Source organism: Gordonia asplenii, assembly GCF_012933505.1.
Lineage (GTDB): Bacteria > Actinomycetota > Actinomycetes > Mycobacteriales > Mycobacteriaceae > Gordonia > Gordonia asplenii.
In genome coordinates this window covers 114,462-224,891 of record NZ_JABBNB010000008.1, presented here as the reverse complement: position 1 = coordinate 224,891, position 110,430 = coordinate 114,462, and the positions used below count along the sequence as shown (strand labels likewise).

Here is a 110,430-nt window from a genome sequence, read left to right as displayed (position 1 = left end):
CTAACCGACGCTTCCGATGAGCGCACCACTCTTATTTCAATTCAATCGAGTCGGTCGACGGATAGATTTCGGTATCCACCTTCGGTCTGCCGCGCGCCGACGCGGCGCCACCTCACACCATCCGTTGGCTCACCGCATCCGGCAGGTACTTCAGCGCATACGACAATGGCATCCACGGCCAACCTGGAACCGGCGCGAATCGCGGTTCGGCTTCGATCGCCTTGACCATCGCCCGTACTCCGTCGTCGGTCTTCGACATCAACTTGGTCTTCACTCCGCGGTTGATATCGGTCTCGATATATCCGGGTGCGATCACCGATATCGTGATCGGTGAATTCGCGAATTCCGCCTGCAATCCCTGCCCCAGCGCCGACAATCCCGCTTTCGACGCCGAGTACGCAGCCTGGGACTTCGGCAGTCCGCGGACGGCGCTCATCGAACTGATCAGCACCAGGTGCCCGGAATTCTGCGCTCGGAAGATGTCCAGCGCCGCCTCGATCTGAGCGAGCGCGCCGATGAGATTCGTCTCGATCGTCTCGACGTTCGCCCGCAACCCGCCGGTTCCCAGCGGAGCGCCCTTGCCCAGTCCCGCGTTGACGATCACGCGGTCGAGGCCGCCGAGTTCGTCGGCCAGTCCGGCAAAGGCGGGGCTGACGCTGTCGACGTCGGTCACATCGACGGTCGCGGTCGCTACCTGCGCGGCGTCGGATGCGATATCGGCGGCCAGGGCGTCGAGCTTCTCGGCGCGCCGGGCACAGAGCGCCAGCGCGCGGCCCTTCTTCGCGAACTCACGAGCCATCCCCTCCCCGAGTCCCGAGCTGGCACCGCTGATCAGGATCTTCTGCCGTGTGGTCATGGCCGTAAACCTACCGTGTCCGCGCTCGCCCGCACGACCGCCGAAGCCGCAGCGTACTCGGTGTAGTGTCGCGAACCATGGGACGCATCACCACGCGCCGAGCGCTGACGAAGATCACCGTCGGACGTGAGCCGCAGCGTCGGATCGACACCCTGGCCGTCGAGGAACCACTCGAGATCCGCGTGGGTGGAACAGCGCTGGTGATCACCATGCGCACTCCCGGCCACGACGTCGAGCTGGCCGCCGGCTTCCTCGTCTCCGAAGGCGTGGTGAGTCGCACCGAACAGTTCCGCTCCGCCATCCACTGCGGCGGCCCCGGGACCGGTGGCGGCGAGAATCAGTACAACGTCCTCGACGTCGCGCTCGTCGACGCGAGCCTGTCCGCGACGACGATCCGTAACTTCTACACCACCAGTTCCTGCGGATTGTGCGGCAAGGCCAGCATCGACGCCATCGACACGGTATCGACCTTCGACGTCGCCTCAGACCCGATAAGCCTTGCGGCACAACGTCTCACGACGTTCCCGACCGTCCTGCGAGAGCACCAATCCGTCTTCGACAAGACCGGCGGCCTCCATGCGGCCGCACTGTTCGACGCTGCGTCGGGCGAACTGCTGGTCCTGCGCGAAGACGTCGGACGGCACAACGCCGTCGACAAGGTCGTCGGCTGGGCACTGCTTCACGATCGGCTGCCGCTGTCCGGCACCGTCTTGCAGGTGTCGGGGCGCGCGAGCTTCGAGCTCGTCCAGAAAGCCGTGATGGCAGGCATTCCGATCCTCGCGGCGGTCTCGGCACCGTCGTCGTTGGCCGTCGAACTGGCCGACGCCGCGGGCCTCACCCTGGTCGGATTTCTGCGCGGCGAGTCGATGAACGTCTACACCCGCCCCGAGCGGATTGCGGCGCAATCGCTACTTCAGCAACCGTGACATCCGCCGATCGGCCAACGGCTTGCCGCCGGTCTGGCAGGTCGGGCAATACTGAAACGACCGATCGGCGAATGACACTTCGCGGATGGTGTCGCCGCACACCGGACAGGGCAGTCCGGTGCGGGCATGCACCCGCAGGCCAGTTCGCTTCTCCGACTTCATCTTTGCCACTTCCTGACCTTCCAGCCGAGTGATGGCGTCGGCGAGCACGGTGCGGATGGCGTCGTAGAGCGTGTCGACCTGCTCGGGCGCAAGGTTTTTCGCCGTCGCGAACGGGGAAAGCTTTGCGGTGTGCAGGATTTCGTCGGAGTAGGCGTTGCCGATACCCGCGATCACCCGCTGATCGGTGAGCAGATTCTTGATGCGGGAGCCCTTGTCGGCGAGGATCGCACCGAAGTCCTCGCGGGACAGCGACAACACGTCGGGCCCCAGCGTGGCGATGCGTTCGACGTCGCCGGGACTCCGCACGATCAACACCGCCAGCCGTTTCTGCGTCCCCGCCTCGGTGACGTCGAAGCCCTCCCCGGGCATGCCGCAGTGCACCCGCAGCGCGATGGGTCCCTTGCCGCCCGGTCGGGGCGGGGTCGGCGACAAATTCTCACTCCAGCGCAGCCATCCCGCTCGGGACAGGTGGATCACGAGGTCGATGACGGGCTCGGCGTCGGCGGCGGAATCGGCACCCGGTGTCGTCTCGATGACGAGGTATTTGCCGATCCGACGCGTGCGCGAGATGATGCGGCCGGCCAGTGCGGTGTACGGCGGGTCCGCGGTCTTGAGAACGGCCAGCGATGCCACGTCGACCCGGCGGATCGGGAATCCGGCCGCGTGGTCGTCGAGGAAGTTGGCGATCGCGGCTACCTCGGGAAGCTCGGGCATGGCCTCCAGTGTGCCGCACCACACCCCGTCACGCCGCGACGCACGCCGACACGCGGCGTCGAAAACACGGTGCCGCGCTCGACGCCGCGCCGCGCTGCGTAGCATCGAGAGACAATGTCTCCTCGATATACCGATGCCGAACTCGCCGCCCACATCGCGCAGGGCGCAGGCGAAATACTGCTCGGAGTGCGACACCGGAATCTGCTCGACGGCCGCCAACTCGGCGACGTCGGGGATGCGATAGCCCAGGCCTGGATCTCGACGGTGCTGGCGCGGCATCGTCGACACGACGCGGTGCTGTCGGAGGAGGCCGACGACGTCGGCGATCGATCCACCGCGCAGCGGGTGTGGATCATCGACCCGCTCGACGGGACGCGCGAGTTCGCTTCGGGCACCACGGACTGGGCAGTGCACGTCGCGTTGACCGAGGGCGGGCACCCGACGGTGGCGGCCGTGTCGTTGCCCGCCAAGGGTGAGTTGTTCCGCACCGACGAGGTCGAGGTGGTGTCGGGCGAACTCACCGGACGCATCGCGACGTCGAGGTTCGGCGGATCCTACGAGAGTTCGTGGGTGGCCAACCGGCTGGGACTGGGCATGGTGCAGATCGGCTCGGCGGGCGCCAAGGCGATGGCAGTGGTGCGCGGGTCGGTCGACGCGTATGTCCACGGTGGCGGTCAGTACGAGTGGGACAACTGCGCGCCGGTCGGCGTCGCGCTGGCGGCGGGCTTGCATTGCAGTCGGCTCGACGGATCCGAGATCGTCTACAACACGTCCCACGCGTACATGCCTGATTTCGTCATCTGCCGCAAGGAATTACGCGACGACATTCTGCAGGTGCTGTCCGAAGTGTGGTGATCCTCGTAGGACAGGGTTGGGCCGCGATTCAGGACACCGTGTGCGGCTTGGCCGACGGGGTGCCGGTGCCGCCGACGGTGATGTAGTGCTTCTCCTGGGCGAATCCATTGCAGTCCCAGCCGATGGTGTAGTTGCCCGCGGGCACGTCGACCACCCGGACGGACTTGGAGTTGCGCGGCGCCACCGACAACGGCGCCTGCCAGTAGGTCGGCCCCTGTCCCCACACGGTGCACGACACCGAGTCGTCCATGTCGCTGTTGGCGATGGTCGCGACGACGGTGTTGGCTCCCGGCGTCGCCAGCATCAACGACTTGGTCCCGGTCGCATGGGCGACGCCGGTGGACAATGCGACCGCCATCCCGGCACCTGCGCCGACCAGTGCCGCCTTGGCTACGAACGATTGCTTGGACATGAGCACTCCTCCAACGTGTCGACGATGTGTAGGCCAAGCCTGTCACGTGCAGCGACGGCACCGATATCGCCCGAACGGGCGAACGGACTCGATCGACGACCGCTCGCTCATTCGGCGTCGGTCGGGGTGCCCGGCGCCTTGCGCAGCAGGTAGATGTCCATGATCCAGCCGATTCGATCCCGCGCTTGCGCACGGGCACAACGGATCTGCTCGCCGACGTCGCCGACCCTGCCGCTGATCAGGATCTCGTCGTCGGTGCCGACGTAGGCGCCCCACCAGATTTCGTCGTCGGCGTCGGCTGTCGTCAGGAACGCGAGGTCGCCGTCGAGCATGACGATCTGGTTTCCCGCAACACTTTTCGGTGTAGTGGGCAGTCGACGCCCGGTGGTGATGTGGACGGGTTCACCGATGCGGTGCGCGACGATTCCGTGCGCCGCGGTCAACGCCGATGCGCTGGTCACCCCCGGGACCACCTCGATGTCGAGGTGCAGATCATCAAGTGCCGCAAGCTGTTCGACGATGCGCAGGGTGCTGTCGTATAGGGCTGGGTCGCCCCAGACGAGGAACGCCGCCACGCCACCGTCACCGACGTCGGAGCGCAAGACGGTGGCGATGGCGTCGACGCGCGCGGCGTGCCAGCGTCGAACCTCGGCGTCGTAGTCGGCGGGCCGTCGATCCCGTGGCGGATCAGCGATTTCGACCACCCGATACCCCGACGGCGCGTAGGCGTCGAGAATCGCGGTTCGAGCGTCGAGCAGCGACTGCTTGGCAGTTCCCTTGTCCAGCATGAGGAATGCGTCGACGCCGGACATCGCTTCGATCGCCTGGACGGTGACCTGCTTGACCCCACCGGGACCGATTCCGATGACCCGCAGCGAGATTCGACGTTCAGGCACTGATCTTGCGCAGTCCGTGAATCTTGGCCGAGAGGTCGAGGATCATCTGCCGCGGCAGCACCCGCCGGGCGAGGAACACCAGTCCGGCACGATTTCCCTTGGCGTACAACGGCTTCGGATTGTCCGACAGCGCGGCGTCGACGATCACCTGCGCCATCTCGACGGTGTCGAGGCCGGCCGCCTCGTTCTTGCGGGTGGCAGCGGCGAGGACCTCGTACTCGGCTTTGTAGGGCGAGTTCTCGCCGATGAAGATGCTGCGCCGGGTGCCGATTCCGGTGGCGATGGTGCCGGGCTCGACGGTCAGCATGCGAATTCCGTACGGCGCCAACTCTCGTCGACTCGCCATCGCGAATCCCTTGAGCGCCGACTTGGTGGCGGCATAGTTGGAGCGGAACGCGACCGGGAAGCTCGACAGCATCGAGCCGACCATCACCACGGTGCCGGTGCGCCGTTCCCGCATACCCGGCAGGAGCGCTTTGGTGAGGGCGATCGGCCCGAAGACGTTGTTGGCGAACAGTGCCTCGATCGCCTCCATCGGCGTGTCCTCGAGCGCACCAGCCTGCGACTCGCCGGCATTGTTGACGAGGATGTCGACGTCGCCCGCCGCCGCGGCGCACTCGGCGATCGACGCGGCGTCGGCGTTGTCGAGGCGCAGGTAGGTGACTCCCGGCACCTTGACGGCGACGGTGTCGGGATTGCGGCTGGTGCCGAAGACGGTGTGCCCGCGTTCGACGAAGAGTCGGGCTGCTTCGGCTCCGATCCCGTTGGACGCGCCGGTGACGAGGACAATTCTGTGCGTTGCTGCGTAGTTTTCGGCCACGCTGCACGGTAACGCACGGGGTAGGTTGGGCGCCCGCGCAGATCTCTCGACACCTGCCGGAGGCCGGCAAGGATGTCACTGTGCTCCCGGCAGGATTCGAACCTGCGACACCGGCTTTAGGAGAGCCGTGCTCTATCCCCTGAGCTACGAGAGCGGGGACTGGAAGACATTGTGGAGGAAGTTCGCGGTGAAATCGTGGATTTCACCGAATCTGCCTGCAGTTATGCCTGTTCAGCCCGCGTTGATGACTGGGTGCGTGTCGTCGTCAACGTTTGGAGTCTACGCGAGGTGGTCGCGGGCATGGGTGTGGGCCTCGCGACTCGGGGTCGCGCGGCCCTCTCCCGGAGGTTGAGCCGGACCGGAGCGTCGGCTGTTGGCGACGGCCCGCGTCGAAACTACCGAGAGATTTACAACTTCAGGCGTGTCAATCCCCTTCCAATTTGGTGTTGTACGTCACGCCTGCCGCTGCACCATCATTGGCATCCGCACCAACTTTGCCGATCACCACGACCGACGCAACCGAGCCCTCAGCTCAATCTCTCTAGGATTGGATTCCATTTCGATGATCACACGCACTACCCACGCACTCGCCAGATCCGCGGTCGCCCTCACCGTCGCGGGGTGCGCACTCGGCGTCACCGTCGGTGCGGCATCGACGGCCGACGCTCAGGCTCTGCCGAACGGCTACAAGAAGGTCGTCGGCGCCGACGGCCGCATCGTACAGATGTGGCGGATCGGTGAACGCGCAGAACCGATTTCGTCGGTCGCCAACAACGGCGCCGGCCGAGCCGCGACAGTGTCCGGCAAGTACAAGGTGACCGTCAGCCGCGGCGGCGGGAACGTTCAACTCGGCTACCTGGTCGGCTGCCAAGTACAGCTCGGCGACCTGACGGCCGGGGCTTCGGCGGTGATCTCGGCGGCACCGAGCCTGTCGGGATCGATCACGCTGCCGTTGGCGCCCGGGCAGGTCGTCGATGTCTCGAACGTGTTCAACCAGGATTTCGTGACGACGACATTGTCCTTGGAGACTCAGCACCTGCAGCTCGACATCCAGGGGTGCGGCGGCTACGCCCAAGCTCGCAGCTATGTGCGGGTGATCGCGACAGACGGGTACGACTCCGACGGGGTGGGTGGTTCCAAGAGCGGCACCGTGTCCGGTGCCGGAGGCATGGTCCAAGCCACGCTGTTCGGCGCGCCGTTCAGCATTAACTAGCCCAAAACATCTCTGCCGCAACCACATAACACTGAAGGACACATTCCATCATGGCTCGATTCAGCCTCCGGCGAACCCTCGCACTCCTGGCCGCCACCGCCGCCGTAGCCGCCCCGGCCGCGCTGGCCCCGACCACCGCGAACGCGGCTCCGCTACCGGGCGGGTACGCCGCCCGTACCCTCGACGACGGCACCCGCGTCACCGTCCGCCTCGTCGGCGAGAAGGTCGGCTTGCAGGGCGCCAGCGTCGCGGCGACGCCGACGACTCGCGAGGGCTGGCTATCGGGGACAGTTCTGGTGACCGTCAACGGCAAGACGGTCAAATACGCCGCGGTCACCCCCGGCTACGACGTCGGTTGCCAGGTCAACTTCTCCGGCGGCGGCGCCAGCACCGGTGCCGGGGCAGACACTCAAGGCGCGACCAACAACGTCAACGCCGGTGGCGCCGTCACGTTGGGTCCGGGCAAAGCGACCTGGATTCCGGTCATCAACACCACCTCCGGTGAATCGACCGCCTACAAGTACTACACGGTCAACACCTACACGTTCACCGGTCCGACCGGCAGTGTCACCTACAGTCAGCAACCGTTCCGACTCAACGGCTGCGCCGGCTACGCGTCCGCCCGCGCGCGCATCATCGTCGAAGTCTCCACCGCCTCGGTACGCACCTGGGTCACCCTCATCGGACAACAATTCAGCCTCGGCTAACCCGCGGCTGACTCGAATCGCGCTCAGTTGAACCGCTGATGCCGTGATCGGATCGCCACCCTGGCTGATCAAGTGCCGTCGCCTCGGTGATGCGAATTCTTTTCTGCTGCTGGCGGACTCGCAGCTGTCCCACGACGACTACGGCACGATCACCAGTGGGCACGACGTGCCCCGAAGGTTCCATTTGGCCGAGACCGCGGCGGCCCAGTGTGGCCTGCCCCGGTGCCGCCAACGTCCGACGACGAGCAGGTCCGCGCGGGCGGCGACGTCGTGGACGGCGTCGTGGAACGAACCGTCGATCTCATCGGTGGTGATGACGGCTCGATGGTTCGCCGCGCGTAGCCGGCCGATGTGCGCGTGGGTGGGTGTCTCCGAGGTGGCCGTGGGTCCGGCGGTCGACTGGCCTTCGAGCATCGTGAGGAACGATCCGTGCGGCTGCGCATGGAACAGTTCGAGCGGTGCCGCCCGGAGCTCGGCTTCGGTCGCGGCGAAGTCCGCCGCGCGTCGGCTGGTTTCGGTCTCGTCGACCGCCGCCGCGATGAGTCGACGCTCCACCGGTGTCCAACTCAGGGGAATCACCGCTACGGGACATCGCGCGTCGAGGATCGACGCCACGACGCGTGAGCCCAGCACCGCCGACAGCGTGTCGGCCGTGGATCCGATGACGGCGAGCGCCGCGTCGGCTGCGCGCTCACCCAGGTCGGCTTCGGGTGACCCGATGATCTCGGCGGACGGAATCGGCGACCGCCCGGATTCATCTGCCGAACGAGTGCCGGCAACACCATATCCGTTCGCGCCGACCATCAGATCGTGCGGGTCGAGCGCCAGGTCGAAGTTCTGCGGAGCCAGCGCCGCCTCGATCCCGACGTCGCGCAGATCCGCCTCGTACTCGGCGAATCGCAGCGCAGCCGTGGTTGCGGGCGTCGTGCCGTTGCTGCACACCAGAATCGGCCGAGTTGTGTCGTTCATGGCAGTGCTCCTTGTGTCAGCTGTGAAGAGTGAACTCGCGCGCGGTGACCCGATACGGTTTCAAGACGATGAGATCGTCGGCGTCGATGTCGACGATCGGGTGCAGGTCCGCGGCGTCGGCATCGGCGAGAGCCGAGATCCTGGTGTCGATATGCGCCATCGCATGGATGACTACGCTCCAGGCCACCGGCTCGGCGGGGTCGTAGTGATCGACTTCGAAGACCACGTCCCGAAACACCGCGACTCCGAACAGCTTGGAACCTGGGTGCGTACGCAGAACGATTGTGTCGGCACTGCAGACGTAATTGATCGGGTACACATCGACCGCACCGTCGATCAGAGTGATCAATCGCCCGATCTTCTCCGTGCGCAGGTGTTCCCATGCCTGTGCGACGGACAGCTCGACTGTCGAAGTGGTCATCGGGATGCCTCCTGGTAATAGCTGGTGCCCCTCCCGACTTCAACTGTGCGCGCCGGGCCGACACCGAATGTAGGGTCTTGCGCACCCGTCCGCGGGTGACTTTGGTCTTCTTGACGACAGGAACGGCGTTACCAAAGTCCCCCGGACTTCAGTTCTTTCGCCCGCGGCCGGCGCCCGCCGTCGTTCATAGGTTTGAGGTACCCGGCGGGACTCACCCGCTCGACCTATGGAGACGACATCATGTCAACTCATGCGGTTTCGCCCTATGTTCTGGTCGGCGTCGACGGCTCCTCGTCGGCGCTGCGTGCGGTGTGCTGGGCGGCTCAGGAGGCCCATCGCCGCGGCATCCGATTGGTCATCGCCCACGTCGTCGACACCGGGCTGCTCACCTATGGCCCCGACGTCCAGGCGATGTTCGTCGAAGAGATCGAGAAGATCGGTCACGACGTGTCGGCGCCCGCCGAACAACGCGTCGAGAAGCATTATCCGTCGGTGCCGACGTCGACGGTCACCGCTGCGGGTATCCCGGCCGGTGAACTCGTCGGCCTGAGCGAACACGCGGTGCTGACGGTCGTCGGTGCCAGCGGCCGCGGCGGATTCAGTGCCGCTCTCCTGGGATCGGTGGCGATGGCATTGATCACCGACGGTCGCAGTCCCGTCGCGGTCATCCGCTCGCCGCACGACGCACCAGTTCCGCAGACCGGACCGGTGATCGTCGGCGTAGACGGTGGCGAGTGCAGCGAGGAGGCGATCGCCTGGGCCTTCGACGAAGCCTCTCGACGCCGAACGTCGCTGATCGCGGTCCACAGCTGGATGTTCTACTCGACGACGATCAAGCCGTTCCCGACGTCGGTGTCCGACTCCCGCGCCCGGGCGGCGCAGGCCGTCGAAGAGCGCGAAGTGATCGCCGAGCGGCTGGCCGGCTGGCAGGAGAAGTATCCGGATGTCCACGTGGAGCGCGTCACCGAGATGGGTCAGCCCGCCGATCACCTGCTGGACCTGGCCAGAAACGCACAACTCGTCGTCATCGGTTGCCGCGGCCACGGCGAGCTGACCGGAATCTGGTTCGACTCGGTCACCCGCACCCTGATTCACCGTGCGGACTGCCCTGTTCTCGTCGCCCGACACAAGGCGACCCGGAACAAGGAGACAATGACCGAACGGGCTCACTGACCGCACACTGGAACCCACGACATCCGTTGGAGGCGTCATGCTCAGAATATTCCTGGTCGACGACCACGAGGTGGTCCGTCGCGGGGTGGCGGACCTGCTCGACGCGGAGGCCGATCTGACGGTCATCGGAGAAGCGGGATCCGTTGCCGAAGCGCTCGTGCGCATTCCTACCGCTGCCCCCGACATCGCGGTGCTCGACGTCCGACTGCCCGATGGCACCGGCGTGGAATTGTGCCGCGAGCTGCGATCGAGGATGCCGGAGCTGAACTGCCTGATGCTGACGTCGTTCACCGACGAACAGGCGATGCTCGACGCGATCATGGCCGGCGCGGGCGGATACGTCATCAAGGACATCCGCGGATTGGACCTCGTGTCGGCGGTGCGACGGGTGGGAGTCGGTCAATCACTGCTGGATAACCGGGCCGCCGCCGCGCTGATGAACAAGTTGCGTGCACCGGCACCGCATTCCCCACTCGATTCGCTGACCGACCAGGAACGCACCCTCCTGACGCTGATCGGCGACGGACTCACCAATCGGCAGATCGCCGGGCGGATGAACCTCGCGGAGAAGACCGTGAAGAACTACGTGTCGCGGCTGTTCACCAAACTCGACCTGCAGCGTCGTACTCAGGTGGCTGCGCTGGCAGTACGACTCGAGCAACATGACCACCGAGCCTGACCGGCATCGGTTTCGGACCCTACGACTGGCCGCACATCTGTGTGACACACTTCGCTGATGCGTGGACAGTCGGAGCCTCTCACGGTATCGCGTCGGCTGGAAAGCCTCGGGCTCGACGAACTGCTCGGTGAGATCCGCGAGCGGATCGAGACCACCGTGCAGGGCAGCCGCAACCGGATCGATGCGCTGCTCGACGCGGTGCTGTCGGTGAGCGCGGGACTCGACCTGGACGTCACACTGCGCCGCATCGTCAGGTCGGCGATCGACCTCGCCGAGGCGCAATACGGCGCGCTGGGCGTTCTCGCGCCCGACGGCACCCTGGCCGAATTCATCTACGAGGGCATCGACGACGCGACTCGCGCGCAAATCGGTCCGCTGCCCACGGGTCGCGGCGTGCTCGGGGTCGTCATCGAAGCGGCTACCCCACTCCGGCTCGCCGACATCTCAGCACACCCGGCGTCGACGGGTTTCCCGGCTCACCATCCGCCGATGAAGACATTCCTCGGTGTCCCGATCCAGGTTCGCGGCGAGGTATTCGGCCGCCTCTACCTGACCGAGAAGTCTCAGGACCGCGAGTTCACCGTCGACGACGAGATCGTCGTCCGCGCCCTCGCGAGTGCGGCGGGCATCGCGATCGACAACGCCCGCCTCTATCGCAAGGCCGAGCAGCGCCAGCGGTGGCTGGAGGCGACCAACGAGGTGCGGACCAGCCTGCTGACCTCCGACGATCCCGCGGATGCCCTGCCCCTCATCGCGCACCACGCCGCCACCCTGGCCGACGCCGACATCGCCCTGATCGCGGTCCCCGATGAGTTCGCCGACCCCGATCGGCTGATCGTCGCCGCGGGCGTCGGCGTCGACGAAGGCCTGATGCGTCGTCCCATCCCGGTCGCCGGGTCGACGTCGGGGGCGGTGTTCACATCCGGCGAGGCGCTCGCCGTCGACGAACTGCAGTTCGACGTCGCCGCCGACGCCACCGTCGACGTCGGGCCCGCACTCGTGGTGCCGCTGCGTGGTCGCCAGACCACCCGCGGGGTGTTGGTGCTGTGTCGGCTGCGCGGCCGGCCGTCCTTCGACGGCTCCGACCTGGAGCCGGCGACGTCGTTCGCCGACCAGGCGGCGATCGCGCTGGAACATGCCGAAAGCGCGGCGACCCGACACGAATTGGCTCTCGTCGCCGACCGCGATCGGATCGCCCGGGACCTCCACGATCACGTCATCCAGCGATTGTTCGCCGTCGGACTCGCGATGCAGGGCACCCACAGCCGCGCCAGTCGGCTGCCCGACGTCGCCGACCGTCTCGACCAGCACATGGATCAACTGCAAGACGTGATACACGAAATCCGAACGGCGATCTTCGATCTGCACACGGTGGAGTCGGATCAACCCACCCTGCGCTCCACCTTGCGTGACATCGTCACAGAAATCACCGCGGAGTCGGGTTTGCGTGCCGCGGTGCGGATTTCCGGTCCGCTCGACGTGATACCGGCGGGACTCGCCGACGATGTCGAAGCGGTCGTGCGCGAAGGTGTCAGCAACGTCGTTCGGCACGCGAACGCAGAGACCGTCGCGGTCACCGTCACGGTCGCCGACGACCTCGTCGTGGAGGTGGTCGATGACGGCAGCGGGCTACCTCGGGTGAGCGGCCGCAGCGGTCTGGCCGGACTGAAGGCGCGGGCCGTCGCGCACGGCGGTGATCTCAGCGTCGACTCGCCCCGGGGTGGCGGCACCCGACTCGTCTGGTCGACGCCGCTGCCGTGACCACCCGCGCTGACCGGCCGAGAGGACTTTGGTCATCGACCCAGCTGACGTCGGACACCGGAGCGGACGAACCAAGCGCCCTACTCCGACGAACCGTCGTCGCGGTGGAATCGAGATGACCACCAAGTCCACTCTCGAAGGAGCACACCATGATTCGGGTACTCGTCAGCACAGCGAGTCGGCACGGCGCGACGACGCAGATCGGCGAACAACTCGGTAGCGCGTTGCGGAAGGCACTCGACGGTCGCGGACTCGACGCCGACGTCGACATCCGCGGCGCCGAGTCGATCGGCGCGGGCACCGACGTCGGCCGCTACGACGCCGCGGTGATCGGCAGCGCGGTGTACTTCGGCCGCTGGCTTCGGCCCGCCCGCCGCCTGATCGCCCAGCACGACGCCGACCTGAAGTCGATGCCCGTCTGGTTGTTCTCCAGCGGCCCGATCGGCGAGGAGGGGTCGACAGTCGGCCCGCCGCCCGCACCGGACTGGGTTCGCGAGCACAAGACATTCGGCGGCAAGGTAGACCCGCAGGCCCTGCGGTGGCATGAGCGGTTGATCGTGAAGGTGTTGCGGGTGGCCGACACCGACTCGCGCGACGCGGCCGCCATCACGCGCTGGGCCGACCAGATCGCGGCGCAACTCGTCGACGCCGTGCCCCAGCCACTCAGCGATCACTCGGTCCAGGATCTGTGATAGCCACTGACCGCACGACGTTTCGCCGCCGTCCACGCCCGCAAGACGAAAGCCTGAAACCAGCCCGCGGAAAACCGGGGTACGCGACAATGGTCGAGGCGCTCCCCCGATCGAGCTGGGGGTAGCTGTCGAGCACCTGCCCCGACCCGCGGAAAGAGGACGATGCCCCGGTCCCTCGATGAGTGGCTGCGCGGGTTCGTCGTAGATTCCGCACGATCCGACGTCACCGACCACTTCATCGACGTCGTCGTCACCGGAATCTCCGACAGTGTGCCGCTCGTCTCCGACGACGCTGTGCTGCGGGAAGAAGTGATCTCCAGCATCCGCGGTCACTGGCTGTACTTCCTCGACACTCTCAGCACCGACCGTCAGCAGTTCTCGATGCCCCGCCAGGCCACCACCCTCGTGCGGACCATCGCGCACCGCGGGATGGAGGTGACGGTCCTGCTCAAGATCTACCGCGCCGCCTACAAGGGCGTGTTCAGCTACCTCACCGAAGTCAGCAACGCTCTCGAGCGTGACGACCCCAGCCCGCACGATGTGCTGGCCTTCCTGTGGACCCGCGGCGAGCGCTGGCTCGACGAGTCCATCGACCAACTCATCGAGGTCTTCTACGCCGAGCGCGCCGCCATCACCGACGTCGCGCGGCGACGGCAACGGGCGATCATCGACGCGGTGATCGCCGGCGAAACCATCGACGCAACGGTGGCGTCGAACACTTTGCGCTATCCGCTGACGCAGTGGCATACCGCGGCGATCGCCTGGATGGACGACCCCGACGTCAGCGACACGTCGACGCTCATCGCGGTCGCCTCGTCGCTCGCGTCGGACCTGGGCACGAGTTCGGTGCTGACCGCACCGGTCGGTGCACGCGACGTGTGGTTCTGGCTGGCCACCGCAACCCCACCCGACGTCGACGTGGTGCGCTCGGTAATCAAGCCGTTGCAGGACAACGGAATTCATCTCGTCACCGGAATTCCGGCGCCGGGCCTCGCCGGTTTCCGGGGTGGGCACCTGCAAGCGCAGGCGGTGCAGCAGCTCGTGCTGCCGGCCGCCGACATTCCGGCGGTGGTGGTCTACTCCGACGTCGAGTTGCTCTGCCTCACCGACGGCAGCCGGGACCTGCGCCGTGCGATGATCGCGCGCGAGATCGGCCCGCTGTGCACCGACGACAAGAGCATGACGCCGATCCGCGAGACGCTGCTCGCCTATCTCGCGACCCGCAACGTCGAAGAGACGGCGTCGACGTTGTTCGTCCACAAGAACACCGTGCGCTACCGGTTGGGCAAGGCCGAGGAACTGCTCGGTCACCCGTTGAGCGAACGCGCTACCGAAGTCGATCTCGCATTGCGGTATGTGGCATTGTTCGGCGTCGAAGCACTGCGCTGACCTGCGCTTTCATCACGACTTGTACCTCAGCACAAAGCGGCGGACCAAGTTTGGCATCGCGGCTCTACAACTCGGCACCCTCAATTGGCGAAACTATTTTCACACCGCAAGCAGCCACCGCCGCACCGACCGAGGGAGCCTCACATGTTCAAGATTTTCCTGCTCGACGCCCTGATGTTCCTTCCGATCTACGTTCCGGTCGCCCTCGAACTCAGCGGCCGGTTCCGTGACGCCTTCGGCTCGCTCAGCAAGCTCGTCGCCCGCTCCCCGCAGACTGACCTGGCGCAACCGGCGCTCGGCACCCCGGCACTGGCCGCGGCAAACTGATCTCCAACAACTTCTGTCAATAGTGTGGGCGTCAAGGGCACTGTGCCCTTGACGCCCACACTTTTTGCAGTCTTCCGCGGTCGGGACTTCTACCGTCCCGCGGCCGCGACCCGCGCGGCGATGGCGTCGACGAACACCGTCTTGATGTCGTCGGCGTTCTTGGCCACATACGACGTCCCGCCGGTCGCGTCGGCGATGTCCTTGAGGGACGCCGTGTCGGCGTCGTCGGAGATGCCGATGGTCAAGATCAGCACCGGCCGGGCCGGATCCTCGAGCTGCTTCAGGTCGGCCAACAGAGTGTCGAGGCTGATGCTGTTGGGATCCTCGTTCTCACCGTCGGTCATGATGATCACGCTGTTCGAGTAGTTCGGATCGTAGGAGTCCTGAACCTTCTTGAACGCCGCGAGCGTGGTGTCGTAGAGGCCGGTTCCGCCGCCGAGATCACTGAGGCCGCGTTTGACGGCGTCGCCCAGGAAGTCACGTTGCGTCTTGCCGCCGACGGGCGCGTCGAGACGACGGATCGGCGCCAGCTCCTTCCAGTCCTGTCCGGCCCCGCCCTTGTCGATGCTGAAGTTCCACAACCCGATCTGAGTGTTGTTGGGGAACAGTTTGAGTCCGGTCTGCGACGCATCGAGAAGTAGACTCGCACGGCTGGTCGAACCCGATCCGGCGTTCTGCGACATCGATCCCGACACGTCCTGCACGACGAGCGTGCGGATCGGCACGCCGAGCACCTGCCACTGGCGCAGCGCCTTGTCGACCTGGGTCGGATCCTTCAGATTGAGCAGCTTGACGTTTCCGAGCCCGACGCCGCCGGGCAACGCCGCGCCGTCGGCGCCACGATAGCTCGCGTCGTGCAGCACCTTCTGTCCGTCGGCGCCATTGATGGTGTCCGACAACACCTTTCCGGCTTCGGCCGCGGTGTCGTGACGTGCGGCGGGAGCCGTGTTGACCATCGGATAGTCGAGCATGACGGTACCGTCGCTCGGCACTGTCGCCTTCAACTGCGACCCCGGGTGGGTACGTGTGAACAGCAGGAATTGCTGCTCGGTGGTGACCACCGGCACCTCGGAGGTGTTCGCCAAGTTGAGGCGGGTGCCCTCGTTGTCGTTGGCCAATCGGGCGTTATTCTGTTGCACCGCAAGGACAGTCATGGCATCGGTGAGCGCCTTCTGCTTCAGAGTGCCGGCGTTCACCTCGGCGAGTGCTCCGATGATGGGAGCGTCGCCGGTGGAGGTGTCGATCGGCGAGCCCATGCGCAGGTCGGGAAGTTTCATCACATCGGTCCAGTTGGCCAAAGCGGGGACCTGCTTTCCGGCGACGGCGACCGGTGACTTCGCGATGGAGCCGGTGACGAGGTCCAGGCTGCGACGCACCTGGGTGGTCACGCGGCGGGCCTGCGTCTGCGAGTCGGCGACCCAGATGTCCGGCGCCTTATCACCCTGCGTCAGCAGTCCAGGAGCGTCGGCGCCGGCCAGCGTCGACACCGTGAAGTCGTAGCACGAATTGTCAGAAGCCTTCTGCGCCAACGTCTTCAACGACCCGGTCATCGATTGATCGGACGCGACCGACACCTGCGTCCGATTGCCGCATCCGCCGCCCACGACGCCGGTGCGCCACAGGATCACGCCGGTGACCAGAGCCGCGACGACGAGCAGCGCCACCAGCCCCCACACGAAGCCCGCGCGCCGCGACGTCCCGGTGTCGCGGTGCTCGAAGCCGAATTCCTCGTCCTTGGCCGGCTTGGTACTGGCGGCGAGCGGACCCGACGCCGATGCTCGACGCGGCGTCGACGCGGCGTTCCCGTCACCGGCGGGGCGTGGGGTTCCCGGCGTCGTCGGGTTCGGCCCGGTGTTTCCCATCCGCGGAGCGGGGCCGCCCGGCGTCGGATTGGGCCCGGTGTTCCCCATCCGAGGGGCAGGGCCCGGCGTCGGATACGGCCCGGAGTTCCCCATCCGAGGGGCAGGGCCCGGCGTCGGATACGGCCCGGAGTCTCCGGGGCGCGGCGCGCCCGTCGATCCCCCCGGACCACCTGGGGCGGGCATGCCCCGCTGCGGTCCCGATCGGTCTCCCGACGTACCGAATCGACCGGAGTTCTGCCCGGGGCCGCCGGCGGATCCGGGCAGCCGATGACTGCCGCTATCGGGCCGCCCCGAGTCCTCCGGCGCGGTGTCGTCGCCTGATGAGTGCCGTGCCATGTCTCCCCTACTCCTTGCGCGCGCTCAGCCGAAGGTTTCTCGGAAGCGACGCAGCGACTCTTGCAGGTCACCCTTGGTCGCCATCGTCGCAGCCTTACCCGCCGGGCCGATCATCGCGAGTCCGCCGAGCTCCAAGGTGAAGGTCACATTCGACCCGTCCCCGGTCGGTTTGACCGTCAGCTCGATCTTGGCCTTGACCCCGCCTTTTCCGCTCCCCTTGAACCGCACCTCATGCGGCGGGTCGAATTGCTCGACGACCCAGTCGAAGCGCACGCGGGCGCTCTTGACTTTGACGACCGACGACACTTTGGTACCCGCACGCAGGTCCTGCGGCGCGGGCAGTTCGCTTCGCCAGCCGTCGTGCAGAACCAGCCAGTCGTCGAAGCGCGCCAGATCGCAGGCATACTTCCAGGTATCTTCCGGGGAGAGGTCCACATCAATGGAGTCACTCGTCTTTGCCATGAACGCTGACAATACTGTGATCGACCACGCTCGCGCCCTGTTGGGTACCCGACTCGTCGGGCACGACGCCAGCGTCGTCATCACCGAGGTCGAGGCATACGCCGGCGTCGACGACCCGGCGTCGCACGCATTCACCCGCACCAAGCGCTCAGAAATCATGTATGGCGAGCCGTGGCGCCTCTACGTGTACCGCATCCACACGCATTTCTGCGCCAACATCGTCACCGGCCCCACCGAACAAGCGGCCGCGGTGCTGATCCGGGCTGGGCGGGTCGTCGACGGTGTCCGGGTCGCGCAGGAACGTCGCGGCAGCGTCGACGACGTGCAGCTGGCCCGCGGCCCCGGCAACCTCACCAAAGCCCTGGGGATCAACCTCGACGACCTCGGCACCGACCTGCACGATCCGACGCCGGTATACCTCGACGCCGGCGTCGAATCGATCCCCGACGCCGGCATCAGCGCCGGGCCACGAGTCGGCGTGCGACTCGCGGCGCAGCGTCCCTGGCGGTTCTGGATCACCGACGATCCGACGGTGTCGGCGTATCGGCGTCACCCCAAGGCGTGAGGCGCGGAGCCTACTTGTTCTCTTCGTCTGCCTTCGGTTGTTCGACCTTCGCTTCGTCGGCCTTCGGCTCGTCGGCTTTCTGCTGCTCGGCGCCGACGGCCTTCTTGATGGCTTCCTGTGCCTTGTCGACCTGGCCCGCGTACTTGCCGCCGGTCACCTGGTCGAGGGCGTCGCCGCCCTTGTCGACCAGACCTGGGTTGTTCTGCAGCGTGTTCTTGGCGGTATCGATCAAGCCTTTGAAATCCATTGCCGGTCCCTTCCTACGCGAAGGCTTGCCCTTCGCACCGCTGACGAGTTTATGCCGTCCGGGCCGCGATGATGCGGGGCAACACCCGCGAGGTGACCTCCACCGCCGCGATACCCGCCGCCGCGCAGATGAGCGCCACCGAGTTCATCGCCCAGTTGGTCGAGTCGAGTTTGAACATGTGCTGGGTGAACGGCCACGCGAAGATGATCAGGTACGCGCCCACCGAGATCGCCAGCAGCACCAGCTTCCACCAGGTGTAGGGCCGGGCCACGACCGCCAGCACGTAGACGGCGACGGCGATCAGCGTCATCAGCGCCGCGGTCGACGCCTGGGTCTGACTCTGGGTGAGGGTCACCGGGTTGTCACCGCCGAGCGCCACCCCCGTGCCGCCGGGATTGACGAGAAGGTAGGTGACGAACGTCGAGATGCCGACGATGAGTCCGTTGGGAACGGCCTGTGTCAGCACGCGTCGCACGAATCCGGTTCGGGCGCGTTCATTGTTGGGCGCCAACGAGAGAACGAACGCCGGGATGCCGATCGTGAACCATGCGGAGATCGTGACGTGAATCGGCTGGAAGGGGTAGCTCAACGAGTCGAAACCGAAGAGCTTCGCCGCCATGCCGCCGATTCCGACGAGCAGTGCGAGGAACACCGCGTACACCGTCTTGGTGAGGAACAGGTTGGAGACGCGTTCGATGTTGCCGATCACCCGCCGCCCCTCGCCGACGACGTAGGGCAGCGTCGCAAACTTGTTGTCCAGCAACACGATCTGCGCGACCGAACGGGCCGCCGAACTACCCGACCCCATCGCGACGCCGATGTCGGCGTCTTTGAGGGCCAGCACGTCGTTGACGCCGTCGCCGGTCATCGCCACGGTGTTGCCCCGCGACTGCAGCGCGGTGACCATGGCGCGTTTCTGGTCCGGGCGCACCCGGCCGAAGGTCACGCCGTGCTCCACTGCGTCGGCGAGTTCGCTTTCGTCGGTGGGCAATTCGCGGGCGTCCACCGAGGTGTCGACGTTGCCCAGCCCGAGCGACTGCGCCACCGCACCCACCGAGCGGGCGTTGTCGCCGGAGATCACCTTGACGTCGACGCGCTGCGAGGCGAAATAGTCGAGCGTGTCGCGAGCGTCCTCGCGGACCCGCTGTTCGAGGACGACCAGTCCGGCCGGTTGCAGCGTTCCGGGCACCGTGGTGTCGCCCGCGGGCTCGGCGTCGACCGGCACATCGGTCCGCGCGAGCAACAGCACGCGCAGTCCGGACTCACCGATTTCCGTTGCGGCACGGGCGGTTTCGCTGTCGGGATCGAGCAGGATATCGGGTGCGCCGATCAGCCAGTTGCCCGCATCGGTGCCCGCGGCGTCGTCGCGGAACGACATTCCGCTCCACTTCTTCGCGGAGCTGAACGGCATGACCGCGGTCGTCGACCAGCCAGGCGCGTCGGGGTAGGCCTCGGCGATCGCCGCAACGCTGGCATTGGGCCGCGGATCGTGAGCGGCCAACGCGGCCAACACCTTTCGCAGGTCGTCGACGGACACGGTGTTCCCCGGTGCCGGGGTGACCTCCGACAGCCTCATCCCGTTCTCGGTGAGCGTGCCGGTCTTGTCGGCACAGACGACGTTCACGCGCGCGAGCCCCTCGATGGCCGGCAGTTCGTTGACGAGGCACTGTCGTTGACCCAACCGCACCACGCCCACGGCGAATGCGATCGAGGTCATCAGCACCAGCCCCTCGGGGACCATCGGCACCAGCGCCGCGACCATTCCGAGAATCGATTCGCGCCACCCGCTTCGGCTGATGAACAGCTGGTTGACGATGGTGAGAATGCCTGCCGGAATGAGCAGCCAGGTGATCACCTTGAGGATCTGGTCGATGCCGCTGCGCAGCTCGGAGGCCACCAGGGTGAACTTCGACGCCTCCGCGGCCAGCTGAGCGGCATAGGCGTCGGCGCCGACCTTGGTCGCGCGATATGCGCCGATGCCGGACACCACGAAGCTTCCGGACATGATCGGATCGCCGGGTGCCTTGTCGACGGCATCGGCCTCGCCGGTGAGCAGCGATTCGTCGATGTCGAGCGCACCGGATTCGACGGTCACACCGTCGACGACGACCTGATCGCCCGGACCGATCTCGATGATGTCGTCGAGCACGATCTCGCCGGGCGCCACGTCGACGGTCACCCCGTCGCGGCGCACCGTGGGGCGGGTCTGCCCGACGATGGCGAGTTTGTCGAGGGTGCGTTTGGCGCGGATCTCCTGGATGATGCCGATGCCGCTGTTGGCGATGATCAGCAGACCGAAGAGCCCGTTGATGAACGAGCCGGTGACGGCGACGAGGACGAACAACGTGCCGAGCAGCGCATTGATGCGGGTGAAGATGTTGGCGCGCACGATGTCGGCGACCGAACGACCGGAACGGTCGGGGACGGTGTTGACCTTGCCTTCGGAAATCCGTTGCGCCACTTCGGCTGCCGTGAGCCCCGAGTTCGGCGTGTCCTGCACCAGCAGGTCCTCGGTCATGCCGAGCGCTCCCACCAGTCGGGCTGGACGGTACCCGAACCGGTGCGGGTGACCAGGTCGACGTCGCCGCCCGGCTGCGGCGTCAGCACGGTCACCGATTCGCTTGCCGCACCGCGCAGTACGCGCGCGATCGGATCGCCCCAGTCGTGCCGCGCCAGGTTGAAGGTGCCCCAGTGGATCGGGAGCAGCGCGGCGTCGGATCCGAGTTCGGCGGAGAGCATGCGGTGCACCTGCACCGCCTCTTCGGGGTTGATGTGGATGTCGGGCCACAGTACGTCGTAGGCGCCGATCGCGATGATCGTCAGATGGAACGGCCCCAGCTTCGCCCCGACGTCGGCGAAGCCCTCGGTGAATCCGGTGTCACCGGAGAAGAACACTCGATGCTCGCGGCCCACGATCGCCCAGCTCGCCCACTGAGTCAGGTTTCGGGACAGTCCCCGGCCGGAGAAATGCCGGGCCGGCGTCGCGGTGAAGGTCAGCGGGCCGCCGGCCGCGGCGACCTCGACCGAACCGTGCCAGTCGGTCTGGCGGATCCGCGACGCCGGAATACCCCAGCTCAGCAGGTGCGCCCCGACCCCGATCGGCGCGACGAACACGGCGTCGGGCTGGGTGGCGGCCAATTCGATCACGCTCGACATGTCGAGGTGGTCGTAATGATCGTGGCTGATCAGCACGACGTCGAGCTTGGGCAGTTCGGCGATCGAGCAGGGCGCCGGGTGCATCCGGCCCGGTCCGACCAGCTGCGACGGTGAGCAGCGTCGGGAGAACACCGGGTCGGTGAGGACTCGCGAACCGTCGATCTCTACGAGCGACGTCGCGTGGCCGAGCCAGGTGACAGCGAGATCGCGCGCCTGATGCGCGAAGTCGGGGGTGGTCACGATGATCGGGTGCGCGGGGCGGCCCGGGCGTCGAAGCATGTCGCCGAGGGCGCCCGCGGGACTTCCCTCGACGGGCATCGGCGGCTCCAGATTGCCGAAGCGGCCGTCTTGGAGGAACGGAGACCCCGCCACGTGCGGCGCGATCTGCGCCTCGGAAGCGCCCAGCGCCTGCGCCGGAGCGACGCCGCGCGCGGCCAGGCCCGCGGTCAAGGTGGTTGCCGCTCGCGAACCGTAGGCGGCGGCCTGCGCCAAAGTAGATGTACTCACCTCAACCAGAGTAACGACGCTCGACCGCAGAGACGGTTAGTCTCCGGGCGTGGCGGCATCGGGATAGGATTTATCACGAAGCGATCACAGGTCGATTCCGAAAATCCAACGCTCGACGCCGGACCAGCAAAGGGAGATCGTAGCCACATGACCAGGATGTCGGTGGAGGAACGGCGTTCGGCGCTCGTCAACGCGGCCTATCGGGTCATCGCCGATCTCGGCGTCGAAGGCGCCACCACACGGCGCATCTGCGCCCAGGCCGGAATGCCGCTGGCCAGTTTTCATTACGCGTTCGAGAGCCGGACCGCATTGCTGCGGGCCGTGATCGACACCGCGGTGCCGTACGACCTGTCGCGGGTCCTCGACGCCATCTCCCCGGAGACCAACCCCGAGGGCATCGGCGTGGAACATCTGCGCGCCAACATGCATGAGAATCTCGAGACCTTCTACGCGATGCTGCGCGCCGACCCGGGCCGCATGCAGGCCACCATCTCGCTCGGCATCTACGCCCACAATCATCCCGAACTCGACGACGCCGGGAAGATCATGTACGAGCGGCTCTACAAGATCGCGGGCGACGGGCTGAAAGTGGGTGCGGCACGCGCCGGAATGACCTTCGACGTGGACGTGAGCGACCTCGCCCCGCTGATGATCGCGACCACCAACGCCATCACCCTGACCTACTTGAGCACCGCCGACGACAAGGTGGTGCGACAACTGATCACCGCCGTCGTCAATGTGATGATTTCTCATGCCCAACTCCTGTGACGAGCTGTGGCAGCGCGACCCGGAGACCTACTGGCGCAGCATCGACGCCGCCGCTCGCGCCGCACGGCTCGACTCGCCCGCGCTGGTGATCGACCGTCTTGCGCTGGAGCACAACATCGCTGATCTTCGACGCCGCGCGGGCGGGGTCCCCATCCGCGTCGCCAGCAAGTCAGTTCGGGTGCGCTCGGTGATCGGCGACATCCTCGATCGGGACGGGTTCGCCGGGGTACTCGCCTACTCCGTCGACGAGGCCCGTTGGCTCGCAACCGAACTCGACGTGCCCGACGTCCTCATGGGATACCCGACGACGTCGCGCGGAGCCATCGGGCGCCTCATCGCCGACGACACCGCTCGCGAACGGGTGACCCTGCTCGTCGACTCCGCCGCACAACTCGACCTCATCGACTCGGTGGTCTCCCCCGGCCGGCGCGGGGCGGTGCGCATCGCGATCGACCTCGACGCATCGTTGCGCTTCGTCTTCGGGCTGGTGCACATCGGGGTGCGCCGGTCGCCGGTGCACCGGGTGTCCGACGCCGCGTCGCTCGCTCGCACCATCGCCCATCGGCCGGGCTTCTCGCTGGTCGGCGTCATGTCGTATGAAGCCCAGGTCGCGGGCGTCGGCAACGGCGTCGACGGCGCCGACCTGAAGAACCGGATCGTCGGGGTGATGCAGGATCAGTCGATGTCGGAGCTGCGGCGACGCCGGGGCGCGGCCATCGCCGCCATTCGCGAGCACGCCGACCTGCACTTCGTCAACGCCGGCGGCACGGGTTCGCTCGAGGAGACGGCGAAAGACGCGTCGGTCACCGACATCGCCGCGGGCAGCGGATTCTTCGGTGGGCATCTGTTCGACAACTATCGGCACTTCCGCCCCGCTCCGGCGATGGCGTTCGGCCTCGACGTGGTCCGCCGACCCGCGCGCAACATCGTCACCTGTTTGGGCGGCGGCTGGGTGGCGTCGGGTCCGGCGGCCCCCGACCGGCTACCGAAACCCGTTTGGCCGCAAGGTCTTTCCTATATCGGAACCGAAGCGGCCGGCGAGGTCCAGACGCCGTTGCGGGGCGACGCCGCCCGCGCCGTCGGCATCGGCGATCGCGTATGGTTTCGTCATACCAAGTCGGGCGAAGCGGCCGAACACGTCAACGAGGTCGCGATCATCGACCGCGACGCCGACGGCGGACCCCGCGTCGCCGACGTGGTGCCGACCTATCGGGGCGAGGGAAAGAGCTTCCTGTGACTTCACGTGATTCGGCGGGCACGACCGGGCGGTGGCGCAACTGGGGCGCCACCGCGACCGCCGACCCGGTATCGGTGCGTCGGCCGAGGTCGCACGCCGACGTCGCGCAGCTGATCGTCGATGCCCGCTCGCACGGCTTGGCGGTCAAACCGATCGGCGCCGGGCACAGCTTCTCACCGATCGCGGTGGCGCCGGGGGTACAGGTGACGTCGGAGAACCTGCGCGGACTGCGCACCGTCGACGTCGACGCGGCCCGCGTGACCGTCGGCGCCGGTACCCACCTGTATGAAATGCCGAAACTGCTTGCGCCGCATGGCCTCGCGATGCCCAATCTGGGAGACATCGACAAGCAGACACTGGCCGGGGCGACGTCGACCGGCACCCATGGCACCGGCAAGGCCTTCGGCGGGATCTCGACGCAGATCGTCGGCGCGACGCTGGTCGACGGCACCGGGACCGTCCGGCAGATCGACTCCGCCGACCCGGACCTCAAGGCCGTCGCCCTGGGGCTCGGCGCCCTGGGCATCGTCACCGAGGTGACCCTGCAATTGGTCCCGGCATTCACGTTGACCGCCGTCGAAGCACCCGGCCACGTGGAGGAGGTACTGGAAGCGTTCGGCGACAACGTCGCTCACCACGATCACTACGAGTTCTACTGGTTCCCGCACACCGAGTGCACGCTGACCAAGACCAACACTCGCGGGCCCGCGGACGCGGCGTCGTCGGGGCCGGGGAAGGTGCGTCGTTACATCGACGACGAACTGTTGAGCAACGGCATGTTCGGCGCGTTGTGCGCGATCGGCGCACGGTGGCCCCGCGTCGTTCCGGCGTTCAATCAGATTGCCGGACGGGCACTTTCGGCGCGAACGATGACCGACGTGTCGACGTCGGTGTTCACCTCGCAGCGTAGTGTGCGCTTCCGCGAGATGGAGTACGCAATCCCGCTCGACGCCGTGCCCGCGGCACTGCGCGAGGTGCGGTCGATGATCGAACGGCGCGGTTATCGAGTCAGTTTCCCGATCGAGGTGCGCGCGGCGGCCGCCGACGATCTGATGCTGTCCACGGCGTCGGGTCGGGTGAGCGGATACATTGCGGTACACCGGTATTCGGGTGATTCCCGCGCTGACGCGCAGGCCTACTTCGACGACGTCGAGGCGATCATGGTCGGGCACGAGGGCCGCCCCCACTGGGGCAAGATGCACACCCGCGACGCCGACTACCTCCGCGGCGTCTACCCGCGCTTCGACGAATTCCTAGCCGTCCGTGAGCGTTTCGACCCCGATCGCGTGTTCACCAATCCCTATCTGGAGCGGGTCCTGGGACGGTAGGGGCCGGCGCTCCTCGGGTGCCGAGGCGAATAAGCCCCCGCTCCCCGAGTACCGAAGCGAGGAACGAGCCAGCCCCCGCTCTCCGAGTGCCGAAGCGAGGAACGAGCCAGCCCCCGCTCCCCGAGTGCCGAAGCGAGGAACGAGCTTCGGTGTAACGAGGGGCCAGCAAGACAAAGAACCCAAACCGACCACCCCGCTCCCCGAGTGTCGAAGCGAGGAACGAGCTTCGGTGTAACCGCTGTGCTGAGTGACCGCGAGGCACGAGCGGTCGTACCGAAGTAGAGGGGTCTGGTGAGCCGAAAGACCAACCGGGGAACGAGCCACGCCCGCTCCCCGAGCCTGGATCCACCGATGGCACCCGCTCCGCTGGTTGAGCCGGTCCGAGGCGCTAGCCGAGGTCCGTGTCGAAACCACGGTGACGCAACAGGTTTCGCGCGACAGTGCATTTCGCGTTCCGATCGCGGTGATCCTCTCCAGCCGCGCACTCAGCAGGTGCATTCGACGGTTGCGCTGATGCTGCCGTCCTGGTCAGCCACGAATCACCGAAATCTGTTGTCTCACCGTGGTTTCGACACGCTCGTCGCTAACGCTCCTCGCGGCTCAACCAGCGGATAGGGCCTGCCATCGGTGGATCCAGGCCGAGTGGTAGAGGGGAGTCGAAAACCCAACAGTGGAACGAGGAAACGAAGCAGACCCGACAACTACCGCTTAACCCGAACGGAATTTCCGTTCGGGTTAAGCCATTTCGTTCGGGTGGAGCGCTGTCGGCCGCAACTACCTCCCCTCGAAGACCGGCACCCGCTTCTCGGCGCGCGCCGCTCGCCCCTCGGCCAGATCCGCGCTCTGCCATGCCTTGAGCATCGCGTCCCGACGGTCCCGCGGCGCTTCGTCACGCGCACCGTCGCCGTTGAGCACCAACTTGTAATGCTGCAGGGTCAGCGGTGCGAGTGCCGCGATAGTCGCGGCCCAGTGCTGAGCGTCGGCCAGGTCGCCGATGCGGTTGGCGAAGCCGAGGTCGTGCGCGCGGTCGGCCGACAGCGGCTCGCAACCGATCAGCATGCCGCGCGCCTGGCCCGAGCCGACCAGCGAGACGAGTCGACGAATCGTCCATTCATCCACTGCCACACCGATTTTCGCTGCGGGAATGCCTGCGAGCGCGTCGGGCGACATCACGCGCAGGTCGGCCGCCATCGCCAATTGCAAACCGGCGCCCAGTGCGGCACCGTTGAGCGCCGCGATCACCGGCACCGGGGTCGACTCGATCTGCTGCAGCATCGCGACCAGCTTCTCCAGGAACACCGGGTCGTAGACGGGCCCCGACAGATCCGCTCCGGCACTGAACACGTTGCCGCGGCCGGTCAACACGATCGCCCGGGTGCCGTCGGCGGCAGCGGTGGCGAATGCGTCGGCGAGTTGGACCACCATCTCCTCGTTCAACGCATTGCGCTTGCTTTCCCGGGCCAGCTCGATCGTCGTGACGGAATCAGTACTTGAGCTAAAAATCATGGGCAACAACCTACCCTGCCGCGCGGCATGCCACAGTGAGTAACTGTGATCGCAGATGCACTAATCGACATCGACTCCGCGTCCCGGCCGCTCCCCGATTCCGACGTTCTCGTCATCGGCGGTGGTCAGGCCGGCCTGTCGGGTGCGTACTACCTGCAACACTTCGGGCTCACCGGCCGCTATCAGTTGCTCGACGCCGCCGCACACCCAGGCGGGGCATGGCAGTTTCGATGGCCGACGCTGACCCTGGCGGGCGCCAACCGAGTGCACGACCTTCCCGGATTCGGCTTGATCGAGGCCCTCGGCGAAAGCGAGGTGCACGACGGAACAGTCAAGGCATCGAGTGCCGTGCCGCGCTACTACTCGATGTACGAGGACAAGTTCAGCCTCGCCGTCCACCGCCCGTTTCGGGTCCGGTCGGTCCGGCGCGACGACACCGGATTCGTCACCACGCTGTCCGACGGTTTCGACATCACCTCCCGCACGCTCATCAATGCGACCGGCACCTGGGAACGACCATTCGTCCCGCACGTCCCCGGCATCGAAGAATTCGCCGGCCGACAGCTGCACACGCATGACTACTCGGGGCCGGCGGAGTTCGCGGGCAAGCGAATCCTGGTGGTCGGTGCGGGCATTTCGGCAGTGCAGCTGCTCATCGAGATCGCCCGCAATGCGCCTGGCGCACAGACATTTTGGACGTCACGGACCGAGCCGACCTTCGGCTCACCGGACTTCAGCCCGGACCGCGGCCGCGAAGCCGTCGCTCGGGTGGAGCAGCGGGTGCGGGCCGGGCTCCCGCCGACGTCGGTCGTGTCGGTGACCGGGTTGCCGCTGACGCCCGCGATCGCCGACGCCCGGGCCGACGGAATCCTGTCGGACTGGCGGCCGATGTTCGGGCGGATCACGCCGACCGGCGTCGCCTGGGATTGCGGGGCACTCGCGGGTAAGACGCTCGACGTCGACGTGATCTTCTGGAACACGGGGTTTCGGAGTTCACTCGATCATCTCTCGCCGCTGCGGTTGCGCGGCCCGGGTGGCGGAATCGTCATGACCGGCCGCCTGGCGACCACCGTCGAATCCGATCCCCGCATCCAGTTGATCGGGTACGGGCCGTCGGCGTCGACGATCGGTGCGAATCGCGCGGGCCGCGAGGCCGCCCGAAATATCGCGGCGTTCCTGGCGGCCTGAGTACGCGATGACTGCGTTTCCGGGCCGACTCCTCCCGATCCGTGATCATCGCTAATAATTTCCCATTGACATACTGTTGTGTTTTCACAACACTATGATCTGTGAGTCCAGTAAGACGTGGGGAGAAGCTTCCCATCTACAACCGCATCGCGGTGTTGCGCGCGGAGCGGTCGATGTCGCGCGCGCAGCTCGCCGAACTGGTCGACGTCAACGTCCAATCAGTCGGCGCACTCGAACGCGGCGACAACTACCCCAGTCTCGACCTCGCCTTTCGCATCTGTGCCGTCTTCACGCTGCCGGTCGAGGCGGTCTTCAGTCGAACCCCGTTCGGCGCCATGTCGGCCGAGTTGTACGGGCGCACAAACGAGTCACCCGCCGTCGCCCCGCCCACCGATCGTGTGAAAGGTGCATCGCAATGACGACCGATCCGCATTCCCCACTCCCCGACGTCAGTCCCCCGCAGGTGTGGCGCCGGTACGACTGCTGGCGCGCGCGCCGCCATGACGCGTTCGCCAGAAAGCACGGCCACCGACTGCCGAACTGGCACAACCGCCGCGGTGCCCGACGCGCCGTCGCCGCTCTGTGCATCAGCCTCGCCTACATCGGCGTCAGTGCCGTATTGGCGTTCTTCACCTGGTGGTTCGCCGTCCCCTTCGCCATCGGCCTGATCGGCTGCATCGCGTCGCAGTACGCGGTGCGGATCGTGTCCGGGTCGGTCGCCGACACCCCCGCCGCAGCTCTCGACGAATTGCAGTTGGCTCAGCGAAACGCGGCGCGCTCAATGAGTTTCGGCATTCTGGTGGCCCTGATGTTCATTCCGTACTTCATTCTCGTCACCTTGTCGGGACGCTACAGCGACGGCGTACCACCGCAATTCGTCTACGGCACCGCCATCACCCTGATCACACTTCTGCTGATCGGCACCATGATTCCCACCATCCTCACCGCGTGGTGGACCCACGACCCCGACGACGACGTCGACCCGAAAGGCGACTACCGATGACCGAGGCTCTACACATCCGCAACCTATCCAAACGATACGGCGATCTCGTTGCGCTGCAAGATGTTTCGTTCAGCGTCGCGCCCGGCGAGATCTTCGGATTCGTCGGTAGCAATGGCGCGGGAAAGTCGACGACGATGCGCATCGTCCTCGGAGTACTGTCCGCCGACGCGGGCAGCGTCGCCGTCGGCGACACCGCGATCGACTTCTCCACCCGCCGACGCATCGGGTACATGCCCGAGGAACGCGGCCTCTACCCCAAGATGAAGGTCGGCCAGCAATTGTCGTATCTTGCTCGGCTGCACGGATTTTCACCGTCGGACGCCGCAGCGAGCGTCACCCGCTGGACTGAACGGCTCGGCGTGGCCGAGCGTATCGACGACAATGTGGCGGACCTGTCACTGGGCAATCAACAGCGCGTGCAGCTCGCCGCCGCGCTCGTACACGACCCCGACGTACTTGTCCTCGACGAACCGTTCTCCGGACTCGACCCGGTCGCCGTCGACGTCATGAGCGCCGTCCTGCGCGAGAAGGCGCAATCCGGTGTGCCGGTGATCTTCTCATCGCATCAACTCGACCTGGTGCAGCAACTCTGCGACCGCGTCGGTGTCATCGTCAAGGGCGGCATGCGCGCCGTCGGCACCGTTGCCGAGTTGCAGTCGGGTCACGGCGCAATCCTCGAAATCGTCGGCCCGCCGGCGACTCTCGACTGGACGAGCGGATTGCGCGGCATCGTCGACGTCGCCCACGACGGTCCGACCACCCGGCTGACCCTCGACCTCGCCGTCGCCGACGACCAGCAGATCTTGCACGCCGCGTTGGCCGCGGGGCCGGTGCATCAGTTCCGAACCAGCAAACCCAGTCTGACCGAGATCTTCCGGGAGGTAGTGTCGGCATGAACGCACGAACCGCGATTTACCTTGTGGCACAACGTGAAATCGTCACGCGCGCGAAGACCCGATCATTCGTGGTCACCACCGGGCTGATGATGATCATCATCGTCGTCGGCGCCGTCGTGCTGGCCGCGGTCACCGGCGGCGACGACCGGCAGCGGGTCGGCGTCACCGGCGACCCGGCGTCGAACGTCTCCGCGATCGGCCAGGCGCTGCCGAACGTTGGTGACCGACTCGGCGTACCGATCGACGTGATCAAGGTCGACGACGCCGCGCAAGCGCGATCCAGAGTGGCCGCGGGTGACCTCGACGCCGCCGTCATCGCCACGTCGGCGACGACCTTCATCACAGTCAGCAAGAATCAGATCGACGCCAAGCTCGACGGCGCGATACGCGGCACCATCGACTCCGTGGGCCTGACCACCGCGCTGGCGCAGCGCGGCGTCGACGCGAACTCCCTTGCGCGAGTGTCGATCACGGCGCAACAAACCACGCCGCGCAAGGCCGACGCCGACCAGCGCATCGTGATGGCGCTCGTCGGCACCATCCTGCTGATGTTCGCCGTCATGACCGGCGGCTCGATGGTGGCGGTAGGCGTCGTCGAAGAGAAGACCTCACGCGTCGTCGAAATTCTGCTCGCCACCATCAAGCCGCTGCATCTGCTGTGGGGCAAGATTCTGGGCATCGGCGCGATCGCGCTGGCACAGGTCCTGATTCTCGGCGCCACCGCGGTGATCGCCGGCACCGCGACCGGATTGCTCACGCTGCCGGCATTGGCGGGCGGAGTCTTCGCCGCGGTGCTCGTGTGGTTCCTGCTCGGCTTCGTCTTCTTCGCGACGCTCTACGCCGCGACCGGCGCCCTGGTGTCACGCCAGGAGGAACTCAACTCGAGTTCGGCGCCGTTGACGATTCTGGCGCTGGCCGTCGTGTACTCGGCGACGTTCGGCATCAATGCGCTCGACTCGACATTCATCAAGACGCTCAGTTGGATACCCCCGTTCAGTGCGGCGTTGATGCCGATGAGGGTGGCGACGGGTGACACGGATGCCGCGCAGATCGCCGGAACCCTGGTACTGATGATCCTCGCGTGTGCGGCCGCGGCGTGGATCGCGGCCCGGATCTATCAGCGATCGATCCTGCGAACCGGGTCGCGTGTCCGCTGGGGCGAGGCGTTGCGATCCCCGCGCGCCGATATGTCGTCGCGAGGTGGCAAGATTAGCTAGCCATCGCAATGCGATGTACGCAATACTTCATGCAGCTACGTGACAGTAACCACAGGTAAGTGAGGATCATAAGATGCGCAAATGGATGATCTGCGGTGCAGCCGCGGCCGCCGTCGCGTTCGGTGCCGGCTCGATCGCCGCGGCCGGCGCATCTGCTGCGACGCGGGGCGACACCATCACCTTCGAGGCGACGTCGGACACGACGTTCGGCACGATCTCCTATTTCAACGGCGCAAACATCCTGCATCAGCAACACGACTTCAAGCTCAGCGAGAAGGGCGCCGATGGCCTGTACCACCGCACCATCTCGTTCCCCAGCGTGTCGCCGCAACAGATTCTGTCGGTGCGCGTGCAGAGCGAAGGCTCCACCGCCAAATGCGTGATCAAGGTCAACGGCAAGGTCCACAGCCGCGGCGTCGCACACGGATTCCGCGCGTCAGCGCTGTGCACGTAGCGCTCCCGAGTACCGAAGCGAACTTGCGCCCCCGCTCCCCGAGTGCCGAAGCGAGCTCGCGAGCTTCGGTGTAACGAGGGGTCCGGTGACCCGATCTCCCCAACCCGACCACCTCGGCCTGATGCTGAAAGCAGCACGCCCACATGACTTTTCGGTAGCGTTGGGTTCTTCGTCGCACCTACCCCTCGTTACACCGACGCTCGTGCCTCGCCTCGGCACTCGGGGAGCGAGGTGGACACCGACGCTCGCGAGCTCGGCACTCGGGGAGCGAGGTGGACACCGACGCTCGCGAGCTCGGCACTCGGGGACCGAAGTGACACACCGACGCTCGCACCTCGGCACTCGGGAACCGCGGTGGCCACAACAAGCGAAGCCCCGAACGGAGATCCGTTCGGGGCTTTCGTCGGTGATCCGACAGGACTACGCTAGCTGGCGCCCAGCAGGTCGATGACGAATACCAGGGTCTTGCCGGACAGGCGGTGGCCTGCACCGGCCGGGCCGTAGGCGAGCTCCGGCGGAACGGTCAGCCGACGTCGGCCGCCGACCTTCATGCCGGGGATGCCTTCCTGCCAGCCTGGGATGAGTCGGTTCAGTGGGAAGTTCGCGGACTGACCGCGGTCCCAGGACGAATCGAACTCCTCGCCGGTCTCGTACTCGACGCCGACGTAGTGCACGTCGACGACGCCGCCACGCTGGGCTTGCGCGCCGTCACCTTCGATGAGGTCGACGATTTGCAACTCGGTGGGCGCGGGGCCTTCCGGGAACTCGACTTCGGGCTTCTCGTTTGCCATGACTAGCGGTCTCCCATCGCGACGAAGTCGCGCTCGGTGTAGCCGGTGTAGAGCTGACGCGGGCGGCCGATCTTGGTGGTCGGGTCGTTGTGCATCTCACGCCAGTGCGCGATCCAGCCGGGCAGCCGGCCGAGCGCGAACAGCACGGTGAACATGCGTGTCGGGAAGCCCATCGCACGGTAGATGACACCGGTGTAGAAGTCGACATTCGGGTACAGGCGACGCTCGATGAAGTAATCGTCGTGCAGCGCAACCTCTTCGAGGCCTTTGGCGATGTCGAGCAGATCGTCCTGGACGCCGAGCGAGGCGAGGATCTGATCGGCGGTCTTCTTGACGATGGCCGCGCGGGGGTCGTAGTTCTTGTAGACGCGGTGCCCGAAGCCCATCAGCTTCACACCGTCTTCCTTGTTCTTGACCCGGTTCATGAAGGCCTTGGTGTCGCCACCGGATGCCTTGATCTCGTCGAGCATCTCCAGGACCGCCTGGTTGGCGCCACCGTGCAGCGGACCCCACAGGGCGTTGATGCCGCCGGAGATCGACGTGAACAGATTGGCCTGGCTCGATCCGACGAGGCGGACCGTCGACGTCGAACAGTTCTGTTCGTGGTCGGCGTGCAGGATGAACAGCATGTCGAGGGCCTTGGCGACCTCGGGGTTCACCTCGTAGGGCTCGGCCGGGAAGCCGAAGGTCATCCGCAGGAAGTTCTCCACCAGATTGAACGAGTTGTCCGGGTAGAGGAACGGCTGGCCGACCGACTTCTTGTACGCGTACGCCGCGATAGTCGGGAGCTTGGCGAGCAGCCGGATGGTCGAGAGTTCGACCTGCTCGGGCACCTTGGGGTCGAGCGAATCCTGGTAGTACGCGCTGAGTGCGTTGACCGCCGACGACAGGACCGGCATCGGGTGCGCATTGCGCGGGAAGCCGTCGAAGAACCGCTTGAGATCCTCGTGAAGCAGCGTGTGCCGCTGAATCCGCTCGGTGAAATCGTCGAGCTGTGCCTGCGACGGCAGCTCACCGTAGATCAACAGGTAACTGACCTCGATGAACGTCGAGCGTTCGGCGAGCTGGTCGATCGGGATGCCCCGATACCGCAGAATGCCGGCGTCGCCGTCGATGTAGGTGATGGCCGACTTGGTCGACGCCGTGTTGACGAAGCCTCCGTCGAACGTCGTCAGACCGGTCTTGGACAGCAGATTACCCAACGCGACCGAATCACTGCCTTCGGTGGCTTCCAGAATCGGCAGCTCCAGCTGTCCACCGGGGTAGGTGAACGTCGCTGAGGGACTGACGGACGCCTGGTCAGCTGGGACTGTTTCAGCAGACACACGAACCCCTTTACTCAGGTGAGAGTTGCAAGATACAAAGTAGCCTTTCACCCGAATCGATACCGAAACAGGGTCGCCCGCGTAACCTGCGCGTAATAGACACGGCCGTCTGACCTGGCATTACTGATTCACAACGTCGAAGTTAGTAGGTTGAGCGTGTGCGTGAGCGCCCTGCGGGCCCCAATGCGGTCCTCCTCGACTTCACCGGCCATCCGGCCGGTCTCGACGCTGTCACCGTCGCCGCCGACGCCATCGCCCGGGCCGTCGACGACGGTTCCCTGGCCGGCATCAGCGAGGTGATTCCGGCGGCGTCGACGCTGCTCGTTCAAGCCGACGGGCCCATCGACGCCCTCGGTATCCGGCGGGCATTGCGCGGAATCGAGCTCGACGACGCCGAGCCCGCCGCCTCGTCGAGCATCGAGATCGCGGTCCGCTACGACGGCCCCGACGTCGACGAGGTCGGTGAACTGCTCGGGTTGTCCCGGCAGGGCGTGCTCGACGCCCATGCGTGCACCCGGTGGCGGGTCGCTTTCATCGGCTTCGCGCCCGGTTTCGGCTATCTGGTTCCAGAGCACGACACCCCGTTGGCCACGCTGTCGAGGCGGGCTCAGTCGCGTCCACGAGTCGCGGCGGGCACGGTGGCGGTGGCCGCCGGTTACAGCGCCGTCTACCCCACCGACAGCCCCGGCGGCTGGTATCTCTTGGGGCACACCGACTTCGACCTGTGGAACCTCGACCGCGAACCGCCCGCCCGGCTCACCCCCGGAACCTGGGTGCGGTTCGTCAGCGAGCGCCGATGATCGCGGTGGAGGTCGTCGAACCGGGGCCGTTCGCCAGCATCCAAGACCTCGGCCGGCCGGGATACGCACACTTGGGGGTGCCGCGCTCCGGTGCCGCCGACCGCGGCTCGCTGCGCCTGGCCAACCGACTCGTCGGCAACCCGGAGGATGCCGCGGGCATCGAGACGACGCTGGGCGGGCTGCGCCTGCGCGCGATCGGGGACGTGGTGATCGCGGTGGCGGGCGCCGTCGCCGACGTGGCGCGCAACGGCGTCGACTACGGCCGCAATGCCGCGATGTCACTGCATGACGGCGACGAATTGTCCATCGGCACAACGACTTCCGGTCTGCGCAACTATGTCGCTGTACGTGGCGGCGTCGACGTCGAGCCGACGCTGGGTTCCCGGTCGACGGACACCCTGGCGAAGTTGGGTCCGCCCGCATTGGTCGCGGGCACGCGGTTGCGGATCGCAGCGCTGGGCGGATCGTGGCCGCCGATCGACGTCGCACCCGTCGACGACCGACTGCCCGACGTCGTCGCGCTCGACGCCGCCGACGGTCCACGCGCCGACCGCGTCGACGACCTCGGCGATCTCTTCACCGAGATCTGGACGGTCAACCCGGCGAGCAATCGCGTCGGCGTGCGGCTCGACGGCGCCGGAGGGTCGGTGCGGCCGCGCACCGATCTGGGTGAACTGGCCTCCGAAGGCATCGCGCACGGATCGATTCAACTGCCGCCGAGCGGCCAGCCGGTGATTTTCCTCGCCGATCATCCGGTGACCGGCGGATACCCGGTGGTCGCGGTGCTCACCGAAGCGTCGCTGGACCGCGCCGGCCAGTTGACACCGGGCACCCGCGTGCGGCTGCGACGCCGGGGCTGAGCACTGACACCAATAGATGATCAATTCAGCGGCGACGGCGTTTTACAGACCAAATACTCTGCAGAAAGGTTGCGGGGCGCGCACTTACACCGGCCCGGCGTGACTCGACCCCACACGGGGTGTCGCCACCGCACACCATGTCCGCGTCTGCCGGACAACGATTCGCCCCCACCCGGAATCACCCATCTGGCATTGACACCATGATGAGACGAATCTAGAGTTCCGTCTCATGACCGAGGTATTGCCAGCACCGCCGACCGACGCCTCGCCCGTCGTACTGCTCGGCCCCGAGTCGACGACGTGGCGCTACTTCGGCGACTGGCGCGGCATGCTGATGGGCCTGTGGTCGGGGTCGATGCAGAACATGCACCCCAAACTGGCCGCAGGCGTATGGGATCACTCGGACTTCTTCGGCGAACGCTGGCAACGGCTGTTGCGCTCGATCTATCCGATCGGCGGCGTCGTCTTCGACATGACCCCCGACACCGGTCGTCAGGTCCGCGATTTCCACCTCGACATCAAGGGCACGATGGACGACGGCGGGCGCTATCACGCCCTCGACCCGGATGTCTTCTACTGGGCGCACGCGACGTTCTGGTACGGCAACGTGCGATGCGCCGAAGTGTTCGGCCCGCCTATCGACGAGCGGGCCAAACGTGAACTGTTCGAGGAGTCACGGACCTGGTACGCGATGTACGGGGTCAGCATGCGCCCCTGCCCGGACACCTACGAGGAGTTCCTCGAGTACTGGGATCACATGTGCCGCAACGTATTACGCGACCACGATGCGGTCCGGACGGTGCTCGACATCTCGTCTCTGCCCGCCCCGCCCTTCCTCGCGTGGATGCCCGCCTGGTTATGGAAGGCACAGGTCGGCCACGTCCAGAAGATGTTCCTGTGGATCACCACCGGCCTGTACGACGCCCCGATCCGCGAGATGATGGGACTGTCGTGGACCGAGCGCGACGGGAAGCGATTGCGTCGCTTCGGCAAGGCGGTCAATGCGGCGATGAAACTCGCGCCCACCCGGTACCGCCGACATCCGCGCGCCCGCGACGCGATCGACCGGGTCGCCGGGCGAGTACCGATCGACGCCCCTCTCCTGGAATCTCCTGCGCGCAACATGCCGCCGGCGTCGGAGCGCGACAACCCGATGCACTACTGCCCCGTGCACGCGCAACGTCGGGCGAATCTGCCCTGGCAGAGCAACCAGACGTAGCAGCATTCCGGACGTCTCGCGCGCTGTCACTGCGGTGCTCCGCACCCACTGCACTGATTGACGGGCCGCTGCGGTGATTTCCCCGCCACGGTAACTACGTATGTCGGAACGAACCGCCGCAGCGGGAAGTCAACTCCCGCTGTCGCGCCCTACGTCGCCCCACCCAGCCGATAGCGGACAAAGGCCGGAACCGCCAGCGCCGCGACAACGGTCAGCACGATGACGGCGAGCCCGCCGCCCGCGGTGGCGACGGCGGTCCCCACCGCGGCCGCGGCGACGCCGTGTGTGACATCGGCGATGCGCGGACCACCGGCCACGACGACGGTGAACACACCCTGCAGGCGGCCGCGGACGTCGTCGCTGGCCGCCGACTGCAACATCGACTGCCGAAACGCGGCCGACGCCATGTCGGCCGCACCGCCGATCATCATCGCGACGACGACGATCGGCAGAACCGGGAGCGCCGTTCCGTGCGCGAAGAACAATGCGCCACCCGCGACGGCGATCGCCGCACCCCACGCGACGATGCAGACGATCACCGCCAAGCCCTGCCGCGACACTCGTGACACCCATCCTGAGAAGATGCCGCCGAGCACTGCGCCGATGGGGATGGCGGCGAACAGCAGAGCGTAGGCGAGGCCGCCTTCGGGTTTGTCGCCGAAACTCTCGTGGGCGATCTGCGGGAATAGTGCGCGCGGCATGCCGAAGATCATGGCGATCAGGTCGACGACGAACGACATCAGCAGCACCGGATGTCCGCGCAGGTAGACCAGGCCGTCGAGCACCGAGCGCAGTCCGACGGTGCGGGGCGCGGCGTCGTCGGCGCTGCTGATCGGCTTGAGTGCGGGCAGCCGAATAACTGCCCACAGTGTGGTCAGCAACGACGCCGTGTCGAGCAGATACAGCAGCGAGTAGCCGAGAATCGGTATCAGTATTCCGCCGACCAGCGGTCCCGCGATGGCGCCGGCCTGCATGACCGTCATGTTCAGTGAGTTGGCGGCGGGCAGTTCGCGCGGCGGGAGCAATCGCGGCAGCACCGCCGAGCGGGTCGGCTGGTTGACGGCGAAGAACGCCTGCTGCACCGAGAAGATGCCGAGCAGGATCCACACGTTGTTCAGGCCCATCAACGCCTGCACCCAGAACAGTGCGCTGCACCCGATGAGCCCGAGTGTGGTGACCATCAGGATCAGCCGCCGGTCGAAGACATCGGCGAGTGCGCCGCCCCACAGCCCGAAGACGATCAACGGCACCAGGCCGAAGACACCGGTCAACCCGACATAGGCGGAACTGCCGGTGATCTGGTAGATCTGCGACGGCACCGCGACCACGGTCAGCTGCGCGCCGATGACGGTGACGATATTGGCGACCCACAGCCGACGGAAATAGTCGTTACGCAGCGGGGCTGTGTCGGCGAGAAGCTTGGCCATCAGGGTTGAAGTCGCTCGGTGAGCCACTCGCCGTCGACCATGCGGGCGCGCACCCGGTTGTGCAGCCGGTCGGCACGGCCCTGCCAGAATTCGACAACCCGCGGTTCGATGCGATAGCCGCCCCAGGTCGGGGGTACCGGGACCGGCTGGTCGTCGGCGAACCGCTCGGCGGTCGACGCCGCTAGCTCTTCCAGCTCCGCGCGGGATCCGATCGGATACGACTGCGCCGACGCGAACGCCGACAGCTGCGAACCGCGCGGACGCGAATCCCAATACTCCCGCGTCTCCTGAGCGCTGACCTTGGTGACCGGCCCGCGGAAATGTACCTGACGCTCCAGGTTGATCCACGGGAAAGTCACCGAAGCGTACGGATTGGCTTGCAGTGCAAGACCTTTCGCTGAATCGTAGCCGGTGAAGAATACGACACCCGCGGCGTCGACACCCTTACACAGCACAGTTCGAGTCTGTGGGTGACCATCGGCGTCGACGGTGCCCAGCACCATCGCGTTGGCCTCGATGTAGGGACTGATACCCGTCGGCCCACTGGTCCGCACGACGTCGGCGAGCCATCGGTTGAACAGCGACAGCCACGGCGGATCACCGGTCAGCCAAGTCGTGTCGAGGTGTGCTGCGACGCCGTCGGCGCCCGCCGAATCGATGTCGGCGCGTGCGCCGTAGCCGACCCGCATGGAAGCGAGGTCGACGGACTCGACATTGTCATCAGAATCATTGGATGATTTCTGGTTCACTCCGGTCAGAGTAGTGGGTTCGGCGGCCGGCGAGGCAGCCAGGATCGGAATGCTCGGCGAGCACGGTCATAGAATCCACTTCATGGCCACAGTCCCCGCAGATTTCGTCCCCGGACTCGAGGGCGTCGTCGCCTTCACCACCGATATCGCCGAACCCGACAAGAACGGCGGCAACCTACGCTTCCGCGGCGTCGACATCGAAGACCTCGTCGAGAACCGCGTGACCTTCGCCGACGTGTGGGCGCTGTTGGTCGACGGTCGATTCGGCGACGGTCTGCCGCCCGCGGAGCCGTTCCCGCTGCCGATTCACACCGGCGACGTCCGGGTCGACGTGCAGGCGGCACTGGCGATGCTCGCACCCATCTGGGGGTATCAGCCGCTGCTCGACATCGACGACGCCACCGCGCGCGACAACCTCGCGCGGGCTTCGGTGATGGCATTGTCGTATGTGGCGCAGTCGGCGCGCGGCATCTACCAGCCCGCGGTGCCGCAGCGGGTCGTCGACGAATGTGACACTGTCACAGCACGTTTCATGACCCGGTGGAAAGGCGATCCGGACCCCAAGCACATCGCGGCGATCGATGCGTATTGGGTCAGCGCGGCCGAACACGGCCTCAACGCGTCCACCTTCACCGCCCGGGTCATCGCGTCGACCGGCGCCGACGTCGCCGCCGCACTCTCGGGTGCGATCGGCGCGATGTCGGGGCCGCTGCACGGCGGTGCGCCCGCTCGAGTGCTGCCGATGATCGAGGAGATCGAGCGCACCGACGACCCGCGGGGGTTGGTCAAGGGCATCCTGGATCGCAAGGAGAAGCTGATGGGCTTCGGCCATCGTGTGTACCGGGCCGAGGACCCCCGTGCCCGCGTCTTACGTCGCACCGCAATGGAATTGGGTGTGCCGCGCTACGAGGCCGCGGCCGCGCTGGAGCAGGCCGCCCTGACCGAATTGCGGGAACGACGCCCCGACCGCGCCATCGAAACCAATGTCGAGTTCTGGGCCGCGGTGATCCTCGACTTCGCCGAGGTGCCGACGCACATGATGCCCGCGATGTTCACCTGCGGACGCACCGCGGGCTGGTGCGCACACATCCTGGAGCAGAAACGACTCGGCAAGCTGGTACGCCCCGCCGCCGTCTACACCGGCGCCGCCCCTCGCCGCCCCGAGGACGTCGAGGGGTGGGAGACGATCAGCGGGTAGCAATGCGCCGGCGAGCCGGGCTGAGGCACCACCTCCGCAGGTTGAGCCGGGCCCGACGAGCGTAGCGAGACGCGCCCGCGTCGAAACCATGTCACTCCGCCGGTTGCGCCGGGCCTGACGACGACGGGCCCTATCCGCTGGTTGAGCCGCGAGGAGCGCTAGCGACGAGCGTGTCGAAACCCCTGTACCACAATGCATTTGATGATGGCGCACTTGTCGAACTGTGATGGTATCGAACATCGAGGCGTGTCATCGCCGAAATTGGCGCGCATCATCGAAAGTCGTTGTGGCTGAGAGGTTTCGACACGGACTCGGCTAGCGCATCGCCAACGCTCCTCACGGCTCAACCAGCAGGAGCGGCGGCGCCAACGCTCCTCACGGCTCAACCAGCGGAAGAGGCCTGCCGTCGGCGAATCCAGGCTCAACCAGCGGAGGGGTGTTACTCAAACTGGCACAGGGCTTCCGCCCGCACCTCACCCGACGTCGCGCTGGGTGAAGCTCCGCCAACCGATCGCCGCTGCGGCTATCGCGATGAGGGTAAGCAGGATGATCGGCAGCCAACGCATCGGTTCGGCGGGAACCATGGGGACGTGGGTGAAAGGCGAGATGTCCCGCGCCCACTGCGGCAGATTGAACAGCGCGCCGAGCGGGCCGACGAGAAACGCGACGATCAGCACGAGCCACGCGCCGAGCGTCCATGCCGGCTTGGCGCCGTAGAGCACCGCGACGATGCCGGCGAGAACCAGCGCGGCCGGAATCTGTACTGCCGCAGCGCTGAACGCGTGTCCCAGCGCCGCACCCCATCCGCCCGACACCAGGGCGTCGGCCACTCCGACGCCGAGCGCCGCGCATGCCATGATCACGACGATCCCGATGACCAGCACCACAGCCTGGTCGATGAAGTAGGTCGAGCGCGAAATCGGCGTCGCCAGAAGGGTTTCGGTGCGGCCGGCGGATTCGTCGGCGCGCAGTCGGCCGACCGCGGTGACCGCCCACGCGGCCGCGGCGAAGCCCAGGTAACCCATCATCGTCGACGTGAACACGGTGCCGAGATCGCCTGCGCCACCCAGCTTTTCAAGATAGTCGGTGATCTGCGGATTGCTCGACGCGATGTCGTTGATGGAAGGAATCAGAAAGCCGATCACCAAGGCGTACGTGGTGATCGCCGACGCCCAGGACGCCATGCCGGGAATCGCGAGATGTGTTGCCACCGCAGGCATCGTCGAGAGCTTATCGGTCGACGCCGGGCCGGGCCGCGGCTGCAGCAGTCCCCCGCCGAGATCCCGGCGATCACTCATCCACACGGCCCCACCGACACTCGCGGCGAACACCGCCAGCGATGCCAGGGCCGGCCACCACGAGTTAGCTCCGAACGGGTCGATGCGCTCGGCCCAGCCCATCGGGCTGAGCCACTGCAACCACGACCATCCGTCGGCGATGTCGCCGACACCGCGCAGCACGTAGCCGCCCAGAATCACCGATGCCGCAACCATATTCGCGATGCGCGACGTCGCCGCGAATTGCGCGCCGACAGCGGCCAGCCCCGCGGCGGCGAGCGCCGTCGTCGTGTACTGAGCACCGACCGCGGCCGCTGACGCCACACCGGCTCCCAGCGGCACCATGAGAATCGCCATCGCCACCCCCACGACAACTGAAACCACCACTGCCACAACGAGAGCCGCAGTCAGCGGTGCGAGCGCGCCGGTCGCGCCGGAACGCACGAGCTCGACCCGCCCGAGTTCCTCCTCTTTGCGCGTCAGTCGCGTGACGGTGAGCGCGACGCAGACGGCGGTGGCCGCGATCATGAACAATCCAGCGCGCCAGGACACTACGGCCGCATTCGAGTCGATGTGATGCAACGGTCCGAGCAGAAACGAGAAGGCGGCGTTGGTTCCCGCACTTGCGGCGAGCGCCGCCTTCTCCTGTTGCGTCGAATACATACTCACCACCGACGCCGCCGTGGACAGGTTGATCACGACGATCAGCACGACGGTGACCGGCGAGATGATCCGCTCACGCCGAATATTCAAGCGCAGCAGGATGTCGCAAGCCGCGAACGGCCGACGGGCCGAGCCCGAGGCCGAACCCGAGCCCGAGCCCGAGCCCGAACCCGAACCCGAACCGATCGTCGCCGCGGTCATCACAGCGCCGCCGAATCGGCGGGGGCGTCGTAGGCGTGCAGGAACAATTCCTCCAGGCTCGGCGGTTCGACGGTCAGCGAGCGCACCGTCAATCCACCCAAAACCTTGGTGACAGCGGACATTCCGGTGTCGGAGACAGTGAAGGTGACCGCATCGTCGCCGGTGGCGGCGAAGTCGTGCACTCCGTCGACGTCGGCGAGCGCCGACACACCGTCGGCGATGACGCTGACACGCGAGCGTCGCAGGTGCCGCAACGCAGCGAGCGTGCCCGCCTCGACCGTCTTACCGGCGCGGATGATGGTGACCGATTCACACAATTCCTCGACTTCGGCGAGGATGTGGCTCGACATCAGTACCGCGGAACCGCGCGCGGCCGCATCACGGACGTTGACCACGAAGTGGTTGGCCATCAACGGATCCAGACCCGACGTCGGCTCGTCGAGGATGAGCAGTTCGGCGTCGGCGGCGAAGGCCGCGATCAGGGCGACCTTCTGCCGATTGCCCTTCGAGTAGGTGCCGCTCTTCTTGGTGGGGTCGAGCTCGAAGCGCTCGATGAGTTCGGCTTTGCGAGTCGCCGACGTCGCGCGCACGCCGCGCAGCGACAGCAGCAGATCGATGCACTCGCCGCCGCTGAGTTGCGGCCACAGGCTGACGTCGCCGGGTACATAGGCGATGCGCCGATGGATCGCGACGGCGTCGGCGAACGGGTCGGCGTCGAACACTGAGACCTGTCCGCCGTCGTGCCGGTAGAGGCCGAGCAGGATGCGGATCGTCGTCGATTTCCCAGCGCCGTTGGGCCCGAGGAATCCCGCCACCTCGCCGGCGTCGATCGACAGGTCGAGACCGTCGAGGGCGGTGAATGTTCCGAATCGCTTGATGAGTCCTTGTGCCTCAATGACTTTGGTCATCGTCAACTCCTTCGTCGCCAACTCTTCGATCGCCGGACTGATCACTGGTATCGCGCCGCGTGTGCGCGGATTCGCGCTGCGCCTCGACGATCGCGTCGAGCAGTGAGGCATCGGTCATCACGCCGTGGACAGCCATCTCGGTGCCCGCGATGCCGACGCGGTCGATGTAGCCGCGCAGGATCGAGCCGAAGTCGGACCAGTCGTCGGGCGGATTCATCACGGTGTCGAGCAGGAGTGCACCCACCGAGATCGTGGTGAGGTAGCGGGCACGACCCTCCTCGTCGACCGACGGGCGCAGCTGGCCGCTTTCGACACCGATACGCAGTCCCTCGGTGGCCTGGGCCAGCATCCGGTCGAGGAAGGCACGGGCCGTCGCGCCGCCCTGCTGGACCGCGCGAAGCATGTAGACGACGTGTTCGCCGCTGTCTTCGGCGTGCCGGATGAGGTCGAGGAATTCGCGGTATCCGCCGTCGCCGGTCAGCAGATCGCGTTCGACGTCGAAGAGCGTGTCGAGGACGTACTGGTCGCACTCGGCTTCCAGGCCCGCTTTGGAACCGAAATGGTGGATGACCAACCCGGGGCTGACCTCGGCGGCAGCGGCGATCGCCCGCACCGTCGCACTGAACCCGTCGCGAGCGAAGACCTGGATGGCGGTGTCTCGGACGCGGGCGCGCGTCGTGCGGTCGTCGGGTGTCAACGCAACTCGCTTGAACGCATGTTCAGAACATTAAACGCGCGTTCAACAGGTGTCAACGGTTCACTCAGCGCCCCGTCGACCATGAGCACGGCGGAACCTGCGCAGACCGGACAGCCATGTCCGATTCCGCGGTTGCGGGGCCGGATTCTTCTCCGCCCACTCGGCGAGTATCGCGGTGAACGCGTCGACGAACCCCGCGATGGCCTGCTGCTGCTCGACGTCGGAGGTCTGCCGTGTCCCCGTCACTTCGACGGCCACCGTGGTCCCCCGCGTTATACGTAACGCGTCCCAGCACAGCGGGAGATTCTGCGCCATCACGCGACGGCCATTCACGACGAGGAAGATCCGCGACGAGTATTTCGCGCACTCCCAGCAGAGGCGTTCGGCGCCGTCGGCGTCGAGGCTGCCGACTGCGACGAACTCGTCGAGGTACATGAACCGACGGTAGTTCACCGGCACACCCCTCGGAATCGACGTCGGTCCGACACGCACCGCAGTGCGATGTGTCCCATCGCACACCACTAGACTCGGTGGTCATGACCGATGCGATCACCATCCCCGCTGACCTCCTGCCCTCCGACGGCCGTTTCGGTTGCGGTCCGTCGAAGGTTCGCCCCGAGCAGTTGCAGTCGCTCGTCGACACCGGTGCATCCGTTTTCGGCACCAGCCACCGCCAGGCACCGGTCAAGAACGTCGTCGGCGCCATCCGTTCAGGTCTCACCGACCTCTTCGCACTGCCCGAGGGCTACCAGGTGGTGCTGTCGAACGGCGGAACCACCGCGTTCTGGGATGCCGCGGCATTCGGTCTGATCAAAGAGCGCTCGCTGCATCTGACCTACGGCGAGTTCTCGGCGAAGTTCGCCAGCGTCGCCCGCAAGGCGCCGTTCCTCGGTGACCCCACCGTCATCTCGACCGACCCGGGAACCGCGCCGGACCCCGCTGCCATCACCGCGGAACAACTCGCCGACGCCGACCTCATCGGTTGGGCGCACAACGAAACCTCAACCGGCGCAGCCGTTCCCGTGCTCCGGCCCGAGGCAGCAGGCGACGCACTCGTCGCAATCGATGCGACGTCGGGCGCCGGCGGTCTGCCGGTCGACGTCGCCGACGCCGACGTCTACTACTTCGCACCGCAGAAATGCTTCGCCTCCGACGGCGGCATCTGGGTCGCGCTGATGAGCCCCAAGGCCCTCGCCCGAGTCGACGAGATCGCCGCGAGCGGCCGTTGGTGCCCCGAGTTCTTGTCGCTGCCCACCGCCGTCGACAACAGCAGCAAGAACCAGACCTACAACACACCCGCGGTGGGCTCGCTGCTGCTGTTCGCCAACCAGATCGAATGGATGAACGCCAACGGCGGCCTCGACTGGTGCACCGCGCGCACCGCCGACTCGAGCTCACGGCTCTACAGTTGGGCCGAGTCCAGCGAGTTCGCGACACCGTTCGTCGACGAAGCACACCGCAGCCAGGTCGTCGGCACTATCGACTTCAACGACGACGTCGACGCCGCGGCCGTGGCAAAGGTGTTGCGCGCCAACGGTGTCGTCGACACCGAGCCGTACCGCAAGCTCGGCCGCAACCAGCTGCGCATCGGCATGTTCCCGGCGATCGAGCCCGACGACGTGACCGCGCTGACCGCCTGCATCGACTACGTCGTGGGCCAGCTGTAGCTCGCGTACAATCGCCAACTTCAGTCCTGAACTGCGGTTTTCCGCGTGTCGGCACCGTGATGCACTCCGGGCGTGCACTAACCTGACGGCAATGCGTCATCCCGAGACCGGAGGAGGAGCAGATGCGTGAGCTTCGCGTCATCAGCGTCGAAGCCGACGGCAGCTATGTCGTCGTGCAAGACGATGAGACGAAGGAGAAGTTCCGCATCCGCGCCGACGATCGACTGCGCGCCGCGGCCCGCGGCGACCTGTCGCGACTCGGGCAGATTCAGATCGAGATGGAATCGACCTTGCGTCCACGCGAGATTCAGGCTCGCATCCGGGCCGGAGCGACCATCGAAGAAGTCGCCGCGATCGCCGGAGTGCCCCCGGAACGCATTGAACGTTTCGCTCATCCGGTCCTGCTCGAGCGAACCCGGGCCACCGAGCTGGCGGCGCTGTCTCACCCCATCCGCGAGGACGGACCCGCGGTGCAGACGCTCGGCGAAGTCGTCGACACCGCGCTCACCGCTCGCGGCCAGAGCGCCGCGGCGACCGACTGGGATGCCTGGAAGGGCGACGACGGATTCTGGGTCGTGCAAGTGCGTTGGCAGGTGGGCCGGACCGACAACTACGCCCATTGGCGCTATCACCCGGGCGCCCACGGCGGCACCGCCGATCCGCTCGACGACCTCGCCGACGAACTGACCGATCCGGAAGCTGTGGCCATCGCCCGACGCCGGCTGGCGCCGGTTGCCGTTCCGCAGATGTCGCGCCCCGCGCATTCCCAGACCGTCGCCGAATCCTTCACGGTCGACGCCGAATCCGTGGTCACCGGACGACGCCCCGTCGAGATGCCCACGATCGGGGTACCGGTGACCCAGACCCCCGACGTCCGGGCGCCGGAGTCCGACGTCGAGCCCGCATCGTCGGGCCAGCCGGCATCCACCGTCGCACCGGGTCACGACCAGCCCGAGTTCGGCGGATCCGCCGAGGAGACAACGCAACTCGGCTTCACCGTCGTCGGCGACGACGCCGCGCCGGGCCCGACGCCGGACGAGTCCGCCGAGGCCGAGGCGAAGGCGCGTCGACGCAAACAACGTAAACCGTCCGTTCCGGCCTGGGAAGATGTACTTCTCGGCGTCCGCAGCAATCCGAACAGCTGAAGGAAACTTCCCTGTGTCCAACCGTGCTCTGACCCTGTGGCTCATTGACGACGATGACCCGATCGGACTCCTTCGGGGGCCACTGCACAACAACGTCGAGCGGGCGCGTGAGCTGGCTGCCCGGATCTACGGCGACGCCGTGCTGGTACCGGTTGCCGCGACGAATCTCGCCGCGGCGATGACCGGCAACGATTCACACGCCTACGTCGGGGCGTTCGGTTCGGCGTCGGTGATTTCCAGTCCACTGTTCGCCAGTCGGCGGCCGTCGACTCTGACGAAGACCGTCGCATCGGTCGCGCCGGTCAAGGTGGCGACGCTGCTGCACACCGAGCCGGCGGAGGCCGTCGGCGTCTTCGCCCGCTGGGAGGGCGGCGAACTTCGACGCAGCTTTGCGTCGGATCCCATTGACATCTTTGAAGATTCAGGACTGCCGTTCGTCTTCGAGTCGCCGTTCTGGGGCGGCGAGCATCCGCTGCGGTACGCCGAAGGCGTTGCGCCGCAACCGCTCGCCCTCCCCTTCCATCCGGCCGAACTCGCCGAGCAGGCCAACCGTGAATGGCTAGGCTTCCGCTTCACTCCACCCGCGCTCGACGGTGACGTCGACCCGACGCGAATCCCGGTGACCGCCTTCGCGATTCATCCAGCCGGGTATCAGCCGACTGGCGACGAGGCGCAACAATACGCACACAGCGCGGCGCAGTCGCCGATCGACCGATCGCCGCGCCCGGCCGACACTCTGCCCGACGCACCAGCCGACGACTCCACGCAAGCGCCGGCGTCGACGCCCAAGGTCGGGCGGATGCGGCGGTACTTCGGCTTCGGGCCGAAGTAGCGGCACCGCGCGAGGCGCACCTTTTTTCGTCGGCCCGACGGCCCGACGACAACTTACCGGCAAGTAGCTTACGACTACCCCTTGCGCTGTTGTATTCACATCGTATACAACAGATATACCGCCCGGTGTCGTAGCTCACAGACGACGGCGGCCCGGCCGACTGGTGCAACAGTCGACCGGGCCAGGCGGCTCCACCATGAACCACTGCTAGGAGTTCCAATGGCGACAGCCGTTACTCAACCTACCAAGTCGCGATCGCAACGCAGGACCAGCTTGCCGGTCGTCGCGGCGTCGAGCCTCGCGGGTACCGCCGTCGAGTGGTATGACTTCTTCCTCTACGGAACCGCTGCCGCACTCGTCTTCAACAAAGTGTTCTTTCCGGCATCGAATCCGACGGTCGGCACGCTGCTGGCCTTCGCCACCTACGCCGTCGGCTTCATCGCCCGCCCCCTCGGCGCCGCGGTGCTCGGTCACCTCGGCGACCGACGAGGCCGACGCTCTACGCTGATCGCCAGTCTGATGCTGATGGGCATCTCGACCTTCCTGATCGCATTGCTGCCCGGCTACGCCACGCTCGGCATCGCCGCGCCGATCATCCTCGTGGTTCTGCGGCTCGTGCAGGGCTTCGCACTCGGCGGCGAATGGGGCGGCGCGGTGCTGCTGGTCTCCGAACACGGCGGGTCCGAGCGGCGCGCGTTCTGGGCGGCATGGCCCAATCTCGGTCCGCCCCTTGGCAATCTGCTTGCGGCCGGTGTGATGGCCGTGCTCAGCGCGACGATGTCCGACGACGCATTCCAGTCCTACGGCTGGCGCATCGCCTTCGCACTCTCGGCAATCCTGGTACTCATCGGCTTGGTGTTGCGTCTGTTCGTCACCGAGACCCCGCTCTACCGGGCAGCCGAGGCGAAGGCCGAAGCGTGCGCGACGTCGCAGGCGCCGCTGTCGGAGGCGATCACCAAGCACTGGCGGCAGATCGTGCTCGCGGCGGTCACCCGATTCGGCGAAAACGCCGGTTTCTACATCTTCTCGCTGTTCGTCATCACCTACATCACCAACGCGGACATGTTGCACCTGCCCAAGTCCGTCGGCCTGACCGCCGTGATGATCGGCATGGGTGCCGCGCTGATCGCGATTCCGCTGTTCGCCATCCTGGCTGACCGTATCGGCCGGCGCCCCATCTACATCGGAGCGTCGATCGCGACGATGATCTGGGCGTTCGTGTTCTTCGCCCTCCTGGACACCAAGAACTCGATTGCGATCACCGTGGCCGTCGTCGGCGGCTTGCTGATCTTCTCCGCCTACAGTGCGGTGATCGGGGCCTTCTTCTCCGAGCTGTTCCCCACCAGGATCCGCTACTCCGGAGTCTCCCTGGCCTACAACCTCGCATCGGTGCTTGCCGGATCGATCGCGCCGATCCTGGCTATCGCGCTGTACGGCTGGTTCGGTTCGCCCTACGCCATCGCGTTCTACCTGGCGCTGATGGGCGCGGCATCGCTCATCGCGTCGATGAAGGCGACCGAGACCAAATCCGTGGATCTGGCGACCGTGTCCTGACGGTCGCGGCGCGACCGCGGTCCTCGACCCCCCAATAACCCTCTGGAAAGGAACCCGCCATGGCGAAGAGCACACGAAACGGGGAGCTGCGCGCTCCCGAACTCGCCTACCGCTGGCTGCGCCAGAAGATCGTCGAGGTACCGCGCGGGGACTCGTTGTTCCTCACCGAGAACGAGATCGCCGAGTCGTCGGGGCTGTCGCGCACACCCGTCCGGGAAGCCCTGCTGCGGCTGGAGGCCGAGGGCTTCATCAATCGGATCCCCAACAAGGGCGCCTACATCCCTGCCGTCACCGACCGAGACATCGCCGCGATCATGCAGGTTCGGATGATGATCGAGGACTGGTCGGTGCGCCGAGTCGCAGAGGCCGGCGGAGCACTGGTCGACGACCTCAGCGAGATCATCACCCGCCAGGCCGCCGAGGACGACGCGACCGCGTTCATCGACCTCGACCTGGCCTTCCACACCGCCATCATCTCCGCGGCGCAGAATCCGATCCTGACCGATTTCTATCGGTCACTTCGGGATCGGCAGATGCGGATGGGTATCCGCATCGTCACCGCGGACCACGAACGACGCAGTCGGGTAGTCGCCGAACACCGTGCGATCGTCGACGCCATCGCCCTCGGCGATCCCGATCTCGCGGGTCAGGCAGTGCGCCATCACCTCGACTCGACTCTCGCGTCGATGACCGACAACCAATGAAATACCAAGGAACACAATGAAAATCGCACTTGTACAACTAGCCGGCCCAGACGGCGAAACCGCGGCACACCGGCTCGAGCGGGTCCGCACCACCGTGGCAGCGGTACCCGACGGCGTAGACCTGATCGTGCTCCCGGAGCTCTGGAAAGTCGGATTCAACCACTTCGACGACTACGCGGCGACCGCCGAGTCGCTGCACGGCCCGACGGTCCAGACCCTGGCGCGCATCGCCGCCGAGCGGCGCTGCTTCATTCACTGCGGCAGCATCGTGCGCCGTAACGGCGATGCGCTGCTCAACACATCGGTGCTGCTCGACGACACCGGGCAGGTGATTCACCACTTCGACAAGGCGCACATCTTCGGCTATCAGTCCCGCGAGACCGAACTGCTGACGCCGGGCCGACAGGTGTACGCAGCGCAGACCCCGTTCGGTGAGATCGCCTCGACCACCTGCTACGACCTGCGGTTCCCCGGCCTGTGGACCCAGCTGGTCGCCGCCGGGGCGCAGATCGTCATCGTCCCCGCGGCATGGCCCGCCGCCCGTCTCAACCATTGGCGGCTGCTCACCGCGGCCCGCGCCGTCGACAACCAGGTGTTCGTCGTCGCCTGCAATGCCGTCGGCACCCACGGCGGCGTCGAACTCGGCGGGCACAGTCGCGTCGTCGATCCGTGGGGAGAGGTCGTCGTCGAGGCCGACGACGCCGAGGGCGTCACTGTCGTTGACATCGACCCGAACCTCGTCGAGGCCACCCGCACCGAATTCCCGGTGCTGGCCGACCGCCGCGACGACTACGAATCCATGCTGAGGAAGAAGGACAATCGCATGACCACCGCAACGCTCACCCTGCAGCCGCAGGGCGGCGAGCCGATTACCCTCACCCGCTACCGAGTGGTCGTCGCCGGCTACACCGGGCGCGACGAGGCGCAGGTACGCCACCATATCGACGAGCTCGCCGCCATCGGCGTCGCACCGCCGCCCCAGGTCCCGATGCTCTACCCGATGGACGCGGACTCGGCCACCACCGCTCAGGAGGTCCCGGTGGCCGGCAACAACACCTCGGGAGAAGTCGAGCCGGTCTACATTCGCCATGCGGGGCGGTGGTATCTCGGCGTCGGATCCGATCACACCGATCGCACACTGGAGACCGTCGACATCGGTGAGTCCAAGCAGGCCTGCCCCAAGCCCGTTGGTCGCGAAGTCATCGCGATCAACGACTGGGCTGAATTCGACTGGGACGCTTGCCAAGCCAGCAGCCGGGTGGACGACGTCCTCTACCAGTCCGGATCACTCGCGGGACTGCGACGACCCGACAACCTTCTCCCGATCGTCACCGACCGCCTCGACGACCTCGGTGACGACGACCTGGTCTGCTTCGGCGGCACCCTGCCGCTGATCGACGGGAAGTTCGTGCCCGGACGGCGATGGGACATCGAAATCGTTCTGCCGCAAGGCCAAACCCTCACTCACACCTACACCACCACCAAGGAGAACTGACATGCGTACCGGCAAAGAGTATCTGGAGTCCCTCAACGACGGCCGTACCGTCATCCTCGACGGCGAGGTAGTCGCCAACGTCGGCGAGCACCCCGCGTTCGCGCCGATGGCCAACACGATCGGCGAACTGCTCGACATCGCCAACGACAATCCCGACGTCATGCAGTACATCGCACCGGAGACCGGGCGGCCCGCCAACCGCACGTTCTCCATCCCGCGGTCGCCGGAAGATCTCGTCGCACGCCGCAAGGCGATCGAGACCTGGGCGCGCCACACCCACGGTTGGGTCGGCCGCAGCCCCGACCACGTCGGCACGTTCCTCGCATCGTTCGCCGCCAACACCCAGGCATTCGACGGGCAGGAGGGCGACCACGACTTCGCGGGCAACGTCGCCGACTACTACCGCCGGCTGCTCGACGAGAACCTGTACGTCTCCTACGCGATCATCCCGCCGCAGGTCTCGCGCGCCACGACCGCGTCCGGCTGGGAAGGGGACTACCTGCAGGTCGGCGTCGTCGAAGAGAATGACGAGGGCATCGTCGTGCGCGGTTCGCAGATGCTGGCCACCGGTGGCGCCGTGGCCGACGAGATCTTCGTGTCCTGCATCAAGCCGCTCGGCCCCGACGACAAGGACTTCGCGGTCGGTTTCGCCGTGCCCACCAACGCAACGGGTCTCAAGCTCTACTGCCGCCGACCCTACATCACCGGAGCCACCAGCTCCTTCGACTACCCGCTGACCACGCGTTACGACGAATCCGACGCGCTCTTGGTGTTCGACGACGTGCTGATCCCGTGGAACCGCGTGTTCGTCGACCGCGACACCACCGCGGTACGCAGGCAGTTCTTCGACACCGGAGCCCACGTGCTCGGCAACTGGCAGGCGCAGATCCGCTTCGCCGCCAAGCTCGCGTTCATCGCCGGCGTGGCTCGTCGGGTCACCCAGGTCAACGGCGTCGACAAGATTCCGTCGGTGCAGGAGAAGCTGGGCGAGCTGGCGGCCGTCGTCAGCGGTGTGCAGTCCGGAGTCCTGGCGGCGGAGTACACCGCCGAACCGGACGCGAACGGTCAATATCTGCCGGGCCGGTCGGCGCTGTACGGTGCGATGGGCCTGCAGAGCGAGACCTATCCGCGGGTGCTGTCGATCCTGCGTGACCTCGTCGGCGGCGGAGTGCTGCAACTGCCCGCCAGCGTCAAGGATCTGCGCAGCGACCTGAGCCGCCCGGACATGGAACGCTACGTCCAGTCGCCCGGTGTGCCGACCGAAGAGCGGGTCAAGCTGTTCAAACTCGCCTGGGACATCATCGGTTCGGAGTTCGCCGGACGCCACCAACAGTACGAGATGTTCTATGCCGGTGCGCCTTTCGTCGTCAAGGGCGCCTACACGTTCCGCAACTACGACTACGACTCCGCGGTCGCCTCGGTGCAGGAGTTCCTCGACGGATACTCCGCCGCGAGCTGACCGAATCGAACGCCAACTCAAGACAAGGACAACCCAATGGCCAAACCAGAGCACGAATTCCATCCCGTCACCGACGTCGAGTACACGCTGTGCCCCGGCGACGACCCGCTCATCAAGGAGCGCGTCCTCGCCAAGGACCCGGAATCCGGTGTGGCGACACGTATTCTGCGCTACGAACCCGGTGCCGATTCGTCGTCGATGGGTGTGTTGACGCACGACTTCTGGGAAGAGGTCTACATCATCGAAGGCTCGTTCGTCGACATCACGCTGAACCAGAAGTTCTCCGCGGGCGACTACGCGATCCGACCGCCGGGCATGCGCCACGGCCCGTGGCGGACCGATGAAGGTGTGACCACCTTCGAGTCCCGGTACTACAGCAAGTAGGTGTAGTCATGGCACTTCCAGCGTTCAGCAGCGCCACCCCGACGGACATGCGCCGCAGCATGGGACGGTTCGTGACCGGCGTCGCCGTGGTCAGCACCGGAACCTCCCCGGACGATTGGTGCGGAATGACGATCAGTTCGCTCACCTCGATCAGCCTCGACCCGGCGATCCTGATGATCTCGCTGACCGAAGGGTCGCGCACCACCGACATGGTGGGCGCGGCCGGCCGATTCACCGTGTCCATCCTGAGCTCTCGTCAGGAAGCCGTCGCGCGCCATTTCGCGACGCGTGGCGGCGCACGGTACGAGTCGATCGAGTACGACGTCGGGGAGTTCGGACTGCCGATGATCAAGGACAGCCTGGTGCAGGCCGAGTGCGTGGTGGACAGTGCGCCCGTCGTCGGCGACCACACGGTGTTCTTCGGGCGGGTCGAGAATCTCCGGTTCCGTGAGGGCTCCGGGCTCGTGTTCAGTTCCGGGCGCTTCGGCGACTTCCACGACTTCGGTCACGACGAAATGCCCTGGCTGTTCTGAGGTGTCGTGGTCTGGGCGACAGAAGTTGCAGTGTGAGATCGAGGAAGGAGGTCGTCGTGTCTCCCGTGGAGATCGCCGATGTCGTGCGCGACCACGGCACTTCCCTTCTTCGGTCCGCTGTAGGGAGCGGACTACTCCCTACAGCACCTGGGACAGGAACTGTTGCAGGCGTTCGCTTTCGGGGGCGTCGAACAGCTTTTCCGGGGTGCCCGACTCGATGACCGTGCCGTGGTCCATGAAGACGACGTTGTCGGAAACTGTTCTCGCGAAACCCATTTCGTGGGTGACCACGATCATCGACATGCCGCCCGACGCCAGGTCGGCCATCAAGGCGAGCACGCCTTTGACGAGTTCGGGGTCGAGCGCCGACGTCGCCTCGTCGAAGAACATCACCTGCGGTTCCATCGCCAGCGCGCGGGCGATCGCCACGCGCTGCTGCTGACCGCCGGACAGGTTGCCCGGACGCGAATCCGCTTTGGCCGCAAGGCCGACGGCGTCGAGCTGCTTGATCGCCAGTTCCCGCGCCGCATCCTTCGACAGCCCGCGCAGCTTCCGCGGTCCGAGGGCGATGTTCTCCGCGACGGTGCGATGCGGAAACAGGTTGAAGTGCTGGAACACCATTCCGATGCGCTGGCGCAATTCGTCGGGGTTGTCCTTGAGCACCGACCGTCCGTCGACGACGATGTCGCCCCGATGCGGCTCATGGAGACGGTTGAGGACGCGCAGCAGCGTCGACTTGCCCGACCCCGACGGCCCGATCACGGTGGTCGTCTTGCCGGCGTCGACGGTGATGTCGACGCCGCGCAGCACCTGGTTGGGCCCGAAAGCCAAGTGGAGGTCGGTGCCTTGCAAGGAAACCGATTTGGTTGCCTGCTTTGTCAACGCGGTAGCCATGTGCGTCATCCCTTCTCGACGACGAGGTCGGCGTCGAGCGGTGCGATGGTCTCCCGCTTGCCGGTCCGCAGCCGCTTGTCGATGTAGTTGACGAGGTGCGTCAACGGAATGGTCAAGACCAGATACATCAGGCCGGCCGCGACGAGCGGCGACAGATTTCCAGTCTGCGCGTTGAGGTCCCGGCCGACCGCGAAGAGTTCACGCTGGGTCACGAGCAGTCCGAGGAAGTAGATCAACGACGAGTCCTTGATCAGCGCGATGAACTGATTCATCAAGGCGGGCAACACTCTTCGCACGCCCTGCGGGATGACGACCAACGCCATCGACTGCCGGTAGCTGAATCCGATGGCGCGCGACGCCTCGAGCTGTCCGGTGTCGACACTCTGAATGCCGGAGCGGAAGATCTCGCCGATGTAGGCGGCCGCCATCAACGCAAGGGCAACGGCGCCAAGCCAATACGGGTTGTTCCCGGTGAGATTCTTGACCACCGGCCCGACGCCGAGCCCGACGATCAGGATGATCACGACGGCGGGCAGGCCGCGGAAGATGTCGGTGTAGATCCGGGCGGGCCAACGCAGCCAGCGGGTACGCGAGATACCCGCGACGGCGAGCAGCAGACCACCGACGGTGCCCAGCACCCCCGACACCAGTGCGAGGATCAGCGTGTTCGGCAGACCGGTCTTGAGCAGATCGGGCAGCGCCTTGCGATAGAGCTCCCAATTGAAGAAGGTGTCACCGAGCTGCTGCAGCGTCGACTTGGGTGCCGCCGCCTGCTCAGTCTTGTGCTGCGCGTTGGCTTTTGCGATCGCGGCGAAATCGGCCAGCTGCGGCATCGGCGCGGCCTTCGAGCCGGGCTTCCAGCCGGCGGGCAACTGGCGCGGCACCCAGTCGGAGTACAGCTTGGCGTAGGTGCCGTCGGCGATCACCGCGTCGAGGCCGGAGTTCAGCGCGTCGATCAACGGCTGGTTGCCCTTGTTGACCGCCCAGCCGACGAAGTTGTTGACGCTGAACGTGTTCTGCACGATCGACGTCGCGTCGCCGGGCTTGATGGCACCTTCCGCCTGCTGCGACGGCGCGACCCAGGCGTCGATCTGCCCACTCTTGAGATTCGCGTAAGCCGTTGCGTAGTCGGGGAATTTCACCGCGGACAGATGCAGTGTGTTCTGCACGTAGTCGTCCTGGACGGTGCCCTGCACGACGCCGATACGTGTACCCGGTTTCAGATCGCCGAAGCCCTTGATACTTCCGCCGTTCGGGGCGACGAGCGAGAAGTAGCCGAAGTCGTAGCCGTTGGTGAAGCCGACCGTCTTGCGTCGATCGTCGGTGGTGGTGATCGACGACGACCCGACGTCGAATCGCTTTGTCGCGACCTGGGACAGCAAACCGGCGAACTCGGTCCCGGAGAACTCAACCTGCAGACCGAGTTTCGCGCAGACTGCCTTGAGCAACTCGTTGTCGAAGCCGGTGAACTTACCCGCGGAGTCGATGCAGATGCTCGGCGGCGCATCCGACAGCGTGCCGACCGACAGCTTGCCCGGCGTCAGCAGTCCGAGCGCGTTCTTGTCGATTTCGTTGAGCGGCTTGGTCGTCGGCGTCGTATACCGGTCTTCAGCCGCGCTGCCCGACGCCGCGTCGAGATTGGTCGGTGCCGCCGACGCGGATCCGACGCCGGGCGGCGCACACAGATCTGTGCTGGTGGCACTGTCGCTGCTCGATCCGCACCCGGCGAGGAGAATCGCGAGTACTGCGGCGAGAACAGCGAATACAGACAGTCGACGTCGCGCGCGAACCTGTGCGGGCGTCACCTGAAGTCGGGAAGGCACCCTAGAGACACTAACGGCAAGCGGCCGAAATGGCCGACTTTCGCTCACCCGTGCGTAAAAGCCAGAATAGCCGCGCAGCCGAAGCCGCCGACCAACCCGATGGTCGTGCCCCAGGTGATCCACCGCCACACGGCCTGCGTGCGCAGGTCCCAGAGTGTTCCTCCGAGTCCCACCGCGACGATGGCAATCGACGAGATCGCGGCGAGTTCGCTGAACGAGTCGATGAGTTCGAAGATGCCCACCATCACTCCGGCGGAGAATGCGGCCAATACGCCCGCGACAGTGAGCCCCAGAGCCCATGGAGTGGGCTCCGGGCGCCCCGGGTACCGCGCGAGTGGCAGACTCACGTTCGTCAGTGTGCGCCCTCGTCGCGGTGAGCGCGCCCGACGTCCACCGTGTTGTCGCCGGATCGTTGCGCGACCTTCACCCGAGCGGCTATCCCTGAGTCACTCGCACCCGCTCGTAGAACGAGATCGCCGCGGCGGTGGCCACATTCAGCGAGTCGGTGCCGCGACTCATCGGGATCCGAGCGCGAATATCGCTGGCGCGCATAGCCGTTTCACTCAGGCCCGGACCCTCGGCGCCGACCAGGAAGGCCACCCGCTGCGCCGCGACGGCCTGCGCCAGTGGCACCGCGGCCGGATCCGGGGTGAGGGAGATCGTCTGGAAACCGTTGTCGCTCAGAAGCTTCAGCTCCGCGGGCCAGTCCGGGAGCGCGGCGAACGGAACCAACAGGACATGCCCCATCGACACGCGCACACTCCGCCGATACAGCGGGTCGGCGGTGCCCGCCCCGAACAGGACCGCGTCGACGCCGAGTCCCGCAGCGTTACGGAAGATGCTGCCGATGTTCTCGTGATCGTTGACGCCTTCCAGAACCGCGACGGTGCGGGCATCGGCGATGATCGCGGCCGGATCAAGGCCCGCGGGGCGTCGGGCGACTCCGAGGACGCCGCGGTTGAGATGGAAACCCACGACGTCCGCCATCACGTCGGCGGTGGTCCGGTAGAACGGGACCGCGGCGGGATCGTCGGAGACCACCAGCCCGCCGTCGAGCCGGGACAACTCGCCCAATCGCTTGTCGACCCCGAGAAAGGCATGCGGTGCGAACCTCGACGCGATCATCCGTTGCGCCACAAGGACTCCCTCGGCGATGACCAGCCCCTTGCCGACACGCCCACCGGGCAGCGCGGGAAGGTCGGGACGTCGGTCCACCGAGTTGAGGTCGCGGAAGTCGTCGACGCGCGGATCGTCGGGGTCGGTGATGTCGACGACGGCGACAGCCAGCGGAGACGGGTTGGTCATCACGTGAGAATAATGGGTTGCCCGGCGCCTGCCGCGACCCAATAGTCTAGGAACCATGAGCGAGTTGAGCATGGACCGCGCCACCGACGCCGACTGGGACGACATCGCCACCGCCGACGCCCGCGCCTTCGGCATGACTGTTCCCATCGACGACATTGGCCGACAAGAACTTTCACCGCTGCTGCCGAACGACACTCTGCTCCTCGTGCGTGATCAGGCGATCGAATCGCATCCCCTGGTCGGGCTCAGCGCGTTCTATCGGATGCGGATCACTCCCCCGGGCGGCACGCCACAGCGCGCCGCGGGACTCACCTGGGTGTCGGTGGCGCCGACCCATCGGCGTCGCGGAATTCTGCGCACCATGCTCACCGAACTGTCGGCGCAGTGGCGCGCCGAAGGCTACGCGTTCGCGATCCTGACCGCGACCGAGGCGACGATCTACGAGCGGTTCGGGTTCGGCGTCGCGATGTTCGTCGACCGGGTGTCGATCCCCACCGGTGCGCAGTGGCGTTCACCGGCGACAACCCACGGCGAAGTGCACTACGCGTCGACAACCGAAGCCGCACAGACGATCCCGCAGATTCACCAACGTTGGGCCGCGCAGCATCCGGGCGCGATCACGCGCGATCCGGCGTGGTGGACGCCGATCTTCGCCGATCGACCGCCGGAGCGTCGGCCCGGGTACACGCAACTGTTCTACCTTCTGCACTCCGACGGATATGCGATGTACCGGATGAAGACCACCGACACGATCCCCGACGTCGACGTCGTCGAGGCCGTCGCCGTCACCGACGCGGCACACTCTGCCCTCTGGCGAGTGCTCACCAGTCTGGACCGTACCGGCTCGGTCCACGCCGAGCTGCCCGCGGACGACTCATTACCGTTGAAACTCAACAACTTTCGCGACGTACGTACCGTCGGTTCGGACGACACGGTGTGGGTCGCCATCCTCGACGTCGCGGCGGCACTGACTGCACGGCGCTATGCCGCCGATGTGGCTACGGTCCTCGACGTCGTCGACGACTTCGGTTCGGCCGGCGGCCGTTTCGCGTTGACGGTCAGCGACGGCGCGGCGTCGGTCAGCGACACCGACGCACCCGCCGATCTGTTCATGCCCATCGCCGCACTCGGCAGCCTGTACTTCGGCGGGCGGCGGGCGACGGAATTAGCACGGGCGGGCCGGATCAGCGGGACTGCCGAGGCGATTGCGGCGCTCGACGCCGCGCTGGCGACCGAGCGCCAGCCGGTCGCGGGGACGTTCTTCTAGACTCGCCCGAGCTAGCCACGTGGCGACTCTGTCCCGAAATGACCTGCGGCTACACCGGCGTAGAACAACAGATTTCGCGCGACGGTTTGTCTCGCGTTCCGACCGTGGTGACTACCTCCAGTCGTGACCCAGCAGGTGCGTCCGACGGTTGGGCTGTCCTGATCTGCATCGACTCAGCGAAATTCGTTGTCTCACCGTGGTTTCGACACGCTCGTCGCTAACGCTCCTCGCGGCTCAACCAGCGGAGAGTGCCCACCATCGGCGGATCAAGGCTCAACCAGCAGAGGGGGCCTACCGTCGGTGGATCCGGGCTGAGTGGCCCGCTGAGGCCGGGCAGAATGCTCTCACAGACCAGACATTTCTCACACCGGTTCACCACACGCCAGCCGCCGACGTCACCACGTCCGGCCACCGACCAACGATTCCCCAGCGATCGCGCACCGGGAATCACTCAGGCAGGGAGACTCGCCCTAGATCCCGGAACGGTGCGTCGCGGGCTTTCGCACCGCGCGGACCGGCCCTTGGTTGTCTTCGCCGGTGATGATCGCGTTGATGATGCCCACGGCCCGGCGCAGCGTTTCCCGGTCGTCGGGCGCGAGTTCGTCGAGACGGTCGCTCAACCATTCTTTGCGCGCGGCGAACTCCGCGGAGACCACCTCGACGCCGTCGGACGAGACGTTGACGATCGCCTGACGTCCGTCGGATGGATGAGGTTGACGCTCGACCATTCCGAGGTCGGCGAGAGAAGCGATGACTCGCGTCATCGACGGCGGCTGAACACGCTCTGCGGCCGCCAACGCGCCCGGCGACATCGGCCCCTCTTGATACAGGGTCGCCAGCGCCGACAGCTGCGTGAGGGATACCAAACCGCTGGTCCGCCGTCCGCGTAACCGCCGGGCGAACCGCACCACTGCCAGAGACAAGTCCCCGGCGAGGCTTCCATCGGGAATCACCTCAATACTGCTCAATGCTTCGTTCACTTGATTAGCGTAGATCAGCTTTCGACGAACGTTTCGGTAGTCGGCAGGTCGCGGTGAGAGTTCGTCCAAACGAACTACACGCAGGTCAGTGCAATAAATCTGATATCGGCCCGCGTGCGAAGTACAGAACGAAGACGATCGCGACCCCCCACAGCAGCGGATGCACGGAACGTCGGTTTCCCTTCGCCACGGCAAGAACCACCCAGCTGATGAAGCCGAGTCCGATGCCGTTGGCGATGGAGTAGGTGAACGGCATCGCGACGATCGTCAGGAACGCCGGCAACGCGTATTCGAATTTGGTGAAGTCGATGCTGCGCACCTGACCGATCATCAACGCACCGACCACGACCAGCGCGGGCGAGACCGCCTCCAGCGGCACGATCTCATACAGCGGCGTGAAGAACATCGCAATGAGAAACAGGCCGCCGGTGATCACGTTCGCGAAGCCCGTGCGGGCCCCCTCGGCGATGCCCGACGCGGACTCGACGAAAACCGTGTTCGACGACGCCGAGCCGACGCCGCCGACGATCGCGCCGGTGCCCTCGACCACCAGCGCCTTGCCGATACCGGGCAGGTTGCCCTTGTCGTCGGCCAACCCGCCTTCCTTGCCCAGGCCCGTCATCGTCCCCATCGCGTCGAAGAAATTCGACAGGACCAGCGCGAATACCAGCACCGACGCCGAGAGCACCCCGATCCGGGTGAACGCGCCGAACAGGTCGACATCGCCGAACAGACTCAGATCCGGTGCGCTGCCGAGAGATTTCGGCAGCTCCGGAACCGAGAGGCTCCACCCATGCGGGTTCTTGACGCTGGACCCGAGTCCGGTGACGGCTTGAATGATGATCGAGAGAACAGTCGTGATGACGATGCCGATCAGTAGTCCGCCGGGTACCCGCCGGACCATCAGCACACCCATCAGCAGGACGCCGAAGGCGAAGATCAGCGTCGGGTAGGTGGCGATCGAGTTGTTGATGCCCAGCTGTACGGGAACGGTGGTGTGCGCGGCGTCGGGGATGCGTTTGACGAAACCCGAATCGACGAAGCCGATGAAGGCGATGAAGCAGCCGATGCCCGCGGCGATCGCCGCCTTGAGTTCGTCGGGTACCGCGTTGAACACCGCAGTTCGGAAACCGGTGACGGCCAGCAGCACGATGATGATGCCGTCGACCACCACGAGTCCCATCGCCTCGGGCCAGGTCACCTGCGGCGCAACGGAAACCGCCAGCAGGCTGTTGATTCCCAAACCGGTTGCGATCGCGAAGGGATAGCGGGCGACGAGCCCGAACACGATGGTCATGACACCCGCGACCAGTGCGGTCACCGCGGCCACCTGCGCGAGCGGCAAGACATTGCCGAGGACGTCGGCGTTCTTCGGCTGACCGGGGATGCCGCCGATGATGATCGGGTTGAGCACGACGATGTAGGCCATCGTGAAGAACGTGACGACGCCGCCGCGCGCCTCACGAGCGAACGTCGACCCGCGTTCGGTGATCTTGAAGTATCGGTCGACCGCATTCACCGGACGGGTCGTCGCCTGCTGATCGGACTCCGCCGGTCGGGTGGGGTCGGTCTCCTGCTGGTCGCCTGCGTGCTGTTCTGCCACGAGAAGAAGTTAACCTGAAGTAATGAGCGACGCAGCAGATCAGGTCCCGCAACTGCCCGCCGCGCTGCGCGCGCCCGAGCCGGTGATCATCGTCGGGATGGTCGCTTGGCTGGTCGCCACCGTCGTCGTGTGGGTCAGCGGCATCGGCGACGAACGGCTGCTGCGGGTGTGTTGGGTCGGCTTGGCCGTCGGCGTTCTCGGCACCACGATCTTCCTCGTGCAGCGCGCGGGGGTGCGACGCGGGGCCAAGGGCGCCCAGGACGGACTGGGTTGACCCGCGCCCGTTTTTCACCTTTCGACGCCTCTTGGAGAATGAGAAATTCGGCGCAGCGGTGCCTAGCCGGAGTAGATTTGAGATTGTAAACAGCAGTTGTCTCTCATCTGAACGAGGCATGAACATGAACACAGCACTCGCCGAGCAATTGTTCACATCGCGAACCAACCTGTTGGTGGAACTTCAACGCGCACATGCCAATCCGGATCTGTGCGACGAGCTCGCCACCGTCTTGCAGTTGCACGTGCTCGGCATGCACACCGCCGACGCCGAGGTCCGCCCACATCTGCGAGTCGTCGAGAAGTACCGGATGCGCTCGGAGTGGAACCGGCTGTCGGCCGGCCGCGCCGCGGATCTGATCGCGCACCTCGCCGCACTCCCCTCACCGGACGACGCGACCATCGTCAACGACGGCGCGGCCTGCGATTCCCGATGCCGACTCGACCTGCTGATCGTCGTCGCACAGCTGGCGCTGGTCCGCGGCGACGCCCGGCCGTCGGACGCACAAATCCACATCCGCGACATCGTCGAGGATCTGCTGTCGAATTCGGCGGAGGCCATCCTCGCCGATCAGGTGGTGCGCGACGCATCGACCGACGCCTGGTGGTCGGGCGCCGACGTCGCCGACCTGGAACGGCTGAGGCGGGCGGTACGACCGCTCGTCGGCGATGCGACGGAACTCAGCGTCGGGTGAGCCTGCGCCAGGCCGCCACGCACAACACCACCCACAGCGCCCCGATGACCCAGCCGGCGAGCACGTCGGTCATCCAGTGCACGCCCAGGTAGACCCGGGTGCACCCCACCAGCACCGACAGCACCGGCGCCAGTGCCAGCACCCAGGCGTGTCGTCGTAACCACGCGCTGCAGTAGTAGGCGCTGACCGCGAACAGCCCGAAGCAGATCGCGGTCATCATCGCGTGACCCGACGGAAACGAATTGCTGTCGATCTTCAGCAGCCGGTCGGCGACGGGCGGCCGCTCCCGGCCGAAGACGTCTTTGAGGGCCACCATCAGCACATACCCGGACACCGATCCCACTCCCACGAGCACGGCCGTCGAACAGCGCCGGGTGGCGGCCAGCGCGAGCACGACGACCAGCGTGAGGACGGTCAGCACGATCGTCGTGCCGAGCAGTGTGAGGACCCGGGCCACCGATATCCAGGGTTCACCGCGGTGCTGTGTCACCCAGCGGTAGACGTCGACGTCGGGGCCGGTCTGCCCCATTCGCAGCGCGGTGTCCACAACGGTCAAGTCGCCTCCAAGTGAAATTCAAGGTCCTCGCGGAAGCCTAACCGTGCGGCAATCGAACGAACGCCGCCGACACCGCATTGGCACCGACGCCGACCGACACCGAGGACCGCCATGACCACCACCGCACACCGCGTCCAACTGATGCTGCCCGGCCAGGCCGCCGCTCCCGACGGCCCCGTCGATCCGTTCATGATGTACCTGATGCATCACGCCTTCCGACGCGACCTGGACAGTTTCAGCAAGGCGGTAGCCCAGACCCCCCTCGACGACCGTGCGACGTGGCAGGCGCTGGAGCAGCGCTGGATCGCGTTCTCCGAGGCGCTGCACCATCACCACAGCGCCGAAGACGCGGTCCTGTGGCCGCACCTAATCGACCACACGCCGCCCGCGCAAGCCGCGGTCCTGCACGCGATGTCGGCCGAGCACAGCGAGATCGATCCGCTACTCGATGCCTGCGGAACGGGATTCGCACAGTTGGCCCATGGTCCGGACGGCGCCGCCCGAGAGCGCCTGACGAGCGTCGTGGCCGCGACCCGGGATTGTCTGTCGGAGCATCTGGCACACGAGGAGACCGGCGCGATGGCCCTTGTGCAGGACTCCCTGACCCACGAGCAATGGCTCGCGCTGGAGAAACAGTTCAGCACCGGCGTGAAGCCCACCGCGATCTTCGTGATGGTGCCCTGGTTGCTCAAGGGCCTCGACGCCGACGACCGGAAGGCCGCGCTGGCCCGCGTGCCGTTCGTGATGACGGTGATCGCGACGGCGATGCAGCCGTGGTTCACACGCGCGGAGCGCCGCGCCTTCCGCTACGGCGACGCATGAACTCTCAGAATCCGAACTCGGTGCGGACTCTCTCAAACCAGCTTCGCACCAAGGGAATTCGCCATTCATCCATGAGCTCCAGCGCGGCGCCGGCGTGGCGTGCGGCGCGTTGCGGATCACCCAGCGCGGCGGCCGCGAAGGCGAGGTAGGCGTCGACCGGGCCGGACGCGGTACTCGATCCCGATACCGCACACTGGCCGGCGATCGGAGTCAGGAGCTCGTATGCCTGCGCGGCGAGTGCGGGATCATCGAGGTAGAGCGCGACTTCAGCGGCCGACGCCCACTCGAGCGACGAGAACCACTGCGCCGGAAGGAGCACGACGCCGCGTTCGGCGAGGATCGCCCGCGCCTCGTCGAGTCGTCCGACCCGCGTGAAATAGACTGCGACAGAACAGGTGTTGGGGATCCGCCAGATGGCCTGGCCGGCCAGGCCGTCGAGCATCCCGTCGAGGGTGCCGGCCCACAGGCTCACCGACGCGACCGCTCCGACGATGGCGTCGGTGCCCTGCTCGAACGGAAACCGGTCGACGAGTTCGCGCACCTGCGCGACAAGCCGCCACGCCGCGTCGATCTCACCGCGCTGCGCCAGCCAGGTCGCCTCCATAGCGTCGAGGACCAGCCGCGGAAAGGGTTGGCGCAGTTGCACCGACAGTGCACGCGCCCGCCGGTGGGCGGCGGCCATCGCATCGACGCGGCCGAGCTCACCGCAGATGATGGCTTCGGTCACCTTGGCCTGCATGAGCCCGGCGTCGTCGCCGAGACGCTGTGCCAGCTCGACGGCGCGATTGATCAGTACGAGTCGCCGCGACACCCCATACGGCGTCCACAGCGCCAATTGGGCGCGCAGCGCGACCTGCAGCGACAATGCGTCGTCACCGAGGCGATCCGCCATCGCCTGGGCATCCTCGACGAGCCCCTCGCGTTCGGATTCATTTGCGTCGTAATAGGTTTCGGTGGCCAGCGCCAGCATCGCCTCGACGCGCAGCGCCGAATCGCCCGCGGGCAGCCGGTCGAGGGCCGTGCGTAGGCCGTTGACCGTGGTGGGAGTCGTGGCACCGTGACTGACTGAGAACCACGTCGCCCCACGGGAGGGCAGGACGGCGGCCTGGGCGAGGCGCTGCGGGTCGTCCATTGCGGCCGCGACATCGATGGCCTGAGCCACCGACTCGGTGGCCGCGGCCCAATCGCCAAGCTGCCGTTGGGATTCGGCGAGATCGAGCAGAACGTCGTAGCGATCGGCCGGTTCCGAACGCGGATCAGCGACGAGGATGCCGAGCGCCGCGCGGCGATAGCCGACGCTGTCTTCGTGGGCGAAGAGGCCGTCGGCGACCTCGGCCGCGCGCACGGCAGCACGCCACGCCTGCGCGGTGTGCGCGGGCCCGGCGGCCAGCCAGTGGCGGGCTATCTCCGACGGCTCGGCCGCGGCGTCGTCGAGGATCTGCGCTATGCGGGCGTGGCGTCGGGCACGTCGCGTCGCCGGCTGCTCGGCATAGGCGACGTCGCGCACGAGTGCGTGAAAGAACAGATATTGCTCGACGCCGACCTCGCGGAGGAGTCCGAGCGCACAGAGGGGTTCGATGATGTCGAGAGTCTCGTCCGCGCTCAGATCGACCGCGGCGGCGAGGGTTTCCAGATCGAAGTCGCGTCCGATCACCGCTGCCGTGCGGAGCACCTGCGCAGCGGTGTCCGGCAGCCGGCCGAGTCGGCGTCGAATCACCTCGCCTACCGCGGTGGGTGGGTCGTCGGAGGTCAAAACCTTTGTCAGATCACCGGATTGGTCGGCGAGGCGCGCGTACTCACTGACGAAGAACGGGTTCCCGTCGGTGCGCCGTGCCAGCAGGTCGGCCTGATAGCCGGTGGGGTGCAGGCGAGTCACCGCGGCGACCATCGTCGCGATACCGGTCGGGGTGAGCCCGGCCGGCGTGAGCCGATCCGCGTGGCGACGACCAAGCGCCTCGGACAGTTCCGCGAGCGCACCGGTGGGTTCGGGGGCCGACCGCCAGGTGAGCACGACCATCAGCCGGTCCGTCTCACAACTGTCCGCGAGCAACGTCAGTACCCGCAGCGACGACGAGTCGGCCCAATGGAGGTCGTCGAGAACGACGAGCAACGGCGTCGTCGAGGCGAGGGAACGAAGTTCGTCGACGATGTGGTGGCGCAGCGAGAACGCGTCGTCGCCGTGCACGCCCGGGCTGCCGAGTTGATCGAGGATCTGCCGCCACGGCCACAATGCCGGCGCACCCTCGTCCTGGGAGCAGCGCGCTATGGCGACTCGCCCACTGGCGGCGAGCCGCGCGGCCTCGATTCCGATGCGCGACTTGCCGATTCCCGGTTCGCCGGTGATCACCACGAATTGTGTTGCGCCACTGACACTTCGGTCCCATGCATCAGACAGGGTCGTCAGCTCCGCCGACCGTTCGACGGTGGGCCACAGCAGGGTGGGGAGTCCCTGCCGCGTGGGTTGCGGAGTTGGCTGGGAAACCGGCGGCGGCGCAGCGACACCGGTCAGCGATTCGGTACGGCGTTGCTGCAGTAGCGCCGGATCCTGGGTGAGGATGCGTCGGGTGAGTTCGGCGATGTCGGGACTCGGCTCGATTCCGAGTTCTGCGTCGAGCAACCCGCGAAGGTCGCGCAGCCCGGCCAACGCGTCGGCTTGCCTGCCCGAGCGGACCAGCGCCGTCGCACGCAGGCCCCACAGGTTCTCGCGAAGGGGATGGTCGGCGATCAGCGCATCCAGAGCGGTCACCGCCTCGTGGTGATCACCTTGCGCCAGAAGGAGTTCCGCGCGCGACTGACCGGCGAGGACACGCAGCTCGACGAGCCTGTTGCGTTGGGCGGCGATGTGCGGACCGTCGGGCAGATCGGCATACGGTTCGCCGCGCCACAATGCGGTCGCGGTGTCGAGGTCGGCGATCAGTGTGGCTGAGTCGGCGTCGGCGAGCGCATCGGATCGGTCGAGTGCGGCGCCCACGCGGGCGACGACGTCGGCGAACCGCTCGGCGTCGACCGCGTTGCGCTCGATCGCGAGCCGGTAGCCCGGAGCCTGAGTGAGCAGAACACGCGCCTGTTCCCGACGGCCGCGGTTCGGCTCGAGGACCCGGCGCAGCCCGGAGATGTATGCGTGCAGTGTGGAAAGCACTGAAGCAGGCGGGTTTTCACCCCACATGATGTCGATGAGGGCGTCGACCGACACCGCATGCGGCACATGCGCGACGAGCGCGGCGATCAGCGCACGCTGCTTGGGCGTGCCGAGATCCATCACCTCGCCCGAGTCGGTGCGGACCTCCAGCGGCCCGAGAACTCCGAAGTCCACGTCGGTGATGGTAACGGTTACGTCGGCGATGGCGGCGCCGAAATCCGATCACCACACCGCTGTCGTCGAGGAACGACGCTGGGGCGATTCCAGCTTGCACTGCGGTAACCCGCTGGCACTGCGCTTCTCGAGTCGCCACTTCGGTAACCCTGAACACTGCGGTAACCAGCGCAGTCGGAAATGGTTACCGCAGTTGCGAATTGACTACCGCCGTTCGACATGATTACCGCAGTCGGAGGTGGCGTCGTCGGGTCACCAGACCCCTCATTACGCCGAAGCTCGTCTACTTCGACTCGGCACTCGGGGAGCGGGGTGGGCGCCACGACGTCTTGGTCCCCAGCTGGTCTCTCGGCTCACCAGCCCCCTCGTTACACCGAAGCTCGTTCCTCGCTTCGGCACTCGGGGAGCGGGCCTCGCTTCGGCACTCGGGGAGCGGGTGGGCGCGGGCCTCGCTTCGGCGCTCGGGAGCGGGGTGGGCGCGGGCCTCGCTTCGGCACTCGGGGAGCGACGGGTGGGTACGTTCCTCGCCTCGGCACTCGGCCTGGTTCCACCGATGGCAGGCCCCTCCGCTGGTTGAGCCGGTCCGAGGCGCTAGCCGAGGTCCGTGTCGAAACCACGGTGACACAATAGATTTCGCACGAACCCTCATCTCGCGGTCCTACCGTGTGACCATCTTCGGCCGTGCACCCAACAGGTGCATTCGACGGTCGCGCTGATGTCGCCGTCCTGGTCTGCCTCGACTCGCCGAAATCTGTTGTCTCGCCATGGTTTCGACACGCTCGTCGCTAACGCTCCTCACGGCTCAACCAGCGGAGGGGCCTGCGATCGGTGGATCCAGGCTCGGGGAGCGGGGTGGGTGCGCCACGACGTCTCGTTCCCCAGCTGGTCTCTCGGCTCACCAGACCCCTCGTTACACCGAAGCTCGTTCCTCGCTTCGGCACTCGGGGAGCGGGTGGGTGCGCCACGACGTCTCGGCACTCGGGGAGCGCCACGCCCTCTCGCCCTACTTCGCCAGGGCTCGGCCGATCACCAGGCGCTGGATCTGGTTGGTCCCTTCGAAGATCTGGGTGATCTTGGCTTCGCGCATGAGTCGTTCCACGCGGAAGTCGCGGGTGTAGCCGTATCCGCCGAGGACCTGTACGGCGTCGGTGGTCACCTTCATGGCGGCGTCGGTGGCGACGAGTTTCGCGGTGGCCGCGGCGCGTGAGTAGTCCAGTCCCGCGTCGCGGCGTCGGGCGGCGTCGAGATAGGTGGCGCGCGCGGAGTCGACCGCGGCCGCCATGTCGGCCAGCAGGAAGCTCAGACCCTGGTGGTCGATGATCTTGCGGCCGAACGCTTCGCGCTCCTTGGCGTAGGCGACCGCCTCGTCGAGCGCGGACTGCGCGATGCCGGTGGCGACGGCGGCGATGCCGAGGCGGCCGGAGTCCAAGGCGGAGAAGGCGATTCGCAGCCCCTCCCCCTCCGCGCCGAGGCGGCGATCCGCGGGAACGAATGCGGAGTCGTAGGTGGCCGACGTCGTGGGGACGGCGTGCAGGCCCATCTTCTCCTCGGGCTTGCCGAAGGACAGGCCCTCGGTGTCGCGGGCGACGAGGAAGCAGGAGATGCCCTTGGATCCTTCGCCGGTACGCGCGAAGAGGTTGTAGTGGTCGGCGATGCCGCCGTGAGTGATCCACGCCTTGGCCCCGTTGACGATGTAGCCGCCATCGGTCGGGGTGGCTTTGCAGGCGACGGCCGCCGCGTCGGATCCGGCCTGCGGTTCAGACAGACTGTAGGCGCCGATCAGCTTGCCGTTCAGCATGTCCGGCAGCCAACGCTTCTTCTGCTCGTCGGTGCCGAAGTAGAACAGCGGGTGGCAGGCGAGACCGTGGACGCTCACGGCGACGGCGACAGCCGCCCAGCGTGCGGCCAGCTCTTCGAGGACCTGCAGATATACCTCGTACGGCTGCCCGCCGCCGTCCCACTCCTCCGGGTATGGGAGCCCGAGCAGACCGGCCGCGCCGAGCTCGGCGAACAGTCCCTGCGGGTAAGTCTCCGACTTCTCGTGCGCGTCGACGATGGGAGCCATCCGCTTGTCGGCGATGTCGCGAGTCAGTTCGATCAGCGCGTGCGCTTCGTCATTGGGGAGCAAGCGATCGACGGGCATGTGATTCGGCCTCCGGTTAGTTCATATTAACTAGGATGTCATAGTAATGGGCCCGCCGAGATGTGTCACTCCTTCATCGTCGACCCACCATGTGACGCCAAACACGTTCACCGCGCCGTCGATGCGCACCGAAACCCGCAGAGCGTCGTGCAAGCGCACCTCGCGGCGCGGAATCTCCGCGCCGCGTTGCGCGAGAAACGCGAGCGCCTCGGTACTCGACGCCCACGTCGACGCCGCACCCGGTTCGACGACCTCGACGTCGAGCGCCTCCGACGCCAACCGCAGATCCAGCGCGTCGGCGACGGCTTCGGCCCTACCCCGCTCGATCGGTATGCCGACGACGACGGCGACCGACGGATCGATGACCTGCAACAGCCACGGCCGGTCCACCACGATCGCGTCCTCCCCGACGACGGACCCGTCGAACGCGCGTGCCCGGAACGGATACGGGAGGTCGGCGAGGTCGGCGTCGACGACGATTCCTCGCGAAAAAGCCTGTGCCAGTGCCGAATAGGTCGTGGCCGCACTGCCCGGGGTGACCGTTCGCCGATCGTCGCCGAGACCGTCGACGATGGCGGCGCCGGTGATCGCGGACCGGATCGGCAGCCCGCCGAGCGACTCGGCGAACACGTCGGCGTCGGGATGGTCGAGCGGATCGAGGATTCCCTCGAGTTCGACCGAGCGCGGGGCACGCCAGGCGGCGAGGGGTCTGCCGTCGACCTCCGCGAAGTTCCGCAGCCACCAACAGGTATAGCCCTCGGGATCGTCGAGGATCGCTCGGATGTCTGAGTCGGCGGCCAACAACGACAGCGCCTGCGGCCACCGATCGTCGGCGACGAGGTCGAGGTCGCGCACCGCCCAGAGCTCACCGGACCACTCGCCCACCGACTCCCACCACTGCTGTTCGTCGGGCAGGTCGTGGTCGGGTCCGGTCGGCAGGTCGTCGTGCAGCAGGGTGAAGCCCCAACCGGCACCGAGCCGGCGCAGGGTGTCGACACCCCACTGCTCGACGACGTCGGCGTCGACGAGGCCGAACGGTGAATCGTCGATGAGCACCCCGGCGAGCGGACTGCCCGGCAACAGCAGTTCGTCGGCGCGTGCGAGCTCACCGTCGGAATCGCGGATCAACAAGGCTGCCAACCACTTCGGCACATCGGCGTCGACGTCGCGGCCGATCAGCCCGAGGACCTCCGTTGCCAGAGCGTCGACGACGTCGTCCCCGTCGAGGTCATCGAGAGCATCCTCGGATGCCTCGACGGCCGCCCGTAGCGTGTCGGCCGCCAACATCTGCGACACCGAAACCGGCTCCGCCCCAAGACGTTCCAGCAGCGGATGCACGGCTTCCGGCGCGACGGTCGGCAGCCAGCTGACACCGGCGACGCCCGGCGACGGCAGATAGAGCCCGCGCGCACCGTAGTTGAGGCGGCCGTCGGCGCGCGGAACGGGCAGTGCGCCGAGCTCTTCCACGTCGTGGCCGGACGACACATAGGGTGACAGCGCGTCGTAGAGCCGCGCCCACCACCGCGGCGGCTGTTGAACCGAGGCGAGCGCCGACGCCAGTTCGGCCAAGGTGATCTCGGTGGCCCCGACGCTGCGCAGGCGCGCCAGGGCGGGCGTCTCGGAGAGATCGGCGACGACGAGATCGGCCAGCACTTCACCGACCAGATTCGCGAGATCCGCCGATGCGTCAGCGAAAACCTGTGCGGCGCAGCCGGATACCTCTGCGTCCTCTTGGTCGGCGACGTACGCGCGGGGCAGCCATCGCTCCTCGCGCAGCCGCCGGACCACCGCGTCGCGCAAGGTCGCGTCGACGTCGTTGCGCGCCAGCCCGGGCGGTGGCACCAGCGCGGCACGGTGCGCCGCGGGCAGCGCGCGAACGAGCTCGACGTAGCCGGCCGCGGCGACGGCGACGTCGGCGCCCGGATACAGGCCACGACGGTCCGGGGTCACCGCGACCGAGGCGATACACCGTGCGGGAAGCGACAATTCGATGTCGGTCTCGGTGGGCGCGCGCAGAAAGTCGCGACGGTAGGGATGCGGCGCGTCGTCGACCATTTCGACGAGCCACCGTGTTCCCGGCCCGTCGCCCGTCGGCGTCGACGTTGCCGAACGCCACCGACGGTGCGATCCGCCGGGCCCGTCGAGCACAACGTCGTCGACGCCGGGCCCGACGCTGATCCGGCTCCGGGTGGTGCGCTGCGAATCGATCGAGATCTCCTGCAGTGCAGTGAGTTCCAGCAGCAAGTCGGCCACGCTGTCCGACATCGCGGTCAGCAGGGCCGCCGCATCGACGTCCGCGCGCAGATGCAGGACGACCGCGGTGTCGAAACCGTCGGGCGGCGGTGTGTCGATGGGCCAGGCGATCCGCAGCAGCGGCGCCTCCGCGGCGTCGGCCAGGGCCGCCGCGCGCGGCTTGTCGAAGACCAACGAGCCTGTGACAGAAAGGATCTCGACTCGATCCGCGACGGTTGCGACGGTGGAGAAGCCGACCCCGAAGCGTCCCACGACGGCGGCCGGGTCGTCGTGGTCGCCGTGTTTGGCCGAGACGCGAACCGCCAGCAGCGACCGGACGCCGTCCACGCTCAGCCCGGCGCCGGTGTTGGCGACGATGAGCGCGCGGTCGTCGAGCCAGATGCTCAGGCGCCCTTCGGTTCCCGCTAGTGTTGCGGCGTCGGCCGCGTTGGCGGCGAGCTCGATCAGCAGCCGATCCCGGTAGCCGATCGCAGCCAGATCATGCTCGGTGGCGAGGTCTTCGGACAGCCGGGTCGGCGACGCCTGCCACGCGGCCAGCGTCGAATCCCGCAGCGCGGCAAGGCCGAACGTGTCGGCGGACACGCCGGGGCGGGCGGTCAGGCGCCGGTCGTGGCGTCGGCGACGATCTCTACCACGCCGTCGTCGTAGGCGTCGAAGGCCGGCGAACCATCGCCGGACGGCGCGGGGACGTCGGAGTGTGCGCCGCAACCGTATTCGGCCGAGACGATCCGGCCGTCGGCGGCGTACTCGTTGGTGCACGCACCGAACGCGGCGCGCAGCGAGCCGGCCAGCGGCGCGTAGAAGCCGCAGCTGGCGCACTGGTGACGGGCGGCCAGCGCCATCTCCGAGCGCGGCCCGAAGTCGCCGTCGAACCAGCGCTGCGCGGTGTCGGCGCGGCCCTGCGCCGACAGCACGCGCTTGCGACCCAGGCCGAGCTCGCCTGCGACCGAGGCGATGTCGTCGGGGTCGACCTGCTCGGATTCGAACCGGAACTCGTCGCCGGTGTCGATCTGATTCGGTACCAGACGCGGGTCGTCGGCCGGTGCGGCCAGCAGATCACCGGGCGACAGATCGCCGGAGCGCACCCGCTCGGACCAGGGCACCCAGCTCGGGGCGAGGAGCGCGCCGTTGCTCGGTAGCAGCGCCACCTCGCTGACGGTGACGTCGTCGGAGTCCGGCGCACCGGCGACCACGACGCACCACTGCCACCCGTGATATCCGGGGACGTCGGCGGCGAAATAGTGCGCGACGGCGCAGTCGCCCTCGACCGTGGACGCGACGTGCTTGCCCGGATATTGGCCGTCGGCGATCAGCGCGTCACGCGCGACCTCGACGGCAGCGCTCAACCGGTCATTCTCCAGCACAGAACTCACGCCTTCCAGTGTGCAATATCGGCCCGCGAAAGGCACATCGCACCCGATTTCCGGGTTCGGCGGCCGTCGGCTGGCGGGGCGACTCCGGGTTGTCAGTCCGATAGGGAACAATTGATCCTTGTGAACGCACGCAACGGGCGAGAGGAGCCCACTCAGCATCCGGGGACGGCGAACTACCCGCCCGACGCCCCGACGCGTGCCACCCGCGGACGTCGCCGCACCCCCGATCAGGATGCGGCAAGCCGCCGCCCGACCGACCGAAGCGCCTATCGCACACCACGTACACACAATCCGCACCTGCCGCCGCTCGACGATTCGTCCACCGATCAGATCCACTCGACGCGGGCGATGCCCAGTACGGCCGAACACCCCGCAGCGCCGAGCCCCAAGAAGAAGGTCACCGTCACCCGCGTCGCCGCCGCTCGCGGTCGGGAACTGACCAACCGCGGCATCGGCAAGATCCACCAGGCCGTCACGGCGGACGGCGCCGACCGATCCGGGCTCGCCGCGCTCACCCTGCCGGTGATCGCCAACGCCGCCGTCGACGCCGCGATGACCGTCGCGCTGGCCAATACGCTGTTCTTCGCCGCGGCGACCGGCGAGTCCAAGACCAGCGTCGGGCTGTATCTGCTGCTGACGATCGCGCCGTTCGCGCTCATCGCGCCGTTGATCGGGCCGTTGCTGGACAAACTGCAGCACGGTCGTCGGATCGCGATGGCCGCGACGTTCGGCGTCCGCGTGGTGCTGGCGCTGCTGATCATCTCCAACTACACCTGGGACGCGGCGGGCGGTCAGGTCTCCTACGACCCGTGGGTGCTCTATCCGTGCGCGCTGGGTCTGCTGGTCCTGTCCAAATCGTTCGGAGTGCTGAAGTCGGCGGTCACCCCGCGCGTCCTGCCGCCCAGCATCGACCTGGTTCGGGTCAACTCCCGGCTGACCACTTTCGGCCTGGTAGGCGGCACGCTGATCGGCGGCGCCGTCGCCGGACTCTTCGAATTGCTACTCGCCAAGGCCCTGCCCATTCACCTGCCGGGCGCGCTGCTCTGGCTCGCCGTGGTGGCCTGCGCGGGCGCCTACCTGTGCATGCGGATCCCCAAGTGGGTGGAGAGCACCGCGGGCGAGATCCCGACGACGATCACCTATCACGGCGAGCCCGCCGCGCCGACTCCGCGCGACGACGAATCCGCTTCCGGCACCGGCCGGGCCCGTACCGCAGCCAACACGCTCGCGCAGAAGATGCGTCAGCCGTTGGGCCGCAAGGTGGTCGCGGGACTCTGGGGCAACGGCACCATTCGCATCCTCACCGGATTCCTGACCCTGTTCATCGCCTTCTACGCCAAGTCGAACCAGACCGGGGCGTCGAGCTGGCAGCAGCTGTTGATGCTGGGTGCGGTGGGCGGCGCGGCCGGCGTCGGAAACCTCATCGGCAACGGCATCGGAACGCGTCTGCAACTGAAGAATCCGCCTGCCATCGTCGTATGGGCGACGGCGTCGTGCTTCGTGGTCAGTGCCCTGGCCGCCGTCTTCGGCAGCGTCGTCGTCGCCGCCGTGGCCGCACTGGTGGCGTCGGGAACCAGTGCCATCGGCAAGGTCTGTCTGGATTCGTCGATCCAGACCGACCTGCCCGAAGAGTCGCGCGCATCGGCGTTCGGACGGTCGGAGACCGTTCTCCAGCTGTCCTGGGTGCTCGGCGCCTCGCTCGGGGTACTGCTGCCGCCCAATCTGCGGATCGGATTCGGCGTGGTCGCGGCACTGCTCGCGATCGGGTTGCTGCAGACCATCCTGACGACTCGCGGCGGCACCATCATCCCCGGATTCGGCGGCAACCGCCCCGACATCGCACAGCCCTCGGGCGCCATCCCTGTTCCGCCGGACATGCAGCGTACGCGTGCACAGAGAGGCGCGCCCCCACCGTCGAGACGCCCGACGTCGACCTACGGCAGCCCGACGTCGGCGCCGACGCGCGCCCACCAGCCCCCAGACCAACCGCCGCATCGAGGACGCTAAGTGAATTTCACCGCAGCCGAACGCAAAACACTCGCCATCATCGGAGTGCTCATCCTTCTGTTCGGAGCGATCGTCGGCGGTGCCGCAGCCGTCGCGGCCCACGCGACCGACTCCGACGACGATCACCTGCCATATGTGCAGGTCGCCGTCGGGGACAAGCTGACGCGGGTGTATCCCCTGCAGTGGTGCGACCCACTGATGCGCGAGTGTCAGCGGGAGCCGCGCAGCGTCGGCTACGCGCCGGTCAGCGTCGGACAGACCGCGCTGATCTCGGTATCCAAGGAGATCGCGCAAGCACCGTGGGCGCTGCTCGCGCAGTACTACACGCCGCGCGGCGCCGAACTGGCCGAGCACGTCTACTTGAGCAACTCGCAGTACACCGTCGCGCTGGCGTCCACCCGGGAACGCACCCTGGTCAACATCGAGATCCATGCCGCGTCAGCGGTGGAGACTCCGCAGGGTATTCCGTCTCGCGGAGTGCTGGCCGCCGACACCACGCCCAAGAAGGAGGCCGCCGAGCGGTAGTCCGCTCGACGGCCCTCGTCGGGTCGGTTCGACGTGTCAGGCGTCGAGCTCGCGAGCGACGGCCCGCACGACCTCGGAGATCCGCTGCGCGGTCTTGCGGTCGGGGTAGCGGCCCTGGCGCAGGTCGGGCTGCACTTTGCTTTCCAGCAGCGTGATGAGGTCGGCGACCATGCCGTGCAGTTCGTCGGGCGAGTGCCGCTTGGCCGCGGCTTCCTTGCGCGCCGCCTCACGTCCGTTCTTCACGACGCTCGGCGCGGATTCGAGAACCTTGACGGAGAGCGCCTGCGGGCCGCGGCGCCCCGCGGCCATGCCGAACTCGACGCGCTGGCCGGGCTTGAGCCCGGCGACGCCGTCGGGCAACGCCGAGGAGCGGACATAGACGTCCTCGCCGTCCTGCTGCGACAAGAAGCCGAAGCCCTTGTCCGTGTCGTACCACTTCACCTTGCCGGTAGGCACTGTGCTCACCCTTAATCTGTGCTTGATCATTCCCGCAGCGCATTGGTCTGCGAGACCTTCACGACAAACGCGCCTTGGCCCATGGCGATGAGCGCAGGCGCGTTTGTTGTCGAACCAGTCTATCCAATATCGGGCGGCGAGGTCACGCCGGTTTCGGCGTCGGACATCTCACACGCCAATGACGGTCTCCGGGTGCATTAACGTTGATTTCATGCGTTCACCGGGGTCCAACCGACTGCTGCAGTTCTCCGTCGTGCTCTTCGCGATCGGGCTGATAGCACTGATCGCGCTGTTCGTGACGCCGATCGTCGACGACGGCCAGACCGCACCGACACTCGTCTACGTCCTGACCATGTGCGCACCGCTGGGATTTGTGATCGCGGTGATCTCAACTGTCGTCTCCGGGCGCACGCCGAAATCGACCGATAGGAAATGACGCCAGGAATGACCGAGAATTCCACGCACCTGTCCCTCGCCCCGACTACCGATGGAAGCAGCCTGCGCCAGGCGTACAGCGCATTCCCCTCCGGCGTGGTCGCGGTGTGTCGCCGTCTCGACGGGGAACCGGTCGGCATGGCGGCGAGCGCGTTCAGCACGGTGTCCCTCGATCCGCCGCTGGTCTCGCTATGCGTGCAGAACACCTCGACCACCTGGCCTCGGCTGCGCGGTACGGGTTCGATCGGGGTGAGTGTGTTCTCCAGCGAACAGGCGGTGCTGTGTCGCCAGCTCGCCGGCCCCGCGGACAAGCGCTTCGACGGCATCACGCCGCTGCACGCCGGCGACGAGGCGATCTTCATTCCCGGCGCCGCGGCGTCGTTGTCGTGCAGCCTCTACAACGAGATCCCCGCGGGCGACCACACCATCGTGCTGTTGCGGATCGACGCGCTGCACGCCGACCCCGGCGTCGAACCGCTCGTATTCCACGCGAGCACCTTCCGGCTGCTCGAAGCGCGCAACGTCGGCGCAGACGGCGACTGAGCGCTGTGATTTTCCTCACATAACGGATCAATAACGGAACGGATACGAACCGAGTATCGGTGTCGTGAACAGGTACGACGTTCAGCCGACAGCGGAACCTGAGAAACACCCCATAAAACCAGATGTGCGGTAAGGGTGATCCCCGAGCCCGAAACCCGTAGGGTTCATAGCGACCACCAGCCAGGTCGTCGCCCAAACCGAAAATCGAATCAGCTGGCCGCGCCGAGCCTTGTTCCGCCAGCTGGGTCGCACAACTGCAATTCAGGAACAAGGACGGGGGACCCATTCTCCCCTGAGACCCGGGTCTTCGAGTATCGGACGGATAACGCCGCCGATAGGAGAAGATCCTTGGGGTGTAGCTCCACAGACGACTCCGCGTCGCGAGTGGGGCCGGGCAACCTCTCGCTCGAACCCGACAGCTGACTTCGTAGGCGCGTGGAGAGAGGAATACCACCATGTCCGGACGTCACCGCAAAGCGACTTCCACCCCGACCACCAAGACCTTCGCGAAGGTCGCCCTCACCGGCGCCGTCCTCGGCGGCGGCGCGGCCCTGCTCAGTGCGGGCAACGCGAACGCGGCGACCGATTCCGAATGGAACCAGGTCGCCGCCTGCGAGTCGGGCGGCAACTGGGCCATCAACACCGGTAACGGCTACCAGGGCGGACTGCAGTTCAGCCCCGGCACCTGGGCCGCGCACGGCGGCACCCAGTACGCGCCCACCGCCGACCAGGCCACTCGTGACCAGCAGATCGCCATCGCCGAGCGGGTCCTCGCGACCCAGGGCAAGGGCGCCTGGCCGGTATGCGGTGCCGGACTCTCCGGCTCGACGCCGCGCACCGCCCCGACGTCGCTGCCGCGCCTGAGCCCGAATCTCGACAAGATTCTGCCCGACGTCCCGCTGAAGGCCGCGCCGCGCGCCAAGAACACCAAAGAGGTCGCCGCGCAGGTCGACGCCGCGATGAAGAAGACCCCGGTGAACCCGGCTCTCAAGAACCTGTGGGACGCGGCCAAGGCCAGCGGCTACCAGCTCAACCAGGGTCAGCTCGACATGTACAACGCGAACAAGGGCATGCTCCCACTGCCGTGATCGGCTAGCGCGCAGCACGCACGCAACGGGCCCCGGCGAGGTTTTCACCTCGTACCGGGGCCCGTTTGCGTGATGTCGGGTGGAGCGCGTCGGACCTACTTGTTGATGACGGTCTTGGACTGCACGAACGGCAGATCCTCGACCGGAAGCGGGAACTCGGTGCTCCCGAACGGCGACAACGCGCCGCAGACGTTGGCGGCGAATTCCGATACGGCGTGCTCACCGTCGGTGTTCGGCCAGCCGTTGTCGACATACTTGCTCTTGGCAGCGCCTGCTGCGGATTCGTTATCAGCCACGTCGGTTATTGTGCCATGCGTCCGGTCAGTAAGGTTGATCGAATGAGCGCGAAGCGGCCCGCGACGGTGATCCGATGACGTCCAAGGGGCTCGCGGCCGAACTCGCCGGGCGGTCCGACGATGCTCTTGCGGCACTTCTCGCGGCCCGCCCCGACCTCGCCTCGCCCCCGCCGCAGGGCAGCAATGTCCTGGCTCAACGCGCGACGTCGTCGGCGTCGATCACACTGGCGGGCGACGCGCTGGATCTGCTCGCCGTCGCAGTCCTCGACGTCGTCGCGACCGCGGACAAGCCGCCGACTCCCGCCGCGGTGACCAAGCTGCTCGCCGGGCGGGCCGACGCCGCCGACATCGCCGAGCGGATCGCGCTGCTGAGCGAACGAGCACTGTTGTGGACGCGGGCACGACGCCTCGTCGCGCCCGGACACGCACCGTCGGCATTGCCGTGGCGGGGCAAACACATCACCGCACCGACGGCGTCGCGCAGCCCTGACGAATGGCGGGTAGAACTCGGGCGACTGACCGAACAGCAGACCGCGTTGCTGACCACGCTCTCGCAGGGCCCGGCGCTGGGCCGCAGTCGCGACGCCGCCCCCGACGCCGACCCGACACTGCCGGTACCGACCCTGCTCGCGAACGGGATGCTCGCGCGCATCGACGATCAGACGGTCGAGATCGAACCGATCGTCCGGCAGATCCTGCGCGGCGAGCCGCTGATGCGCCTCGACGATCTGCGTCGGCCGTCGCTGAGCAGCGGCGCGGAGTCACGGTTCACCCTTGCCGACGTCGACGCCGCCGCGGGTGGCGAAGCGCTGGAACTGATTCGGCACGCGACGCTGATGCTGCATCTGCTCGGCGAGACCCCGGCCGCCGTGTTGCGCTCGGGCGCGCTCGGGATCCGGGAACTGCGTCGACTCGCCAAGGCGTCCGGACTGTCGCTGACGCGGGTCGGCCTGATCATCGAGTTGCTCGGCTACCTGCGACTCATCGACGCCGGGCTGCCCGATCCCCCAGCCGAGGGCGTCGACGACTTCGCTTGGGCGCCAACACATGCCGCCGACGGTTGGCTGCGCCAGAGCACCGAACGGCAGTGGCAGGCACTGCTGGCGACCTGGATGCGCATGCCGCGCCGGGCCTGGCTGGTCGGCCAGCCCGACCGCGACGGCAACGCCCTGGCGGCATTGTCGACCGAGCTGTACGACGGCCAAGCCCCTGCCCTGCGCACGACGATTCTGACCGCGCTCAGCGAGGCACCCCCCGGCGCGAGCGTATCGATCGACGACCTCACGTCGTACCTGCTGTGGCGCCATCCTCGCCGCCTCCGCCAGTTCACCCGCGCCCTGATCACCGAAAACATCAGGGAAGCAACGGAATTGGGGCTCGTCGCGCACAATGCGCTGAGCAGCGTCGGGCGCGCGGCGATCCTGGCCCCGCCCGCGGAGTCCGATGCGGCGATCTCGTCGGCGATCGACGTGTCCTTGCCCAAGCCCGTCGATCACTTCCTCACCCAGGCCGACCTGACGCTGATCGTGCCGGGCCCGATGACCCACGATCTCGCCGACCAGGTCGAGCTGGTCGCCGACCTCGAGTCAGGTGGTGCGGCGTCGGTGTACCGCGTCACCGAGGCCACCGTTCGGCGCGCGCTCGACGCCGGACGCAGCGGTGCGGAGTTGATCGCGATGTTCACCGCGCACTCGTCGACTCCGGTTCCGCAAGCGCTGACCTATCTGATCGAGGACGTCGCGCGCCGCCACGGCAGCCTGCGCGTCGGCATCGCGTCGGCGTTCGTCCGCTGCGAGGACACCGCGACGATGGCCGAGGTGCTGCGCAGCAATGCCGCCGAGGTGCTCGCACTGCGTGCCCTCGCGCCGACGGTCGCGGTGTCGGGAGCCCAGGTACGCGACGTCATCGACGCGTTGCGGTCAGCCGGCTTCACACCGGCCGGCGAGGATTCGTCGGGTGCGCTCGTCGATCTGCGGCCTCAGGGCAGCCGCATCCGGGATGCCCGCGCGCCGCGTCACACCGATCCGCGACGTCCCGCCCCGACCGCGTCGCAGCTCAAACAGATCGTGTCGAGGATCCGCTCGGCCGACCGTGCCGCGCAGACGCCGCGCACATCGTCGTCGAACGCGTCCCCGGTCCGCGCGAGCGGCAGTGGAGAGTCCGCCGTCGCGCTGATTCAGCTCGCGCTGCGGACCGGCAGGCAGCTGCGGATCGACTACGTCGACGCGCACGGCGGTGCGAGCCGCCACGTCGTGCGGCCCCGCCTGCTCGGCGCTGGGCAGCTCGTCGCCGCCGACGTTGCGACCGACGAGGAGCAGCATTTCTCGTTGCACCGGGTGACCAGCATCGAACTGCTGGACGCGAAGTAGGACGAGGCAGGAAGTAGATGATTGATTCCCGGTGTGAGGTGGCGACCACTCACGTGGGGGTTGAGTCGGTTCGGGCTGCGCTCGGGTGAGTGGGCGCGTCCTCAAGTTTCAGCGGAAGTCGTGGGTGTCGCCTTTAATAGTGTGGATATCTTGCGCGCACCCTGCTTCGCCGCATCCTGGTGGTTGAGCGAGGCGAAGCCGAGTCGAAACCACTGTGGCGTTGCTTGTTTCGCCACTGTCCGGCCGGGTGGGGGTTTCGACTCGCTCCGCTCGCTCAACCTGGTTTCACCGGTCGGGGCCACTCCGTCTGCTGGTTGAGCCGCGAGGAGCGCAAGCGCGCCGTACTGAGCGAGGCGCTAGCCGAGTCGAAGTGACGAGCGTGTCGAAACCCCTGTACCACAATGCATTTGATGATAGCGTACGTGTCGAACTGTGACGGAATCGAACATCGAGGCGTGTGCATCCGCAGGGTGCACACGCCTCACTTGCCGAGTGTCATCGCCGATATTGGCGCGGACCGTCGAAAGTCGTTGTGGCTGAGAGGTTTCGACACGGACTCGGCTAGCGCTACTTCGACTCGGCTAGCGCCTCGCTCAGCACGGCGCTCGTCCAGCTCAACCAGCAGAGGAACGCGCCGGTCATACAACTCTTCAAGTGTGGGTGTGTGGTCGGCTGAGCTGGTTGATCCTGGATCAGAGGAGTCGACGGCTGTGCCGCGGCCTCAGCGGTCTCGGTCTGGGTCGACGCGGATGATCGCTGCGGCAGCCGACGTCGCGAACAGACAGCGTCGACGGACCGCACAAATAGGGCGACAATCCAGTAACACCTGCAATGCTGCGTCCCCAGGTGGCCGATTACACTGTCCCCCGTCACCGACGCCGGGAACATGCACCCCGCCGCTCCTGAGCAGACAGTCTCGGATCACAGCGACTACTCATCCGGCCCGGCACGCCGGAAAAACAGGAAAACTGCTGGTCAGCAAGGGCAAAATGCCCTCGGTGACCCACTATTCGGACGATTTTCTCCCAGCCGACACACCACGCCAACCAACCACCCCCGCCGCTGAACAAGGCAGTTTCCACTCAACGCCGACCGCTCATCAGCCGGCGACGCCCACCACAATCTCAACACCAAAGACTCGCAACAGCGAACGGATCCGGCCGAGGCGACACTCCACGAGGACACCCAGTGGCGTCGCGCGCCCCCGATCTGGACAATGGATCGAGTGACTGATGGACCCCTGATCGTGCAATCGGACAAGACCCTACTGCTGGAAGTCGATCATCCCGACGCCGGCGCCGCCCGAGCCGCGATCGCCCCGTTCGCCGAACTCGAACGCGCACCCGAACACGTACACACCTATCGGGTGACCCCGCTGGCGCTGTGGAACGCGCGGGCCGCTGGGCACGACGCCGAACAGGTGGTCGACGCACTGGTGACCTTCTCGCGCTATGCGGTGCCCCAGCCGCTGCTGATGGACGTCGTCGACACGATGGGCCGCTTCGGCCGGTTGCAACTGGTGAAGCACCCGGCACACGGATTGACGCTGGTGAGCCTCGACCGCGCGGTGCTCGAGGAGATCCTGCGCAACAAGAAGGTCGCCCCGATGCTGGGTGAACGACTCGACGACGACACCGTCGTCGTGCACCCGTCCGAGCGCGGGCGACTCAAGCAGGTGCTGCTCAAGGTCGGGTGGCCGGCCGAAGATCTCGCCGGTTACGTCGACGGCGAGGCGCATCCGATCGCCCTGGAACAGGGAGACTGGCACCTGCGCGACTACCAGGCCTTGGCTGCCGAGTCGTTCTGGGCGGGCGGCTCCGGTGTCGTCGTATTGCCTTGTGGCGCAGGTAAAACCATGGTCGGGGCGGCCGCAATGGCGCAGGCGCAGGCGACGACGCTGATCCTGGTGACGAATACCGTCGCCGGCCGACAGTGGAAGCGTGAGCTGGTCGCGCGCACCACGCTGACCGAGGACGAGATCGGCGAATATTCCGGCGAGCGCAAGGAGATTCGTCCGGTCACCATCGCGACCTATCAGGTGATGACGCGAAAGTCCAAGGGCGAGTACAAGAATCTCGACCTGTTCGATTCCCGTGACTGGGGCCTGATCATCTACGACGAGGTGCACCTGCTGCCCGCACCGGTCTTCCGGATGACCGCCGACCTGCAGTCCCGGCGCCGGCTCGGCCTCACCGCGACGCTCGTCCGGGAGGACGGCCGCGAGGGGGACGTGTTCAGCCTCATCGGCCCCAAACGATACGACGCACCGTGGAAGGACATCGAGGCGCAGGGGTGGATCGCGCCGGCCGAGTGCATCGAGGTACGGGTGACCCTCACCGACGACGAACGCCTGCAATACGCGGTGGCCGAACCGGAGGAGAAGTACAAGCTCTGCTCGACGGCGCACACCAAGGTCAATGTCGTGAAGGCCATTCTCGACCGGCATCGCGACGCCCCGACCCTCGTCATCGGCGCCTACCTCGATCAGCTCGAAGAACTCGGTGAAGCGTTGGGAGCGCCCGTGATTCAGGGTGCGACGAAGAATCGGGAACGCGAGGTACTGTTCGATCGGTTCCGCTCCGGCGAGATCCAGACGCTCGTCGTGTCGAAGGTCGCGAACTTCTCCATCGACCTTCCCGAGGCGTCGGTGGCGGTTCAGGTGTCGGGCACATTCGGTTCGCGGCAGGAGGAGGCACAGCGCCTCGGCCGCCTGCTGCGGCCGAAACGCGATGGCGGACAGGCCCACTTCTACTCGGTGGTGTCCCGTGACACGCTCGACGCCGACTACGCCGCGCACCGGCAGCGATTTCTCGCCGAGCAGGGCTACGCCTATCGGATCACCGACGCCGACGACCTGCTGGGGCCGACGATCGGCGAACAGGCCTAGCAGGGGCAGGCCCATCCGCTGGTTGGGCCTGGCCGAAAGCCTGTATCTCCGCTGGTTGAGCCTAGGTTGAGCCTTGGCTGAGCCTGGATCCACCGGCCGAAGCGCCGCTCTGCTGGTTGAGCCGGACGAGGCGCTAGCCGAGTCCGTGTCGAAACCTCTCAGCCACAACGACTTTCGACGGTCCGCGCCAATATCGCGATGTCACCCGGCAAGTGTCGCGTGCGCACCCTATGGGTGCACACGCCTCGATGTTCGATTCCATCACAGTTCGACAAGTACGCTGCCATCAAATGCATTGTGGTACAGAGGTTTCGACACGCTCGTCGCTAGCGCTCCTCGCGGCTCAACCAGCAGATGGGGCCTACCGTCGGTGAATTCAGGTTGAGCCGGCCGAAAGCCTGTATCTCCGCTGGTTGAGCCGGGCCGAAGCGTTAGCGAAGGCCCGTGTCGAAACCACGGTGACAGAACAGATTTCGCGCGACCGGTCATCTCGCGTTCCAATCGTGGTGATCATCTCCAGTCCTGCGCCCAGCAAGTGTGCATTCGACAGTTCACCTGATGTCGCAGTCCCGGTCAGCCCAGACTCACCGAAATCCATTGTCTCGCCATGGTTTCGACACGCTCGTCACTTCGACTCGGCTAGCGCCTCGCTCAGTACGGCGCGCTAGCGCCTCGCGGTCACCTCAACGAGCGCCTTACCCACCCCTCAGTTCTGCGCCTTCAGACAATAGCCGAGGCTGCTGGGGAGGTCGTAGTTGACGGCGACCTCGGTCGCACTGCACGTCGCGGTTCCGGTGACGCGGGCGGTCACCTGGTAGATCGTCGCGCCGCTCGCGGGTGTCGCGGTACAACCGACCAGCGAATAGTCGACGATGTTGTTCGGATTGATCTGGTAGCAGTTGTCCTGCGTCATATTCGGGACCAGGCACAGTTTGCCCGCGCCGGAGAAGGTGACGTACGAATAGTTGACGGTGGCGCAGCTCGCCGACGCCGCCACCGTGCCGGCCGAGATGAAGGTCAGTTCGGCGCTGCCCGAACACGAGGCAGTGGTCACCGTGATGCTGTCGGCGGACGTTCCGCTTAGCTTGACGCATGCCCCGGCGGGCGCCTGACCGGGACTGGTCACCTGCTGCCCGGCGGGCACCGAATCCGACGTCGACGTGGTCGTCTCCGACGTTGTCGTCTCCGTCGTCTCCGTCGTCTCAGTGGTGTCGGATGTCGTTGCGCTCGTTGTGGTTTCGGTGGTGCTGGAGTCCGCGGTCGTCGTCGACGACTTGTTGCCGAGCGTGAGTACGGCAGCGATCGCCAGACCCGCGATGACGAGAACGGCGATGACCGTGATCGCGACGATCAGTCCCGTCCTGCTCTTGGCCGGCGCGGGCGGCCGCGGCCCCGACATCGCGCCCGGCGGATATGTCGGACCCGGCGGGTAGGTCGTGTTGGGCGGATAGCTGGTCAGCTGCGCGGTGACCGGTATGTACGGCGGCTGCCCAGGACCGGAATACGCCGACTGCTGATTGGTCTGCGGAGGATAGGGCGGCGCCGGTGCCGCCGGACCGGTCGGGTAGCGAGTGGCCGCCGCACCCCACCCGGACAATGCCGCGCCCAACGCGGCGGCGAACTCGCCGCAGGAGCGGAACCGCTGACCGGGGTCCTTGGCGAGTGCCCGCTGGAATACCGGATCGAGCGGAACCAGCGAGCGGTCGATCGATGAGACGGCTGGAATTTCGCCGGACAGATGCGCCATCAACACCCCGCCGACGTTGTTCGACACGTACGGGGTACGACCGGTCAGCAATTCGAATGCGGTGCACGCCAACGAATACTGATCCGACAGCGGCGTCGCCGCGCCGCCCGAGAGTACCTCCGGCGCCGTATAGGCCACCGACCCGATGAACGACGCGGTGGCGGTGAGTTGCGCGCTGTCCGCGGATTTGGCGATACCGAAATCCAACAGAATGGTGCGATCGATCGTCCCGTCCGGCGCTCGTCGCACCACGATGTTGGCCGGCTTGATGTCGCGGTGGACCACACCGCGGGCGTGCGCGTAGTCGAGTGCCCCGGCGACCTGAGTGACGACCGACGCCACCCCGGTGGGCCCGAGGTTCTCGCGGGTGAGATCGCCGCCCTCGACGTAGGACATGGTGAACCACGGTGTCCCCTGCTCCACCCCGTGAGCGAAGATCGTGACGATGGCGGGGTGATCGAGCGCAGCGGCCATCCGGGCCTCGTTGTTGAAGCGGTCGTAGAAGTGCTGATCGGTCGATCCAGTTCGCACAATCTTGAGGGCCTCACGGCGCCCGAGCTGCGGGTTCTCGACGAGGTACACCTCACCCATTCCGCCGGTGCCCAGCTGACGGACGATTCGGTAACCCGCGAACTCCGCACCCGGAATCAGTGTCATAGCAACAGCCTCCATCATGCCCTGTCTCGATCGAGTCTAAGACGACATCAGCTAGTCGGCCGTGCTCGCTGCGGCACCAGACAATACCCGAGCGGGCTCGGCTGGTCGAAGTTCACCGGTGATCCGACGGTGCATTTCGCGGTGCCGTTCACACGTTGGGCCACCCGATAGATAGTCGCTCCCGCAGCGGCCTGGGTGTCGCACCCGACGAGGCCATACTCGACGATGTTGTCTGGATTGATCTGGTAGCACCGGCCCTGCTGCATATTGGGTGCCATGCAGAGTTTGTCCGCGAAACCCGGGAATCTCATGACGATGTAATTGTCGTTGGTGCAGGTACCCGCGGCCGACGCGAGCCCCGCCGATATGAACGACATGTCGTCGCTGCCGTCGCATGACACCGTGACGGCCGTCATCGAGTTGGCGTTGGCGCCGCGCAGCGTCAGACACGTTCCCGCTATCGCACTCGCGGCCTCGGTCAGCGTGCGCCCGGCGACGGTCGTGGGAGTGTACGCGGTGCTGGACTGCTCGACGGTCGTCGACGGCGCCACCGACGACGTCGTCGTCGACGACGACCCGGCGACGGTGCTGGGCGTGTCCGGGCTCATGACGAACACGACCACCGCGGTCACAATCCCGATCACGACGATCGCGGTCACCGCCACGGCGACCATCAGCGTCCGTCGACGTCGCGGCGACGCGGCCGGTACCGGCGCGGTCGGCAGCTGCGTGGTGGGGCGCTGATCGGGCGTCCCGGAGAAGGACTGTGATGTGTTGGGCGGCAACGGATTCCGCGGTGGCGGTCCAGGTTGCAGACGGGCCGTCGGGTTCGGCGCGGGACTCGGCGGTCGACGCTGCTGCTGATTCTGCGGCGGACGCTGCGGCCGCGTCCGTGCGACGTTGATCTGTCGGGTGACCGCATCCGGTCGGCGTACCGCCGCGGTCACCGACTCCCCCGGGCCGGCAGTCGCCGGTGCCGTGGGTGTCGGTGCGGGGGGCGCCGGCGCGGGCGGGGTCGGTCCGTTCACCGCGGCGGCGAACGCGGTGGCGAACTCCACGCAGGTCCGGTAGCGGCGGGCCGGATCCTTCGCCAGGGCGCGGTCGAATACCGGATCGAGGGCCGCGAGCGACGGATCACGGCGCGCAACGCTGGGCACGTTGGCGGAGAGATGGGCCATCAACATTCCCGCGACGTCGACCGCGGCGAACGGTTGACGACCCGCCAAGACCTCGAAGGCACTGCACGCCAACGAATATTGATCCGACAATGCGTCGGCGGTACCGCCCCGGATGACTTCGGGTGCCATGTAGGCCGCCGAGCCGATGAACGACGCCGTGGCCGTCAGCTTGGCGCTGTCGGCGGCTTTGGCGATGCCGAAGTCGAGCAGGATGGCTCGATCGATCACTCCGTCCGCACCGCGGCGCACCACGATGTTGGCGGGCTTGATGTCACGGTGCACCACCGAATGCGAGTGAGCGTAATCGAGGGCGCCCGCTACTTGCCCGAGAACCGTGGAGACCTCGGCGGCACGCAACTTCTCTTCGGTGAGATCACCGCCCGCCACATAGGACATCGTGAACCAGGGAATCCCCTCTTCCACGCCGTAGGCGAAAATCGTCACGATCGCCGGATGATCCAGCGCGGCCACCATCCGCGCTTCGTTGGTGAAACGGGCGACGAAGTTCGGATCGATGGACGCCCCGCGCACGACCTTGAGCGCCTCCTGGCGCTTCAGCAGGCCGTTCTCAACCAGGTACACCTCGCCCATTCCGCCCGAACCCAATTGCCGGACGATTCGATAGCCCGCGAACTGTTCACCTGGATCCATTGTCATCGCCAACGCCTCCGCCGCTCCCCTACCCGCTCACGACACGAACCCGCCCGGCTCGCGGTCGGCTCAGCCCGCCGCCTCCAGGCAGTAGCCGATCGCCTTGGGCTGGGTGTAATCGACGGCCTGTTGACCTGTCGTGCAGCTCGCCGTGCCGTCGGTGCGACTGGCCACCTTGTACACACTGGTACCGGCCTTTCCCGCGGTGCCGCAATCGATTCGACGATAGTCGGCGATGTCGTTCGGATTGATCTGGTAGCAACTGCCCTGCGCCATGTTCAGCGCCATGCACAATTGGGTGTCGGTATCGGGAAATGACAGGGTCGTGTAATCGGCGGTTGCACACTTTCCGGTCTTCGCGATGGTCCCCGCCGAATAGAACGTCAACTCGGTGCCGCCGTCACAGGACACCTTCTTCACCGTCATATTCTTGGCGTCGGTTCCGCTCAGTGACACGCATGTGCCGGGCGCGGCATCATCGGGTTTGGTGACCGAATCGGAACTGCCGACGGAGAAACTACAGCCGCCCGCGAAGAATACGGTGGCTAGTGCGGCAGCACCCACGAGCGCACGAATAGCAATTGAACGAGAAGTCATCATAGGCGAAAGTGTGGCATGCCAATGCTTGCGCGTGCAGGTTTTTACCCGTGCGTCATTCAGCCGATTTATGCTTAGCACTGCTCATCTACCAGCGCGAATCTGCCGCACCACCCGCCATGTGTACGGTGACTCCATGACTGTCAGCCGACTGAAACCGTTCGGAGAGACCATCTTCGCCGAGATGTCGGCGCTGGCGGTCAAACATCAGGCCATCAATCTCGGTCAGGGATTTCCCGACGCCGACGGCCCGTCGAGCATGCTCGACGCCGCCTGCGCCGCGATCAACGGCGGCCGCAACCAGTACCCGCCGGGGCTCGGCGTTCCCGAACTGCGCACCGCCGTCGCCGCGCACCAGGCCCGCCACTACGGCCTTCACTACGATCCCGACACCGAGGTCCTCATCACCGTCGGCGCCACCGAGGCGATCGCGGGAGCGGTGGTCGGGCTCGTCGAGCCCGGATCCGAAGTCGTGTTGATCGAGCCGTATTACGACTCGTACGCCGCCACCGTCGCCATGGCCGGCGCGGTTCGACGCACCGTGCCCATGGTCGCCGACGGCGACGGCTTCCGCCTCGACCGCACCCGCCTCGCCGAGGCCTTCGGCCCGAAAACCACTGCGATCATTGTGAATTCGCCACACAACCCGACCGGCACGGTGCTGGGGACCGACGACCTGCAGGCCATCGCCGATCTCTGCATCGAGCACGATGTGATCGTCATCGCCGACGAGGTGTACGAACATCTGCTGTTCGACGGCCGGACTCACACGTCGATCGCCACGCTCCCCGGCATGCGCGAGCGGACGGTGCGAATCTCCAGTGCCGCAAAGACTTTCAATTGCACCGGCTGGAAGGTCGGCTGGCTGTCCGGACCGCCGGAACTCGTCGTCGGTGCGCGGTCGGCCAAACAGTTCATGTCATTCGTCGGCAGCGGACCCTTCCAGCCCGCCGTCGCGCACGCACTGAACCACGAAATGGACTGGGTCGCCGAGTCGGCTGCATCGTTGCAACGCAAACGCGATCTGATCTCAGGTGCGCTCGCCGAGGCGGGGTTCGTCGTACATCGCAGCGAGGCAACGTATTTCGTGTGCGCGGACCCGCGGCCCCTCGGCTACGACGACGCCGCGACGCTGTGCCGGGAACTGCCCGCGAAGATCGGCGTGGCCGCGGTGCCCATCAGCGCCTTCGTCGACGATCCACAGCCGTGGCGGCATCTGGTCCGGTTCGCGTTCGCGAAGAACGACGAATCGCTGATCGAGGGCGCGCGCCGACTGGCGCGGCTATAGAGTCCCGTCAGCTCAGCGCCGGAATCACCTTCTGTTCCAAGAGATCCAAGGTCTCGGTGTCGCGCCCGGCGTCGGGGACATAGCAGATCGCGTAGTCCATGCCGAGGTCTGCCAGGCCCGTCAGATTCTCGATGACCTGCTCGGGAGTCCCGACACCGGGCATGCCCCGGTAGGCGGCCATCGACGCTTCGGCGGCCTTGGGGTGGACGAACTTCGCGGTCAGTTCTTCGAGGGCGGCGAGCTTCGCCTCGACTTCCGCTTCGGTCGGCGCGATCACGACGTTGTAGTTCGACGAGCGGGTGATGGCGGCGTAGTCGCGGCCCAGTTCGGCGCAATGTTGTTGCAGCACAGCGGATTTGTGCGCGAATCCCGCGGGCGTGCCGTCGAAGTTGGTGTAGTCGGCATACCGTGCGGCGATCCGCAGGGTCTTCTTCTCACCGCCGCCGGCGATCCACAGCGGAATGTCGCCCGCGCTGGGCCGCGGTGCGCAGATGGCGTCGTCGACGGTGTAGTGCTTGCCGGTGAACGTGGCGCGGCCGACGGTCCACGCCTGCCGCATGATCTGCACGCCCTCGTCGAGTCGCACCAGCCGCTCACCCGCCGACGGGAAGCCGTATCCATATGCGCGCCACTCGTGTTCATACCAGCCGGCGCCGATCCCCATCTGCACCCGCCCGCCCGAGATGAGGTCGCAGGTGGCCGCGACCTTGGCGAGGTACATCGGATTGCGGTAGCTGATCGCGGTGCACATCTGACCGAGTTTCACCCGCGAGGTGGTCGCCGCGAAGGCCGACATCAGCGTCCATGCCTCGTGACAGGCTTCGTCGGTGGGCATCGGGACGGTGTGGAAATGGTCGTAGACCCAGATCGAGTCCCACGGCCCCGCGTCGGCGCGCGAAGCGAGGGCCGACATCGTCGTCCACTGGTCGGCGGGGGCGACGCCGGTGAGGTCGAGTCGCCACCCCTGCGGTACGAAGAGTCCAAAGCGCATGGTTTCGACAGTAGCGACTACTGTTCTGACAGTGACCGAATTCCCGTTGTCGCCCATCGAATCCGAAGAATTGGCCGCAGCCGTGTTCGCCCCGTGGCCGGTGTCGAGGTGGGATATCCGCCGGTACGGCGACGAGGAGCGCGCCTTGGCGCAGATCGGTGACGAGCCGCAGTGGGATCGCGCGCTGATCACGTCCGTGCGAGCGAGAAACCAGACGTCGGGCACCGTGACGCTGCGCGTCGGGGCCGATACGCGGGGCCCCAACCGCGGCGTGCCCGCGATCGTCGACGCCGTCATCGACCGCGCCTACGAGTCGTTGAACGTTGCCGACGCGGTGATCGCCCTGGTGGCCGAACGGGCGTCGTCGAGCATTTCGGTGCGCACGTTCACCGGCGCCCAAGCCCTTTTCCACGGGCACTTCGTCGGCCCGGAACACGAAGAGGCACAAGCACTTCTGTTCGGCGAGACGGTCGTTGTGGACGCGGCGTGGCACCCCGTCCACATCGAGCATCGCCACCTGCTGGGCTGCATCGTGCGCGAGTCGTCGACCGGTGAGCGCTTCATCGTCGCCGACGATCGGCCGCGGGTGACGCGAGACCTGTCGGTGGTCGCCGACGGAACCGACGACGCCCCGGTCGCCATGACGATCGACAGACTGGAGATTCGAGAGACCGCGCCGACACGTCACGCCGGCGCCATGCGACAAGACCTCGCCGGCGTGTGGCGTTTGACGCACGGGCGGCATGTGGAGGTCGAGACCGACGAGCAGGCAGACTTCACCGCGTGGCTGGACGGTCGCGACGATCCGGACGCGGCCGTGCGCCGGACGTCCGGGGACGGCCCCACACCGATCACGGCGCGCATCGAGCTCACGATCCGACCGGACGGGTCGTTCTTCGAGGTGTCCGACGGCACGTCGACGAATGCGGTCGACTTCTTCGACGACGAGGGCGTGCTGGTAGAGCTGGGCGTCGCATTCCACGGTTGTCTCACCACCCACGGCGGTCGCGACTACCTCCTCACGCACGACGGACCGGCGTGGGACTCGGTTGCGCGCGGCGACGATCCGGAGATCGTCGAGGAAGTGGTCCGTACCGGCGACCAGCTGACGCGCGTTCAGAACGTCGTGATCGACGGCCTGTACCGGGAGCGGATCACGCTCACATACGAGCGCATCGGCGCAGCCGCACCGTCATCTCGCAGCGCTTTCGCCGGTCACTGATGCGCGGGTATCACCAGCCCCCCTCCGCGCGGCAGCAGTCACATCCGGCGGGCTCACCAACACGCTGGCCGATGCCCGGTGCGCAGCACGTGTCGCCTTTCCATGCGTTGATGCCCTCGCGTACTGCGATCGCCGCGATGACCAGCGCCGCGACCGGATCAGCCCACGACCACCCGAGCAGGCTGTTGAGGACCAACCCGACCAGCAGCACGGCCGACAGGTAGGTGCACAGCAAGGTCTGTTTAGAGTCGGCCACCGCGCTCAACGAGCCGAGCTCACGGCCGGCGCGACGTTCAGCCCATGACAGCAGCGGCATGATCAGCAAACTGACGGCCGCCAATGCGATGCCGATCGAGGAGTGCCGCGCCTCGTCGCCCAGGCCGAACAACGAACGTAGCGAGTCGATACCGACGTAGGCCGCCAGGGCGAAGAACGAGAATGAGATGATCCGCAGAGCGACCTTTTCACGCCGTTGCGGGTCTGAACCAGCGAATTGCCAGGCAACCGCGGCAGCCGAGGACACCTCGATGACGGAATCCAGGCCGAAGCCGATCAGTGCCCCAGAGGACACGCGCGCCCCCTCGCTGATCGCGATGACGGCTTCGATGACGTTGTAGGTGATGGTCGCCGCGACGAACCAGCGGATGCGGCGCTGCAACAACTCCCGACGATCAGCGTCAAGGGCCGATCGACCCATCGACGGTAGGCCAAGCTCGGAGGCCATCAGCAGCATCCCTGCTCGCCGGAGTTCGGACAACATGCCGGGTCGACCGCGAGCACCAACCCGAGTAAGTCGTCCAATGCGTGGGCGATGCGGCCATCGGTCAGCTCGTACCGAGTGCGGCGACCTTCAGGCACCGCAACAACAAGACCACAGCCCCGAAGGCAAGCAAGATGGTTCGACAACACCTGGCGCGACACCCCAATGGCCTCGGCCAACTCCGCGGGATACGCCCCGCCGCCGCGCAGCCGCAACAGCACCTGCGTGCGCGTCGAATCCGACAACGCGTAACCGAACCTCGTCAGCGCATTGCGCTGACTCGCAGCAACCGTTTCCACAGACCGCACGATACATGAATTTCTGTATTCACAGAACGCTGTACAACATGCCTACAACTCGCACGAGACGTGCCGGACCAGCTCATCGAATATCTGTTCGATCCGAGTGCTACGCTGGTGCCATGTCCACCGGGCTTCAAGGTTCCCTCTTCGATCAGCCGGCCGACGCTCCGACGCTGGGCGAGTTGAACCGCGAAGGCACCCGGCGCGAGTTGACCCAGGGCGCCTGGGTGGACCTGCACCCGAATTGGCTGAACGGGTCCGACATCCTCTTCGACCGGTTGCGCACACGCGTGCCATGGCGTTCGGAACGGCGCCAGATGTACGACCGCGTCGTGGACGTTCCGCGACTGGTCAGCGTCTACGACCACACGATGCCGTTACCCGATCCGTCGCTGTACCGGGCGCGTACGCAGCTCAGCGAGCACTACCGACCCGAGCTCCCGCAGGGATTCGCCACCGCGGGCATGTGTTTCTACCGCGACGGCAACGACAGCGTCGCCTGGCACGGCGACAAGATCGGCCACAGCGCCACGCGGGACACGCTGGTGGCGATCCTGTCTGTCGGCACGTCGCGCCCGCTGCTGCTACGGCCCGCTCTCGGCGGCCGGTCCCTGCGACTTACGCTGGGGCCGGGCGACCTGTTGGTGATGGGCGGTTCATGCCAGCGGACCTGGGAACATGCGATCCCGAAGGTCGCAGGCGCCGGCCCGCGGATCAGCATCCAGTTCCGCGAGCTCGGCGTGTGGTGACCAGTCGGCCGCAAGACAGAATCGGAGCAGCGGCGTCGAGCGTGGTTTAATCGTTTCGTTATAAACGCATCCGACGCCGGGGAAGTACACGTATGAAGCTCAAGGTCGCAACCACCGCACTCGCTGCCGCCGCCGCATTCGCGGTGTGCGCCGCTCCGGTGCACGCCGAGGGATCCAGCGATCTGTTCGGCAGTGCGGGAAGTTCCGACTTCGGGTCGTCGTCGAAGGGACCGCAGCACTACGGCAAGCTGGGCCGCGCCGACGCGCCGAACGGCGTCAAGTCGATCAACGTGTGGGTGCTGCCCGGCAAGGGCGTCGTCGCAGCCGAGGAAGGCGTCTATCCACGCAACTCGCAGATCGGCGTCAAGTGGAATTCGACCATTTCGACCGGCGAAGAAATCGACAGCAACGAGTGCAAGATGACCGTCGCGGTGGCCGGACCGAAGGTCAATGCGAAGACCGGCACGGTGCGGACCAACCTGTGCACCTCCAGCAAGCTCTTCAACCTCAAGGCGGCGGGTGAATACACGATCACCGTCACCGACGCCGTGTCCGGGGCGTCGAACGCCATCCGATTCTCGTTGCAGTAAGTACTGACCGCAGCAATCTCCCACGTCACGACGTCGGGCGTCGAAGGTTGCGCATCAAGTAGTCGAACATCGACTCGACGACCGGGGAGAAGATCGACGACGGCCACGCGAGCGCGATCTCGCGCTGCAGGAGCGCTCCGGTGATCGGCACCTCACACACGCCGGGCGTGGCATCGTCGGCGGCCGGTAGCAATGCCACGCCGAGTCCACGTTCGACGAGCTCCCGGATGGTGGCGAACTCGGTGATCTCGACAACGATCTGTGGCTCGAAACCGGCTGTGCCGCACCATTTCTCGGTCAGCTGGCGAAGGTTGTAGTAGGCCGGGTTGGCGATGAATACGTCGTCGGCCAACTCCGCCAGACCGATCTCGGTGCGGCCGGCCAGACGGTGCCGCTGCGGGAGCGCGGCGACGATCGTCTGAGTGCCGATCACCCGGTGCGGCAAGTCGGTCGCGGGCGGGATGGTCACGGCGAGGTCGAGTTCGCCCGAGCGCAGGTCGTCGAGCAGTTCCGCACCGTGCGCCTGTTTGAGTTCCAACCGGACTCTCGGATGCCGGTTGCGGAACCCCGCGAGCAGTTCCGGGACGAGCCCGGCGCCCATCGTCAGCGGAAAACCGAAGCGGACGGTCCCGGTCTCCGGGTCGCCGTCGTCGACCGCCCGATCGAGCGCGCGGTGCAACTCCAGCAGCGGGCGGCGGACGTCGTCGACGAGCGAGCGGGCCTGCGCGGTGAGCCGGACGTTACGCCCGTCGCGGATCAGCAGCGGAATGCCGAGAAGCTGTTCGAGGGTGTGCAGCCGCCTGCTGATCGACGATTGGGAAACCCCCAGCGCCGTCGCGGCCTCGGTCATCGACTCAGCGCACGCGGCGAGCCCTACCAGCGCGTCGAGCTGGGGAGCGATCTCCAGCCGCAATCTATCCACTATCGGATCATATTCCCTCGAAATCACATTGGACGGATAATACGTCCGCGACGACCATCAGAGTCATGAGAAAACACCCGTCGGCCCATGACCTCGGCAGCGCCGATGTCGTCCTCATCGGAGCCGGCATCATGTCGGCGACCCTTGCCTCGCTGATCGGACGACTGCAGCCCGACTGGGACATCGTCATCCTCGAGCGCGCCGACGCAGCGGCGACCGAGAGCAGCGACCCGTGGAACAACGCGGGCACCGGACACTCCGGATTCTGCGAACTCAACTACATGCCGGATCCGTCCGACGGATCGAAGGCGGAGACCATCGCCGCACAGTTCGTCGTGACCCGCCAGTGGTGGACGCACCTGGCAGAGCGCGGACTCATCACCCCGGACGCGTTCCTCCGCTCCGTGCCGCATATGACAGTCGTGTTCGGCGACGACGACCGCGCATACCTGCGGGCGCGGCATCGAACGCTGAGCGCTTCTCCACTGTTCGACGGCCTCGAATTCTCCGACTCGCCCGATCAGATCGCGCGATGGGCACCGCTCGTCGTCGACGGCCGCGAGCCCGATGCGGTCGTCGCAGCGACGCGCCACACATCCGGCACCGACGTCGATTTTGGCTGTCTCACAAGACAACTCATCGATTCGTCGGGGGCGCGAATGCTGACCGGGCATACCGTGACCGGCATCGAGCGGGACGCGGACGGCGTCGTCGTGCGCGGTGCGTGCGCCGATGGGCGATTCACCATTCGCGGTGGACATGTATTCGTCGGTGCGGGCGGACAGGCGTTGCGGCTGCTGCAGCGCGCGAAGGTCGACGAGGTGCGCGGATACGGGGTACTGCCCGTCGGAGCGGCGTTCCTGCGAACGGCGCGGCCCGACGTCGTCGGCGCTCATGAAGCGAAGGTGTACGGGCAGGCGCCGATCGGTGCGCCGCCGATGTCGGTGCCGCATCTCGACCGGCGGACCGTCGACGGCCGCGACTACCTGATGTTCGGGCCGTACGCGACGTTCAGCACGAAACTGTTGAAGAACGGCCGGTTCACCGACTTCTTCGCCACCGTGCGACCGTCGAACCTGTGGACGCTCGTCACCGCGGCGGCGTCGAACCTGGCCCTGGTTCGGTTCCTACTCACCGAGTTGATCGCCTCTCCCGCAAAGAGATTCGCGCAGCTGACGAGATACCTGCCGACGGCACTGCCAACCGACTGGGAGACGATCACGGCCGGCCAGCGGGCACAGCTGGTGACGCCGGGACCCCGGGAAATCGGGGTGCTGCAGCAGGGCACGGAGCTGGTCAGCAGCGCCGATCACCGGATCTCCGGTCTGCTGGGCGCCTCACCCGGTGCGTCGACGGCGGTGCCGATCATGGTCGAGTTGGTGCAGCGGTGCTTCGCCACGGAATGGTCGGGCGGATGGCGCGACGAGTTGACGACGGCGATGCCGGGATTGCCCGCGTCGGGTTGGATCGCGTGAATCCCCTCAGAGCACCTTGACGCCGGTCAGCTCTTCGGACAAGTCCCACAAGGCGTTTCGCGTTCCCTGGTTGTTGGCCTTGCCGTTGTAACCGGAGACGTGCGGCGGACCGACCATGGTCAACTTGGGTCCGTAGAACAGGCCCGTCTGCGCGTCGGGCGACGTCGCCGCATACAGCGTCGGGAGCGCACCGGCGGCGGCCGATTGCACCATCGGCGTCTTGGCTGCGATGGCCATCAACTGATCCATGAACGACTCGGTGTGTCCCTGCAGGCCGGTGTCGGCATAGCCGGGATGCGCGATCATCGACGACACTGTCGAACCGCTGGTCTCCAGCCGCCGCGCCAGTTCCTTGCCGAACATCAGGTTGGCCATCTTCGAGTCGGCGTAGGCGTTCCAACGCAGGTAGCGCCGCTTCTCCCAATTGAGGTCACCGAGGTTCAACCGACCGAACTGATGCATGAACGACGACAGTGTCACGACGCGGTCGGACACTTTCTCCAACAGCAGACCGGTCAGCGCGAAATGGCCCAAATGATTTGTGCCCATCTGCATTTCGAATCCGTCGGCGGTGCGCCGCTCGGGGATCGCCATGAGCCCGGCGTTGTTGATGAGGACGTCGAACTCGCCGACTCGCTCGGCGAACGCCCGCACCGACGCGAGATCGGCGAGGTCGAGCTTCTCGACGTGCGCGCGCTCGCCGAGTTTGGCCGCGAGCGCGTTGGCGGTGTCCTGGTTGCGGCACGCCATCACGACGGTCGCACCCGCCGCGATGAGCGCCCGCGTCGTCTGCTCCCCCAGTCCGCTGTTCGCGCCGGTGACCACGAACTTGCGGCCGCTCTGATCAGGAATGTCTGCCGTCGACCACGCCATCGAACCGTTCTCCCTCACCTCGGGCGCCGCCCGCGACTGCGAGCGGCGTTCGTCAACGACCCTAGTCACCTCGGGGCGCAAGTTGGGAACTTCGTCTCGCCGCCCCTCGCTACACCGAAGCTCGTTCCTCGCTTCGGCACTCGGGGAGCGGGACGGCACTCGGGGAACGGGGATCGCACCGCACCCCGGCAAGCTCGCCCCGGCACTCGGGGAACGGGGATCGCACCGCAGCCCGGCAAGCTCGCCCCGGCACTCGGGGAGCGGGCATCGCACCGCAACCCGGCAAACTCGCCCCGGCACTCGGGGAGCGGGGACCGCACCGCAACCCGGCAAGCTCGCCCCGGCACTCGGGGAGCGGGTTGGCGCCACACCACTGCGAGCAAGCTCGCCTTGTGCGCTACTCGAGCGGGCGCGTCAGCCTGGCGTAGCGGTCGAGATGGAAGTCGGTCGACCCGAACTCGTACTGGACGGCGGTGAGTCGCTTGAAGTAGTGCCCGACGGCGAGTTCCTCGGTCATACCCATCCCGCCGTGCAGTTGCACCGCGTTCTGCCCGACGAAACGTGCCGCACGGCCGAGGGTCACCTTGGCCGCGGACACCGCGCGCGCCCGGTCGGCGGCCGCGGCGTCGAGGTTGAGCACCGCCAAAACGACTGCGGCAGATGACTGTTCGACCTCGATCAGCATGTCGACCATGCGGTGCTGCAAGGCCTGGAAACTGCCGAGCGACTGCCCGAACTGCTGGCGCTGCTTGCAGTAGGCGACCGTGTCGTCCAAGACGCGCCGCATCGCTCCGAGCGCCTCCGCGCAGACGGCGGCCGCTCCGCGGTCGAAGGCCTCGTCGACCAGGTCGGCGACGCCGGAGTCGGTCAGCAACGACGCCGCGGGCAGCCGCAGACCGTCGAAGGTGAGGTCGGCGGCGAGCCGGTCGTCGACGGTGCGGAACGAGTGCACGCCCAGACCCGGCGCCGGTGCGGCTGCGTCGAAGTCGGTGAGGAACAACGCCGGCCCGGCGTCGGTCTGCGCGGTGATCAGCAGGTGGCTAGCCAGCGGTGCGCTGGTGACGACTATCTTGGCGCCGGTCAGTACCCAGTCGTCGCCGTCGCGGACGGCGGTCGTCGCGATTTCGCGCGGGTCGCCGGAATCCAGCTCGACGGCGGCGAGTGCGACGACGGCCCCGCCCGCGGCGATCTTCTCCAACAGCTCCGACGACGGGTCGCCGCCGACGCGTTCGAGGAGACCTGCGGCCACGACGACGGTGTCGACATACGGCTCGACCACCAGTCCGTGTCCGAGCGCCTCGGCGATGACCATGAGTTCGGTTGCGCTGCCACCCATTCCGCCGGCGGCTTCGGGAATGGTTGCGCCGAGAATGCCGAGTTCATCGGCGAAGGCCTGCCAGATGTCGGGCTGCCAGCCGGCTCCCGTCTTGACCGCGGCGCGGCTGACGTCGAGGTCGTAGCGGGTGGCGAGGAATTTGGTGAGTCCGTCACGCAGCAATTGCTGCTCTGCGGTGAGAGTGAAGTCCATGTGTGCTTACAGCCCCAATGCTGCTTTGGCGAGGATATTTCGCTGGATCTCGTTGCTGCCGGCGTAGATCGACCCGGCACGGTCGTTGAAGTAGCGCAGCGACGCGACGGCCTGCCACGGCTCACCGCTGACGTACCCGTCGTCGGGCGGCGTGAACTCGGCGATCGGTCCGCCCGGCGCGGTGGCGTGCGGCTGATACGCACGACCGCGGGTGCCCGCGGCTTCCATGGCGAGTTCGGTGATGGTCTGGCTGAGTTCGGTGGCCAGGATCTTACCCATCGACGACGCCGGGCCCGGGTTCTTGCCCGCGGCCACCGCGGCGAGTACCCGGTACTCGAAGATCTCCAGCACCTCGGTGCGGATGCGGGCGTCGGCGAGTTTATGCGCGAAGGCCGGCGAATCGATGAGCTTGCCACCTCCGGCGCCGGGCTGATGCGCCGCGGCTTGCGCGACGTTCTGCAGCATGACCTGCAGCATCGGGGCAGCCGCACCGCCCCCGCGCTCGAATTCGAGGAGGTATTTGGCAACCGTCCAGCCGTCGTCGATCTGGCCGAGGACGTTGGCCTTGGGCACCCGCACGGCGTCGAAGAAGACCTGGTTCTGGATCTGCTCGCCCGAGGTCATGACCAGCGGGCGCACCTCGACGCCGGGGGTGGTCATGTCGATCAGGATGAACGTGATGCCCTGCTGCTTGCGTTCCGACCGCGAGGTGCGGACAAGCGCGAACATCCAGTTGGCCTCACCGGCGTGGGTGGTCCAGATCTTGCTGCCGGTGATGACGAGGTCGTCGCCGTCGTCGACGGCGGCCATCTGCAGGGAGGCGAGGTCGGAGCCGGACTCCGGCTCGGAGTACCCCTGGCAGAAGAACACCTCGCCGGTCAGGATGCGCGGCAGGAAGAAGTCTTTCTGCTCCTGCGTGCCGAACGCCATGATCGCATGCGACACCATGCGAATTCCCATGGGAGACAACGACGGAGCTCCGGCAAGGGTCAGCTCGCGGGAGAAGATGTAGTGCTGGGTGAGGCTCCAGTCGCAGCCGCCGTACCGAACCGGCCAGGCCGGTGCGTCCCAACCACGTTCATGCAGGATGGCCTGCCAGGCCATGCTGGCCTCGTGATCGGAGTACACGCTGGTCATCAACCGACCGGTGCGACGCAATTCAGGCGTCAGTTTCTCGTCCAAGAAGGCTCGGACTTCGTCGCGGAACTCGATGTCCGCGGCGGACCATTCCAGATCCATCTGGCTCCCTTCACGGGTTTGCAGGAGCCGTCGAGGAATTCTGACAACGGCTGTTACCTGATTATTTGTATCACTGTCGTGCGAGGCGTCAAAAGAGGGGCCGACCGATCACTCGGCCGGGCGCCTTCAGTGGACACTACGCCTAACGATCGCTTGGTAGGGAGCCCGCATCAGATCTGCGATGACACCGCCCCGTGCGGCGGGTGGTCGAGCGGACTGCTTCACGTCGTCGGGGACGAACAACTCGGTGGGCTCGGTGCGGCCGCGCAGGACCCGCGAGGACAACAGCGACCACCCCGACCGCTCCTCACCCGAAGCCGCCACCGCGGCGCCGCTCGCGAGCACCGGGACACCCTCACGTTTGGCCGCGTCGGACAGTCGCGCGGACTCGTTCACCGGGTCGCCGATGACGGTGTACTCGTAGCGCGTCTCGGCGCCGATATTCCCGGCGAAGACGGTTCCGTAGGAGACGCCGATCCCCCAGCTGATGGCCAGCGACTGGGTGAGCTGGGCGGCCAGGTCGCGCGCTGCGCCGAGCGCCGCGTCGGCAGGCGAATCCAGCGCCAGGGGCGCCCCGAAGATGGCAAGCGCGGCGTCGCCCTCGAACTTGTTGATGAATCCCCCGTGGTCGCCGACGACGTCGGCGACGATCGTGAAGAACCTGTTGAGCACGGCGGCGATCGCCACCGGATCATGTTGAGTGGCAAGGCGAGTGGATCCGGTGATGTCGACGAAGAGCACGCCCACAACGGTTTTCATTCCGCGAGCCGCCCCGCCGCCCTCGAGCGCCTGCGCCGCAACGGTATCGCCGACGTGGCGGGCGAACAGCTCGCGCACCCGCGCACGCTCTTCGAGACCTTCGACCATCGTGTTGAAACCGTGTTGCACGACACCGAGTTCGGACATGTCGTAGACGCCGACGCGCGTGGACAGGTCCCCGCCGCGCACGCGTTCGACCGCTTTGCTCAGGTCGATGGTGGGGTCGGCGATGGCCGAGCCGACCAGGGCGATCACCCGGATGCCCGCACCGAGACTGACCAAGGCCAGAACCAGTGTGGCCCAATCGATTCTGCCCGCGACCGGCGGCAGCAGACCCACCCCGCGTCCGACGTTGATCATCAGCAGTCCACACATCGGCACCGCCGAACTGACCGCCCACACCACAACCATCCGCTTGCGGACGCTGTGCACGACATACTCGATGGGGCTGTCGCGCAACGCGATTACGACCAGCGGCCGAGTCGCTCGCTCGATGGAGGCGTAGGTAATGCATGCGCTGGAGACTGCGGCGAGGCTGAAAGCTCCTGCGACAGCGGCGAACTCGACTGTCGCGGGATGACGATTCCACAGCAGGTAGATGAGCAGGGCCAGCCCCCAGGCCAGGAACGTCGCGTACACCTGATGTTGCGGGATCGCGACGACCGCCCGGCGTCGGGCTCGATCGGCCGGCTCGCCAGCGATGAACCAGTTCAACTGCGGACGGAAAAGCGCCATACCGAACACCGCGTTGAGAATCACGCCACCGGCCAGCGTGGCCGCCACGATCCACGGACTGGGGAGTCGTTCGTCGCCGAAGGAGAGTCGACCGCCGTTGAGCGAGAACAGCACCATCACCGCGGTCTCGATGCCGATCAGCGCATTGCCGCCGACGGTTGCGGCACCGGCGAACCACGTCGCGTGCCGTGCCATTCGCGTCCGTTGGGCGAGGGTCAACGACGACCATTCGCGCTGGTCGAAGTCGGGTACGCCGCGGAACACCATCATCTTGGTGGCGCGTGCGCCAGCGTCGACGACCGCGGCGGCGGCGTCGGACAGCTGGGCCATGCGCGTTCTCCTGCCGAAGGGGCCACTGATTCCCGCAACATTACCTGTCGGACAGAACTGACCGGGTCACCATTTGCGATGGTGACCCGGTCAGGTCGGTTCCGGGGGTGATTGATTCCCGGGGTGATTACTGCTGGACGGCTTCGATTTCGAGGCTGATCGTGATCTTGTCGCCGACCACGACGCCGCCGCCTTCGAGAGGCATTTCGATGTCGATGCCGAAATCCTTGCGGCTGATGACGGTGGTCGCTTCGAAGCCGGCGACCGTGCCGTGACCCATGCCCGGGTTCACGCCGTTGAACTCCAACGCCAGGGAGACCGGCTTGGTGACGCCCTTGAGGGTGAAGTCGCCGGTGAGGACGTAGTCGTCGCCCTTGGCCTCGACCGAGGTGGAGACGAAGGTCGCGGTCGGGAACTTCTCGGCGTCGAAGAAGTCGGCCGAGCGGATATGCGCATCGCGCTGGTCGTTCTTGGTGGAGATCGAGGCCACCGAGATCTCGGCGCTGACCGACGGGGTGCCGTCCTCGGCGACGGTGACGGTGCCAGAGAAGGTGTCGAAGGTCCCGCGGACCTTGCTGACCATGAGGTGCTTGACGGAGAAGCCGACGGTCGAGTGGACCGGGTCGATGGTCCAGGTGCCTGCGGCGATGGGGGCGGTAACGGTTGCTGCGGTCATGGCTGACTCCTTGGGGACGAGCTGGTGGGTGGTCTGGGGCGGGGCGTCGCTGCCTCACCTGACACTAGCTCAAACGGACCGTGGTCCGCATCCATTCCCGAGAGTTCCGGCCGTGAGTCAGCGCCAGGCGAAGACAGGCTGCTCCAGGTCGTGGACCCGAGTGTCGCGGCCGGCCAGTACCACCTCGGCGAACTGGTAGATCACCGCCGCCGTCGGTGCGTGGACCAGCGCATTTGCGATCGGAAGCTGTATCACCGGGCGGTCGGATTCGGGAATCGAGAGGAAGCGAGGCGCCTTCCGAAGATCATCGAATGTGACGAAGAACACATGAGCCACCTCGTCGGGATTGGGCGTGATGTCAGGGTCGTCGTCGACCCAGCAGACCACCGGGGTCATCAGATAGCCGGATCGCGTCTCGTAGTCGTCGAGCACGCCGAGGACCGCATCGGCACCCAATTCGATGCCGAGTTCTTCGTGCAACTCACGCAGCGCGGCGTCGACCGGCATCTCCCCCGGATCGAGCCGGCCACCCGGCAACGCGAACTGAGCGGCATGGTTGCGCATCGAGTCCGGACGCTTGAGCACCCATATCCCCGCCACGCCGTCACGATGCACCACGGTCACGGCCACCGCGGATGCACGCAGCCGGCCGTCGGAGTTGTCGATGCTGCGCCGCCGCCACGCGGTCAACCGGTCCGACGCCTGGGCGCGCGTGATCAATGCCATGTGATCCGGTCTACAGCATGCGGATTGCGGCCCCGGCGTTGACATCGAGTGAGTAATGAATGTACGTTCACTCATAGATGAATGGTCATTCATTCATTCTTCGAACTCAAGGAGATCACGATGCCCAGCTACGAAGACATCACCTACGACGTCGAGGGACGCGCGGCGATCATCACAATCAATCGCCCGCACCGCTACAACGCGTTCCGCGGACGGACCGTCGAAGAACTCATCAAGGCATTCCGTGGCGCCTGGGCCGACACCGGCGTGTCGGCGATCATCCTCACCGGCGCGGGCGACAAGGCATTCTGCACCGGCGGCGACGTGAAGCAGCGTGCCGAGACCGGCGACTACGGCCCCACCGAGAGCGGCATGTTCGAGATCGGCAACCTGCATAAACTCATCCGCGACGTCCCCAAGCCGGTGATCGCCGCGGTCAACGGCATCGCCGTCGGAGGCGGGCACGTCCTGCATGTGCTGTGCGACCTGTCCATCGCCGCCGATACCGCGACGTTCGGGCAGGCCGGTCCACGCGTCGGATCGTTCGACGCCGGGTTCGGCTCGGCGTATCTCGCCCGGGTCGTCGGGGAGAAGCGCGCGCGGGAGATCTGGTACCTGTGCCGTCAATACGACGCCGCGACCGCGCAACAGTGGGGGCTGGTGAATGCTGTTGTGCCACCGGCGGATCTGCTCGACGAGGCCAAGGCATGGGCGGCCGAGATCGCCGAGAAGTCACCGACCGCGCTGCGATTCCTCAAGCAGTCGTTCAACGCCGACACCGACCACCAGGCCGGCCTGAGCAACCTCGCGATGAGCGCACTCGATCTGTTCACCAAGTCGCCCGAAGGTCTCGAAGGCGCCGCGGCCTTCGCGCAGAAGCGCCCCGCCGACTTCGGCGCCTATGTCAAAGCCTGACCTGATCTCCGAGAACCCCACCGACACAAAGGATTTCCCATGACCAGCATCGCCGTCGTCACCGGAGCCGGATCCGGCATCGGACGTGCCATCGCCCTGGGCTTCGCCGCGCGCGGAGACACCGTCGTCGCCGCCGACCTCGACCTCGACGCCGCCACCGCGACTGCTTCTGCGTCGAAGAACATCCATCCGATGGCGGTCGACGTCGCCGACCGCACCCGCGTGGATGCGCTGCGCGACCAGGTCACGTCGGCCCTCGGTGCCCCCGACGTCGTAGTCAATGCGGCAGGATGGGACCGCACCGACAAATTCCTCAACGCCACAACCGAGTTCGCCGAGAAGGTGGTGGCGATCAACTACCTCGGGCCGGTGCACATGTGCAGCGCGTTCCTACCCGCGATGGTCGACGCCGGCGGAGGGCGAATCGTCAACGTCGCCAGCGACGCGGGCCGGGTAGGCAGCGCGGGCGAAACCATCTACGCGGGCGCCAAAGGCGGAGTGATCGCGTTGACCAAGTCGATCGCCCGCGAGATGGCCCGCCATTCGATCACCGCCAACTGCGTGTGTCCCGGGCCCACCGACACCCCGCTGTTCGCCGCGCAATCCGAAAGCCTGAAAGAGGCTCTGGTGAAAGCGATTCCGTTCCGCCGGCTGGCCCGGCCCGACGAAGTGGCCGCGCCCGTCCTCTTCTTCGCCTCCGACGCGGCGTCGTTCATCACCGGCCAGGTGCTGAGCGTGTCCGGCGGTCTCACCATGGCCGGCTGAGACGACGATGGCCGCCCCAGTCACCGGCGTCGAGTATCACTACGACGCCCACGCGTATCGCACATACTTCGAGAACGACTTCACCTATCTCAACGGGTTCCGGCGCAATGTGCACCGCTACGCCGATCGGGTCGCGATCGACGACCCGGCGTCGAACACAGTCCTGACCTATGACGAATTGGGTTGTGCCGTCGATGATCTCGCCGCGGGATTGGCGGCAGTCGGCGTCGATCACGGCGATGTGGTCGCCTACCAGCTGTTCAACGGCGTCGAATTCGCGGCGCTGTACCTGGCGACGCAGGCGGCCGGCGCCGTCGCGTCGCCGATGAACTTCCGCCTCGCCGCGGGTGAGACCGCCCACATCCTCGACGCGAACCGGCCGTCGGTCTACGTATACGACCTCGAACTGACCGAAATGGTCACGGCTGCACTGGAACTCAGTACGCATCGACCCGCGGTGATCGTCGCCGTCGGCGACGGCGAGCCGATCGACGGTGCGCTGCGCTTCGCCGATCTTCCCGTCCCGGCGTCGGGCGAGCGGCTCGACGCGGGCCGCACGGTCTGGGACGAGACCACGCGACTGTACACCTCGGGCACCACCGGCCTGCCCAAAGGCGTTCCGCTGAACTCGATGATCGAGGTGTTCAGCGCACATGACGTGATCATGCACTTCCCGCTGTCCCCCGAGGACCGGACGCTCAACATGACACCGTGGTTCCACCGCGGCGGATTGTATTGCGCGGGACCGAATCCCACCTTCTACCTGGGATCATCGCTGGTACCGATGCGTACCTTCGACGCCGACGCCACCCTCGATCTCGTCGAGTCCCGCGGCCTGACCTTCCTGATCGGCGCACCGACGAATCTCGCCATGCTCGCCACCGCACAACTCGAGCGCCCGCGTGACGTGAGCACGCTGCGCGGCATCGTGACGATGGGCGCGCCGCTGGAGCGCGAGGCCGCACTGCACTACCAGAAAGTGTTGAACCCCAACATCTTCAACGGCTACGGGAGCACCGAGGGATTCTGGAACACCTTCCTGCGGCCCACCGACCTCCCCGCGATGGCCGGTACCGCCGGACGCGCCTGCATCGACGACGACGTCGCCGTGGTCAAGGTGTTCGGCGACCGGCTCGCCGACGCTCACGAGACCGTCGCGCGGGACGGTACCGAAGTCGGCGAAGTGATCGTCCGATCCCCCAAAGGTGCTGGGGCATACTATAATTCGCCTTCACAGGAGAAGGCGAAGTTCCACAACGGCTGGCTGCACATCGGTGACCTCGCCACCTGGGACTCCCACGAATACGTGACCATCGTCGGCCGCAAAGACGACATGCTGCTCTCCGGCGGCGAGAATGTGCACCCGGTGCAGATCGAAGAAGCCCTCAACTGCCATCCGGCAGTGCTCGATTCGCTCGTCGTCGGCGTCCCCGACGCCGAGTGGGGACAGAAGGTCGTCGCGTACGTCCGCACCGATGACCCCGCGCTCACCGCGAGCGATCTCGACGAACACTGCCGCAACCACCCGATGCTGTCACGGTTCAAGCGGCCCCGCGCATACCGGTTCGTCGACGCTCTGCCCGTGTCGGCGACGGGAAAGAAGCTGCACTACAAGGCAACTGAGCAAGCTCGCACCGACATCGACGCCGGGCTGTTCACCGCCGCAACCGCAAAGGATGTGCCATGACCGCAAACCACACCGCCCGACCGACGTTCGACGCCGCGGACCCGCTGTCCTTGGACGCTCTCTACTCCGATGACGAACTGGCCGTGCGCGACAGTGTCCGCGGCTTCTGCGCCGAACACATCACACCGCACATCGGCCGGTGGTTCGAGGCGGGCGAGCTGCCCGTGGCTCGCGAATTGGCAAGGGAATTCGGCAGACTCGGCGTGCTGGGCATGCACCTGGACGGTTACGGGTGCAGCGGAGCGTCGGCCGTCCACTACGGGCTGGCATGTCTGGAACTGGAAGCCTGCGATTCCGGCATCCGGTCGCTCGTCTCCGTGCAGGGTTCGCTGGCCATGTTCTCCATCTACAACAACGGCTCCGAGGAACAGAAACAACATTGGCTGCCGTCGATGGCGGCCGGGGAGACGATCGGGTGTTTCGGACTGACCGAACCCGATGCGGGTTCCGACCCGGCGTCGATGACCACCCGCGCCCGCCGCGACGGCGACGACTGGATCCTCAACGGCGCCAAGATGTGGATCACCAACGGGTCGATCGCCGATGTCGCGGTGGTGTGGGCGCGCGCCGATCTCGCCGACGGCAGCCGGGGTATCCGCGGCTTCATCGTGCCCACGGACACACCGGGTTTGCACGCGCACACCATCGAACACAAGATGTCCCTGCGGGCGTCGGTGACCAGCGAACTCGTCTTCGACGACGTGCGGTTGCCTGCCGACACCATGCTGCCGGGCGCGACGAGTCTGCGGGCACCGCTGGAGAGTCTGGCCGAGGCACGATACGGAATCTTCTGGGGAGCGATGGGCGCCGCACGGTCGGCCTGGCAGGCCGCGCTGCAGTACGCCAAGGACCGTGAGCAGTTCGGAAAACCGTTGGGCGGCTTCCAGATCACGCAGACCAAACTCGCCGACATGGCGCTCGAACTGCACAAGGGGCAATTGCTGTCGCTGCACCTGGGCCGGCTCAAAGACAAGGTCGGCCTCGCACCGGAACAAGTGAGCTTCGCCAAGCTGAACAACACCCGGGTAGCCGTCGACATCTGCCGGACGGCACGAAACATGCTGGGCGCCAACGGAATCTCGCTCGAGTTTCCGGTCATCCGGCACATGCTCAACCTCGAGTCGGTGCTCACCTACGAAGGCACCCCGGAGATGCACCAGCTCGTCCTCGGCCAAGCCTTCACCGGCCAGAACGCATTCCGCTGAAAGGGATTTCACCGATGATCAGCTACGACACCGAGCACGATCAGTTCCGCGACATGGTCCGCGGGTTCGTCGACGAGCGGATCGTGCCATTCCATGACCAGTGGGAACGGGCGGGATGTCTGGATCGCGCGCTGTTCGTCGACGCCGGAGCGCAGGGGCTGTTGGCGTTCGAGGTCGCCGAAGAATTCGGTGGTGCCGGCGTCGACGACTTCCGGTACAACGCGATCGTCGCGACCGAGGTCAACCGCGCCGGTGCTGCGGCCGCCGGCATCGGCTTCGCCTTGCAAAACGACGTGGTGCTGCCCTACCTCACCGAACTGACCACCGACGAGCAGAAGGCCAGGTGGCTGCCCGGCGTGGTCACCGGCGACACCGTCCTGGCCATCGCCATGACCGAGCCCGGTACCGGCAGCGACCTGTCGGGCATCCGGACCACCGCCCGCCGCGACGGCGATCACTACGTGCTCAACGGTTCGAAGACCTTTATCTCCAACGGGCGCAACGGGAATCTCTTCGTCGTCGCCGCCCGCACGTCGTCGGATCGACACGGTGGGCTGACCCTGTTGGTGGTCGACGGCGGTGCCCCCGGTTTCGAGCGGGGACGCAACCTCGACAAGATCGGGTTGCACGGCCAGGACACCAGCGAGCTGACGTTCACCGACGTCGTGGTGCCGGTGGCCGATCGACTCGGCGAGGAGGGCGAGGGCTTCTACCAGCTGGTGCGCAACCTGCCCCAGGAGCGGTTGTCGCTGTCGCTCGGCGCGGTCGGGGCGGCCGAAGGAGTGTTCGCCCGGACACTGGCATATGTGAACGAGCGCAAGGCCTTCGGCCAACCGATCGGGAGCTTCCAGAACACGCAGTTCGTGCTCGCCGAGTTGTCCACCGAACTCGACATCGCCCGTACCTACGTCGACGACTGTCTGGCCGCACACCTGTCCGGCGGGTTGTCTGCGGCGCGGGCGGCACGACTGAAGTGGTGGACGACCGAACTGCAGGTACGCGTCGCCGATCGCTGCCTGCAATTACACGGCGGCTACGGTTATATGCGGGAATACCCGGTGTCGAGGGCGTTCGTCGATGCTCGGATTCAGACGATATACGGTGGCACCACCGAGATCATGAAGACGATCATCGCCAAGGACCTCGGCCTGTAGGTCTGCGGGAAAGGATGGCGCGATGGCCAACAACGCGGCGACGACCGAGCTCGAAGCGGCCGTGCGCGCGGTGCGCACCAACTCGCGCCGACGTCAGGTTCTCGACGCCGCGGTGAAAGTCATGCAGCGCACCGGTTTTCACGCGATGTCGATGCAAGCGCTGGCCGACGAGGCCGACGTCAGCGTCGGGCTGATCTACAAGTACTTCGGCGGCAAAGAGGACGTGCTGCTGGCCACCATCGTCGACATTCTGGAAAAGTTCCGCGACCAACTCGCGCCGGCGATGGCGCAAGCGCCCGACGATCCCGTCGAACAGGTGGCGGCGGGTTTCCGGCGGTACATACAGATCATCGACGACAATCGCGACGCGGTGGTGCTGACCTACCGGGAGAGCCGCACCCTCGACGCCGACGGACGCGAGCGCATCAAGGAGTTGGAGGTGGAAACGTCGGCGCCGCTACGGGCCGCCGTCGAAGCCGGTGTCGCGGCGGGTGTGCTGACTCCGCACGACCCCGATCTGACGGTGTTCAATCTGCTGATGCTCGCCCATTCATGGGCGTTGAAGCACTGGCATTTCGCCGCTCTGTACAGCGTCGAAGAGTTCATCCGCGCGCAGCTCGAATTCGTCCTCCCCACGATGGTGGTCGCCGAGCGGCTCGATGAGTACCGACATCTGACGGCGCGACGCCCCTGACTACCGCTGCAGGTGCGGCGGCCACCGCCACCGCAGTGCCGCCAGCGCAACCACCACTCCGATCGTCGTCTCCGCGAGTCTGGTGAGTGCGGCCGACGCGACGTCGGCCGGGACGCCCTGGGACCCGATGACGATGATCGTCGGTGTGAGGAACAGCATCGCCATCCCGTAGTGGCGGCCGAGAAAGAGGTCGCCGAACGCGAACCCCAGCGAAACCAGGACGAGTATCGCGGCCCACGGCAGATGTGCCCAGCCGATGACCGCGAAGGCCAGACATCCGACGACGGTGCCGGCGAAGCGATGGATCCCGCGTACCGTCCCCACCCCGCGGGCGGGTCCCTGGTGCAGGATCATCGCCGCCGACATCACGGCCCAGTCGGGCCGCGGCAATCCGACGAGCGCTGCTGCGGTCCCCGCGATGAGCGCGGCGACGAAGAGCTGAGCACCGACGTGGCGCGCGAGTTTGGCCCGAGCTCCGGCGCCGGTCGCGGCCCGCCAGACCAGTGCGGTCCGACGT

General features: G+C 66.6%; 103 protein-coding genes, 1 tRNA gene and 1 riboswitch (1 of these 105 cut by a window edge). Of the genes, 55 read left to right on the top strand and 49 right to left on the bottom strand.

Annotation, left to right across the window (positions count from 1 at the left end; translation table 11 throughout):
• Nucleotides 1–112 precede the first annotated feature (112 nt).
• Nucleotides 113–856: an SDR family oxidoreductase gene (locus HH308_RS10360; RefSeq protein ID WP_170194107.1), complete on the bottom strand. Its 744-nt coding sequence runs from the start codon at nt 854–856 to the stop codon at nt 113–115.
• 77 nt (nt 857–933) lie between these two features.
• On the opposite strand from HH308_RS10360, the gene fdhD reads away from it, so the two are divergent.
• The gene (gene fdhD / locus HH308_RS10355; RefSeq protein WP_170194106.1) at nt 934–1,782 is read left to right on the top strand and encodes a formate dehydrogenase accessory sulfurtransferase FdhD; all 849 of its coding nucleotides are present in this window, start codon (nt 934–936) and stop codon (nt 1,780–1,782) included.
• Here fdhD and HH308_RS10350 read toward each other — a convergent pair.
• A complete protein-coding gene (locus HH308_RS10350; RefSeq protein WP_170194105.1) occupies nt 1,765–2,658 on the bottom strand; it encodes an Fpg/Nei family DNA glycosylase in 894 nt (297 codons plus the stop codon). The two genes, fdhD and HH308_RS10350, sit on opposite strands and share 18 nt — an antisense overlap.
• Before the next feature lie 114 nt (nt 2,659–2,772).
• Between HH308_RS10350 and HH308_RS10345 the strand changes: the two genes are divergently transcribed.
• Nucleotides 2,773–3,513: a 3'(2'),5'-bisphosphate nucleotidase CysQ gene (locus tag HH308_RS10345; RefSeq protein ID WP_170194104.1), complete on the top strand. Its 741-nt coding sequence runs from the start codon at nt 2,773–2,775 to the stop codon at nt 3,511–3,513.
• Between the two features lie 28 nt (nt 3,514–3,541).
• Here the strand turns inward: HH308_RS10345 and HH308_RS10340 are convergent, their stop codons facing one another.
• The 4 genes from HH308_RS10340 to HH308_RS10325 form a co-directional block, all read right to left on the bottom strand.
• Nucleotides 3,542–3,925, bottom strand: coding sequence for a hypothetical protein (locus HH308_RS10340; RefSeq protein WP_170194103.1), 384 nt, complete (start codon nt 3,923–3,925; stop codon nt 3,542–3,544).
• 107 nt (nt 3,926–4,032) lie between these two features.
• Complete coding sequence (cobF, locus tag HH308_RS10335; RefSeq protein WP_170194102.1) at nt 4,033–4,821, bottom strand: precorrin-6A synthase (deacetylating); 789 nt, start codon at nt 4,819–4,821, stop codon at nt 4,033–4,035.
• On the bottom strand, nt 4,814–5,641 hold the full coding sequence (locus HH308_RS10330) for an SDR family NAD(P)-dependent oxidoreductase (RefSeq protein WP_170194101.1): 828 nt from the start codon (nt 5,639–5,641) through the stop codon (nt 4,814–4,816). The genes cobF and HH308_RS10330 overlap by 8 nt, the downstream gene beginning before the upstream one ends.
• Before the next feature lie 81 nt (nt 5,642–5,722).
• Nucleotides 5,723–5,795 (bottom strand) — tRNA-Arg (locus HH308_RS10325).
• A gap of 408 nt (nt 5,796–6,203) precedes the next feature.
• Between HH308_RS10325 and HH308_RS10320 the strand changes: the two genes are divergently transcribed.
• Nucleotides 6,204–6,854, top strand: a complete 651-nt coding sequence (locus HH308_RS10320) for an MspA family porin (RefSeq protein ID WP_170194100.1) — start codon at nt 6,204–6,206, stop codon at nt 6,852–6,854.
• A 50-nt stretch (nt 6,855–6,904) separates the two neighbouring features.
• Entirely contained in the window at nt 6,905–7,561 is a 657-nt protein-coding gene (locus HH308_RS10315; RefSeq protein ID WP_170194099.1) for an MspA family porin, read from the top strand.
• Between the two features lie 138 nt (nt 7,562–7,699).
• Here HH308_RS10315 and HH308_RS10310 read toward each other — a convergent pair whose 3' ends face one another.
• Nucleotides 7,700–8,530, bottom strand: coding sequence for a universal stress protein (locus HH308_RS10310; protein ID WP_170194098.1), 831 nt, complete (start codon nt 8,528–8,530; stop codon nt 7,700–7,702).
• A gap of 16 nt (nt 8,531–8,546) precedes the next feature.
• A complete protein-coding gene (locus tag HH308_RS10305) occupies nt 8,547–8,951 on the bottom strand; it encodes a pyridoxamine 5'-phosphate oxidase family protein (protein ID WP_170194097.1) in 405 nt (134 codons plus the stop codon).
• A 240-nt stretch (nt 8,952–9,191) separates the two neighbouring features.
• Between HH308_RS10305 and HH308_RS10300 the strand changes: the two genes are divergently transcribed.
• The 6 genes from HH308_RS10300 to HH308_RS10275 all read left to right on the top strand — a co-directional run bounded on the left by HH308_RS10300 (nt 9,192) and on the right by HH308_RS10275 (nt 14,972).
• The gene (locus HH308_RS10300; RefSeq protein WP_170194096.1) at nt 9,192–10,124 is read left to right on the top strand and encodes a universal stress protein; all 933 of its coding nucleotides are present in this window, start codon (nt 9,192–9,194) and stop codon (nt 10,122–10,124) included.
• A gap of 37 nt (nt 10,125–10,161) precedes the next feature.
• Nucleotides 10,162–10,803, top strand: coding sequence for a response regulator (locus HH308_RS10295; RefSeq protein WP_170194095.1), 642 nt, complete (start codon nt 10,162–10,164; stop codon nt 10,801–10,803).
• Nucleotides 10,804–10,860: 57 nt separating this feature from the next.
• Nucleotides 10,861–12,564 carry a sensor histidine kinase gene (locus tag HH308_RS10290; RefSeq protein ID WP_170194094.1) on the top strand — a complete coding sequence of 568 codons (1,704 nt, stop codon included), beginning with the start codon at nt 10,861–10,863 and terminating at the stop codon, nt 12,562–12,564.
• 149 nt (nt 12,565–12,713) lie between these two features.
• Nucleotides 12,714–13,256, top strand: coding sequence for a flavodoxin domain-containing protein (locus HH308_RS10285; protein ID WP_170194093.1), 543 nt, complete (start codon nt 12,714–12,716; stop codon nt 13,254–13,256).
• Between the two features lie 162 nt (nt 13,257–13,418).
• Nucleotides 13,419–14,645, top strand: coding sequence for a PucR family transcriptional regulator (locus tag HH308_RS10280; protein ID WP_170194092.1), 1,227 nt, complete (start codon nt 13,419–13,421; stop codon nt 14,643–14,645).
• Between the two features lie 144 nt (nt 14,646–14,789).
• Nucleotides 14,790–14,972 (top strand): hypothetical protein, encoded by a 183-nt coding sequence (locus HH308_RS10275; protein WP_170194091.1) that lies wholly within the window; start codon nt 14,790–14,792, stop codon nt 14,970–14,972.
• A gap of 89 nt (nt 14,973–15,061) precedes the next feature.
• Here the strand turns inward: HH308_RS10275 and HH308_RS10270 are convergent, their stop codons facing one another.
• Nucleotides 15,062–16,882 (bottom strand): VWA domain-containing protein, encoded by a 1,821-nt coding sequence (locus tag HH308_RS10270; protein ID WP_446684913.1) that lies wholly within the window; start codon nt 16,880–16,882, stop codon nt 15,062–15,064.
• 312 nt (nt 16,883–17,194) lie between these two features.
• Complete coding sequence (locus HH308_RS10265; RefSeq protein WP_170194090.1) at nt 17,195–17,632, bottom strand: type II toxin-antitoxin system Rv0910 family toxin; 438 nt, start codon at nt 17,630–17,632, stop codon at nt 17,195–17,197.
• Between HH308_RS10265 and HH308_RS10260 the strand changes: the two genes are divergently transcribed.
• Complete coding sequence (locus HH308_RS10260) at nt 17,610–18,197, top strand: DNA-3-methyladenine glycosylase (protein ID WP_170194089.1); 588 nt, start codon at nt 17,610–17,612, stop codon at nt 18,195–18,197. The genes HH308_RS10265 and HH308_RS10260 overlap by 23 nt on opposite strands.
• A 10-nt stretch (nt 18,198–18,207) precedes the next feature.
• Here the strand turns inward: HH308_RS10260 and HH308_RS10255 are convergent, their stop codons facing one another.
• From HH308_RS10255 to HH308_RS10245, 3 genes are read right to left on the bottom strand one after another with little or no spacing between them, the layout of a single operon-like run.
• On the bottom strand, nt 18,208–18,444 hold the full coding sequence (locus tag HH308_RS10255) for an antitoxin (protein ID WP_170194088.1): 237 nt from the start codon (nt 18,442–18,444) through the stop codon (nt 18,208–18,210).
• A gap of 49 nt (nt 18,445–18,493) precedes the next feature.
• Nucleotides 18,494–20,962 (bottom strand): HAD-IC family P-type ATPase, encoded by a 2,469-nt coding sequence (locus tag HH308_RS10250; RefSeq protein WP_170194087.1) that lies wholly within the window; start codon nt 20,960–20,962, stop codon nt 18,494–18,496.
• The gene (locus HH308_RS10245) at nt 20,959–22,116 is read right to left on the bottom strand and encodes an MBL fold metallo-hydrolase (protein ID WP_170194128.1); all 1,158 of its coding nucleotides are present in this window, start codon (nt 22,114–22,116) and stop codon (nt 20,959–20,961) included. Before HH308_RS10245 ends, HH308_RS10250 begins: the two co-directional genes overlap by 4 nt.
• 138 nt (nt 22,117–22,254) lie before the next feature.
• On the opposite strand from HH308_RS10245, the gene HH308_RS10240 reads away from it, so the two are divergent.
• From HH308_RS10240 to HH308_RS10230, 3 genes are read left to right on the top strand one after another with little or no spacing between them, the layout of a single operon-like run.
• Nucleotides 22,255–22,875 carry a TetR/AcrR family transcriptional regulator gene (locus HH308_RS10240; RefSeq protein ID WP_170194086.1) on the top strand — a complete coding sequence of 207 codons (621 nt, stop codon included), beginning with the start codon at nt 22,255–22,257 and terminating at the stop codon, nt 22,873–22,875.
• A complete protein-coding gene (locus HH308_RS10235; RefSeq protein ID WP_170194085.1) occupies nt 22,859–24,112 on the top strand; it encodes an alanine racemase in 1,254 nt (417 codons plus the stop codon). The genes HH308_RS10240 and HH308_RS10235 overlap by 17 nt, the downstream gene beginning before the upstream one ends.
• Nucleotides 24,109–25,440, top strand: coding sequence for a D-arabinono-1,4-lactone oxidase (locus HH308_RS10230; RefSeq protein WP_170194084.1), 1,332 nt, complete (start codon nt 24,109–24,111; stop codon nt 25,438–25,440). The genes HH308_RS10235 and HH308_RS10230 overlap by 4 nt, the downstream gene beginning before the upstream one ends.
• Nucleotides 25,441–26,214: 774 nt before the next feature.
• Here HH308_RS10230 and HH308_RS10225 read toward each other — a convergent pair.
• Nucleotides 26,215–26,946 (bottom strand): enoyl-CoA hydratase, encoded by a 732-nt coding sequence (locus HH308_RS10225; protein WP_170194083.1) that lies wholly within the window; start codon nt 26,944–26,946, stop codon nt 26,215–26,217.
• Nucleotides 26,947–26,991: 45 nt separating this feature from the next.
• Here HH308_RS10225 and HH308_RS10220 point away from each other — a divergent pair, with 45 nt between their 5' ends.
• From HH308_RS10220 to HH308_RS10195, 6 genes are all read left to right on the top strand, one after another.
• Nucleotides 26,992–28,134: an NAD(P)-binding domain-containing protein gene (locus HH308_RS10220; RefSeq protein WP_312870517.1), complete on the top strand. Its 1,143-nt coding sequence runs from the start codon at nt 26,992–26,994 to the stop codon at nt 28,132–28,134.
• 101 nt (nt 28,135–28,235) lie between these two features.
• Nucleotides 28,236–28,553: a helix-turn-helix transcriptional regulator gene (locus HH308_RS10215; protein ID WP_170194082.1), complete on the top strand. Its 318-nt coding sequence runs from the start codon at nt 28,236–28,238 to the stop codon at nt 28,551–28,553.
• Nucleotides 28,550–29,137 (top strand): hypothetical protein, encoded by a 588-nt coding sequence (locus HH308_RS10210; protein ID WP_170194081.1) that lies wholly within the window; start codon nt 28,550–28,552, stop codon nt 29,135–29,137. Before HH308_RS10215 ends, HH308_RS10210 begins: the two co-directional genes overlap by 4 nt.
• On the top strand, nt 29,134–30,033 hold the full coding sequence (locus tag HH308_RS10205) for an ABC transporter ATP-binding protein (protein ID WP_170194080.1): 900 nt from the start codon (nt 29,134–29,136) through the stop codon (nt 30,031–30,033). The genes HH308_RS10210 and HH308_RS10205 overlap by 4 nt, the downstream gene beginning before the upstream one ends.
• Nucleotides 30,030–31,250, top strand: coding sequence for an ABC transporter permease (locus tag HH308_RS10200; RefSeq protein WP_170194079.1), 1,221 nt, complete (start codon nt 30,030–30,032; stop codon nt 31,248–31,250). Before HH308_RS10205 ends, HH308_RS10200 begins: the two co-directional genes overlap by 4 nt.
• A 73-nt stretch (nt 31,251–31,323) precedes the next feature.
• A complete protein-coding gene (locus HH308_RS10195) occupies nt 31,324–31,704 on the top strand; it encodes a hypothetical protein (RefSeq protein WP_170194078.1) in 381 nt (126 codons plus the stop codon).
• Between the two features lie 425 nt (nt 31,705–32,129).
• Here HH308_RS10195 and HH308_RS10190 read toward each other — a convergent pair whose 3' ends face one another.
• Both HH308_RS10190 and HH308_RS10185 read right to left on the bottom strand, forming a co-directional pair.
• The gene (locus HH308_RS10190; RefSeq protein ID WP_170194077.1) at nt 32,130–32,495 is read right to left on the bottom strand and encodes an FKBP-type peptidyl-prolyl cis-trans isomerase; all 366 of its coding nucleotides are present in this window, start codon (nt 32,493–32,495) and stop codon (nt 32,130–32,132) included.
• Nucleotides 32,496–32,497: 2 nt separating this feature from the next.
• Nucleotides 32,498–33,820, bottom strand: a complete 1,323-nt coding sequence (locus tag HH308_RS10185) for a citrate synthase (RefSeq protein WP_170194076.1) — start codon at nt 33,818–33,820, stop codon at nt 32,498–32,500.
• Nucleotides 33,821–33,978: 158 nt separating this feature from the next.
• On the opposite strand from HH308_RS10185, the gene HH308_RS10180 reads away from it, so the two are divergent.
• The 3 genes from HH308_RS10180 to HH308_RS10170 all read left to right on the top strand — a co-directional run bounded on the left by HH308_RS10180 (nt 33,979) and on the right by HH308_RS10170 (nt 36,699).
• Nucleotides 33,979–34,620 carry a 5-oxoprolinase subunit B family protein gene (locus HH308_RS10180; RefSeq protein ID WP_170194075.1) on the top strand — a complete coding sequence of 214 codons (642 nt, stop codon included), beginning with the start codon at nt 33,979–33,981 and terminating at the stop codon, nt 34,618–34,620.
• Nucleotides 34,617–35,480 carry a 5-oxoprolinase subunit C family protein gene (locus HH308_RS10175; protein ID WP_170194074.1) on the top strand — a complete coding sequence of 288 codons (864 nt, stop codon included), beginning with the start codon at nt 34,617–34,619 and terminating at the stop codon, nt 35,478–35,480. Before HH308_RS10180 ends, HH308_RS10175 begins: the two co-directional genes overlap by 4 nt.
• A gap of 229 nt (nt 35,481–35,709) precedes the next feature.
• Nucleotides 35,710–36,699, top strand: coding sequence for an oxygenase MpaB family protein (locus HH308_RS10170; RefSeq protein ID WP_170194073.1), 990 nt, complete (start codon nt 35,710–35,712; stop codon nt 36,697–36,699).
• A 149-nt stretch (nt 36,700–36,848) separates the two neighbouring features.
• Here HH308_RS10170 and HH308_RS10165 read toward each other — a convergent pair whose 3' ends face one another.
• Both HH308_RS10165 and pdxH read right to left on the bottom strand, forming a co-directional pair.
• On the bottom strand, nt 36,849–38,126 hold the full coding sequence (locus HH308_RS10165; RefSeq protein WP_170194072.1) for an MFS transporter: 1,278 nt from the start codon (nt 38,124–38,126) through the stop codon (nt 36,849–36,851).
• Nucleotides 38,126–38,815: a pyridoxamine 5'-phosphate oxidase gene (gene pdxH, locus HH308_RS10160; RefSeq protein ID WP_170194126.1), complete on the bottom strand. Its 690-nt coding sequence runs from the start codon at nt 38,813–38,815 to the stop codon at nt 38,126–38,128. Before pdxH ends, HH308_RS10165 begins: the two co-directional genes overlap by 1 nt.
• Nucleotides 38,816–38,957: 142 nt before the next feature.
• On the opposite strand from pdxH, the gene HH308_RS10155 reads away from it, so the two are divergent.
• On the top strand, nt 38,958–40,073 hold the full coding sequence (locus tag HH308_RS10155) for a citrate synthase 2 (RefSeq protein WP_170194071.1): 1,116 nt from the start codon (nt 38,958–38,960) through the stop codon (nt 40,071–40,073).
• Nucleotides 40,074–40,546: 473 nt separating this feature from the next.
• Here HH308_RS10155 and HH308_RS10150 read toward each other — a convergent pair whose 3' ends face one another.
• From HH308_RS10150 to HH308_RS10135, 4 genes are all read right to left on the bottom strand, one after another.
• A complete protein-coding gene (locus HH308_RS10150) occupies nt 40,547–42,103 on the bottom strand; it encodes an ABC transporter permease (RefSeq protein ID WP_246284476.1) in 1,557 nt (518 codons plus the stop codon).
• A 110-nt stretch (nt 42,104–42,213) separates the two neighbouring features.
• Nucleotides 42,214–43,122: an ABC transporter ATP-binding protein gene (locus HH308_RS10145; RefSeq protein WP_170194069.1), complete on the bottom strand. Its 909-nt coding sequence runs from the start codon at nt 43,120–43,122 to the stop codon at nt 42,214–42,216.
• A complete protein-coding gene (locus HH308_RS10140) occupies nt 43,106–43,819 on the bottom strand; it encodes a TetR/AcrR family transcriptional regulator (protein ID WP_170194068.1) in 714 nt (237 codons plus the stop codon). The genes HH308_RS10145 and HH308_RS10140 overlap by 17 nt, the downstream gene beginning before the upstream one ends.
• A gap of 60 nt (nt 43,820–43,879) precedes the next feature.
• Nucleotides 43,880–44,254 carry a hypothetical protein gene (locus tag HH308_RS10135; RefSeq protein ID WP_170194067.1) on the bottom strand — a complete coding sequence of 125 codons (375 nt, stop codon included), beginning with the start codon at nt 44,252–44,254 and terminating at the stop codon, nt 43,880–43,882.
• Between the two features lie 101 nt (nt 44,255–44,355).
• On the opposite strand from HH308_RS10135, the gene serC reads away from it, so the two are divergent.
• From serC to HH308_RS10085, 9 genes are all read left to right on the top strand, one after another.
• On the top strand, nt 44,356–45,486 hold the full coding sequence (gene serC, locus HH308_RS10130) for a phosphoserine transaminase (protein ID WP_170194066.1): 1,131 nt from the start codon (nt 44,356–44,358) through the stop codon (nt 45,484–45,486).
• A 122-nt stretch (nt 45,487–45,608) separates the two neighbouring features.
• On the top strand, nt 45,609–46,631 hold the full coding sequence (sepH, locus tag HH308_RS10125; RefSeq protein ID WP_170194065.1) for a septation protein SepH: 1,023 nt from the start codon (nt 45,609–45,611) through the stop codon (nt 46,629–46,631).
• Between the two features lie 13 nt (nt 46,632–46,644).
• Nucleotides 46,645–47,463 carry a DUF6928 family protein gene (locus tag HH308_RS10120; protein WP_170194064.1) on the top strand — a complete coding sequence of 273 codons (819 nt, stop codon included), beginning with the start codon at nt 46,645–46,647 and terminating at the stop codon, nt 47,461–47,463.
• 219 nt (nt 47,464–47,682) lie between these two features.
• Nucleotides 47,683–49,017, top strand: coding sequence for an MFS transporter (locus tag HH308_RS10115; protein WP_170194063.1), 1,335 nt, complete (start codon nt 47,683–47,685; stop codon nt 49,015–49,017).
• A gap of 59 nt (nt 49,018–49,076) precedes the next feature.
• The gene (locus tag HH308_RS10110; RefSeq protein WP_170194062.1) at nt 49,077–49,721 is read left to right on the top strand and encodes a GntR family transcriptional regulator; all 645 of its coding nucleotides are present in this window, start codon (nt 49,077–49,079) and stop codon (nt 49,719–49,721) included.
• Between the two features lie 16 nt (nt 49,722–49,737).
• The gene (locus HH308_RS29755) at nt 49,738–51,216 is read left to right on the top strand and encodes a DUF2848 family protein (protein ID WP_246284474.1); all 1,479 of its coding nucleotides are present in this window, start codon (nt 49,738–49,740) and stop codon (nt 51,214–51,216) included.
• Between the two features lies 1 nt (nt 51,217).
• Nucleotides 51,218–52,675: a 4-hydroxyphenylacetate 3-hydroxylase family protein gene (locus HH308_RS10095; protein ID WP_170194061.1), complete on the top strand. Its 1,458-nt coding sequence runs from the start codon at nt 51,218–51,220 to the stop codon at nt 52,673–52,675.
• A 36-nt stretch (nt 52,676–52,711) separates the two neighbouring features.
• Nucleotides 52,712–53,059 carry a cupin domain-containing protein gene (locus HH308_RS10090; protein ID WP_170194060.1) on the top strand — a complete coding sequence of 116 codons (348 nt, stop codon included), beginning with the start codon at nt 52,712–52,714 and terminating at the stop codon, nt 53,057–53,059.
• 8 nt (nt 53,060–53,067) lie between these two features.
• On the top strand, nt 53,068–53,592 hold the full coding sequence (locus HH308_RS10085) for a flavin reductase family protein (RefSeq protein WP_170194059.1): 525 nt from the start codon (nt 53,068–53,070) through the stop codon (nt 53,590–53,592).
• Between the two features lie 138 nt (nt 53,593–53,730).
• Here HH308_RS10085 and HH308_RS10080 read toward each other — a convergent pair whose 3' ends face one another.
• From HH308_RS10080 to HH308_RS10065, 4 genes are all read right to left on the bottom strand, one after another.
• A complete protein-coding gene (locus tag HH308_RS10080) occupies nt 53,731–54,486 on the bottom strand; it encodes an amino acid ABC transporter ATP-binding protein (RefSeq protein ID WP_170194058.1) in 756 nt (251 codons plus the stop codon).
• Between the two features lie 5 nt (nt 54,487–54,491).
• A complete protein-coding gene (locus HH308_RS10075) occupies nt 54,492–56,309 on the bottom strand; it encodes an ABC transporter substrate-binding protein/permease (protein WP_376767207.1) in 1,818 nt (605 codons plus the stop codon).
• Between the two features lie 44 nt (nt 56,310–56,353).
• Nucleotides 56,354–56,656 (bottom strand): DUF2537 domain-containing protein, encoded by a 303-nt coding sequence (locus HH308_RS10070; RefSeq protein ID WP_312870516.1) that lies wholly within the window; start codon nt 56,654–56,656, stop codon nt 56,354–56,356.
• Between the two features lie 88 nt (nt 56,657–56,744).
• Nucleotides 56,745–57,614, bottom strand: a complete 870-nt coding sequence (locus tag HH308_RS10065; protein ID WP_170194057.1) for a TrmH family RNA methyltransferase — start codon at nt 57,612–57,614, stop codon at nt 56,745–56,747.
• A gap of 55 nt (nt 57,615–57,669) precedes the next feature.
• Between HH308_RS10065 and HH308_RS10060 the strand changes: the two genes are divergently transcribed.
• The gene (locus tag HH308_RS10060; protein ID WP_170194056.1) at nt 57,670–58,881 is read left to right on the top strand and encodes a GNAT family N-acetyltransferase; all 1,212 of its coding nucleotides are present in this window, start codon (nt 57,670–57,672) and stop codon (nt 58,879–58,881) included.
• Nucleotides 58,882–59,351: 470 nt separating this feature from the next.
• On the opposite strand, the gene HH308_RS10055 is transcribed toward HH308_RS10060, so the two are convergent.
• Together HH308_RS10055 and HH308_RS10050 are read right to left on the bottom strand one after the other, a co-directional pair.
• Nucleotides 59,352–59,861: a MarR family winged helix-turn-helix transcriptional regulator gene (locus tag HH308_RS10055; RefSeq protein ID WP_312870515.1), complete on the bottom strand. Its 510-nt coding sequence runs from the start codon at nt 59,859–59,861 to the stop codon at nt 59,352–59,354.
• A gap of 85 nt (nt 59,862–59,946) precedes the next feature.
• Nucleotides 59,947–61,464, bottom strand: a complete 1,518-nt coding sequence (locus tag HH308_RS10050; protein WP_376767206.1) for an NCS2 family permease — start codon at nt 61,462–61,464, stop codon at nt 59,947–59,949.
• Nucleotides 61,465–61,486: 22 nt separating this feature from the next.
• On the opposite strand from HH308_RS10050, the gene HH308_RS10045 reads away from it, so the two are divergent.
• Nucleotides 61,487–61,738, top strand: coding sequence for a DUF2530 domain-containing protein (locus HH308_RS10045; protein WP_170194055.1), 252 nt, complete (start codon nt 61,487–61,489; stop codon nt 61,736–61,738).
• Nucleotides 61,739–61,862: 124 nt separating this feature from the next.
• Nucleotides 61,863–62,432, top strand: a complete 570-nt coding sequence (locus HH308_RS10040; RefSeq protein WP_170194054.1) for a hypothetical protein — start codon at nt 61,863–61,865, stop codon at nt 62,430–62,432.
• Here HH308_RS10040 and HH308_RS10035 read toward each other — a convergent pair.
• A complete protein-coding gene (locus HH308_RS10035) occupies nt 62,419–62,979 on the bottom strand; it encodes a phosphatase PAP2 family protein (protein ID WP_312870520.1) in 561 nt (186 codons plus the stop codon). The two genes, HH308_RS10040 and HH308_RS10035, sit on opposite strands and share 14 nt — an antisense overlap.
• Before the next feature lie 120 nt (nt 62,980–63,099).
• On the opposite strand from HH308_RS10035, the gene HH308_RS10030 reads away from it, so the two are divergent.
• Entirely contained in the window at nt 63,100–63,810 is a 711-nt protein-coding gene (locus HH308_RS10030; protein WP_170194053.1) for a hemerythrin domain-containing protein, read from the top strand.
• 4 nt (nt 63,811–63,814) lie between these two features.
• Here HH308_RS10030 and HH308_RS10025 read toward each other — a convergent pair whose 3' ends face one another.
• The 4 genes from HH308_RS10025 to HH308_RS10010 form a co-directional block, all read right to left on the bottom strand.
• The gene (locus HH308_RS10025) at nt 63,815–67,123 is read right to left on the bottom strand and encodes an ATP-binding protein (protein WP_170194052.1); all 3,309 of its coding nucleotides are present in this window, start codon (nt 67,121–67,123) and stop codon (nt 63,815–63,817) included.
• Nucleotides 67,124–68,126: 1,003 nt separating this feature from the next.
• A complete protein-coding gene (locus tag HH308_RS10020; RefSeq protein WP_170194051.1) occupies nt 68,127–69,266 on the bottom strand; it encodes an acyl-CoA dehydrogenase family protein in 1,140 nt (379 codons plus the stop codon).
• Between the two features lie 30 nt (nt 69,267–69,296).
• Nucleotides 69,297–72,101, bottom strand: a complete 2,805-nt coding sequence (locus HH308_RS10015) for a sacsin N-terminal ATP-binding-like domain-containing protein (RefSeq protein ID WP_170194050.1) — start codon at nt 72,099–72,101, stop codon at nt 69,297–69,299.
• A gap of 14 nt (nt 72,102–72,115) precedes the next feature.
• Nucleotides 72,116–72,883 carry a DUF3027 domain-containing protein gene (locus HH308_RS10010; RefSeq protein WP_376767210.1) on the bottom strand — a complete coding sequence of 256 codons (768 nt, stop codon included), beginning with the start codon at nt 72,881–72,883 and terminating at the stop codon, nt 72,116–72,118.
• A 120-nt stretch (nt 72,884–73,003) separates the two neighbouring features.
• On the opposite strand from HH308_RS10010, the gene HH308_RS10005 reads away from it, so the two are divergent.
• Nucleotides 73,004–74,899 carry an MFS transporter gene (locus HH308_RS10005; RefSeq protein ID WP_170194048.1) on the top strand — a complete coding sequence of 632 codons (1,896 nt, stop codon included), beginning with the start codon at nt 73,004–73,006 and terminating at the stop codon, nt 74,897–74,899.
• Entirely contained in the window at nt 74,900–75,424 is a 525-nt protein-coding gene (locus tag HH308_RS10000; RefSeq protein WP_170194047.1) for a DUF2771 family protein, read from the top strand.
• A gap of 36 nt (nt 75,425–75,460) precedes the next feature.
• Here the strand turns inward: HH308_RS10000 and HH308_RS09995 are convergent, their stop codons facing one another.
• Nucleotides 75,461–75,880: a cold-shock protein gene (locus tag HH308_RS09995; protein WP_170194119.1), complete on the bottom strand. Its 420-nt coding sequence runs from the start codon at nt 75,878–75,880 to the stop codon at nt 75,461–75,463.
• A 211-nt stretch (nt 75,881–76,091) separates the two neighbouring features.
• Here HH308_RS09995 and HH308_RS09990 point away from each other — a divergent pair, with 211 nt between their 5' ends.
• The 3 genes from HH308_RS09990 (at nt 76,092) to HH308_RS09980 (ending at nt 77,946) form a co-directional block, all read left to right on the top strand.
• A complete protein-coding gene (locus HH308_RS09990) occupies nt 76,092–76,316 on the top strand; it encodes a hypothetical protein (RefSeq protein ID WP_170194046.1) in 225 nt (74 codons plus the stop codon).
• Nucleotides 76,317–76,324: 8 nt separating this feature from the next.
• A complete protein-coding gene (locus HH308_RS09985) occupies nt 76,325–76,858 on the top strand; it encodes a flavin reductase family protein (RefSeq protein ID WP_170194045.1) in 534 nt (177 codons plus the stop codon).
• 237 nt (nt 76,859–77,095) lie between these two features.
• Nucleotides 77,096–77,308: riboswitch (cyclic di-AMP (ydaO/yuaA leader) on the top strand.
• A gap of 5 nt (nt 77,309–77,313) precedes the next feature.
• The gene (locus HH308_RS09980) at nt 77,314–77,946 is read left to right on the top strand and encodes a transglycosylase family protein (protein ID WP_170194044.1); all 633 of its coding nucleotides are present in this window, start codon (nt 77,314–77,316) and stop codon (nt 77,944–77,946) included.
• A gap of 95 nt (nt 77,947–78,041) precedes the next feature.
• On the opposite strand, the gene HH308_RS09975 is transcribed toward HH308_RS09980, so the two are convergent.
• Nucleotides 78,042–78,242, bottom strand: a complete 201-nt coding sequence (locus HH308_RS09975; RefSeq protein WP_170194043.1) for a hypothetical protein — start codon at nt 78,240–78,242, stop codon at nt 78,042–78,044.
• A gap of 74 nt (nt 78,243–78,316) precedes the next feature.
• On the opposite strand from HH308_RS09975, the gene HH308_RS09970 reads away from it, so the two are divergent.
• Nucleotides 78,317–80,611: a helicase-associated domain-containing protein gene (locus HH308_RS09970; RefSeq protein WP_170194042.1), complete on the top strand. Its 2,295-nt coding sequence runs from the start codon at nt 78,317–78,319 to the stop codon at nt 80,609–80,611.
• A 1,225-nt stretch (nt 80,612–81,836) separates the two neighbouring features.
• Complete coding sequence (locus HH308_RS09965; protein ID WP_376767205.1) at nt 81,837–83,498, top strand: DNA repair helicase XPB; 1,662 nt, start codon at nt 81,837–81,839, stop codon at nt 83,496–83,498.
• Nucleotides 83,499–84,204: 706 nt separating this feature from the next.
• On the opposite strand, the gene HH308_RS09960 is transcribed toward HH308_RS09965, so the two are convergent.
• The 3 genes from HH308_RS09960 to HH308_RS09950 all read right to left on the bottom strand — a co-directional run bounded on the left by HH308_RS09960 (nt 84,205) and on the right by HH308_RS09950 (nt 88,295).
• The gene (locus HH308_RS09960) at nt 84,205–85,902 is read right to left on the bottom strand and encodes a serine/threonine-protein kinase (protein WP_170194040.1); all 1,698 of its coding nucleotides are present in this window, start codon (nt 85,900–85,902) and stop codon (nt 84,205–84,207) included.
• 47 nt (nt 85,903–85,949) lie between these two features.
• The gene (locus tag HH308_RS09955; protein ID WP_170194039.1) at nt 85,950–87,737 is read right to left on the bottom strand and encodes a serine/threonine-protein kinase; all 1,788 of its coding nucleotides are present in this window, start codon (nt 87,735–87,737) and stop codon (nt 85,950–85,952) included.
• Nucleotides 87,738–87,800: 63 nt separating this feature from the next.
• Nucleotides 87,801–88,295: a hypothetical protein gene (locus tag HH308_RS09950; protein ID WP_170194038.1), complete on the bottom strand. Its 495-nt coding sequence runs from the start codon at nt 88,293–88,295 to the stop codon at nt 87,801–87,803.
• Nucleotides 88,296–88,464: 169 nt separating this feature from the next.
• Between HH308_RS09950 and HH308_RS09945 the strand changes: the two genes are divergently transcribed.
• Nucleotides 88,465–89,616, top strand: a complete 1,152-nt coding sequence (locus tag HH308_RS09945; RefSeq protein WP_170194037.1) for a pyridoxal phosphate-dependent aminotransferase — start codon at nt 88,465–88,467, stop codon at nt 89,614–89,616.
• Nucleotides 89,617–89,623: 7 nt separating this feature from the next.
• On the opposite strand, the gene HH308_RS09940 is transcribed toward HH308_RS09945, so the two are convergent.
• The gene (locus tag HH308_RS09940) at nt 89,624–90,607 is read right to left on the bottom strand and encodes an LLM class F420-dependent oxidoreductase (protein WP_170194036.1); all 984 of its coding nucleotides are present in this window, start codon (nt 90,605–90,607) and stop codon (nt 89,624–89,626) included.
• 31 nt (nt 90,608–90,638) lie between these two features.
• On the opposite strand from HH308_RS09940, the gene HH308_RS09935 reads away from it, so the two are divergent.
• On the top strand, nt 90,639–91,829 hold the full coding sequence (locus HH308_RS09935) for a hypothetical protein (RefSeq protein ID WP_170194035.1): 1,191 nt from the start codon (nt 90,639–90,641) through the stop codon (nt 91,827–91,829).
• A gap of 10 nt (nt 91,830–91,839) precedes the next feature.
• Here the strand turns inward: HH308_RS09935 and HH308_RS09930 are convergent, their stop codons facing one another.
• Both HH308_RS09930 and HH308_RS09925 read right to left on the bottom strand, forming a co-directional pair.
• On the bottom strand, nt 91,840–92,553 hold the full coding sequence (locus HH308_RS09930; protein ID WP_170194118.1) for a cation efflux transmembrane domain-containing protein: 714 nt from the start codon (nt 92,551–92,553) through the stop codon (nt 91,840–91,842).
• Complete coding sequence (locus HH308_RS09925) at nt 92,553–92,888, bottom strand: ArsR/SmtB family transcription factor (protein ID WP_170194034.1); 336 nt, start codon at nt 92,886–92,888, stop codon at nt 92,553–92,555. The genes HH308_RS09930 and HH308_RS09925 overlap by 1 nt, the downstream gene beginning before the upstream one ends.
• Before the next feature lie 122 nt (nt 92,889–93,010).
• On the opposite strand from HH308_RS09925, the gene HH308_RS09920 reads away from it, so the two are divergent.
• Nucleotides 93,011–93,640, top strand: coding sequence for an alpha-ketoglutarate-dependent dioxygenase AlkB (locus HH308_RS09920; RefSeq protein ID WP_170194033.1), 630 nt, complete (start codon nt 93,011–93,013; stop codon nt 93,638–93,640).
• Between the two features lie 92 nt (nt 93,641–93,732).
• Entirely contained in the window at nt 93,733–94,230 is a 498-nt protein-coding gene (locus HH308_RS09915) for a hypothetical protein (protein ID WP_170194032.1), read from the top strand.
• Nucleotides 94,231–94,255: 25 nt separating this feature from the next.
• Here the strand turns inward: HH308_RS09915 and HH308_RS09910 are convergent, their stop codons facing one another.
• On the bottom strand, nt 94,256–95,152 hold the full coding sequence (locus HH308_RS09910; protein ID WP_170194031.1) for a LysR substrate-binding domain-containing protein: 897 nt from the start codon (nt 95,150–95,152) through the stop codon (nt 94,256–94,258).
• 65 nt (nt 95,153–95,217) lie between these two features.
• On the opposite strand from HH308_RS09910, the gene HH308_RS09905 reads away from it, so the two are divergent.
• Nucleotides 95,218–96,627 (top strand): malate:quinone oxidoreductase, encoded by a 1,410-nt coding sequence (locus HH308_RS09905; RefSeq protein ID WP_170194030.1) that lies wholly within the window; start codon nt 95,218–95,220, stop codon nt 96,625–96,627.
• A gap of 6 nt (nt 96,628–96,633) precedes the next feature.
• On the opposite strand, the gene HH308_RS09900 is transcribed toward HH308_RS09905, so the two are convergent.
• The 6 genes from HH308_RS09900 to HH308_RS09875 all read right to left on the bottom strand — a co-directional run bounded on the left by HH308_RS09900 (nt 96,634) and on the right by HH308_RS09875 (nt 103,493).
• Nucleotides 96,634–97,500 (bottom strand): oxidoreductase, encoded by an 867-nt coding sequence (locus tag HH308_RS09900; protein ID WP_170194029.1) that lies wholly within the window; start codon nt 97,498–97,500, stop codon nt 96,634–96,636.
• Nucleotides 97,501–97,897: 397 nt separating this feature from the next.
• Nucleotides 97,898–99,028: an acyl-CoA dehydrogenase family protein gene (locus tag HH308_RS09895; RefSeq protein WP_170194028.1), complete on the bottom strand. Its 1,131-nt coding sequence runs from the start codon at nt 99,026–99,028 to the stop codon at nt 97,898–97,900.
• Between the two features lie 6 nt (nt 99,029–99,034).
• Nucleotides 99,035–100,267, bottom strand: coding sequence for an acyl-CoA dehydrogenase family protein (locus tag HH308_RS09890; RefSeq protein WP_170194027.1), 1,233 nt, complete (start codon nt 100,265–100,267; stop codon nt 99,035–99,037).
• Between the two features lie 126 nt (nt 100,268–100,393).
• Entirely contained in the window at nt 100,394–102,091 is a 1,698-nt protein-coding gene (locus HH308_RS09885; RefSeq protein WP_170194026.1) for an adenylate/guanylate cyclase domain-containing protein, read from the bottom strand.
• Nucleotides 102,092–102,218: 127 nt separating this feature from the next.
• On the bottom strand, nt 102,219–102,767 hold the full coding sequence (locus HH308_RS09880; protein WP_170194025.1) for a YceI family protein: 549 nt from the start codon (nt 102,765–102,767) through the stop codon (nt 102,219–102,221).
• Between the two features lie 117 nt (nt 102,768–102,884).
• Nucleotides 102,885–103,493: an NUDIX hydrolase gene (locus tag HH308_RS09875; RefSeq protein WP_170194024.1), complete on the bottom strand. Its 609-nt coding sequence runs from the start codon at nt 103,491–103,493 to the stop codon at nt 102,885–102,887.
• 120 nt (nt 103,494–103,613) lie between these two features.
• On the opposite strand from HH308_RS09875, the gene HH308_RS09870 reads away from it, so the two are divergent.
• The 6 genes from HH308_RS09870 to HH308_RS09845 are packed head-to-tail and all read left to right on the top strand — an operon-like array spanning nt 103,614 to nt 109,913.
• Nucleotides 103,614–104,408 (top strand): enoyl-CoA hydratase-related protein, encoded by a 795-nt coding sequence (locus tag HH308_RS09870; protein WP_170194023.1) that lies wholly within the window; start codon nt 103,614–103,616, stop codon nt 104,406–104,408.
• 39 nt (nt 104,409–104,447) lie between these two features.
• Nucleotides 104,448–105,173: an SDR family NAD(P)-dependent oxidoreductase gene (locus HH308_RS09865; RefSeq protein ID WP_170194022.1), complete on the top strand. Its 726-nt coding sequence runs from the start codon at nt 104,448–104,450 to the stop codon at nt 105,171–105,173.
• Nucleotides 105,174–105,180: 7 nt separating this feature from the next.
• Nucleotides 105,181–106,860, top strand: a complete 1,680-nt coding sequence (locus HH308_RS09860) for a class I adenylate-forming enzyme family protein (protein WP_170194021.1) — start codon at nt 105,181–105,183, stop codon at nt 106,858–106,860.
• Nucleotides 106,857–108,065 carry an acyl-CoA dehydrogenase family protein gene (locus HH308_RS09855; protein ID WP_170194020.1) on the top strand — a complete coding sequence of 403 codons (1,209 nt, stop codon included), beginning with the start codon at nt 106,857–106,859 and terminating at the stop codon, nt 108,063–108,065. The genes HH308_RS09860 and HH308_RS09855 overlap by 4 nt, the downstream gene beginning before the upstream one ends.
• 14 nt (nt 108,066–108,079) lie before the next feature.
• Entirely contained in the window at nt 108,080–109,219 is a 1,140-nt protein-coding gene (locus tag HH308_RS09850) for an acyl-CoA dehydrogenase family protein (protein ID WP_170194019.1), read from the top strand.
• A gap of 22 nt (nt 109,220–109,241) precedes the next feature.
• Nucleotides 109,242–109,913 carry a TetR/AcrR family transcriptional regulator gene (locus tag HH308_RS09845; RefSeq protein ID WP_170194018.1) on the top strand — a complete coding sequence of 224 codons (672 nt, stop codon included), beginning with the start codon at nt 109,242–109,244 and terminating at the stop codon, nt 109,911–109,913.
• Here HH308_RS09845 and HH308_RS09840 read toward each other — a convergent pair whose 3' ends face one another.
• Nucleotides 109,914–110,430: the 3' portion of an FUSC family protein gene (locus HH308_RS09840; RefSeq protein WP_170194017.1), read on the bottom strand. The gene runs 629 nt beyond the window's last position; 517 of the gene's 1,146 nt are visible here — the last part of the coding sequence; the start codon falls outside the window, past its right edge; the stop codon is at nt 109,914–109,916.

Excerpts from the sequence above, each read along its gene's own strand:
- HH308_RS10360 (WP_170194107.1), bottom strand. The coding sequence starts at position 856 with ATGACCACACGGCAGAAGATCCTGATCAGCGGTGCCAGCTCGGGACTC.
- fdhD (WP_170194106.1), top strand. The coding sequence starts at position 934 with ATGGGACGCATCACCACGCGCCGAGCGCTGACGAAGATCACCGTCGGA.
- HH308_RS10350 (WP_170194105.1), bottom strand. The coding sequence starts at position 2,658 with ATGCCCGAGCTTCCCGAGGTAGCCGCGATCGCCAACTTCCTCGACGAC.
- HH308_RS10345 (WP_170194104.1), top strand. The coding sequence starts at position 2,773 with ATGTCTCCTCGATATACCGATGCCGAACTCGCCGCCCACATCGCGCAG.
- HH308_RS10340 (WP_170194103.1), bottom strand. The coding sequence starts at position 3,925 with ATGTCCAAGCAATCGTTCGTAGCCAAGGCGGCACTGGTCGGCGCAGGT.
- HH308_RS10320 (WP_170194100.1), top strand. The coding sequence starts at position 6,204 with ATGATCACACGCACTACCCACGCACTCGCCAGATCCGCGGTCGCCCTC.
- HH308_RS10315 (WP_170194099.1), top strand. The coding sequence starts at position 6,905 with ATGGCTCGATTCAGCCTCCGGCGAACCCTCGCACTCCTGGCCGCCACC.
- HH308_RS10310 (WP_170194098.1), bottom strand. The coding sequence starts at position 8,530 with ATGAACGACACAACTCGGCCGATTCTGGTGTGCAGCAACGGCACGACG.
- HH308_RS10305 (WP_170194097.1), bottom strand. The coding sequence starts at position 8,951 with ATGACCACTTCGACAGTCGAGCTGTCCGTCGCACAGGCATGGGAACAC.
- HH308_RS10300 (WP_170194096.1), top strand. The coding sequence starts at position 9,192 with ATGTCAACTCATGCGGTTTCGCCCTATGTTCTGGTCGGCGTCGACGGC.
- HH308_RS10295 (WP_170194095.1), top strand. The coding sequence starts at position 10,162 with ATGCTCAGAATATTCCTGGTCGACGACCACGAGGTGGTCCGTCGCGGG.
- HH308_RS10290 (WP_170194094.1), top strand. The coding sequence starts at position 10,861 with ATGCGTGGACAGTCGGAGCCTCTCACGGTATCGCGTCGGCTGGAAAGC.
- HH308_RS10285 (WP_170194093.1), top strand. The coding sequence starts at position 12,714 with ATGATTCGGGTACTCGTCAGCACAGCGAGTCGGCACGGCGCGACGACG.
- HH308_RS10280 (WP_170194092.1), top strand. The coding sequence starts at position 13,419 with ATGCCCCGGTCCCTCGATGAGTGGCTGCGCGGGTTCGTCGTAGATTCC.
- HH308_RS10275 (WP_170194091.1), top strand. The coding sequence starts at position 14,790 with ATGTTCAAGATTTTCCTGCTCGACGCCCTGATGTTCCTTCCGATCTAC.
- HH308_RS10270 (WP_446684913.1), bottom strand. The coding sequence starts at position 16,882 with ATGGGGAACACCGGGCCCAATCCGACGCCGGGCGGCCCCGCTCCGCGG.
- HH308_RS10260 (WP_170194089.1), top strand. The coding sequence starts at position 17,610 with ATGGAGTCACTCGTCTTTGCCATGAACGCTGACAATACTGTGATCGAC.
- HH308_RS10265 (WP_170194090.1), bottom strand. The coding sequence starts at position 17,632 with ATGGCAAAGACGAGTGACTCCATTGATGTGGACCTCTCCCCGGAAGAT.
- HH308_RS10255 (WP_170194088.1), bottom strand. The coding sequence starts at position 18,444 with ATGGATTTCAAAGGCTTGATCGATACCGCCAAGAACACGCTGCAGAAC.
- HH308_RS10250 (WP_170194087.1), bottom strand. The coding sequence starts at position 20,962 with ATGACCGAGGACCTGCTGGTGCAGGACACGCCGAACTCGGGGCTCACG.
- HH308_RS10240 (WP_170194086.1), top strand. The coding sequence starts at position 22,255 with ATGACCAGGATGTCGGTGGAGGAACGGCGTTCGGCGCTCGTCAACGCG.
- HH308_RS10235 (WP_170194085.1), top strand. The coding sequence starts at position 22,859 with ATGCCCAACTCCTGTGACGAGCTGTGGCAGCGCGACCCGGAGACCTAC.
- HH308_RS10225 (WP_170194083.1), bottom strand. The coding sequence starts at position 26,946 with ATGATTTTTAGCTCAAGTACTGATTCCGTCACGACGATCGAGCTGGCC.
- HH308_RS10210 (WP_170194081.1), top strand. The coding sequence starts at position 28,550 with ATGACGACCGATCCGCATTCCCCACTCCCCGACGTCAGTCCCCCGCAG.
- HH308_RS10205 (WP_170194080.1), top strand. The coding sequence starts at position 29,134 with ATGACCGAGGCTCTACACATCCGCAACCTATCCAAACGATACGGCGAT.
- HH308_RS10200 (WP_170194079.1), top strand. The coding sequence starts at position 30,030 with ATGAACGCACGAACCGCGATTTACCTTGTGGCACAACGTGAAATCGTC.
- HH308_RS10195 (WP_170194078.1), top strand. The coding sequence starts at position 31,324 with ATGCGCAAATGGATGATCTGCGGTGCAGCCGCGGCCGCCGTCGCGTTC.
- HH308_RS10190 (WP_170194077.1), bottom strand. The coding sequence starts at position 32,495 with ATGGCAAACGAGAAGCCCGAAGTCGAGTTCCCGGAAGGCCCCGCGCCC.
- HH308_RS10175 (WP_170194074.1), top strand. The coding sequence starts at position 34,617 with ATGATCGCGGTGGAGGTCGTCGAACCGGGGCCGTTCGCCAGCATCCAA.
- HH308_RS10170 (WP_170194073.1), top strand. The coding sequence starts at position 35,710 with ATGACCGAGGTATTGCCAGCACCGCCGACCGACGCCTCGCCCGTCGTA.
- HH308_RS10165 (WP_170194072.1), bottom strand. The coding sequence starts at position 38,126 with ATGGCCAAGCTTCTCGCCGACACAGCCCCGCTGCGTAACGACTATTTC.
- pdxH (WP_170194126.1), bottom strand. The coding sequence starts at position 38,815 with ATGCGGGTCGGCTACGGCGCACGCGCCGACATCGATTCGGCGGGCGCC.
- HH308_RS10155 (WP_170194071.1), top strand. The coding sequence starts at position 38,958 with ATGGCCACAGTCCCCGCAGATTTCGTCCCCGGACTCGAGGGCGTCGTC.
- HH308_RS10145 (WP_170194069.1), bottom strand. The coding sequence starts at position 43,122 with ATGACCAAAGTCATTGAGGCACAAGGACTCATCAAGCGATTCGGAACA.
- HH308_RS10135 (WP_170194067.1), bottom strand. The coding sequence starts at position 44,254 with ATGTACCTCGACGAGTTCGTCGCAGTCGGCAGCCTCGACGCCGACGGC.
- serC (WP_170194066.1), top strand. The coding sequence starts at position 44,356 with ATGACCGATGCGATCACCATCCCCGCTGACCTCCTGCCCTCCGACGGC.
- sepH (WP_170194065.1), top strand. The coding sequence starts at position 45,609 with ATGCGTGAGCTTCGCGTCATCAGCGTCGAAGCCGACGGCAGCTATGTC.
- HH308_RS10115 (WP_170194063.1), top strand. The coding sequence starts at position 47,683 with ATGGCGACAGCCGTTACTCAACCTACCAAGTCGCGATCGCAACGCAGG.
- HH308_RS10110 (WP_170194062.1), top strand. The coding sequence starts at position 49,077 with ATGGCGAAGAGCACACGAAACGGGGAGCTGCGCGCTCCCGAACTCGCC.
- HH308_RS29755 (WP_246284474.1), top strand. The coding sequence starts at position 49,738 with ATGAAAATCGCACTTGTACAACTAGCCGGCCCAGACGGCGAAACCGCG.
- HH308_RS10095 (WP_170194061.1), top strand. The coding sequence starts at position 51,218 with ATGCGTACCGGCAAAGAGTATCTGGAGTCCCTCAACGACGGCCGTACC.
- HH308_RS10090 (WP_170194060.1), top strand. The coding sequence starts at position 52,712 with ATGGCCAAACCAGAGCACGAATTCCATCCCGTCACCGACGTCGAGTAC.
- HH308_RS10085 (WP_170194059.1), top strand. The coding sequence starts at position 53,068 with ATGGCACTTCCAGCGTTCAGCAGCGCCACCCCGACGGACATGCGCCGC.
- HH308_RS10080 (WP_170194058.1), bottom strand. The coding sequence starts at position 54,486 with ATGGCTACCGCGTTGACAAAGCAGGCAACCAAATCGGTTTCCTTGCAA.
- HH308_RS10065 (WP_170194057.1), bottom strand. The coding sequence starts at position 57,614 with ATGACCAACCCGTCTCCGCTGGCTGTCGCCGTCGTCGACATCACCGAC.
- HH308_RS10060 (WP_170194056.1), top strand. The coding sequence starts at position 57,670 with ATGAGCGAGTTGAGCATGGACCGCGCCACCGACGCCGACTGGGACGAC.
- HH308_RS10045 (WP_170194055.1), top strand. The coding sequence starts at position 61,487 with ATGAGCGACGCAGCAGATCAGGTCCCGCAACTGCCCGCCGCGCTGCGC.
- HH308_RS10040 (WP_170194054.1), top strand. The coding sequence starts at position 61,863 with ATGAACACAGCACTCGCCGAGCAATTGTTCACATCGCGAACCAACCTG.
- HH308_RS10030 (WP_170194053.1), top strand. The coding sequence starts at position 63,100 with ATGACCACCACCGCACACCGCGTCCAACTGATGCTGCCCGGCCAGGCC.
- HH308_RS10020 (WP_170194051.1), bottom strand. The coding sequence starts at position 69,266 with ATGCCCGTCGATCGCTTGCTCCCCAATGACGAAGCGCACGCGCTGATC.
- HH308_RS09990 (WP_170194046.1), top strand. The coding sequence starts at position 76,092 with ATGCGTTCACCGGGGTCCAACCGACTGCTGCAGTTCTCCGTCGTGCTC.
- HH308_RS09985 (WP_170194045.1), top strand. The coding sequence starts at position 76,325 with ATGACCGAGAATTCCACGCACCTGTCCCTCGCCCCGACTACCGATGGA.
- HH308_RS09980 (WP_170194044.1), top strand. The coding sequence starts at position 77,314 with ATGTCCGGACGTCACCGCAAAGCGACTTCCACCCCGACCACCAAGACC.
- HH308_RS09970 (WP_170194042.1), top strand. The coding sequence starts at position 78,317 with ATGACGTCCAAGGGGCTCGCGGCCGAACTCGCCGGGCGGTCCGACGAT.
- HH308_RS09960 (WP_170194040.1), bottom strand. The coding sequence starts at position 85,902 with ATGACACTGATTCCGGGTGCGGAGTTCGCGGGTTACCGAATCGTCCGT.
- HH308_RS09955 (WP_170194039.1), bottom strand. The coding sequence starts at position 87,737 with ATGACAATGGATCCAGGTGAACAGTTCGCGGGCTATCGAATCGTCCGG.
- HH308_RS09945 (WP_170194037.1), top strand. The coding sequence starts at position 88,465 with ATGACTGTCAGCCGACTGAAACCGTTCGGAGAGACCATCTTCGCCGAG.
- HH308_RS09940 (WP_170194036.1), bottom strand. The coding sequence starts at position 90,607 with ATGCGCTTTGGACTCTTCGTACCGCAGGGGTGGCGACTCGACCTCACC.
- HH308_RS09930 (WP_170194118.1), bottom strand. The coding sequence starts at position 92,553 with ATGGCCTCCGAGCTTGGCCTACCGTCGATGGGTCGATCGGCCCTTGAC.
- HH308_RS09920 (WP_170194033.1), top strand. The coding sequence starts at position 93,011 with ATGTCCACCGGGCTTCAAGGTTCCCTCTTCGATCAGCCGGCCGACGCT.
- HH308_RS09915 (WP_170194032.1), top strand. The coding sequence starts at position 93,733 with ATGAAGCTCAAGGTCGCAACCACCGCACTCGCTGCCGCCGCCGCATTC.
- HH308_RS09905 (WP_170194030.1), top strand. The coding sequence starts at position 95,218 with ATGAGAAAACACCCGTCGGCCCATGACCTCGGCAGCGCCGATGTCGTC.
- HH308_RS09900 (WP_170194029.1), bottom strand. The coding sequence starts at position 97,500 with ATGGCGTGGTCGACGGCAGACATTCCTGATCAGAGCGGCCGCAAGTTC.
- HH308_RS09895 (WP_170194028.1), bottom strand. The coding sequence starts at position 99,028 with ATGGACTTCACTCTCACCGCAGAGCAGCAATTGCTGCGTGACGGACTC.
- HH308_RS09890 (WP_170194027.1), bottom strand. The coding sequence starts at position 100,267 with ATGGATCTGGAATGGTCCGCCGCGGACATCGAGTTCCGCGACGAAGTC.
- HH308_RS09885 (WP_170194026.1), bottom strand. The coding sequence starts at position 102,091 with ATGGCCCAGCTGTCCGACGCCGCCGCCGCGGTCGTCGACGCTGGCGCA.
- HH308_RS09880 (WP_170194025.1), bottom strand. The coding sequence starts at position 102,767 with ATGACCGCAGCAACCGTTACCGCCCCCATCGCCGCAGGCACCTGGACC.
- HH308_RS09875 (WP_170194024.1), bottom strand. The coding sequence starts at position 103,493 with ATGGCATTGATCACGCGCGCCCAGGCGTCGGACCGGTTGACCGCGTGG.
- HH308_RS09870 (WP_170194023.1), top strand. The coding sequence starts at position 103,614 with ATGCCCAGCTACGAAGACATCACCTACGACGTCGAGGGACGCGCGGCG.
- HH308_RS09865 (WP_170194022.1), top strand. The coding sequence starts at position 104,448 with ATGACCAGCATCGCCGTCGTCACCGGAGCCGGATCCGGCATCGGACGT.
- HH308_RS09860 (WP_170194021.1), top strand. The coding sequence starts at position 105,181 with ATGGCCGCCCCAGTCACCGGCGTCGAGTATCACTACGACGCCCACGCG.
- HH308_RS09855 (WP_170194020.1), top strand. The coding sequence starts at position 106,857 with ATGACCGCAAACCACACCGCCCGACCGACGTTCGACGCCGCGGACCCG.
- HH308_RS09850 (WP_170194019.1), top strand. The coding sequence starts at position 108,080 with ATGATCAGCTACGACACCGAGCACGATCAGTTCCGCGACATGGTCCGC.
- HH308_RS09845 (WP_170194018.1), top strand. The coding sequence starts at position 109,242 with ATGGCCAACAACGCGGCGACGACCGAGCTCGAAGCGGCCGTGCGCGCG.